This window comes from Arthrobacter sp. 05T47, assembly GCF_056395825.1.
Genome location: NZ_JBFTKG010000017.1, coordinates 1 through 86,470 on the forward strand (window position 1 = coordinate 1; position 86,470 = coordinate 86,470).

The 86,470-nt window shown below is 67.2% G+C and carries 77 protein-coding genes, 6 tRNA genes, 1 other RNA gene, 1 pseudogene and 1 riboswitch; of the genes and pseudogenes, 58 read left to right on the forward strand and 27 right to left on the reverse strand.

What is annotated here, in order from left to right:
- The coding region (locus tag AC1DEY_RS13090; RefSeq protein ID WP_476868308.1) for a zinc-binding dehydrogenase at window positions 1-712 on the forward strand (712 nt) is incomplete at its 5' end.
- A gap of 20 nt (window positions 713-732) precedes the next feature.
- Here the strand turns inward: AC1DEY_RS13090 and AC1DEY_RS13095 are convergent.
- A complete protein-coding gene (locus AC1DEY_RS13095) occupies window positions 733-1,461 on the reverse strand; it encodes a FadR/GntR family transcriptional regulator (protein ID WP_476868309.1) in 729 nt (242 codons plus the stop codon).
- Between the two features lie 262 nt (window positions 1,462-1,723).
- Between AC1DEY_RS13095 and gndA the strand changes: the two genes are divergently transcribed.
- Both gndA and AC1DEY_RS13105 read left to right on the forward strand, forming a co-directional pair.
- On the forward strand, window positions 1,724-3,160 hold the full coding sequence (gndA, locus tag AC1DEY_RS13100) for an NADP-dependent phosphogluconate dehydrogenase (RefSeq protein WP_476868310.1): 1,437 nt from the start codon (window positions 1,724-1,726) through the stop codon (window positions 3,158-3,160).
- A 148-nt stretch (window positions 3,161-3,308) separates the two neighbouring features.
- Window positions 3,309-4,142: an oxidoreductase gene (locus AC1DEY_RS13105; protein ID WP_476868311.1), complete on the forward strand. Its 834-nt coding sequence runs from the start codon at window positions 3,309-3,311 to the stop codon at window positions 4,140-4,142.
- Here the strand turns inward: AC1DEY_RS13105 and AC1DEY_RS13110 are convergent.
- From AC1DEY_RS13110 to msrA, 5 genes are all read right to left on the reverse strand, one after another.
- On the reverse strand, window positions 4,139-5,029 hold the full coding sequence (locus tag AC1DEY_RS13110; RefSeq protein WP_476868312.1) for a formylglycine-generating enzyme family protein: 891 nt from the start codon (window positions 5,027-5,029) through the stop codon (window positions 4,139-4,141). The two genes, AC1DEY_RS13105 and AC1DEY_RS13110, sit on opposite strands and share 4 nt — an antisense overlap.
- A 41-nt stretch (window positions 5,030-5,070) precedes the next feature.
- Window positions 5,071-6,612 carry an arylsulfatase gene (locus AC1DEY_RS13115; protein ID WP_476868313.1) on the reverse strand — a complete coding sequence of 514 codons (1,542 nt, stop codon included), beginning with the start codon at window positions 6,610-6,612 and terminating at the stop codon, window positions 5,071-5,073.
- Window positions 6,613-6,784: 172 nt separating this feature from the next.
- Window positions 6,785-7,369, reverse strand: coding sequence for a serine O-acetyltransferase EpsC (gene epsC / locus AC1DEY_RS13120; protein ID WP_018773413.1), 585 nt, complete (start codon window positions 7,367-7,369; stop codon window positions 6,785-6,787).
- Window positions 7,370-7,409: 40 nt separating this feature from the next.
- Entirely contained in the window at window positions 7,410-8,345 is a 936-nt protein-coding gene (gene cysK, locus AC1DEY_RS13125) for a cysteine synthase A (protein ID WP_441408710.1), read from the reverse strand.
- Window positions 8,346-8,410: 65 nt separating this feature from the next.
- Window positions 8,411-8,935, reverse strand: a complete 525-nt coding sequence (gene msrA / locus AC1DEY_RS13130) for a peptide-methionine (S)-S-oxide reductase MsrA (RefSeq protein WP_476868314.1) — start codon at window positions 8,933-8,935, stop codon at window positions 8,411-8,413.
- Window positions 8,936-9,034: 99 nt separating this feature from the next.
- Between msrA and AC1DEY_RS13135 the strand changes: the two genes are divergently transcribed.
- Window positions 9,035-9,958 carry a Nif3-like dinuclear metal center hexameric protein gene (locus AC1DEY_RS13135; RefSeq protein WP_476868315.1) on the forward strand — a complete coding sequence of 308 codons (924 nt, stop codon included), beginning with the start codon at window positions 9,035-9,037 and terminating at the stop codon, window positions 9,956-9,958.
- Window positions 9,959-10,081: 123 nt separating this feature from the next.
- A complete protein-coding gene (locus tag AC1DEY_RS13140; protein WP_441408713.1) occupies window positions 10,082-10,819 on the forward strand; it encodes a zinc ribbon domain-containing protein in 738 nt (245 codons plus the stop codon).
- Window positions 10,820-10,879: 60 nt separating this feature from the next.
- Here the strand turns inward: AC1DEY_RS13140 and AC1DEY_RS13145 are convergent, their stop codons facing one another.
- Both AC1DEY_RS13145 and AC1DEY_RS13150 read right to left on the reverse strand, forming a co-directional pair.
- A complete protein-coding gene (locus AC1DEY_RS13145) occupies window positions 10,880-11,644 on the reverse strand; it encodes a YaaA family protein (protein WP_476868316.1) in 765 nt (254 codons plus the stop codon).
- Window positions 11,645-11,677: 33 nt separating this feature from the next.
- Entirely contained in the window at window positions 11,678-12,589 is a 912-nt protein-coding gene (locus tag AC1DEY_RS13150) for an alpha/beta hydrolase (RefSeq protein WP_476868317.1), read from the reverse strand.
- An 83-nt stretch (window positions 12,590-12,672) separates the two neighbouring features.
- Between AC1DEY_RS13150 and rnpB the strand changes: the two genes are divergently transcribed.
- From rnpB to AC1DEY_RS13190, 8 genes are all read left to right on the forward strand, one after another.
- An RNA gene (gene rnpB / locus AC1DEY_RS13155) (RNase P RNA component class A) lies at window positions 12,673-13,066 on the forward strand.
- Between the two features lie 167 nt (window positions 13,067-13,233).
- Window positions 13,234-14,925 carry a GMC family oxidoreductase gene (locus AC1DEY_RS13160; protein ID WP_476868318.1) on the forward strand — a complete coding sequence of 564 codons (1,692 nt, stop codon included), beginning with the start codon at window positions 13,234-13,236 and terminating at the stop codon, window positions 14,923-14,925.
- Between the two features lie 230 nt (window positions 14,926-15,155).
- A complete protein-coding gene (locus AC1DEY_RS13165) occupies window positions 15,156-16,646 on the forward strand; it encodes a glyceraldehyde-3-phosphate dehydrogenase (protein WP_476868319.1) in 1,491 nt (496 codons plus the stop codon).
- Between the two features lie 91 nt (window positions 16,647-16,737).
- Window positions 16,738-16,947, forward strand: coding sequence for a hypothetical protein (locus AC1DEY_RS13170; protein WP_476868320.1), 210 nt, complete (start codon window positions 16,738-16,740; stop codon window positions 16,945-16,947).
- A 111-nt stretch (window positions 16,948-17,058) separates the two neighbouring features.
- Entirely contained in the window at window positions 17,059-17,856 is a 798-nt protein-coding gene (locus tag AC1DEY_RS13175) for an HNH endonuclease family protein (protein WP_476868321.1), read from the forward strand.
- 169 nt (window positions 17,857-18,025) lie between these two features.
- Window positions 18,026-18,898: a polyphosphate kinase 2 gene (gene ppk2, locus AC1DEY_RS13180; protein ID WP_476868322.1), complete on the forward strand. Its 873-nt coding sequence runs from the start codon at window positions 18,026-18,028 to the stop codon at window positions 18,896-18,898.
- Window positions 18,899-18,991: 93 nt separating this feature from the next.
- Window positions 18,992-19,444: a DUF1579 family protein gene (locus tag AC1DEY_RS13185; protein WP_476868323.1), complete on the forward strand. Its 453-nt coding sequence runs from the start codon at window positions 18,992-18,994 to the stop codon at window positions 19,442-19,444.
- 9 nt (window positions 19,445-19,453) lie between these two features.
- The gene (locus AC1DEY_RS13190) at window positions 19,454-20,164 is read left to right on the forward strand and encodes an alpha/beta fold hydrolase (protein ID WP_476868324.1); all 711 of its coding nucleotides are present in this window, start codon (window positions 19,454-19,456) and stop codon (window positions 20,162-20,164) included.
- 53 nt (window positions 20,165-20,217) lie between these two features.
- On the opposite strand, the gene def is transcribed toward AC1DEY_RS13190, so the two are convergent.
- From def to orn, 4 genes are all read right to left on the reverse strand, one after another.
- On the reverse strand, window positions 20,218-20,790 hold the full coding sequence (def, locus tag AC1DEY_RS13195) for a peptide deformylase (protein ID WP_476868325.1): 573 nt from the start codon (window positions 20,788-20,790) through the stop codon (window positions 20,218-20,220).
- Window positions 20,791-20,828: 38 nt separating this feature from the next.
- Window positions 20,829-21,983 (reverse strand): acyl-CoA dehydrogenase family protein, encoded by a 1,155-nt coding sequence (locus AC1DEY_RS13200; RefSeq protein WP_476868326.1) that lies wholly within the window; start codon window positions 21,981-21,983, stop codon window positions 20,829-20,831.
- Between the two features lie 148 nt (window positions 21,984-22,131).
- A tRNA-His gene (locus AC1DEY_RS13205) sits at window positions 22,132-22,204 on the reverse strand.
- Window positions 22,205-22,335: 131 nt separating this feature from the next.
- Window positions 22,336-22,980: an oligoribonuclease gene (gene orn, locus AC1DEY_RS13210; protein WP_476868327.1), complete on the reverse strand. Its 645-nt coding sequence runs from the start codon at window positions 22,978-22,980 to the stop codon at window positions 22,336-22,338.
- A gap of 169 nt (window positions 22,981-23,149) precedes the next feature.
- On the opposite strand from orn, the gene mptB reads away from it, so the two are divergent.
- Window positions 23,150-24,790 carry a polyprenol phosphomannose-dependent alpha 1,6 mannosyltransferase MptB gene (mptB, locus tag AC1DEY_RS13215; RefSeq protein WP_476868328.1) on the forward strand — a complete coding sequence of 547 codons (1,641 nt, stop codon included), beginning with the start codon at window positions 23,150-23,152 and terminating at the stop codon, window positions 24,788-24,790.
- A gap of 12 nt (window positions 24,791-24,802) precedes the next feature.
- On the opposite strand, the gene AC1DEY_RS13220 is transcribed toward mptB, so the two are convergent.
- Window positions 24,803-25,498, reverse strand: a complete 696-nt coding sequence (locus AC1DEY_RS13220; RefSeq protein WP_476868329.1) for a DNA alkylation repair protein — start codon at window positions 25,496-25,498, stop codon at window positions 24,803-24,805.
- 77 nt (window positions 25,499-25,575) lie between these two features.
- Here AC1DEY_RS13220 and map point away from each other — a divergent pair, with 77 nt between their 5' ends.
- Window positions 25,576-26,343: a type I methionyl aminopeptidase gene (map, locus tag AC1DEY_RS13225; protein ID WP_476868330.1), complete on the forward strand. Its 768-nt coding sequence runs from the start codon at window positions 25,576-25,578 to the stop codon at window positions 26,341-26,343.
- Window positions 26,344-26,364: 21 nt separating this feature from the next.
- On the opposite strand, the gene AC1DEY_RS13230 is transcribed toward map, so the two are convergent.
- On the reverse strand, window positions 26,365-27,012 hold the full coding sequence (locus AC1DEY_RS13230; RefSeq protein WP_476868331.1) for a GNAT family N-acetyltransferase: 648 nt from the start codon (window positions 27,010-27,012) through the stop codon (window positions 26,365-26,367).
- A 23-nt stretch (window positions 27,013-27,035) separates the two neighbouring features.
- Window positions 27,036-27,290 carry a LapA family protein gene (locus AC1DEY_RS13235; RefSeq protein WP_476868332.1) on the reverse strand — a complete coding sequence of 85 codons (255 nt, stop codon included), beginning with the start codon at window positions 27,288-27,290 and terminating at the stop codon, window positions 27,036-27,038.
- A gap of 453 nt (window positions 27,291-27,743) precedes the next feature.
- Here AC1DEY_RS13235 and AC1DEY_RS13240 point away from each other — a divergent pair, with 453 nt between their 5' ends.
- On the forward strand, window positions 27,744-28,760 hold the full coding sequence (locus AC1DEY_RS13240; RefSeq protein WP_476868333.1) for a magnesium and cobalt transport protein CorA: 1,017 nt from the start codon (window positions 27,744-27,746) through the stop codon (window positions 28,758-28,760).
- Between the two features lie 93 nt (window positions 28,761-28,853).
- Here the strand turns inward: AC1DEY_RS13240 and AC1DEY_RS13245 are convergent.
- A tRNA-Arg gene (locus AC1DEY_RS13245) sits at window positions 28,854-28,926 on the reverse strand.
- 243 nt (window positions 28,927-29,169) lie between these two features.
- Here AC1DEY_RS13245 and AC1DEY_RS13250 point away from each other — a divergent pair.
- Together AC1DEY_RS13250 and ettA are read left to right on the forward strand one after the other, a co-directional pair.
- A complete protein-coding gene (locus tag AC1DEY_RS13250) occupies window positions 29,170-29,736 on the forward strand; it encodes a single-stranded DNA-binding protein (RefSeq protein WP_476868334.1) in 567 nt (188 codons plus the stop codon).
- Window positions 29,737-29,991: 255 nt separating this feature from the next.
- Entirely contained in the window at window positions 29,992-31,674 is a 1,683-nt protein-coding gene (gene ettA / locus AC1DEY_RS13255; protein WP_476868335.1) for an energy-dependent translational throttle protein EttA, read from the forward strand.
- Between the two features lie 196 nt (window positions 31,675-31,870).
- On the opposite strand, the gene AC1DEY_RS13260 is transcribed toward ettA, so the two are convergent.
- The gene (locus AC1DEY_RS13260) at window positions 31,871-32,818 is read right to left on the reverse strand and encodes an acyl-CoA thioesterase (RefSeq protein ID WP_476868336.1); all 948 of its coding nucleotides are present in this window, start codon (window positions 32,816-32,818) and stop codon (window positions 31,871-31,873) included.
- A 62-nt stretch (window positions 32,819-32,880) separates the two neighbouring features.
- On the opposite strand from AC1DEY_RS13260, the gene AC1DEY_RS13265 reads away from it, so the two are divergent.
- Window positions 32,881-33,540, forward strand: coding sequence for a DUF8185 domain-containing protein (locus tag AC1DEY_RS13265; RefSeq protein WP_476868337.1), 660 nt, complete (start codon window positions 32,881-32,883; stop codon window positions 33,538-33,540).
- Window positions 33,541-33,553: 13 nt separating this feature from the next.
- On the opposite strand, the gene AC1DEY_RS13270 is transcribed toward AC1DEY_RS13265, so the two are convergent.
- Both AC1DEY_RS13270 and AC1DEY_RS13275 read right to left on the reverse strand, forming a co-directional pair.
- Window positions 33,554-34,012: a globin gene (locus tag AC1DEY_RS13270; RefSeq protein WP_476868338.1), complete on the reverse strand. Its 459-nt coding sequence runs from the start codon at window positions 34,010-34,012 to the stop codon at window positions 33,554-33,556.
- A 4-nt stretch (window positions 34,013-34,016) separates the two neighbouring features.
- Window positions 34,017-34,676 carry a mechanosensitive ion channel family protein gene (locus AC1DEY_RS13275; RefSeq protein WP_476868339.1) on the reverse strand — a complete coding sequence of 220 codons (660 nt, stop codon included), beginning with the start codon at window positions 34,674-34,676 and terminating at the stop codon, window positions 34,017-34,019.
- Between the two features lie 132 nt (window positions 34,677-34,808).
- Here AC1DEY_RS13275 and AC1DEY_RS13280 point away from each other — a divergent pair, with 132 nt between their 5' ends.
- Entirely contained in the window at window positions 34,809-35,843 is a 1,035-nt protein-coding gene (locus AC1DEY_RS13280; RefSeq protein ID WP_476868340.1) for an NAD-dependent epimerase/dehydratase family protein, read from the forward strand.
- A 32-nt stretch (window positions 35,844-35,875) separates the two neighbouring features.
- Here AC1DEY_RS13280 and AC1DEY_RS13285 read toward each other — a convergent pair whose 3' ends face one another.
- Window positions 35,876-36,361 carry an OsmC family protein gene (locus tag AC1DEY_RS13285; protein ID WP_476868341.1) on the reverse strand — a complete coding sequence of 162 codons (486 nt, stop codon included), beginning with the start codon at window positions 36,359-36,361 and terminating at the stop codon, window positions 35,876-35,878.
- A gap of 85 nt (window positions 36,362-36,446) precedes the next feature.
- Window positions 36,447-39,002: an aminopeptidase N gene (pepN, locus tag AC1DEY_RS13290; protein WP_476868342.1), complete on the reverse strand. Its 2,556-nt coding sequence runs from the start codon at window positions 39,000-39,002 to the stop codon at window positions 36,447-36,449.
- 236 nt (window positions 39,003-39,238) lie between these two features.
- Between pepN and AC1DEY_RS13295 the strand changes: the two genes are divergently transcribed.
- The 3 genes and pseudogenes from AC1DEY_RS13295 (at window position 39,239) to AC1DEY_RS13305 (ending at window position 41,840) form a co-directional block, all read left to right on the forward strand.
- The gene (locus AC1DEY_RS13295; protein WP_476868343.1) at window positions 39,239-40,240 is read left to right on the forward strand and encodes a hypothetical protein; all 1,002 of its coding nucleotides are present in this window, start codon (window positions 39,239-39,241) and stop codon (window positions 40,238-40,240) included.
- Between the two features lie 124 nt (window positions 40,241-40,364).
- Window positions 40,365-40,856 (forward strand): ribose-5-phosphate isomerase, encoded by a 492-nt coding sequence (locus AC1DEY_RS13300; protein WP_476868344.1) that lies wholly within the window; start codon window positions 40,365-40,367, stop codon window positions 40,854-40,856.
- A pseudogene (locus AC1DEY_RS13305) lies at window positions 40,856-41,840 on the forward strand (Fpg/Nei family DNA glycosylase). Before AC1DEY_RS13300 ends, AC1DEY_RS13305 begins: the two are co-directional and overlap by 1 nt.
- A gap of 109 nt (window positions 41,841-41,949) precedes the next feature.
- Here AC1DEY_RS13305 and AC1DEY_RS13310 read toward each other — a convergent pair.
- Window positions 41,950-42,020: transfer RNA gene (locus AC1DEY_RS13310), tRNA-Gly, on the reverse strand.
- A 132-nt stretch (window positions 42,021-42,152) separates the two neighbouring features.
- On the opposite strand from AC1DEY_RS13310, the gene AC1DEY_RS13315 reads away from it, so the two are divergent.
- The 7 genes from AC1DEY_RS13315 (at window position 42,153) to AC1DEY_RS13345 (ending at window position 48,333) form a co-directional block, all read left to right on the forward strand.
- A tRNA-Pro gene (locus AC1DEY_RS13315) sits at window positions 42,153-42,227 on the forward strand.
- Between the two features lie 68 nt (window positions 42,228-42,295).
- Window positions 42,296-43,690, forward strand: coding sequence for a trigger factor (tig, locus tag AC1DEY_RS13320; RefSeq protein ID WP_476868345.1), 1,395 nt, complete (start codon window positions 42,296-42,298; stop codon window positions 43,688-43,690).
- Window positions 43,691-43,927: 237 nt separating this feature from the next.
- The gene (locus AC1DEY_RS13325; protein ID WP_476868368.1) at window positions 43,928-44,563 is read left to right on the forward strand and encodes an ATP-dependent Clp protease proteolytic subunit; all 636 of its coding nucleotides are present in this window, start codon (window positions 43,928-43,930) and stop codon (window positions 44,561-44,563) included.
- 38 nt (window positions 44,564-44,601) lie between these two features.
- Window positions 44,602-45,261: an ATP-dependent Clp protease proteolytic subunit gene (locus AC1DEY_RS13330; RefSeq protein ID WP_026266422.1), complete on the forward strand. Its 660-nt coding sequence runs from the start codon at window positions 44,602-44,604 to the stop codon at window positions 45,259-45,261.
- Between the two features lie 132 nt (window positions 45,262-45,393).
- Complete coding sequence (gene clpX, locus AC1DEY_RS13335; protein WP_229993382.1) at window positions 45,394-46,674, forward strand: ATP-dependent Clp protease ATP-binding subunit ClpX; 1,281 nt, start codon at window positions 45,394-45,396, stop codon at window positions 46,672-46,674.
- 170 nt (window positions 46,675-46,844) lie between these two features.
- Window positions 46,845-47,462 carry a mycothiol-dependent nitroreductase Rv2466c family protein gene (locus AC1DEY_RS13340; protein WP_476868346.1) on the forward strand — a complete coding sequence of 206 codons (618 nt, stop codon included), beginning with the start codon at window positions 46,845-46,847 and terminating at the stop codon, window positions 47,460-47,462.
- Window positions 47,463-48,039: 577 nt separating this feature from the next.
- Window positions 48,040-48,333 (forward strand): putative quinol monooxygenase, encoded by a 294-nt coding sequence (locus tag AC1DEY_RS13345; protein ID WP_476868347.1) that lies wholly within the window; start codon window positions 48,040-48,042, stop codon window positions 48,331-48,333.
- Between the two features lie 89 nt (window positions 48,334-48,422).
- On the opposite strand, the gene valS is transcribed toward AC1DEY_RS13345, so the two are convergent.
- Window positions 48,423-51,041, reverse strand: coding sequence for a valine--tRNA ligase (gene valS, locus AC1DEY_RS13350; RefSeq protein WP_476868348.1), 2,619 nt, complete (start codon window positions 51,039-51,041; stop codon window positions 48,423-48,425).
- 95 nt (window positions 51,042-51,136) lie between these two features.
- Here valS and AC1DEY_RS13355 point away from each other — a divergent pair, with 95 nt between their 5' ends.
- Window positions 51,137-51,937 (forward strand): SDR family oxidoreductase, encoded by an 801-nt coding sequence (locus AC1DEY_RS13355; protein WP_441408747.1) that lies wholly within the window; start codon window positions 51,137-51,139, stop codon window positions 51,935-51,937.
- A 10-nt stretch (window positions 51,938-51,947) separates the two neighbouring features.
- On the opposite strand, the gene AC1DEY_RS13360 is transcribed toward AC1DEY_RS13355, so the two are convergent.
- Window positions 51,948-53,039: an endonuclease/exonuclease/phosphatase family protein gene (locus tag AC1DEY_RS13360; RefSeq protein ID WP_476868349.1), complete on the reverse strand. Its 1,092-nt coding sequence runs from the start codon at window positions 53,037-53,039 to the stop codon at window positions 51,948-51,950.
- A 410-nt stretch (window positions 53,040-53,449) separates the two neighbouring features.
- Between AC1DEY_RS13360 and ileS the strand changes: the two genes are divergently transcribed.
- From ileS to ndk, 4 genes are read left to right on the forward strand one after another with little or no spacing between them, the layout of a single operon-like run.
- On the forward strand, window positions 53,450-56,791 hold the full coding sequence (gene ileS, locus AC1DEY_RS13365; protein WP_476868350.1) for an isoleucine--tRNA ligase: 3,342 nt from the start codon (window positions 53,450-53,452) through the stop codon (window positions 56,789-56,791).
- 3 nt (window positions 56,792-56,794) lie between these two features.
- A complete protein-coding gene (locus tag AC1DEY_RS13370; protein ID WP_476868351.1) occupies window positions 56,795-58,153 on the forward strand; it encodes a bifunctional folylpolyglutamate synthase/dihydrofolate synthase in 1,359 nt (452 codons plus the stop codon).
- A 3-nt stretch (window positions 58,154-58,156) separates the two neighbouring features.
- A complete protein-coding gene (locus AC1DEY_RS13375; RefSeq protein ID WP_476868352.1) occupies window positions 58,157-58,627 on the forward strand; it encodes a DUF4233 domain-containing protein in 471 nt (156 codons plus the stop codon).
- Window positions 58,628-58,678: 51 nt separating this feature from the next.
- Window positions 58,679-59,092: a nucleoside-diphosphate kinase gene (gene ndk / locus AC1DEY_RS13380; RefSeq protein WP_390206304.1), complete on the forward strand. Its 414-nt coding sequence runs from the start codon at window positions 58,679-58,681 to the stop codon at window positions 59,090-59,092.
- A 112-nt stretch (window positions 59,093-59,204) separates the two neighbouring features.
- Here the strand turns inward: ndk and AC1DEY_RS13385 are convergent, their stop codons facing one another.
- Window positions 59,205-59,876, reverse strand: coding sequence for a vitamin K epoxide reductase family protein (locus AC1DEY_RS13385; protein ID WP_441408753.1), 672 nt, complete (start codon window positions 59,874-59,876; stop codon window positions 59,205-59,207).
- 478 nt (window positions 59,877-60,354) lie between these two features.
- Here AC1DEY_RS13385 and AC1DEY_RS13390 point away from each other — a divergent pair, with 478 nt between their 5' ends.
- The 20 genes from AC1DEY_RS13390 (at window position 60,355) to AC1DEY_RS13485 (ending at window position 80,908) form a co-directional block, all read left to right on the forward strand.
- Window positions 60,355-63,612: an Rne/Rng family ribonuclease gene (locus AC1DEY_RS13390; protein ID WP_476868353.1), complete on the forward strand. Its 3,258-nt coding sequence runs from the start codon at window positions 60,355-60,357 to the stop codon at window positions 63,610-63,612.
- 144 nt (window positions 63,613-63,756) lie between these two features.
- A riboswitch (TPP riboswitch) is annotated at window positions 63,757-63,854 on the forward strand.
- A complete protein-coding gene (locus tag AC1DEY_RS13395; RefSeq protein ID WP_476868354.1) occupies window positions 63,837-65,489 on the forward strand; it encodes a bifunctional hydroxymethylpyrimidine kinase/phosphomethylpyrimidine kinase in 1,653 nt (550 codons plus the stop codon). Its footprint overlaps the riboswitch before it by 18 nt.
- 369 nt (window positions 65,490-65,858) lie before the next feature.
- Complete coding sequence (rplU, locus tag AC1DEY_RS13400) at window positions 65,859-66,167, forward strand: 50S ribosomal protein L21 (protein ID WP_018773353.1); 309 nt, start codon at window positions 65,859-65,861, stop codon at window positions 66,165-66,167.
- Window positions 66,168-66,228: 61 nt separating this feature from the next.
- Window positions 66,229-66,492: a 50S ribosomal protein L27 gene (gene rpmA, locus AC1DEY_RS13405; RefSeq protein WP_009372867.1), complete on the forward strand. Its 264-nt coding sequence runs from the start codon at window positions 66,229-66,231 to the stop codon at window positions 66,490-66,492.
- A 116-nt stretch (window positions 66,493-66,608) separates the two neighbouring features.
- Complete coding sequence (gene obgE, locus AC1DEY_RS13410) at window positions 66,609-68,198, forward strand: GTPase ObgE (protein WP_476868355.1); 1,590 nt, start codon at window positions 66,609-66,611, stop codon at window positions 68,196-68,198.
- A complete protein-coding gene (gene proB / locus AC1DEY_RS13415) occupies window positions 68,188-69,375 on the forward strand; it encodes a glutamate 5-kinase (protein ID WP_476868356.1) in 1,188 nt (395 codons plus the stop codon). The genes obgE and proB overlap by 11 nt, the downstream gene beginning before the upstream one ends.
- 26 nt (window positions 69,376-69,401) lie before the next feature.
- Entirely contained in the window at window positions 69,402-70,775 is a 1,374-nt protein-coding gene (locus tag AC1DEY_RS13420) for a glutamate-5-semialdehyde dehydrogenase (RefSeq protein WP_476868357.1), read from the forward strand.
- Between the two features lie 80 nt (window positions 70,776-70,855).
- Window positions 70,856-71,095, forward strand: a complete 240-nt coding sequence (locus AC1DEY_RS13425) for a hypothetical protein (protein WP_441408759.1) — start codon at window positions 70,856-70,858, stop codon at window positions 71,093-71,095.
- 13 nt (window positions 71,096-71,108) lie between these two features.
- Window positions 71,109-71,783 carry a nicotinate-nucleotide adenylyltransferase gene (gene nadD / locus AC1DEY_RS13430; RefSeq protein ID WP_476868358.1) on the forward strand — a complete coding sequence of 225 codons (675 nt, stop codon included), beginning with the start codon at window positions 71,109-71,111 and terminating at the stop codon, window positions 71,781-71,783.
- 7 nt (window positions 71,784-71,790) lie between these two features.
- Window positions 71,791-73,035, forward strand: coding sequence for a hypothetical protein (locus tag AC1DEY_RS13435; RefSeq protein WP_476868359.1), 1,245 nt, complete (start codon window positions 71,791-71,793; stop codon window positions 73,033-73,035).
- 182 nt (window positions 73,036-73,217) lie between these two features.
- Window positions 73,218-73,619: a ribosome silencing factor gene (rsfS, locus tag AC1DEY_RS13440; RefSeq protein ID WP_441408761.1), complete on the forward strand. Its 402-nt coding sequence runs from the start codon at window positions 73,218-73,220 to the stop codon at window positions 73,617-73,619.
- Window positions 73,620-73,774: 155 nt separating this feature from the next.
- Window positions 73,775-73,847, forward strand: a tRNA-Ala gene (locus AC1DEY_RS13445).
- A 188-nt stretch (window positions 73,848-74,035) separates the two neighbouring features.
- Window positions 74,036-74,111: transfer RNA gene (locus tag AC1DEY_RS13450), tRNA-Ala, on the forward strand.
- 220 nt (window positions 74,112-74,331) lie between these two features.
- On the forward strand, window positions 74,332-75,153 hold the full coding sequence (locus AC1DEY_RS13455) for an amino acid ABC transporter substrate-binding protein (RefSeq protein ID WP_476868360.1): 822 nt from the start codon (window positions 74,332-74,334) through the stop codon (window positions 75,151-75,153).
- Window positions 75,154-75,189: 36 nt separating this feature from the next.
- Window positions 75,190-75,855, forward strand: a complete 666-nt coding sequence (locus tag AC1DEY_RS13460) for an amino acid ABC transporter permease (RefSeq protein WP_441408763.1) — start codon at window positions 75,190-75,192, stop codon at window positions 75,853-75,855.
- Window positions 75,842-76,669 (forward strand): amino acid ABC transporter ATP-binding protein, encoded by an 828-nt coding sequence (locus AC1DEY_RS13465; RefSeq protein WP_476868361.1) that lies wholly within the window; start codon window positions 75,842-75,844, stop codon window positions 76,667-76,669. The genes AC1DEY_RS13460 and AC1DEY_RS13465 overlap by 14 nt, the downstream gene beginning before the upstream one ends.
- 59 nt (window positions 76,670-76,728) lie before the next feature.
- Complete coding sequence (locus AC1DEY_RS13470; RefSeq protein WP_476868362.1) at window positions 76,729-77,109, forward strand: zinc ribbon domain-containing protein YjdM; 381 nt, start codon at window positions 76,729-76,731, stop codon at window positions 77,107-77,109.
- A 61-nt stretch (window positions 77,110-77,170) separates the two neighbouring features.
- Window positions 77,171-78,286 carry an NAD(P)-binding domain-containing protein gene (locus AC1DEY_RS13475; RefSeq protein WP_476868369.1) on the forward strand — a complete coding sequence of 372 codons (1,116 nt, stop codon included), beginning with the start codon at window positions 77,171-77,173 and terminating at the stop codon, window positions 78,284-78,286.
- A gap of 102 nt (window positions 78,287-78,388) precedes the next feature.
- Window positions 78,389-79,549 carry a class I SAM-dependent methyltransferase gene (locus AC1DEY_RS13480; protein WP_476868363.1) on the forward strand — a complete coding sequence of 387 codons (1,161 nt, stop codon included), beginning with the start codon at window positions 78,389-78,391 and terminating at the stop codon, window positions 79,547-79,549.
- Between the two features lie 156 nt (window positions 79,550-79,705).
- Complete coding sequence (locus AC1DEY_RS13485) at window positions 79,706-80,908, forward strand: ROK family transcriptional regulator (RefSeq protein WP_476868364.1); 1,203 nt, start codon at window positions 79,706-79,708, stop codon at window positions 80,906-80,908.
- A 37-nt stretch (window positions 80,909-80,945) separates the two neighbouring features.
- Here AC1DEY_RS13485 and AC1DEY_RS13490 read toward each other — a convergent pair whose 3' ends face one another.
- The gene (locus tag AC1DEY_RS13490) at window positions 80,946-81,143 is read right to left on the reverse strand and encodes a hypothetical protein (protein WP_441408769.1); all 198 of its coding nucleotides are present in this window, start codon (window positions 81,141-81,143) and stop codon (window positions 80,946-80,948) included.
- A 442-nt stretch (window positions 81,144-81,585) separates the two neighbouring features.
- Between AC1DEY_RS13490 and AC1DEY_RS13495 the strand changes: the two genes are divergently transcribed.
- Both AC1DEY_RS13495 and metE read left to right on the forward strand, forming a co-directional pair.
- Complete coding sequence (locus AC1DEY_RS13495; RefSeq protein WP_476868365.1) at window positions 81,586-82,602, forward strand: methylenetetrahydrofolate reductase; 1,017 nt, start codon at window positions 81,586-81,588, stop codon at window positions 82,600-82,602.
- Window positions 82,603-82,648: 46 nt separating this feature from the next.
- On the forward strand, window positions 82,649-84,982 hold the full coding sequence (metE, locus tag AC1DEY_RS13500; protein WP_476868366.1) for a 5-methyltetrahydropteroyltriglutamate--homocysteine S-methyltransferase: 2,334 nt from the start codon (window positions 82,649-82,651) through the stop codon (window positions 84,980-84,982).
- Between the two features lie 157 nt (window positions 84,983-85,139).
- Here the strand turns inward: metE and AC1DEY_RS13505 are convergent, their stop codons facing one another.
- Window positions 85,140-85,646, reverse strand: a complete 507-nt coding sequence (locus tag AC1DEY_RS13505) for a DUF2004 domain-containing protein (RefSeq protein WP_441408772.1) — start codon at window positions 85,644-85,646, stop codon at window positions 85,140-85,142.
- Window positions 85,647-85,744: 98 nt separating this feature from the next.
- Here AC1DEY_RS13505 and AC1DEY_RS13510 point away from each other — a divergent pair.
- Window positions 85,745-86,470, forward strand: a 726-nt coding sequence (locus AC1DEY_RS13510) for an aldehyde dehydrogenase family protein (RefSeq protein WP_476868367.1), incomplete at its 3' end; no start/stop codon positions are given.

An 86,470-nucleotide genomic window follows, 5' to 3' on the forward strand; every position in this document is an offset into this window, starting at 1 on the left:
CTGCACCTACCTGGGCAGCGCGGCCCGGTTCCCGCACACCGACGGCGCGTTCAGCCGGTACGTGAACCTGCCGGCGCGGATGCTCCGGGCGCTGCCCGCGGGCCTTGACCTGCGSACCGCGGCGCTGATCGAGCCGGCGGCCGTCGCMTGGCACGCCGTTGCCCGCGCCGGGGACGTGGCCGGCAAGACCGCCCTGGTGATCGGCAGCGGCCCCATCGGGGCCCTGGCCGTTGCCGTGCTCAAGCGGGCCGGCGCCGCCCGGATCGTGGCCGTSGACATGCATGCCARGCCGCTGGACATCGCCCGTGCCGTGGGAGCGGACGCCGTCCTCAAGGCGGACGAMGCGGAGGCGATCGCCGCCGTCGAGGCCGACGTCGTGATCGAATCCTCCGGCAACCACCACGGCCTGGCCTCGGCCATCCGGGGTGCGACCCGCGGCGGCACCGTGGTGATGGTGGGCCTGCTGCCCACCGGCCCGCAGCCGGTCCTGATCTCCCTGGCCATCACCCGGGAACTCGAACTCAGGGGCTCCTTCCGCTTTAACGACGAAATCGATGACGTCATCGCCGCCCTCGCCGACGGATCCCTGCAGATCGATCCCGTCATCACGCACACTTTTTCGCTGGACCGGGGACTGGAAGCGTTCGAGACTGCCGGGAATGCGGCGGTGTCCGGGAAGGTCCTGCTCGACTTCAGGCCGGCCCCGGAGTGAGGCGGTCCGCCGGCGGTGCGCTACCGGCGCTCGAGCGGAACGAACACCCGCGGCTGGTTCTTCCAGCTCGGCTCCATCTCGGAAATGGTGTCGCGCATGATCCGGTTCGAGGCCTCGCGGGCGGCGGCGGCCTCGCCGGCGGCGATGGCTTCGGCGACCTCCACGTGCCACTGCAGCGCCGTCTCGCGCGGGTGGTCCGGCATGAGGCCGTGGATGGTGCGCCCGGTCAGGGTCTCGGTGACCTGCCCCACCATGTTGGCGAACATCTCGTTGCCGGAGCCGGTCAGCAGCAGGGAATGGAACAGGATGTCCAGCTCCAGGAACCGGGGCACATCTCCGGCCTGCCCGGCGTCCCGCATGGCGTGCGAGACCTCCACAAGTTCCCTGCGGAGCTCCTCGGGGGCGTTGGCAGCTGCCAGCTCGGCGGCCACGGGCTCGACGGCGGTGCGGAGCTCGGCCAGGGAGCGCAGCTGGGCCCCACGGCCCTCGCCGGCCAGGCGCCAGCGGATCACGAGCGGATCGAAGGGATTCCACCGGTTGGAGGGCAGTACCCGGATTCCGACGCGCTTGATGGTCTCAACCAGGCCCAGGGACTGCAGGACGCGGACCGCCTCCCTGACCACCGAGCGGGAGACCTTGAGTTCGTCCTCAAGATGCTCGGCAAGCATGACGTGCCCGGCCGGAAGCTCGCCGGCCACGATCCGGGTCCCGAGGTGCTCAATGGCACGATGGTGGAGGCTCGTTGACATAGTCGTAAGCATAATGCTGCAAGCCTCTCCCGGGCCGATCGGCGGCCCGGGCGCAGGTGATCATAGACTGTTTGTGACGCGCAGTATTCCGCTACGTGGGCGCTGCTTTCCCGCAGCCCGCGGAAATACATATGGTTTATGTACAGCCACAAAAATCCCAAGGGCGGGTCCGCCCTCTGCGGTGCACCTTCCCGAGTCCTAGTTGAACGTCGCACATGAATCGCCGTACATAGATGGCGTACAGAAATGAATTGGAGTTTTGATGTCAGCACACATCGGTGTCACCGGCCTCGCGGTGATGGGGGCCAACCTCGCACGCAACCTGGCCCGGAATGGCTTCACCGTTGCCCTGCACAACCGGTCCGTGGAGAAGACAGACGCCCTGCTCGCAAAGCACGGCGACGAGGGCGACTTCGTCCGCACGGAAACCCTCCAGGAACTCGTTGATTCGCTGGAGAAGCCGCGCCGCGTGCTGATCATGGTCAAGGCCGGCAAGCCGGTCGATTCCGTGATCGAGCAGCTCGAGCCGCTCCTGGAAGCGGGCGACATCATCATCGACGCCGGCAACTCGCACTACGAGGACACCCGCCGCCGCGAGGCCGCCCTCGCCAAGAAGGACCTGCACTTCGTCGGCATCGGCGTCTCCGGCGGTGAAGAAGGCGCCCTCAACGGCCCCTCGATCATGCCCGGCGGCTCCAAGGAGTCCTACGACGCCCTCGGCCCGCTGCTGGAAAAGATCGCCGCCCACGTCGACGGCCAGCCCTGCTGCGCCTGGATCGGCACCGACGGCGCCGGCCACTTCGTCAAGATGGTCCACAACGGCATCGAATACGCCGACATGCAGGTCATCGGCGAGGCCTTCGACCTCCTGCGCTCCGGCGCCGGGATCGAACCGGCCGAGCAGGCCAAGATCTTCGAAGAGTGGAACAAGGGCGASCTCGCCTCCTTCCTGATCGAAATCTCCGCAGAGGTCCTCGGCCACGTCGATGCCAAGACCGGCAAGCCGTTCGTCGACGTCGTGGTGGATGCCGCCGGCCAGAAGGGCACCGGCCGCTGGACGGTCATCTCCGCGCTCGAGCTCGGCTCCCCGACGTCGGGCATCGCCGAGTCCGTCTTCGCCCGTGCCCTGTCCTCGCAGGCCGAGCAGCGAGTCCTGGCCCAGGAACTGCTGGCCGGCGGCGAGGCCGCCGTYGAGGTCCCCGAGAGCTTCGTCGAAGACGTCCGCCAGGCGCTCTACGCYTCCAAGCTGGTTTCCTACGCCCAGGRKCTGGACATGCTCACCTCCGCGGCCAAGGAATACGGCTGGGACCTGAAGCTGGATGAGATCGCCTCGCTGTGGCGCGGCGGCTGCATCATCCGCGCCGAACTGCTCAARGAGATCACCAAGGCCTACGCCGCGGCGGAAAAGCCGGCCAACCTGCTCTTCGCRCCGGCGTTCACCAAGGCGATCGCCGACGTSCTCCCGGCCTGGCGCCGCGTGGTGGCYACCGCGGTGCAGCTCGGCATCCCSGTACCGGTCTTCTCCTCCTCGCTGGCCTACTACGACGGCCTGCGCCGCAAGCGCCTGCCGGCCGCCGTGATYCAGGGCCAGCGCGACCTCTTCGGTGCGCACACCTACGGCCGGGTCGACRCCGAGGGCACCTTCCACACCCTCTGGGGCGAGGACAAGTCCGAGATCGAGGCAGTGGACACGCACTAGTCCGCACCGCGAACGGCCGGCGCTTCCCGATACTSTGGGAGGCKCCGGCCGTTCGTGTTTCCGCRCCGCACCCGCCCCAGACGTTCAGCACCCAGTTCAGCACCCAGTTCAGTTCAGCACCGAGTTCAGCGCCCAAGGAGTTCTGCCCATGCCCCAGCCCGTWGCGTTTGTCACCGGTGCGTCCACCGGGATCGGMTTCGAAACCGCGAGGAAGCTGGCCGCGGCCGGCTTCACCGTCTACGCCGGKGCCCGCCGGGTGGAGAAAATGGAGCCRCTGAAGGYYTCCGGCGTCAACGTGGTGKCCCTGGACGTGACGGATGAGGMGTCCATGWGCACCGCCGTCGGGGARGTGCTGGCCGCGCACGGCCGGATCGACGTCCTGGTCAACAACGCCGGCTACGGGACGTACGGCTCGCTCGAGGAGGTGGAGCTCGCCGAGGGGCGGCGGCAGTTCGACGTCAACGTCTTCGGCCTCGCCCGAATGACCCAGCTCGTGATCCCCGCCATGCGGGCTGCGCGGGCGGGCCGGATCATCAACATCTCATCGATCGGCGGCAAGATGTACGAGCCGCTGGGCGCCTGGTACCACGCGACGAAGTTTGCCGTGGAGGGCCTGAGCGATTCGCTGCGGCTCGAACTCAAGCCGCACGGCATCGACGTGGCCATCATCGAGCCTGCCGGGACGCAGTCGGAGTGGGGCACCATTGCGGCGCAGGGGCTGCTGGCCAGCTCCGGGAGCGGCCCCTACGCCGGCCAGGCCAAGGTGGTCGCGGCCGCKCTGGCCACCACGGACAACGCCGCGACGTCGGCGCGGCCGGAACTCGCGGCCGAGGCCATCCTGCACGCGGCCACMGCGCGGCGGCCCAAGACACGGTACCCGGTGGGAGCCAGCGCCCGGGGGATCCTGCTGCTGCGCCACCTGCTGCCGGACCGGGCGTTCGACGCCGTCCTGTGGAACATCTACAAGCGGTTCCCCGGCTAAAGTTTCGATGCGGCGCAGCGGAACCCGACGTGGCTCATCCCGGTGTCGATCATCTGCGGCCGCCGCGCGGCGGGCCGGTACCGCCGGCAATAGTTGTCGGCGCAGAGGAATGAACCTCCCTTGATGACCTTGCGCGGAACCGGAGCCTGACGCGGGTCGATGCTGGAGTCGCGCTCTCCGCCCCGGGGATTGCGCGGGGCACAGCATCCGGGGCCGGCGTCGTGCTGCTGGTACCAGTCACTGGTCCACTCCCACACGTTGCCGGCCATGTCATAGAGCCCGTACCCGTTCGGYGGGAAGGAACCCACGGGCGTGGTCGAGCCGTAGCCGCGGCGTGCCCTCCAGGGGAAGTCGCCGTGCCAGTAGTTCGCKCGCGGCGTGTGCGCGTCCTCCGGGTCCTCGCCCCACGTGAACCGCGCACCATCGAGRCCGCCCCGGGCGGCGTATTCCCATTCCGCCTCGGTTGGCAGACGGCATCCGGCCCACWCGGCGTAGGCTTCGGCGTCCTCGTAGGCGACATGCACCACCGGRTGGTCCGCGCGGTCGGCGATGGTGGTGCCGGGCCCGAAAGGCCGTCTCCAGTTCGCGCCCGGCGTCCACGCCCACCACTGGCTGAGGTGCTTCAGGTCGACGGGGCCGGGTGTTCCCGTGAAGACCATCGAACCCGGGACGAGGTTCTCGGCCGGCGCGCCCGGAAACATCTCCGGGTCCAGTGGCCGCTCCGCGACCGTGCGGTACCCGGTCGCCCGCACGAAGCTCGCGAACTCGCGGTTGGTCACCGTTGCCGKGCTGATCCAGAACCCGCCGACCCGCACCCGGTGCGCCGGGGCCTCCTCCKGGTAGTGCTCATCCGAGCCCATMRCGAACTCTCCGGCSTCGATGCGCACGAACCCCTSGGGAGCGACGGGCGGCGTGGCGGGGTGGGGAATCAATCGCCACCGGCCAGGAACGCCTGCAGCTTCTCCACGGCCTGGTCGATGCTGAASGTCGCYGCACGCTGGCGYGGCGGGAACTCCTCGAACGTGGCGAGGAACTCTGYCATGAGKGCCTGGGCGGCGAAGATGAGGTAGTCGTTCTCGAAGAGCCAGTCGAAGTACGTGTTCGAGGTGACGTCCGCCCGTTCGAAGGGGTCGGTGCGCARGTTGAACAGTTTCGGGATCCGCAACTGCACGAAGGGTTCGAACCACACCTGGAGCGTGCCCTGCACRCGCTGCTCCATGAACACGACCTTCCAGTTGTCGTACCTCAAGGCGAGCACGTCGCCGTCGTCGGAGAAGTACACGAGCCCCTTCCGGGGGCTCMCGGTGACTTCGCCCGTGAGGTAYGGGAGSAGGTCGTAGCCGTCGATGTGGACTTTGTAGGTGCGGYCGCCGATCGACTTGCCCTGCTTGAGTTCYTCGACCGTGGTCGTGTCGCCGGCGGCGGCGAGGAACGTCGGCAGCCAGTCATGGTGCTGGATGATCTCGTTRGACACGACCCCTGCCGGGATGTGGCCCGGCCACCGKATSATCTCGGGGACGCGGAACGCGCCCTCCCAGTTGGTGTTCTTCTCGCTSCGGAACGGGGTCATTCCGCCGTCGGGCCASGTGTTCATGTGCGGGCCGTTATCGGTGGAGTAGATCACGATCGTRTCCTCGGCGATGCCCAGTTCGTCGAGGTGGTCCAGGAGCCCGCCGACGAGTTTGTCGTGGTCGATCATGGTGTCGTGGTATTCRGACTGCCAGCGGCCGGCCTGGCCGATGCTCTCGGGCTTCGGGTGCGTGCGGAAGTGCATGTGCGTGGTGTTCATCCACACGAAGAACGGGTTGCCGGCGCCATGCGCGCGCCCGATGAAGTCCTTCGCCGCGGCGCCGAACTCCTCGTCGATCTTCTCCATGCGCTTTTTGGTGAGCGGGCCGGTGTCCTCGATGCGCTGYCTGCCGCGCGGGCCGAACCGCCCGTCCACAGTGTCGTCCTCGTCCTCGGTGGCCCAGGAGCGGATGACCCCGCGCGGCCGTGCCCGTTCGTTGAAACCGGGGAAGTCCTGGACACTGGGCCAGTTGGGCGATTCCGGCTCCTCCTCGGCATTGAGGTGGTACAGGTTGCCGTAAAACTCATCAAAGCCGTGGGCGGTCGGCAGGAATTCGTTCTTGTCGCCCAGATGGTTCTTGCCGAACTGTCCGTTCACGTAGCCGTGCGGTTTGAGGACCTCGGCGATGGTGGGGTCCTCGGCGCGCAGGCCGAGGTCCGCRCCYGGCATGCCGACCTTGCTRAGCCCGGTACGGAACACGCTCTGCCCGGTGATGAACGAGGCACGCCCTGCGGTGCAGCTYTGTTCGCCGTAGGAGTCCGTGAACCGCATGCCTTCCTCGGCAAGGCGGTCAATGTTGGGTGTGCGGTACCCCATCAGCCCGTCGCTGTAGCAGCTCAGGTTGGTGATGCCAATGTCATCGCCCCAGATGACCAGGATGTTCGGCTTACCGTTGGGCATGGCGCGTCTCCTCGCAGGCTTGGACGGCGCCAATTCAAGGACATTCCTAAGGGACACTGCACGTTTAGGACACTGCACGTTTAGGACACTGCACGGACGGACGCGCCGCTGTGCTCGACATCCTAGTGACACGGGGAGCAGGTGAAAAGACTTCCGYCGCCCCGRAGCGGCCCTAGATCCGGTATTCGATCAGGTATTCGGCYGGGTCGACGGCGGGTTTGGTCTCGCGCTGCGCGTCGCGGTGCCGCCAGGTCGCAGGCACGCCGGTGACGATTGAYTCGGCCGGGGCATCCTTGACCACGACGGCGTTGGCCCCGACGGCGCTGTCCCGKCCGATCGTRATGGGGCCCAGGATCTTGGCTCCGGCGCCGATCACCACGCGGTCYTCGATGGTGGGGTGRCGTTTGATCTTGGCCAGCGAGCGGCCGCCGAGGGTCACSCCGTGGTAGATCATGACGTCCTCGCCGATCTCGGCGGTCTCACCGATGACSACGCCCATGCCGTGGTCGATGAAGAAGCGCCGGCCAATGGTCGCGCCGGGGTGGATCTCGATCCCGGTGAGGAACCGGGCGAGCTGGGAGATGAGCCGGGCMGGGAACCGCAGGGCCGGGTTTTGCCACAGCCGGTGCGTCAGRCGGTGGAACCAGATGGCGTGCAGKCCGGAGTAGGCGAAGAAGTTCTCRAAAGAACCTCGAGCCGCCGGGTCGTGGGACCGGGCGGCGTCGAGGTCTTCCTTCAGTCTTGCGAAGAAGCTCACAAAGACCTTTCTGGGGAATCGTGGGACGGCGGCAGTGACKTTAGCCGCGGATGTCGTCGTACAGCACGGTGGAGATGTAGCGCTCACCAAAGTCGCAAACCACAGCAACAATGAGTTTACCGGCGTTCTCGGGGCGTTTGGCGAGCTCCAGGGCYGCCCAGACGATCGCGCCGGAGGAGATGCCGCCCAGGATGCCTTCCTTGATGCCGAGATCGCGGGCRACCCGGACGGAGTCTTCCAGGGTGGCGTCGATGACCTCGTCGTAGACGTTGGTGTCCAGGATTTCGGGGACGAAGTTCGCTCCGAGGCCCTGGATCTTGTGCGGGCCCGGGGCGCCGCCATTGAGGATGGGGGAGTCCTTCGGCTCGACGGCGACGATCTGGACGCCCGGCTTGCGTTCCTTCAGGACCTGCCCGACGCCGGTGACGGTGCCGCCGGTGCCGACGCCGGCGACRAAGATRTCCACCTTGCCGTCGGTGTCRGCCCAGACTTCCTCGGCCGTGGTGCGGCGGTGGATCTCCGGGTTGGCCTCGTTGGCGAACTGCTGGGCCCAGATGGAGTTCTCCGTGTTGGCCACGATCTCCTGGGCCTTCTCCACGGCTCCGCGCATGCCCTCGGARCCGGGGGTCAGGACGATYTCGGCGCCGTAGGCGCGCAGCATGACYCGGCGCTCGGTGGACATGGTTTCCGGCATGGTCAGGATGACCTTGTARCCGCGGGCMGCGCCCACCATGGCCAGGGCGATTCCGGTGTTGCCGGAGGTGCCTTCGACRATGGTGCCGCCGGGCTTGAGGGCACCGGCCTTCTCGGCAGCGTCAATRATGGCGACGCCGATCCGGTCCTTGACGCTGTTGGCCGGGTTGTAGAACTCCAGCTTGACGGCCACKGTGGCGTCAAGGCCTTCGGTCAGCCGGTTCAGCCGGACCAGCGGAGTTCCGCCSACCAGCTGGGTTACATCGTCATAGATCGGTGCCATGTATGTATGCCTGTCTTTGAAGAGGGTTGACTGAGGTCAGCCTAACGAGCGCGTACAGGCCCTAGCTAAGCATTAAGCCACGCAGAGTAATATTTCCTCGCCTTGGCCAGCTTCGGGTTGATGAYGACCTGGCAGTAACCCTGCTCGGGGTACTTGGCGAAGTAGTCCTGRTGAATTTGCTCCGCCACATGGAACTKCGGSAGCCGGCTGACCTCGGTSACGATCGGATGCCGCCACAGGGCCTGGTTCCGCTCGATCGCCTCCTCGAACAGGATTTTTTCCTCGGTGGTTTCGTAGAACATSGAGGAACGGTACTGCGTCCCGACGTCGTAGCCCTGCCGGTTCAGGGTGGTGGGGTCGTGGAGGACGAAGAACATGTCCAGGATGACTTCRGCGGGGATGACGTCCTCGTCGAACGTCACMGCCACCACCTCGGCGTGGCCGGTGGTCCCGGAGCACACAGARTAATAGTCGGGGTCGCGGTCATGGCCTCCGGTGTAGCCCGAGACGACCGAACTGACACCCTTGGTTTTCTGGTAGACGGCGTCGAGGCACCAAAAGCAGCCTCCGCCGAGGACAAAAGTTCTCATGACCTCTTCAATGGTTCGACGGTCCAGATGATTCCCCRCCCACCTTACGAGACCCTTACGAGTGTCAGGGGCGCCCGCGGATAGGGTAAAAATGGGGGTATGGAACCTGTGAACACCGATGTTTCAGCGGAGTCCGACGGCRCTGCTGCCGCCGACGACGGCGCTACCGGCCACGGCGAGGCCCCCGGCGCCGCGACGCTGGGCATGATCCAGCTGGCGGTGGAGGAGCTCTGGCCCGAATCCTTGGCCGAGGACTGGGAYGAGGTGGGCCTCGTGGCGGGCCATCCGAACGCCGAGGTGCACAGGGTCATGTTCGCCGTCGATCCGACCACGGACGTGATCGAGGAAGCCATTGAATTCGGCGCCGAACTGCTCATCACSCACCATCCGCTCCTGCTCAGGGGCGTGACGTCGGTCGCCGCGAATACGGCCAAGGGCAAGGCYGTGCACCGCCTCATCGAGTCCGGGACCGCGCTGATGACCGTGCACACCAACGGGGACTCCGCCGTCGGGGGAGTCTCCGATGTCCTGGCCGATGCCCTGGGCCTGCTGAATGTCGCCCCCCTGACCCCCGCCGCGAACGGGCTCCCCGAAGAAGGCATCGGCCGGGTCGGGGACCTCGAGGAGGTCCTGACGCTGGGTGATTTCGCTGCCCGGGTGTACGGCATCCTGCCCTCGGTGGCCGGCGGCGTCCGGGTATCCGGTGACCGGGACGGTCTGATCCGGCGGGTGGCTGTCTGCGGCGGCGCCGGCGATTCCCTCTTCGGGGAGGTGCGGGCCAGCAACGCGGACGTCTACGTGACAGCTGACCTGCGGCACCACCCGGCATCGGAAGCCCGCGAGGCGGCGGTCAACGACCGGCCCTACCTGATCGATGTGTCCCACTTCGCCAGCGAGTGGCTGTGGCTGCCCGCGGCCGCCGAAGCGCTGGGCAACGTGCTCACCGACCAGGGCCACGACGTCGAGATCCGGGTCAGCACCACCAACAGTGATCCGTGGGACTTCATTCTGACTCCGGGCTAAGCCTGGCGTGCGAGGGGCCCCGGGCGAGCGTAGCGAGGCTGGGGAGCACGTTAGGCGCTAGAGTCTAGGGAGCGCCGATACGGTGCCCGGCTTCGGCCGGATTGGATTTAGCGGAGGTAAATAGTGGCCAAGGCAGCACCGGCGGAACAGTTGAAGTTGCTCGAATTGCAGGGACTCGATGCCAAGCTCAAGTCCTTGTCCAACCGCCGGCGAAGCCTTGAAAGTGACTCCCGGATCACCGATCTTGAAGCTGCCCTCAGTGTGGCCAACGGTGAACTSGGYGCAGCRAAGGTKGCCGTCCACGACGCCGAGCTCGAGCTCAAGCGCTCAGAGGCCGACGTCGAGCAGGTTGCCTCCCGGATCGAACGCGACGAGGCSAGGCTCAACAGCGGAACGGGCCTGTCCAAGGACCTCGTTGCCYTGCAGCGGGACCTYGTTTCCCTGAACAAGCGCCGCTCGGACCTCGAGGACGTTGAGCTCGAAGTCCTCGAACGGCTCGACTCGCTCCGTGCCCGCCAAGTGGCCCAGCAGCAGATCGTGGACGACATCCAGGGCTCCTTCGGCTCCATCCGCGCCGAGCTGGACGAACAGCTGGCCGAGATCGCAGCCGAGGCCACCGTGGTGCGCGGGCAGCGGGCCGAGTTCGCCGCTGCCCTCGACGCCGGCATGCTGGCCATCTACGAGAAGACACTGGCTAAGCGCGGCGTCGGCGCTGCCCGGCTGTTCCACGGCACCTCGGAAGGATCGGGCATGCACTTGAGCCCGGGCGACCTCGCGGAGATCAAGGCCGCCGCCGAGGACGACATCGTCTTTTGCCCGGATTCCGGCTGCATCCTGGTCCGCTCCGCCGAGTGGGCCTAACCACCCAACTGACAAACAGCAGGGGCCGTTCTGAGTGTTCAGAACGGCCCCTGCTGTKTGCTAGTTGGGCAGGATGATGTTCAGGGTGTGCGGCTTCCGGGCCGTGCCCTCGACCAGTTCGGCAACCCACTTCTCGGCCGCCGCCTTCTGCAGCTGCGCCGGGGTSGYCGGCGCCTTKCCCCGGCGGGTGAGCAAATGGCGTGCCAGCTCGCCCCGGGTGTGCTTGGCAAAATGRCTGACCACCTTGCGCACGCCGCCTGTCTCGGTGAAGACGTTCACGGCCACCGTCTGTTCCGGCGGGGGAGTCCAGGCCGCGGCGTARGTGCTGGACCGGCAGTCCACCAGSAGCTCGCCCGCGGCGGCCACCGCCAGGGCCTCGCCCAGTTGCGGCTTCCAGAACGAGGCGAGCCGTCCGACGTCGGGCAGTGAGATCCCCATCGACAGCCGGTAGGCCGGCACACGGTCGGCGAAGCGGATGGCGCCCCACAGGGCGGAGACCACCAGCACCGACGCGTCGGCCTTCTTCCGCTGCGCCGGGGTCAGGGAGTCATAGCCCAGGGCGTCGAAGAGCACGCCGGAATAGACCTGGTGGGCCGGCGCAGCAGGTTCCGCGTGCAGGCGGGTGTTGCGTTCGACGTCGGCACTCAGCGAGGCGCCGACGCCCAGCAGCGCCAAGGCGTCCTCATGGGCGCTGACTGTGCCCAGCGCGTCCAGAACCCTGGCCCGGGAGCTGTTGAGGGCGGGAAAGCTTAAGGCGGTCCAGTCGGCGGCGTTCCCGCGCGTKGCGGGAGTCTTGCCCTCGGAGGGCGGCAACAGAATTAGCACCGTACGATCCTACCGGCGCCGGCGGCGCCCGGTTCAGGCGAGGTTGTAGCCCAAGAAGGACAACACATCGGGCAGGACGGACCGCCAGTAGCTGWAGTCGTGGCCGCCGGGCCGGAAACCACCCTCGACCTCGCCCGGGAGTCCTGAACGGTAGGCACGAACCGWGGMGGCAAGCTCGTCGCCGGTGCCGCAGTCGATCCGCTTGGGCAGCGCCGCGAGTCGGGGTCGGAGCGCGAACACGTCATGGGCYGCGAAGTCGGCCGGGCCGTCGAAGGCCGATTCCTGGCGWGGGTCGTAGTGGTCCCAGACCGCTGGGCTCATGGCCGCGACGGCGCGGACTCCGGGCAGCCGGCCCTGCGAGGCGAGCAGCAGGGAACCGAAGCCTCCCATGGAGAGGCCAAAGAGGCCGATCCTGCCCAGGTCGCAGCCCTGGCTGCCCAGGAACGGWACAAATTCCTTCACCAGCATCGACTGGGTGTCGCTGCCGTCGGCGCGCGGGTGCCACCASGTGTTTCCGCCGTCCACRGCAGCGATCGCGAAGGGCGTGCCGCCGGCGTCGAGGTGCCGTTGGAGGGCCTCCTGGGCGGCCAGGTCCTCGAGCAGGACGGTGTGGCTGCCGTTGAGTCCGTGAAGAAAGACAGCCAGGGGCAATTCCGGCTGTGTGCCGCCGGGCGGCAATTCGGGRGCGGCCAGGGACCAGTGGCTGGCGATCCCGGGGCGGTAAGCCGAGACGAATGAGCCTGAGCTGGTCCGGACTGTCAACGGGGCGGCRGGCGCCGGGGGCGCTGTCGCCGTCGGGCCYGCTGGTACGGCCGGAGCRGCTGRTGCTGGCGGAGTCATTTCGGCGGGCGCGATGCGGGCAGTGCAGSCCGTGAACGCGGCCGCGCCCAGGCCGATTCCCGCCAGCTCCAGCAGGCGTCGCCGGGTCAGGGCAGACTCGTCCATCTTCCGATAATAGGCCCGGGGGTCCGGCCCGGTCCGGACGTGTCACCGGAGGCCCCCGCGCTGACCGTAGAATGGACAGCGGATGGGTTGACCAGGCGGCCGCGCGTCACGCAAGTGGCTCGAGGAACGTCCGGGCTCCGCAGAGCAGGGTGGTGGGTAACGCCCACTCGGGGTAACCCGCAGGCCAGTGCCACAGAGAACAGACCGCCTGCGTGCGGCGTGTGTTTGCACAGGCCGCAGGGCAGGTAAGGGTGAAACGGTGGTGTAAGAGACCACCAGCTTCCCGGGTGACCGGGAAGGCTAGGTAAACCCCACCCGGAGCAAGGCCAGACAGGGCACGTTTGAGGGCTGCTCGCCCGAGTGTCCGGGTAGGCTGCTGGAGGGCGTCGGCAACGGCGTCCGTAGATGGATGGCCGCTACTCCCGCCCCGGCAACAGCGCGGGAACACAGAACCCGGCGTATCGGTCAACCCATCCATCCAAACCGCCGGGAAATCCGGTCCTGCCCGGCAGGATTCGGCCGTCACAGGCTGCCGGCCGGGGGTCGCGTGACTGCAGGGTTGCAAGCTTGGGAAAACCTTGAGGCGTGGTTGACATCATCCCCGCGAGCCCCGACACTTCAATGAACGCTTCAGGTAACGGTGCATGAGCGATGGTYGAGGAGTCATAGTGCCGGACGACGCAGCATACGACTATGTCATCGCCGGCGGTGGCACAGGCGGCAGCGTCTTGGCCGGCAGACTTAGCGAAGACCCTTCCATACGCGTGYTGCTGCTCGAAGCAGGRAAATCCGACCGCCATCCGTTCATTCACATGCCCGCGGGCTTCCCCAGACTCAAGGGGGGCCCGTATCAGTGGGCCTACAACAGCGTTCCGCAAAAGCACAGCARCGGCCGCAGCATCGCGCTTCCCCAGGGCCGGGGACTCGGCGGCGGCGGCTCCATCAACTCCCAGGTCTTCACGCGGGGCGTGGACGAGGACTACGACGGGTGGGTCGCGGACTACGGCTGCGAGGGCTGGTCCGCCGCTGAGGTGTCCAGGTATTTTGTCCGTTCGGAGTGCAACTCSAGACTCGCAGGACCCCACCACGGAACCCAGGGGCCGCTTGGCGTCTCGGATCCCCGGCGTCCGCACACGCTCTCGGCGGCGTTCGTGCAGGCCGGACAGGAGTTCGGGCTGCCGTACAACAACGATTTCAACGGCGCCCAACAGCACGGCGTCGGTTTCTACCAGACCACCACGAAGAACGGCCGCCGGTGCAGCGCGGCCGTGGCCTACCTCAAACCCGCGCGCAAGCGCCGCAATCTCACGGTCCGCGTCAACGTGACCGTTTCCAAAGTGGTCATCAGGAACGGCCGTGCCGTCGGCGTRCAGGCAGTCGAAGACGGGGTGGTGAGAACCTACGGCGCGCGGCGGGAGGTCATTGTCGCCAGCGGCGCCTTTGGATCGCCGAAGTTGCTGCAGCTTTCGGGGATCGGCGACCCGGCGGACCTCGCTGCCGCCGGGATCGACGTCCTTCATGCCCTCCCAGGCGTCGGGAAGAACCTCCAGGATCACCTGGACCTGGACATCATCTACGAACTCACCGACGACCACAGCCTGGACCGCTTCAACCGCGTGCGCCCGGCGACGGTCCTGGCCGGCCTCGAGTACCTGGCCTTCCGCTCGGGACCGTTCGCGTCCAACCTTGTCGAGGCCGGCGGTTTCAGTTACGCCAAYAAGGATGAGAAAACCCCTGACCTGCAGTTCCACTTCCTGCCCGCCGCGCGTTCAGAGCCGGGCATAGCGTCGCTGCAGCCCGGGTTCGGCATGACGTTGAACTCCTATTTCCTGCGACCCCGCAGCCGCGGGACGGTCAGGGTCGCATCCTCAGACCCCACACAGTCGCCGCTCATCGATCCGAATTTCCTMGCGGACGACTATGACCTGGAGATGACGATCGCCGGCGTGCAACAGAGCCGCCAGATCATGGAACAGACATCGATCGCAGCCTTCATCAAAAARGAGCACATCGGTGACGGCTCACGSGTGAAGACCCGCGACGAGTACGTGAAGTTCGTGCGCTCCCACGGAAGGACTTCGTACCACCCGGTCGGCACCTGCGCCATGGGGACCACCGATGATTCGGTCGTCTCGCCCCGGCTGAAGGTCCACGGGCTGGAGGGATTGCGGGTGGTTGACTCCTCGATCATGCCCCGCCTGATCAGCGCCAACACGCAGGCGCCGACCATCATGATCGCGGAAAAGGCCGTCGACATGATCCTGGAGGACGCAGCCCGGCTGGCGCCAGGAGTGAGTGGTTTTGCCGGCTCTTCTAAGGCCCCGGACGGTGTGTGAGTCATTTCACGCGCCACAGGGCACCGGAGCATGCCGGGCCGCCCGTAGAATTGATGGTGAACGTAGAAGTTCTGCCGCCGGGTCTGCGTTCGCAGCCGGCGGTTTTTCTTTGCGCTCGATGAGGCGCCCGGGGTGGACCGAATCCCTGCCGGTGCCCGGTACCGGACACCCTCCGGCGGCCGACTTCCCCCTACGAGGACGTAGGGGGTGGATTCTAGGAAGGTAGTTCTGTGAGCCAGACGTCAGATTCTTGTCTTGATACGTGGATGGGCCGCGAGGCGCTCGCCGAGGCCATGATCCCCGTGATCGGCCGGCTGTACCGCGAGAACAACGTGGTGACCTCCATCCACGGACGCAGCCTGATCAACAAGTCCACCATGAATATCCTCAAGGCCCACCGCTTCGCCCGCCGGATGAGCAAGGAAGAACTGCGCCTCGAGGAGACGGCCCCGCTGTTGGAGGCCCTGACCAAGCTGGACCTCGGCGCCGCGGCGATCGATATTGCCCGCCTCACCGAAAAGTACCGTGCAGAGGGCGACGGCGCCAGCCTGGATGAGTTCCTCCGCGGGGAACTCGCCGAGATTGTCGGCAAGCGCGGCGGCGACGACCGCACCAGCACCGACGTCGTACTCTACGGCTTCGGCCGCATCGGCCGGCTCCTGGCCCGGCTCCTGATTGAAAAGGCGGGCGGCGGCCACGGCCTGCGCCTGCGCGCCATCGTGGTMCGCCGCGGTTCCGACAACGACCTCGCCAAGCGCGCCAGCCTGCTGCGCCGCGACTCCGTCCACGGCTCTTTCGAAGGCACCATCAAGGTGGACCTCGAAAACGACACCATCACCGCYAACGGCGTCCAGATCCAGGTCATCTACTCGGACAACCCCGCCACGATCGACTACACCGCYTACGGCATCCACGATGCCCTGGTCGTGGACAACACGGGCCGCTGGCGCGACGCCGAAGGCCTGTCCCAGCACCTGAAGAGCAAGGGTGTGTCCCGGGTTCTCCTGACCGCCCCGGGCAAGGGCGAGCTGAAGAACATCGTGCACGGCATCAACCACGGCACCATCGCCGACTCGGACACGATCGTCTCGGCGGCCTCSTGYACCACCAACGCCATCACYCCCGTGCTCAAGGCCATCAACGACCGCTACGGCGTGGTGCACGGGCAYGTGGAGACGGTCCACTCYTTCACCAACGACCAGAACCTGATCGACAACTTCCACAAGGGTGACCGCCGTGGCCGCTCCGCCGCGCTGAACATGGTGATCACCGAGACCGGTGCCGCCAAAGCCGTCGCCAAGGCCCTCCCGGAACTGCTCGGCAAGCTCACGGGCAGCTCCATCCGCGTCCCCACCCCGGACGTGTCGCTGGCCATCCTGAACCTKAACCTGGAGAACGGCACCACCAAGGACGAGGTCAACGACTACYTGCGGGAAATGTCGCTGCACTCCGAGCTGCGCAAGCAGATCGACTACATCGATTCGCCCGAGGTTGTCTCCACGGACTTCGTCGGYTCGCGCCGGGCRGGCATCGTGGACGGCCTGGCCACGATCTCCAACGAGAAAAACCTCGTGCTGTACGTCTGGTACGACAACGAGTTCGGCTACAGCTGCCAGGTGGTCCGCGTCATGGAGGAAATGGCCGGGGTCAATCCGCCGTCCTTCCCCGCCAAGGACGCGGCCTCCATCCTCGAGGCCGCCGGGCTGCCCGTCGGCCTCTAGCCMCCGGACTAAAAGTCCCTGACCGGGACTTATTCYCCTTTTCCCGGCCGGTTCACTGGAATCGGTCGGGAAAGGGAACCACAATGGTGCCATGGAACAGAACCCGGCTGTTGAACACGAGACCACCCTGGAACACGCGCTGGACGTCGCGCGGAGCAACGCGAAGGAAGCCAAGCGGCTGCTGGACGACGCCATGGTCAAACGCGAGGCCGGTGAAGTCAACGACGACCGGGTGAACCAGCTCCAGTCACTGCTGGACCTGGCCAACCAGGACCTGAAACGGGTCACCCGGGAGCAATAGCCGACGGCGTTTTCCGCCACCGCTCCCCAACACTGTGGACARCCTCCCGGATGTCAGAGCACCCGCGTAGGCTCGGGTCGTGAAGCCAGAACGCCGCCTGCGGCCGCCCTCATGACCGTCACCTGGACGGAATTCCGCCGCGCCCGGCGCAGATCGCGCCAGGCGTGGCTTCTCCTCRCCGTGGCCGCACTGGCCCTGCTCGGCGGCCTGTTCTGGTTCTTCACTGCCGGYCAGTTTGCCGCCGCCGAGCCACGGACCCCGGGTCCCAGCGAGGCCCCGGTGCTTGCCCGCGAGTGGATGAAGCCGGTGGAGGCWGTCCGGYCCGTACCGGCGGGCASCGCCGCCRGCGTGCTMGACACTCTTGCGGTCAAGGGACGGTCGGCAAAGGACAATTACGACCGGAGCGCCTTCGGCCAGGCSTGGCTCGACGTGGACCGCAACGGCTGCGATACGCGCAACGACATCCTCCGGCGGGACCTGGCGGCCGCGGAATTCGTCAGCGGTTCCCGGTGCCAGGTGGCCGGMGGCACGTTCCAGGAACCGTACACCGGCCGCATGATCGTGTTCCGGCGCGGCCCCGACACCAGCGCGGAAGTGCAGATCGACCACGTCGTGGCGCTGGGCGACGCGTGGCAAAAGGGCGCCCAGCAGCTCACCGCGCAGCAGCGGGAGCACCTGGCCAACGACCCCCTCAACCTGATCGCCGTCGACGGCCYCGCAAACCAGGACAAGAGCGCCTCCGACGCCGCCACCTGGCTGCCGCCCAACAAGGCTTTCCGCTGCCACTACGTTGCCCGCCAGATTTCGGTCAAGGCGGCCTACCAGCTGTGGGTCACASCCGCAGAGAAGGAGGCGATGAAACGGATCCTCGCGTCGTGCCCMGGGCAACAGAGCATCGTTCCGGGTTGACGGCAATGCGTGTCCTGTCCTGGCGTGCCCAGCGCCAGTCTTCATGCCCCGGGCRTGGGAGTTCCGCCCGTCACGGCTTCCGGGCTGGAGGACCCTTGTAGCCGTTCTGCTAACGGGCCAAAATGGGCGCGGCGGGACAAAGCGCCCGCCGGAATACAGGAACGGAACCATGGCACATCGCGCGGACGAGTCCGGCAAGGGGCACGCCGGTCACAAGAAGGGCTCCGCACGGCGGCGGGGCCGGCTGGATACCGGAATCTACGAGGCCGAACTTCTCCGGCTCCAAGGAGAACTGGTTGCCCTCCAGGAGTGGGTCAGGAGCAGCGGGGCGAGGGTCCTCATCATTTTTGAGGGTCGGGACGCCGCCGGCAAGGGGAGTGCGATCAAGCGGGTCACCGAATACCTGAATCCGCGKTTTGCCCGGATAGTCGCATTGCCGGCGCCGACGGAACGCGAACGCGGTGAATGGTATTTCCAGCGCTATGTGGCSCATCTCCCCGCCGCAGGGGAAATCGTCCTGATGGACCGCTCCTGGTACAACCGTGCCGGCGTCGAACACGTTATGGGCTTTTGCACCCCGGCGGAACACAAGCGCTTCATGGCACAGTGCCCGGTTTTTGAACGGCTCCTCATCGACGACGGCATCCTGCTCTTCAAGTACTGGTTCTCGATCAGCCATGCGGAACAGGAGCGGAGGTTCAAGTCCCGYCTGGAYGATCCCTTGCGGCARTGGAAGCTCTCGCCGATGGACCGGGAGGCAATCTTGCGGTGGGAAGACTACTCGCGGGCCAAGGACGACATGTTCGTGCAGACGGACACCGCGGAATCACCGTGGTACGTGGTGGAAGCAGAAGACAAGCGCCGGGCAAGGATCAACGTTATCGCCCACCTGCTCTCCAGCATCGAATACACCGAAGTGCGGACAGAGCCGGTGACTTTGCCGGAGCGGCCTAAGGCCGTCAACTACACACGCCCGCCGCGGGAACTGTTCCACTACGTCCCGGACTTCGCGGCGAGCCTGGGRAAACCGGYCGASGGCTGAGMGGCACGTGGACCCCGCCGSGGMGGCCTGCCGGCTTGSGGGCTCGCCCGCGGAGAAGGGAGGCGCAATTGAGCCTGCTTTGTAGACTGCAGCATGGACATTGTGAAATACGTGACGCCGCTGCTGGGCAGCTGGCAGGGAAAAAACCGCCTCCGGATCATGCCCACGGACGACTACAAGGATTCGGCGGCCACGGCCTCCGTCGAGGTGACCGCGGCGCACTTCGTRAGCGTCGCCTACACCTGGTCAGACGGCGCGAGCCCCCAGGAGGGTCTGCTGCTCCTGGCCGGTGGTGCGTCCGACGAGGACCCGGCCACCGCCGTGTGGGTGGACTCCTGGCACACCGGCAAGGCACTGATGCAGTTCTCCGGGACMGTGGACGGGGACGGAWTCCTCCGGCTCAACGGCTCCTACGCGGCGCCCAGYGGCCCGGATTGGGGCTGGCAGATCCACATCCACCCGGGCGAGACCGCACGCATCACCATGCACAACATCGTCCCAGGTGAAGAMCCCTATCARGTGGTGGACCTGGCACTCGACCGGTAGGGTACCGGCATGGACATTATCCTCGTACCCGGATTCTGGTTGGACGCCTCATCGTGGGAGGACGTCACCCCGCCGCTCACCGCGGCCGGGCACAAGGTCTACCCGCTGACCCTGCCCGGCCTGGAGTCGGTCGATGCGCCCCGCGCAGGCATCGGCCTGCGCACGCACATCGACGCCGTCGTGGCGAAGATCGACTCCTTCGACGCGCCGGTGGTCCTGGTGGGCCACTCCGGCGGCGGCGCCATCATCCACGGCGCCGTCGATGCCCGCCCGGACCGGGTGGCCCGGGCAATCTACGTGGACAGCGGCCCGCTGGGCGAGGGCGGGRTCATCAACGAYGAACTCCCGGCCGACGGCGAYGASGTGCCGCTGCCGCCGTGGGAGCTCTTCGAGGACGCGGACCTCACCGACCTGACCGRCGAGCTGCGCGCCATGTTCCGYGCCCGCGCCATCCCGCAGCCCCGMGGCGTGGCCCAGGACSGGCAGCAGCTCAAGGATGAACGCCGGTTCGAGGTCCCGGCCACCGTCATCGCCTGCGAATTCCCGTCCTCGATGCTCACGGAAATGATYGCCGGGGGCCACCCGTTCGTGGCGGAGCTCGSGCGGRTCCGCGACGTCGACTACGTGGACCTGCCCACCGGCCACTGGCCGCAGTTCACCAAGCCGGCCGAACTCGGCGCCGCCATCCTGGCCGCCGTCGACCGCACCGCGGGGAGCTAGCCGGCCGCGTCACGCGCTCGTCCCGCCGAAACGCCCGCGATCAGGCTGCGCGGTCAGTGGCCGAACGGGTCCGGATCCACGCCCGGCATCCAGGTCAGGCCGGGAACACCCCAGCCGCTGCGCTTGGCCTGCTTCATGGCCTTGCGCGAATAGCGGTCGATCAGCCGGTTGACGTAGAGCTTGCCGTCGAGGTGGTCGTACTCRTGCTGGATGACCCGGGCGAACCAGCCGGTCGCCTCGAATTCCACCGGATTTCCGTCGCCGTCGAAGCCCTGGACCCTCGCCCATTCGGCCCGCTTGAGCGGGTACTGGCCGCCSGGGAAGGACAGGCAGCCTTCCTCTTCCTCGTCGGGGTCCGGCAGTGCGCCGGAGACCTTGGACAGGGTCAGGACGGGGTTGACGACCACGCCGGTGGGCGGGGCGCCGTCGTCGTTTTCGTACTTGTACACGAAGAGCCGCTTGCCGACCCCCACCTGGGGTGCGGCGAGCCCGACRCCGTTGGCGGCGTCATTGGTCTCGAACATGTCGGCGATCAGGGTGCGGAGCTCGTCGTCGAATACTTCGACTTCCGCGGCCCGGCGGTGCARTACGGGCTCGCCCCAGATCGTGATGGGCAGGACGGTCATGTCAGGAAATTTCCTCAGGCTGTTGGAGTCGCGGCAGCTCAGCCGGCGATGGTGCGGCCGACGACGTCGCGCATGATTTCGTTGGTGCCGCCGAAAATCGTCAGCAGCCGGGCGGCCAGGAAGGCCTGTGCCACCGGGTACTCGAGGATGTAGCCGTAGCCGCCGTGCAGCTGCAGGCAGCGGTCCGTGACGGACTTGGCGCGCTCGGAAGCCCACAGCTTGGCGCGGGCAGCGCCGGCGGCGTCGAGCTCCCCGGCGTTGAAGGCCAGGATGGCCTGGTCCACGTACGCTTCGGTGACCTCGACCTCGGTGAGGATGTCGGCCAGCTGGAAGCGGCTGTTCTGGAAATCGATGATCCGCTCGCCGAACGCGTTGCGGTCCTTCGTGTAGCGGACGGTCTCCTCGTACATGGCGCGCACGACGGCGGAGCTCGCCACGGCGATCGCCAGGCGGCCCTGGGGGAGCTGCTCGGCGGCRTACTGCAGGCCCTTGCCTTCCTCGCCCACGAGATCGGCATGCGGRACGCGGACATTGTCGAAGAACAGTTCGGCGGTGTCGGAGGCTTTCAGGCCCATCTTGTCCAGCTGCTTGCCGGTGTTGTAGCCCTCGCCCTTCTSGACCATGAACAGCGAGAACGAGTCGTGGTTYCCGCGTCCGGTGCCGCCGTCGGTGCGGGCCAGGACCAGCGACGCGTCGCCKGAGATGCCGTTGCCGATGAACGTCTTCTGGCCGCTGATCAGCCARTCGTCGCCGTCGCGCACGGCTTTGGTGCGGATGCCGCGCAGGTCCGAGCCGGCRCCCGGTTCRGTCCAGGCGATCGAGGTGACCTTCTCGCCGGARACCATGCCCGGCAGCCAGCGGGACTTCAGGTCATCCGAGCCGTAAGCCAGCAGGTGGGGGAGGACCATGTCGTCGTGCAGGTGGAACGCCAGGCCCACGGCGAGGTGGTTGCTCTTGGCGAATTCTTCGTCGAGCACTGCGCGGAAGCGRTAATCGGACATCCCCATGCCGCCGAAATCTTCCGGCACGGCGAGGCCCAGCAGGCCCTGTTCGCCGGCCGTGGACCACAGGTCCCGGGACATCATGTGGTCCTCGTCCCACTTGGCGTAGTGAGGGGCRACCGCGCGGACGTTGAACTCGGCGGCCATCTCACGGAACATCTCGTGGTCTTCTTCAAAGAGCTTGCGCTTCACTGCGTTTCCTTCCAACGACAGATCCCGGGACGACTGCACGGACAAAAAACCAAAAAACCAGAAAACACCGTACAGACAACAAAGGCCGCACCGGATATCCGGTGCGGCCTTTGGAAAAGGTCGGACAATCACTGCCGTCCTTCATGAGGGTGAGCGACGGGGGTTGAACCCGCGACCTCCTGGACCACAACCAGGCGCTCTGCCAACTGAGCTACGCCCACCATGTGCCGTATCAGGCCCTCCGGCGAACCGGCTGGCTGGAAAGGCAACGACAAATAGCTTACCTGTTGTTCGGGGGTGCTTTTGCCACTTTTGCGGTTTTCACCAAAATTTCGTCAAAAAGTGGTGCAGATTACTTTCCGGCAGGCTCGTTTTTCGAAGGATCGGCTTCGTCGCCGCCCATGACGCGCTTGGCGATCCGCTGGGCCGTGGCGCTGTCCGGGCCCGGTGCGGGGACGAAGACGGCCTCGCGGTAGTACCGGAGTTCGTCGATSGAGTCCTTGATGTCGCCGAGGGCACGGTGCCCRCCCATTTTGGCGGGGGACTGGAAGTAGGCCCGGGCAAACCACCGGCGGGAGAGCTCCTTGATGGTGCTTACGTCAATGACCCGGTAATGCAGGTGCTCCACAACCTCGGGCATGTCGCGTACGAGGAACACGCGGTCGGTGCCCACGGAGTTGCCGCCGAGCGGAGCTTTCTTCGGGTCCGGCACCCACTTCTTGATGTACTCGAGAACGGCGGCCTGTGCCTCGGCCATGGTCTTGCCGTGCGGCARCTCCGCCAGGAGRCCGGACCGGGTGTGCATGTCGCGGACAAAGTCGTTCATCTGGGCCAGCGCGGCGTCGTCGGGCTTGATGACGACGTCGACGCCGTCACCGAGAATGTTGAGCTCCGAATCGGTCACCAGGGCGGCCACCTCGATGAGGGCGTCATTCTTGGTGTCCAGGCCGGTCATTTCGCAGTCGATCCAGACGATGCGTTCGTTAGTAATAGGCACCCGCCCAGCCTACCGTTCCGACGCCGCAGAGCCGTCCGGTGCTAGGATTTCGGATACGCGGCCGTCGAATTAATTCGTCAACTCATTTCGTGAACGCGGCGCCCCGGGCCGGACAATGCGGCYGGCTGTGGGCGGAAACATGGCCCACAACAGATTGGACGATCCTGACATGACGGCGCCTGTGCCAGCGGCGGGGGAAACGGCAGTCGGTACGTCCCTCACRTCCCCGTCCCGCCCCTCGGAATCCGGCCAGCCTGGGTCCGCCCGGCGTGGGCTGGGCTCGCGTGTGCCACGCCCGGCACGGGACGATTCTGCTGGCGACGTCGACAACCCGCGGTCSCCGATCCTTGCCGGGTTCCTGGGATCGCTGTTCATGACGATCGGCTCGATCGGGGTCGGCTGGCTCGCCCCCGCGTCAGAGCTCCGCCGCGTTCCGCTGTTCATCTGGATGCGCACCGAGGCGTTTGGTGTCGCCCTGTCCATTGTCCTGCTGGCCTTTGGCGGCATGCTGCTGGTCCGYGCSTGGCTGCGGCTCGGCCAGCGCGTCCGGGTCTGGGGAGAYGGMGCCCGGAAGGCCACGCTCCAGGCGACGGTGGCCTGGGGCCTGCCCCTGATGTTCTCMGTGCCGCTGTTCAGCCGTGACGTCTACGCGTACATCGGCCAGGGCCGGCTCATGGTGGAGGGCTTCAACCCCTACGAAAACGGCATCTCGGCGCTGTCCAACTACTTCCAGCTCGGCGCCGACCGGATGTGGACCGAAGCCCCGGTCCCCTACGGGCAGCTGTTCCTGTGGATCGAACAGTTCGTSGTCTGGGCCACCAACGTCCACCCCGAGGGCAGCATCATGCTGTTCCGGATGGCCGCGCTGGTGGGCGTGGTCCTGTGCGTGATCTACGTGCCAAAACTGGCCGAACTGCACGGCGTGAACCCCAACCGGGCCCTGTGGCTGACGGCAGCGAATCCGCTGTTCCTCACCAACTTCATCGCCAGCGTCCACAACGACTCCCTCATGATCGGCCTTGCCCTGGCCGGKCTCTATTACTGCGCCACGCGTCGGGTCATCCTCGGCATCGTGCTGGTCACGCTGTCCATCTCGGTCAAGCCGATCACCGTGGTCTTCCTGCCCTTCATCGGCCTGCTCTGGGCGGGCAAGGGSGCCAGCTGGCCGCGCAAGGTCCTCTTCTGGGCGCTTACGGCCGGGCTCAGCCTGGCCCTGTTGTACGCCATGAGCCGGGTCAATGGCTTCGGYTTCGGCTGGATCAACGGGYTGTCCGCCCCGGGCAGCATCTGGATCTGGTACGCGCCCGTCGGCCTGGTGGGCCTGATGGTGGCCTCCATCTCCAACGCGTTCGGCCTCGACGGCTGGGGGCTGGCCAAATGGGCKTTCGACGCCGGCAAGCTGCTCGCCGTCGGGAYCGTCGCCTGGCAGATCTTCCGCGGYGACTACGACCGCCTGATGCGCCGCCTCACCCTGGCGTTCGCCGCCGTSGTGCTSCTGTCCCCGATGATCCAGTCCTGGTACATCGTYTGGCTCATCCCGCTCTTTGCCGTCACGGGCATCCGCGACGACTGGCAGGTCAAGGCGCTGTACTTCATCGTGTCCTTCTTCATGGTGTACGCGATCTCGGACCAGCTCGATGTCTTCCCGTACCTGCAGACCGCGGACCTTGGCCTGGCGCTGGCTCTGGCCCGCAACGCCGCGGCCATCATCGCCCTGCTGTTTGCCCTGTACCTGATCTTCCTGGACCCSAAGACCAAGCAGCTSTTCAGCAAGTCGGACGAGCCGGTCACGACGCGGCCCATCATCTAGCGCTGATTCTGGCTARGCSGGCAGGTTYCTGAGCGCTTCCGTGCGCGACAACGGGCTGAGGTCCRCCCAGTGCTGCTGCACGAACGCCCGCACCCAGTCCGGATCCGTCCTGGCGTACTGGCGCAGGGCCCACCCAATCGCCTTCCTGATGAAGAACTCAGGATCCTTGAGGTTGGCCTCGATCACGGCRGCCAGGAGGGCCGTGTCAGTGGCTGATTTGGCCCCCARTTGAGCGGTGATGGCGGCCCGCCGGACCCAGAAGTYCTGGTCCCYGCTCCAGCGCCCCAGTACCGGCGTCAGCTCTGMCCGGTGGGCCAGCAAGAGCGCGCCCAGCCGGTGCGCCACCCCGTCCACAAGGTCCCACCAGGCCCCGGTGCGGATGATTTCCTCGTAGACGGCGAGCATGCTGAGCTCCCCGGCGGCGAGCTTGAGCCCGGTGAGGTCGATCGCGGCGTAGCGCTCCTCACGGCAGRCGGCGTTCCGCCACAGCGCGAGCACGGTTGACTGCAGTTCCGCCAGGCCGCCCGGAGGGTGCGCCGCGGCCGCGGTTTTGACGATCCTGCGGACCTCGGGCACCCGCACGCCCAGGGACGGCATCTGCGATTTCATGTAGGCCTGCGCCCCCGCGGCGCGGCTTGGGTCAGCCGCAGCCTGCAGTTGGCGGCGGATCGCGTCAATCAGTTCCGTGGTGACTTCAGTGGTGGCCATGAGGCCACTGTAGACATCCTGCGGCGGGCTCTAGAGTTGATGCCAGCAAGCCGCGGCTCCGCGTCGGAAGGAAAACCATGTCCATGATCAAGAGTCCCGAAGAAATTGCACTGATGCGGGAGGCGGGCCGGGTGGTGGCCAATACGCTCGCGCGGGTCCGGGAGGCCGCCGTCGTCGGCGTCTCGCTCAAGGAGCTCGACGARGTCGCCGCGGCGTCAATCGCCGACGCCGGTGCCACGCCGGCGTTCCTGAACTACCGGCCGCGCTGGGCGTCCGTCCCGTTTCCCGGGGTCATTTGCACGTCCGTCAACGACGCCGTCGTGCACGGCATCCCWAACGGGTACCGGCTGCAGGACGGGGACCTCCTGAGCGTGGACTGCGGCGCGTTCCTGGCGGGCTGGTGCGGCGATGCGGCCATCAGYTTCATCGTGGGGACGGTCGACCCGGTGGACCAGGCCCTCATCGACGCCACGGACGCTGCCCTGGCGCGGGGGATCGAGGCAGCAAGGATCGGGAACAAGATGGGAGACCTYGCCTACGCGATCGGTGGAGCGGCRCGCCGGGSAGGCTATGGGCTGCTCGCCGATCACGGCGGCCACGGGATCGGCCGGACCATGCACGCCGAGCCGCCCGTGCCCAACGACGGGCGTCCCGGCCGGGGCATCAAACTCACCGAGGGCCTGGTCATCGCCATCGAGCCGATGCTGATTCTGGGGCGCAAGGACGACTACTACCATGACGAGGACGAGTGGACCCTCCGCTCGGCGAACGGCCGCCGCGCCGCGCACAGCGAGCACACCGTGGCCATCACGGCTGACGGTCCCGTGATCCTGACACTGCCCTAGGTTGTGGCTTAGGACTCGGCTTCAGGACTCGGCTTCAGCGACCGCGGGCGGTGAGGTGAGGCGGACGACGGCGCGTCCTGGCACCGCGTCGCTGACCACCGTGAAGCCGGCGGCCACGAAGAGCTCCAACGTCCCGTGATAAAGGTCAGCCGGGCCCGCCTTGGGCCGCTGCGCGGGGTCCACCGGGTAGCCCTCCACCACCGTGGCGCCGTGGGCGAAGGCGTGTTCGACGGCGGCTGCCAGRAGGGCGCCGGCCACRCCGGTTCGGCGATGGCCGGGRGCCACGACGAAACAACTGACCGACCACGGATGGTCAGCTGCCGGGGTTTCAGACGCCGCAGCGTCCGGCGCCGTTTTTGCGGCGGCCAGCACCTTCGAGCGCAGGATYCTCGGRTAGCACTCACGCGGCTCCACGGCACACCACCCCACGGGCGYCCCTTCGCGGAAGGCCAGCACGCCGGGMGCCGGCCGGCCGCCGTCGAACTTGTCCCGCAACTGGGCCTTMCGCTGGTCCGGGGTGGTCGCGGACCACTCGCTGCCGGTCACCGCRAAGAACTGGCACCAGCAGCGTGACGGTTCGCCGCGGACGCCAAAGAGGCGTTCGACGTCGGGCCAGTCCGCGGCCGCGGTGGTGATGGCYGCCTGGCCCCCGGATTCTGCTGTGCTCATGGAAAGAGGGTAGCGCCTGCCGTTTAGTGCGTGCGCGTCCCCGGGCTGGCCTGTCGCCGGACACGATGTGCGGCGAGCCTCAGCTGAATGATGCGGGCGGCTCCGGCGATCGCGACAAGCACGCCGCCGCCGACTGCCGCGATGAACAAGGCAATGCCGAGCGGGACGGAGCCTTCGAGGCCAAAGAACTTCACCTGCACATATTCCTGGTTCTGCAGGATGAAGGCGATGAGCACGATCAGCACCACCAGCGCGCTGGCAACCGCTGCCCAGACCATTCCCGCWCGSGTGRCCTGSCGCGTCTCCGGGGCCGGGRCYGCGGGTGGCTGGCGAGTYTCCGGGGCAGGTACCGGTGCTGCGGGWACCTCTGCACGGGAGGTGCCAACTTCGGAGGTCCCTGGCCCGGACGYGGCGTCAGCGGTCCCCGTGTACTGTGCGGTTGGGGCATCGTCGGGAGTGTYGGGGTCGAATCTGCGAGGTGTCTCGGTCATGGCGGCCGTGCCTTTCGATTGCGGACAGGGCGCACAGGCTTTCCCTGACGGCCTGCCTGTCAACTCAATACTAAGCCTGCTGATGGCTSCMGKGGTGTCCGGGCAGCTGGGCGGGGTCCGGGCCAACCGCGCATACCGGTGACATTGCRTGCGCAGCCCCCCCGGGGAGCGCTGTTGGCACCGGCCCGGGCACGGTATAACGTCACAGCCAAGGGAAAGCCTTGAAGAGGAGGCGCGGCCGTGACCATTATTGACAACGCCGTTTACGTGGACGGTCGCCGGACCGCGGACCCGGAAGACCTCGAGGAGACGTATTTCCTCCTGCGGCAGCGCCAGGGCATGGCYTGGATCGGGCTCTACCGACCGGACCCCGATGAGTTGCGTTCGGTGGCMGAGGAATTCGACCTGAGCCACCTTGCCGTCGAGGACGCGCTSGCCGGCCACCAACGCGCAAAGCTGGAACACTACGGCGAGACGTTGTTCCTGGTGCTGCGGCCCGCCCGATACCTGGACGACGTGGAGAAGGTCGAGTTCGGCGAGATCCACGTGTTCGCCGGCCCGGATTTCGTGGTGACTGTCCGCCGGGCCGAGTCGCCCGACCTCGCCCGCGTACGCCGGCGCATGGAGTCCGAGCCGGAATTCCTGGCGCTGGGACCGGACGCGGTGCTGTACGCGATTCTGGACCAGGTGGTGGACGAGTACGAGCCGGTGGCCGCGGGGCTGGAAAACGACATCGATGAGATCGAGGATGACTTGTTCGCCGCCGATCCCGGGGTGTCGCGCCGGATCTATGAGCTCTCCCGCCAGGTCATTACGTTCCAGCGGGCGACGGCCCCCCTGGCCGGAATCCTGCAGACCCTCATGGGCAGCGGACCGGACGGGGTGCCGGACCCCGAACTGCAGGACCATTTCCGCGACGTACTGGACCACGCCATCAGGCTGGGGGAGCGGGTGGCTGCCTTCCGGGCRCTCCTGCAAAACGCGCTGGCSGTCAACGCGGCCCTCGTGGCCCAGCGGCAGAACGACGAAATGCGCCTCCTGACGGAGTCCAGCTTCGCCCAGAACGAGCAGGTCAAACGGATCTCGTCGTGGGCGGCCATCCTGTTCGCACCGACACTGATCGCGTCGATCTACGGCATGAACTTCCACGACATGCCCGAACTCAACTGGATTTTCGGCTATCCGATGGCACTGGCGCTCATGATCGGCATGGGCGGGATCCTGTACCTGACGTTCAAACACAACAAGTGKATCTGACGTTCCGGTTGKAATGGACGCGGCTCTCTGCCCGCGCCAGTAAAACAAAAGCGGCTCTGACCTTGCATGTGCAGGTCAGAGCCGCTGTCCTTGTGCCCCAGGAGGGAATCGAACCCCCGACCGGCGGATTAGAAGGCCGCTGCTCTATCCCCTGAGCTACTGGGGCACGCTGGTGCCCACCGGCTGCTGCCGGGGACGCCTCAAAAAGTTTACAGTGCCGGACGGCCGGTGGGGGTCAATGCGGCCGGTGGCCTGTCCTGCAGCCAGGACCACTCCCCAACAAAGGCCCCGGCGCTGCCGCCGGACGTGGGTTTTCCACATGGCACAGTTCGCCCCTGCCTGCCCGCGGGCCCCGGCGGGATGCTGGAACTGCCCGGCTGGGCACGACAATTCGAGACAGGACATGAGAATGAGTGACAACATTACGGTCCGTGGCTTCGTCGCCTCGGAGATCAGAAGTGCGACCACCCCMGGCGGCGTGGCCACGGCGAACTTCCGGCTCGGCGCCACGGAGCGACGCTACGACCGYGGATCCAGCACCTGGGTGGATGGCAACACCAACTGGTTCACMGTCCAGGGCTACCGCCAGCTGGCGGGCAACATCGGCTGCAGCATCAAGAAGGGACAGCGGGTCATYGTGGTGGGCAGGCTGAAGATGCGCAGCTGGGAGAAGGACGGCAGRGTCTACCACGACGCCGAAATTAATGCGGAGTCAGTCGGCCACGACCTCATGTGGGGCTCTGCCAACTTCACCCGCTCCGCCGCCGCCGGAAGCCAGACGGCCGCCGGGCCCGGCGCCCCGGGAGCCGCCGGCAGCGGGGACGGCGGCGACGGCGGCCAACACGCAGGCGCCGGAGAACAGGGGGACAGCGGCGGGGACGGTGCCGAGCATGAGGCGACGTTCATCGATGACGCGAGCGGTGAGGAGGAGGAGGTGGACCAGGAGACCGGCGAACTGAAAGGGGCCGCGGCCTGATTCCCGGGCCCGCGGCTACCGGACACAGCATGCTGCCGGGCCGGCCTCCGTGGCTGCCTCGTGGGCGTCMGGAAACTGAGCCGAACAGTTCCGGCCGGGCAGTGCCGCGGGGGCAGCCCGGGACSCTGRGGCAAGGGCAGGGGCGGCCGCCAGGGCCAGAACGGCGGCAACGGCTCCGGCAACCGGCCCGTCAACAGCCGCGTCGGGCGCCGACGGAATGTGAGTTATCCCGGCCGAACCACTAGATTTGTAGGCATGGCGGAATTTATCTACACAATGACCAAGGCCCGTAAGGCTGTCGGCGAAAAACTCATCCTCGATGACGTGAGCATGTCCTTCTTCCCGGGGGCCAAGATTGGCGTTGTCGGCCCGAATGGTGCCGGTAAGTCCACCATTCTCAAGATCATGGCAGGCYTGGACACTCCCTCCAACGGTGAGGCCCGGCTCAGCCCCGGCTACACGGTAGGCATCCTGCTGCAGGAGCCGCCGCTGAACGAAGACAAGACCGTCCTGGGCAACGTCCAGGAAGGCGTCGGCGAAATCTACGGCAAGATCCAGCGCTTCAACGAGATCTCCGAGGAAATGGCCAGCCCCGACGCTGACTACGATGCCCTSCTCGAGGAAATGGGACAGCTGCAGGAAGCGATCGACGCGGCCGATGCCTGGGACATCGATTCCCAGCTGGAACAGGCCATGGACGCCCTGCGCTGCCCGCCGGCCGATGCCGACGTCACGCTCCTCTCCGGTGGTGAGCGCCGCCGCGTCGCCYTGTGCAAGCTCCTGCTGCAGAAGCCGGACCTGCTGCTGCTCGACGAGCCCACCAACCACCTCGACGCCGAGAGYGTGCTGTGGCTCGAACAGCACCTCTCCAGCTACGCCGGCGCCGTCCTGGCCGTCACCCACGACCGCTACTTCCTGGACCACGTGGCCGAGTGGATCGCCGAAGTTGACCGCGGSCACCTCTACCCGTACGAGGGCAACTACTCCACGTACCTGGAGAAGAAGCGCGCCCGCCTGGAAGTCCAGGGCAAGAAGGACGCCAAGCAGGCCAAGCGYCTCWCCGAAGAACTYGAGTGGGTCCGCTCSAACGCCAAGGGACGCCAGACCAAGTCCAAGGCCCGCCTGGCCCGCTACGAGGAAATGGCCGCCGAGGCGGACCGCACCCGCAAGCTCGACTTCGAAGAGATCCAGATCCCGCCGGGACCGCGCCTCGGCGGACTCGTGCTGGAAGCCAAGGAACTCCAGAAGGGCTTCGATGACCGCACGCTGATCGACGGGCTGTCCTTCAGCCTGCCCCGCAACGGCATCGTCGGCGTCATCGGCCCCAACGGCGTCGGCAAGTCCACGCTGTTCAAGACCATCGTGGGCCTGGAACCGCTSGACGGCGGCGAACTGAAGATCGGCGATTCCGTCAAGATCTCCTACGCCGACCAGAGCCGCGGCGGCATCGACCCGAACAAGACGCTGTGGGARGTCGTGTCCGACGGGCTGGAYTACATCCAGGTCGGCCACGTCGAAATGCCGTCCCGCGCCTAYGTGGCCGCCTTCGGCTTCAAGGGCCCGGACCAGCAGAAGAAGGCCGGGGTGCTCTCCGGCGGTGAGCGCAACCGCCTCAACCTTGCSCTGACCCTCAAGCAGGGCGGCAACCTGCTGCTSCTCGACGAACCGACTAACGACCTCGACGTCGAAACCCTCAGYAGCCTCGAGAACGCACTGCTKGAATTCCCGGGCTGCGCCGTCGTCGTCTCGCACGACCGCTGGTTCCTGGACCGGGTGGCCACCCACATCCTCGCCTACGAAGGCGACGAGGAGAACCCGTCCAAGTGGTACTGGTTCGAGGGCAACTTCGAGTCCTACGAGGAGAACAAGGTGGAGCGCCTGGGCCCGGACGCGGCCAAGCCGCACCGCGTCACGCACCGCCGCCTCACCCGCGACTAAGCCCGCCAGGCTTACAGCGCCGCTGGCACACAAAAAGCCGGTTCCCCGTGGGGAGCCGGCTTTTGTGTGCCGCGGGACTTTGTGCCAGGCAGGGCGACTGGCGCGGCGTCCGGCAGGGGCGGGAGTCCTGGCTGCCCTCGGCCTTGCGCATCTGGCGCTGCAGCACTCTGGACTGGACGGCGGACTAGATGTACTACTAGACGGCGGCCTGGACGGCGCCGTTCACTGTGTTCTTCAGATCGTTCGGGACGCGGACCATGCCTTCCTGCGCCACCGTGGCYACGTGCAGGCCGTCCCGGCTGAAGATCTTGCCGGTCGCCAGTCCCCGCGCGCCCTGGGCRCTGGGGGACTCCTGGACGTACAGGAGCCATTCGTCCACCCGGACCGGCCGGTGCCACCACATGGCGTGGTCCAGGCTGGCSACGGACATCCCGGGCGTAATCCAGCTCATCCCGTGCTTGCGGAGGATGGATTCGAGCAGGGTGTAATCGCTCGCGTAGGCCAGGGCGGCCCGGTGCACGCCGGCGTCGTCGGGCATCGGCCCGAACGTCTTCATCCAGACGGCGTTGCGCGCCTCCTTGGGCCCCTTCGCCGAGACGTACAGCGCCGGGTCGACGTGGCGGATATCGAAGGGCCGTTCAAACGCCCAGTGCCGTGCCACGGGGTGATCGAACTTGCCCAGCAGGTCGGCAGTGCTGGGCAGAGATTCCGGGTCCGGGATCCCGGTGGGCATTTCGGACTGGTGCTCGATCCCTTCGTCCTCGGCCTGGAAGGACGCAATCATCGACAGGATGGGCATGCCCTCCTGATAGGCGTGGACCCGGCGGGCCGAGAAGGACCGGCCATCACGCAAMCGCTGCACCCCGAAGGTGATCGGCTTGTTGGCGTCACCGGGCCGCAGGAAGTAGCCGTGCATGGAGTGCACACTGCGGTCCGGATCGACGGTGCGGCTGCCGGCGATCAGGGACTGCGCCAGCACCTGGCCGCCGAAGACGCGGTGCCTGGGCTGTTGCTGGGAGGGCCCCATGAAAATGTCCTCGTCCGTCCGCGCGCCCTCGAGCTCGCCGAGGTTGAGCAGTTGGATGAGCGAGGAGGTGGGGTCCTGGGTCGGGAGCCCCAGCAGTCCGGCTTCGGCTTCAGTCATGGTCTGACTCTAGACGGCAGCGCGCGCCGCTCCAAAGAAGCGCAGCCGGTAGAGTCGGTAGTGTGTCTGATGTCCTAACCCAGCCCCTGCAGTTCACCGATCCCCGCGACCTCGCCGACCTGCGCACCTTCGCCACGCGCGCYARATCCATAGACGACGGCGCCATCCGGCTCCAGGCCGCGGGCCCGGTCCTGGCCGCCTACGTCTGCGTCCTGCGGCCCCGGCTCCTCGGCGAATCCACCCCCACCATCCTGGGACTGCGGACCATGGCGCTGGCACAGCCGGCGGACACTGACGTGACGGTGCCGCTGTCCGCCGTGCTGGACCGTCTGGCCCGGGCGGGGGAGCACGACGTCGAGCTCCCCGTYCCGCCGGTGACCGTCAGCGAGTCGTGGGCCGGGATCGGGGCGCCGCGGACCGGCTGGGAACTGCTYGGCACCCTCCAGGACCCCGTCCTGAGGGACGCTGCCGAGGCCGGCATCAGGGAAATCGCCGCGATCATCCCGGACAAGCCGGGYGCGYTGATCGTCAACAACGCCCGCGCGAGCGTCTGGGGCCGGGAACTGCCCGACGCCGGCGGCCTGCCGGCAGGAGCCGCGTTCGCCGCGCTGACCCTGGGCTTCCTGGCCGACGGCGAACAAAAGCTCTTCCGCGCGGGGCGCTGGTTCCGGCTCAGCGGCACCCGCGGACACGTGCTGGTCCGGACCGGCACCGGGCTGTAGGCAGCGTCCGSRCTCAGGCCTCSGAGGGGCTGTTCACCATGGASAGGGCYGCCCGGTCCATGTAGTCCCAGAGCGTGCCCTCATACAAGGGCGGAAGCTCCAGGGAGTCCACGGCGGCGCGCATGTGGAACAGCCAGCGTTCCTTGGCCTCCGGCGTCACRCGGAACGGCATGTGGCGCATCCGCAGCCGCGGGTGCCCGCGCTCCTCGCCATACGTGSTGGGCCCGCCCCAGTACTGTTCCAGGAACATCAGGAAGCGCCGCTTGGCCGGGCCGAGGTCCTCTTCCGGGTACATGGCSCGCAGCAGCGGATCGGTCGCGACGCCGTCGTAGAAGACGTCGATGAGCTTCACGAAGGTCTCATGGCCGCCCACGGCGTCATAGAAGTTGTCGGTGTAGCCGGGCTGGCTGAACGGATCGTTCTGCAGCAGCTGCCTGGGCTGGCCTGGTTCGCCGGCGCTGGGAATCGTCATGGCTCTATTCTCCGGCCTGCTGCTGCGGYGYGGAATCGGCCTCTTCGGCCGGCGGGGMAGWCGGCGCGATGTAATGGCCCTGGGAACGGTTGCCCACRCGCAGGATTTCGCCGTTGCGCAGGTACCAGATGGTGCCGTCGTCGGCCCGGACGCGCGTGATCCGCAGGTTCATGGCCTCGACAATGCCCACCACCTCGGAGGTTTCGATGACATCGCCGATCCCGTACTGRTCCTCGAGCGTGATGAAGATGCCGGCCAGGAAGTCGCGGATCAGCTGCTGGGCGCCGAAGCCGATGGCGATACCGAGGATACCGACGCTGGTCAGCAGCGGTGCAATGTCCACGTTCAGGTATTTGAGCACGTACACGATGGTGAGGACGGCCACCAGGACGCCGACAACGCTGTTGAGCAGTGCGCCAATGGTGTGGGCCCGCTGGACCCGGCGCTCGTGGTCCAGTGCCCGCAGAGCGGGAGACACCCAGCGGAAATGCCGCTTCTTGAAGAATGTGCTGCCCTCGGCGACACGCTTGGTGATTCCGGCGATCACGAAGGACGCCACCAGCCACACGGCGACGCCGATCCCCAGGGCTATCAGGGCGCCCGGCAGATTGACGGCGGCGATTTGTTGGGCGGTGATTGGTTCGATGGTGGTCAGGCTGATCATCGGTGGGGGAAAACTCCTTGTTGCTTCGTCCCAGCCGGCCGGCAGCAGGGCTGGGCGTCCGGGTAGCGGCCGGCGTTCGCCGGTCGCATAACACTCTGGTCTCCTTCAACATTAGCGCCGTAGCGTTGCCCCATGCGCATCCTGGTCCTTGGCGGCACCGCCTTCCTCTCAGCCGAAATAGCCCGACAGGCCCTGACTTCCGGGCATGATGTGACCTGCCTGGCCCGTGGGACTATTTCTTCACCGCCTGACGGAGCCACGTGGGTTCGGGCGGACCGCTCGGAGGGGAAGGCCGCCTACGCGCCGGTGGCGGGCCGTTCAGACCCGGACGGATGGGATGCCGTGATCGATGTCTCCCGGGACCCCGTGCAGGCGCGTGAGGCCCTTGAGGCGCTGGCCGGCTCGACCCGGCATTGGACCTTCGTCTCCAGCTGCTCGGTCTACGCCGATCATTCCGTGGCCGGTGCCTCCGAAGACGCCCAGGTGCTCCCGCCGCTGGCTCCGGGCACGGAACTGAGCATGGAGAACTACGGCGAGGCCAAGTCCGCGATTGAGTCCTGGACCTGGGAGCTGGCCGGGGCCAAGGCACACCTGTGCCGCGCCGGCCTGATCGGCGGACCCGGGGACGGCTCTGACCGTTACGGGTACTGGCCTGCCCGTTTTGCCCGGGACGACGATCCGGTCCTGGTCCCGGACATCCCCGCCGACGCCACCCAGATCATCGACGTCCGCGACCTCGCGGCCTGGATCCTCACCGCCGCCGAAAAGGGAACCGTCGGCGCCCTGAACGCCGTCGGCGAACCGGTCCCGTTTGCCGCCTACCTTGAGGAATCGCGTCAGCTCGCCGACGCCGACTCCGAGGTGGTTGTCGCTCCCGAGGACTGGCTGGCGTCCCACGGCGCGAACTATTGGGCCGGCCCGGACTCGCTGCCGCTGTGGCTGCCGGCCGGCCACGATGGCTTCGCGGCCCGCAGCAATGACGCTGCCAGAGCCGCCGGGCTGCGCCTCCGGCCCTGGATGGACACGCTGCGTGACACCCTGACGGATGAACGCCGCCGCGGGCTCGGCCGCGAACGCAAGGCCGGGATGAGCGCGGAGACCGAACGCCGGATCGTGTCCGAGTACAGGGCGGAGGCTTCAGTCGGGCAGGCTGACGGTGCCGCCTGACCTTGCCACCTGACGGTGCCACCTGGCCGGGTTCAGTCCGTCGGGCCCTCCACCACAGCCGTGGGCTCGTGCAGCACCGGAAAGTTGACGCTGCGGGCGATGAAACAGACCTTGTTGGCCTCGACGTGGAGCTCTTCCAGGAGTTCCGGGGCCGCCGGCTCCGCCACCGTCACCGTGGGTTTCAGCGTGACGGATTCGAATTGGCCGCTGCCGTCCCGGTTGGTCCGCATGAGGCCCTCGGCCCGGTCCTCGTAGGCGGTCACCACCACGCCGTGCTTCACGGCCACGTGCAGGAAGGAGAGCATGTGGCACTGGGACAGCGCGGCCAGAAGCAGCTGTTCGGGATTGTAGCGCTCGCGGTCGCCGTGAAAGGTCGGATCGGCCGAGCCATGCAACACCGGCAATCCCGGGATCTCGACGTCATGGTCCCGTGAATAGCCGCGGTAGGAGGACGTCCCCTCCCCGAGGTTCCCGGTCCAGCGGACAGTCAGCGCGTAGCGGTGTTCGTCAAGGCTCATGACTCCAGCCTAGAACGAGGGAACCCCGGCGCCGCACGTGGGCGGCACCGGGGCTCCAGGATTGCCGGGGTTCGGGGCGGCTTTCCTAGCCGACGTCGGCCTGGCGGGCCCGCAGCGAGCGGACAACGCCGTCGCGGTTCTCCAGCATCATCCGGCGCAGCGCGGAGCTGCCTTCCGGCAGTGACGCCAGGAACTCATCGGTGCGGTCCACGGTGGCCTGCGTGGTCAGCTGGGCCGGGTAGAGCCCGACGACGATCTGCGAGGCCAGCGCGTGGGTGCGGTTGGCCACGATGCCCGGGACGGCCTCGAAGTACTTCTCGGCGTACGGCTCGAGCAGGGACGTGTCCAGGACCCGGGTAAAGCCGGCCACCGCGGAACCCTGCAGGGCGTTGGACAGATCGCCCTTGACCACAATCGATTCCCAGGCTGCGGCCTTGGCCTCCGGCGTGGGGATCGCGGCCTTGGCAAGGGCCGCCGCGTTCTGGCCGTTGGAGGTGTTGTCGTGCTCCAGTTCCTCGTCGATCCGCTCCTGCCCGGCGCGGCCGCCTGCCACGAGGGACGCCAGCAGTTCCCAGCGCAGGTCCTGGTCCACGCTCAGCCCATCCAGGGTGAGCGAGCCGTCCAGCAGCCCGGACACCGTGTCCAGCTGCCCGGCGCTGCTGGCCAGCAGGGCGTAGGACTTCACGAACTGCAGCTGGGCGTCCGAGCCCGCAGGCACGGCCGAGGCGAGATCCCACAGCTTGTCGGTCGCGGCCACGGTGGTGGCCTCCTTGTGCTCCTCGGCCACGTAGAACGTCAGCGTGGTGGCGAGCTGCCTGAGCTGGACCAGGATCACGGAGGAATCGGATTCCTCGGCGATGTTGGCCAGGATCAGGTCCACATACCCGCGGGCAGGGGATTCGCCGTCGCGCGCCGCATCCCAAGCCGAGCCCCACACGAGGGTGCGGGGGAGGCTCTGGCTGAAGTCCTTCAGGTGGGCCGTGGCGGTGGCGAGGGACTTCGGATCGAGGCGGACCTTGGCGTAGGCGAGGTCGTCGTCGTTGAGCAGGATCAGGTCAGGCTGGGCCAGGCCGGCCAGGGCCGGAACCTCGGTGCGCTCGCCGTCGACGTCGAGCTCAACGCGGTGTACGCGCTCCAGCTTGCCGGCGCCGTTGAGGTTGTAGAAGCCCACGGCGAGCCGGTGCGGGCGGAGCGTCGGCTGGCTCTCGATCGCCGACTGCACGATGGCGAAGGAGCCGATGGTGCCCTCGGCGTCGGCCGAGATCTCCGGCGTCAGTGTGTTGACGCCGGCGGTCTCCAGCCAGAGCTGCCCCCACTTTTCGAGGTCGCGGCCGCTGGCCTTTTCGAGTTCTGCCATGAGGTCGCTGAGCTCGGTGTTCTGCCAGGCGTGCTTGCTGAAGTACTCGCGCACGCCGGCCATGAACTCCTCCGGGCCGACCCAGGCGACGAGCTGGCGCAGCACCGAGGCGCCCTTGGCGTAGGTGATGCCGTCGAAGTTCACCTCGACGTCCTGGAGGTCGTTGATCTCGGCGAAGATCGGGTGCGTGGTGGGCAGCTGGTCCTGCCGGTACGCCCAGGACTTCTCCACCGAGGCGAACGTGGTCCAGGCGTGGTCGAACTCGGTGTTTTCCACGGCGGCCAGGTGGGACATGTATTCGGCGAAGGACTCGTTGAGCCAGAGGTCGTTCCACCAGCGCATCGTCACGAGGTCGCCGAACCACATGTGCGCGAGCTCGTGCAGCACGGTGATGGCGCGGCGCTCCACCTGGGCGTCAGTGACCTTGCCTCGGAAGACGTAGCCTTCCAGGATGGTGACGGCCCCGGCGTTTTCCATGGCGCCGGCGTTGAACTCCGGCACGAAGAGCTGGTCGTACTTCTCGAACGGGTAAGGGCAGCCGAACTGCGCCTCGAAGAACTCGAAACCCTGACGGGTGAGCTCAAAGATGTTGTCCGCATCGAGGTACTGCATGAGGGACTTGCGGGCGAAGATGCCCAGCGGCGTGACCCGGCCCTCCGCCGAGACGACCTCGCTGCGCACCGACTGGTATGGCCCGGCGATCAGGGCGGTGACGTAGGAGGAGAGCCGCGGCGTGGGCGTGAACTCCCAGACGGAGCGGGCGCCCCCGTCCGCGCCGGGGATGGTCTCCACCGGCGCCGGGGTGGGGGAGTTGGAGACCACGTCCCAGTGCGAGGGGGCGGTGACCGTGAAGGTGAAGCTGGCCTTGAGGTCGGGCTGTTCGAACACGGCAAACATGCGCCGCGAATCAGGGACCTCGAACTGGGTGTAGAGGTAGACCTCGTTGTCCACCGGGTCCACGAAGCGGTGCAGGCCCTCGCCGGTGTTCATGTATGGGGCATCGGCGACCACGAGCAAGTGGTTCTCGGCTTCCAGGTCCGGGAGCTGGATCCGGACGCCGTCGGAGACCTCGGCCGGGTCGAGTTCGCGGCCGTTGAGGCTCACGCTGTGCACCGTGTGGGTCACGGCGTCGATGAAGGTCGAGGACCCAGGCTTGGCCGCGAACTTCACGGCCGTGGTGGACCCGAAGACTTTTTCGCCGCGGGTCAGGTCCAGGCTGACCTCGTAGGACTCGACGTCGATCAGGGTGGCGCGCTCGCGGGCTTCGGCGCGGGTGAGGTTCATACCGGGCAAAGGGGCCTCCAGAAGAAGATGGATACTGCCGGCCGGCCGCAGCCGCCGGCGATACTGTGAAATCATTCTTTCACGTCAGCCGCCCGTGGCAAGTTAGCCCGCTCACAATGTCTTTCCCGGCGCTCCAGCCGCAACGCATCCGTTCCTCCGTTTCGCTTCCTGTTGGCCGCCTGACCTGCGGGCATGTCTCTGGATCTCTCCATGCCCAGCCGGGGTAGCGTTGGGTCATGGGAAAGATCCGGGACTCAGTCGATGCCAGGGCCTTGCGCTTTGCCATCGGTTTCCCCCTCATGCTGGCCGCCGGATTCGTGGTGTGTGCGCTGCTGGTGCGGCCGGAGCTCCCCGAGCCGCTGGCCATCCGCTGGACCGACGCCGGTGCCGTCGACTTTGCGCCGTTCACCGCCTTCGTGGGCGCCGGTGCCGCGCTGATCGTAGTTGTGGGCTGGGCCGTGCTGCTGCAGGCCGTGCCGCTGTCCCGGCCTGTGATGATGCGCCGGATCATGATGGGCGCCGGATTTGCCATGAGCCTCTTCCTCACCACCGTCCTCGCCGCCGCCCTCGTGGGACAGTTGGGACTGCCCGACGCGCGGGGCTCCCATGTGGACGCCTCGGTCCTGGCCCTGGGAAGCGGCGCAGCCCTCGCCATGGGCTTCGTCATGGGCATGGTCTTCAAGGCAGACGAACGCTGGTCTGTCGATGACGACCTCGCCGTCCGCCAGGCCCTCCAACGCGAACAGGATCCTGAATTGGCCAGGGACCGGGTCAGTCTCTGGGTCCATGCCCGCAGTTCGATCTTCGTCATGCTTGGCATCGCGACGCTCTTGCCCGCGGCCCTCTTCACCATTGCCGTGCCGTGGGTCTCTGCCCTCCTGGTGGCCGCAGCCCTGGTGGCGGCGGCGTTCCTGGTGGCCCGGATCCGGGTTGACCGGAGCGGCCTGCGGGTCTTCGTGGCAGGTTTCGTCCGTGTCATGAATGTTCCAGCCGCGGCTATCGACGCCGCCACGCCCAGGGACGTCAGGGCGGCGGACTACGGCGGCTGGGGCTACCGCATCCACGGCAACACCACAGCGCTGCTGGTCAGCAGTGGCCCCGCGGTGGTCATCGACCGCTCGGACGGGCACCGGCTCGCGGTGAGTGGCGGTAGCGCCGCCACGGCGGACAACATTGCCCAAACGCTTTCCCGGGTGGCGGACAGGGCGCGGCGGAACGGCGGGGCCCCGGCCACGTAACACGGCGGCCCGATCCAGCCCCCGGCCCGCCACAGCACCGTCCCGGAAGACGCGGCCTAGTAGGCTTGGACGAGACCTCGACCGCCCCGGCCGCCGCCCCGCGCCGCAACTGAACGGAACAGCCGTGACCATTTCTGACTTCCCCCGCGTGCACATTGCCACCGACCACGCCGGTATGGAGCTCAGTGCCCACCTCGTCAGCCACCTCAGCGCCAAAGGTTACGACGTGGTGGACCACGGCCCCGTGGAATACGACGCCCTGGATGACTACCCGTCGTTCTGCATCAACGCCGCCCTCGCGGTGGTCGCGGACCAGGAAGCCGGAACCCACGCCCTGGGCATCGTGCTCGGCGGATCCGGCAACGGCGAGCAGATTGCCGCCAACAAGGTCAAGGGCGTGCGCGCGGCACTGGCGTGGAACCTCTCCACGGCCCAGCTCGCCCGCGAACACAATGACGCCAACGTCGTCGCCGTCGGCGGCCGCCAGCACAGCGTCGATGAGGCAACGGCCATCATCGAGGCCTTCCTGACCGAGCCGTTCAGCAACGACGAGCGCCACGTCCGCCGGATCGGCAAGATCGCCACCTACGAGCGCACCGGCGAAGTCGTCCTGTAGTGCCGGAGGGGCACTCCGTCCACCGGCTGGCCCGCCAGTTCGGTGACGTTTTCGCGGGCCAGAGGCTTTCGGTCTCCAGCCCGCAAGGCAGGTTCGCGCCCGGCGCCGCCCTGCTGGACGGCCATGTCCTGACGTCCGCGACCGCCCACGGCAAGCATCTGTTCCTCGGGTTCGACCACGGCCTGGTCCTGCACGTCCACCTGGGCCTCTACGGTGCCTGGAATTTCGGCGGGGATGCCACCTTCCGTGGTGCGTCCAGCATCGGGGCGCCCCGGAAGGTGGGGGAGCGGGAGGTGTACGACGCCGATGACGCCGGCAGCGCGGCGGGGCCGGCCGTCGTTTGGTGCAGCGTCGCCTGCCTACACAGGGCCACCAGAACCGGTGGGCGCGGTCCGCGTCCGGCTGGTGAGCGGGCACGGCTGGGCGGACCTGCGCGGCGCCACTACCTGCGAGGCGATCATCGCGGCCGAAGCCGCGGCCGTCGTCGCCCGCCTGGGTCCGGACCCGCTGGGCAACCGACCAGGGGACCGGGACGCATTTGCCGCCAGCGTGACGGCCAAACGGGCCCCGCTGGCGGGGCTGCTCATGGACCAAAAGGTGATCGCCGGCGTCGGGAACGTCTACCGGGCGGAACTGCTGTTCCGGCAGCGCCTCAACCCCTGGCTGCCCGGGACCGGACTGACGCCGGAGGCGGCACGCCGGCTCTGGGACGACACCGCCGCCATGATGTCCGACGGCGTCCGGGACGGCCGGATCATCACAACGCCGCCGCAGTACTGGGACACTCCGCCCCGGGACGGGCACGGCGACGCCGTGCCGAACACCGAGGCCGGCGCGCTGCCGGACGCACTGCCGGACCCGGACCGGGCGCACTTCGTCTACCGCCGGCACGGCCTGGACTGCCGTGACTGCGGCACGTCCGTGGCGCTCACGGAGCTCGGTGCCCGGAAACTGTACTGGTGCCCGCAGTGCCAGCAAGCCTGAACAGCCCCTGAACACAACTGAGTAGTCCCCATCCGGCATATGCGCCGCAAGGCATGAAACAGGCATGAAAAAAGCCCCTCCGTGGAGGGGCTTTTTCGTCATATTTCAGAGGGGACGACGGGAATCGAACCCGCGTAATCAGTTTGGAAGACTGAGGCTTTACCATTAAGCTACGTCCCCGGGGGCGATGCTGGATTTCCAGCAAAACTTCCGGGCGGCTGTTCAAGCCGGATACAACTAAACCCAATTCAGGGCCCCGGTGTCAAATGTGCAAATCGGCGCAGTATGACCGTAGACTGTTCTGTGCACTTACGGGGTGTAGCTCAGCTTGGCTAGAGCGCCTGCTTTGGGAGCAGGAAGTCGCAGGTTCAAATCCTGTCACCCCGACTCTGCAAGCACTGCCAGCACGTGGCAATGCAGAACCCTATTCCCCCCACACCAGGAGTACTTAGACTGTGAAGAGCGCTGTCGAGAACCTCACCCCCACCCGGGTCAAGCTCAATGTTGAGGTCCCCTTTGAGGAATTGAAGCCCAGCATCGCAGAGGCATACAAGACTGTTGCTTCGCAGATCCAGGTTCCCGGTTTCCGCAAGGGCAAGGTCCCCTCCAAGCTCATTGACCAGCGCGTCGGCCGCGGCTACGTCTTGGAGACGGCCATCAACGAAGGCCTCAACGGCTGGTACCAGGCTGCCGTGCAGGAAACCGGCATTCGTCCCCTGAGCCGTCCCGAAGTTGAGATCACCGAGGTTCCGGACCCGTCCGCCACCGACGGCGAGCTCAAGTTCCACGCCGAGGTTGACGTCCGCCCCGAGATCGAACTGCCGGACTACGCCGGCATCAAGGTTGAGGTTGCCGCCGCCGAGTCTTCGGACGCCGACGTCGACAAGGCCATGGACGAGCTTCGTGGCCGCTTCGGCACCCTGAAGTCCGTGGACCGCCCGGCAGCCGACAGCGACTTCCTGACGATCGACATCGCAGCCTCGATCGACGGCGCCGAGGTTGACTCCGCCTCCGGCCTGTCCTACCAGGTTGGCGCCGGCACCATGCTCGAAGGCCTCGACGAGGCCGTCACCGGCCTCAGCGCCGACGAGGACGCCATCTTCGACACCACGCTGGTCGGCGGCGAGCACGCCGGCGAGTCCGCTCAGGTCAAGGTCACCGTCAAGGCCGTCAAGGAGCGCGAGCTCCCCGTCGCCGACGACGACTTCGCCCAGCTCGCCAGCGAATTCGACACCCTGGCCGAACTCCGCGAGGACCTGGCCAAGCAGGCTGCCGAGTCCAAGGTTGTTGAGCAGGGCGTCGAGGCCCGCGACAAGGTCCTGGACAAGCTCGTTGAGCTCGTCGCCGTCCCCGTCCCGGAATCAATCGTCGAAGAGCAGCTCGAGCAGCACTTCAACGCCGAGAACGCCCACGGTAAAGGCGAGCACGACACCGAGGAGCACCGCGCCGAGGTCAAGGCCAACACCGAGCGTGCCTTCCAGAACGAGATCATCCTTGACGCCATCGCCGAAAAGGAAGAAGTCAACGTCAGCCAGAACGAGCTGATCGACTACATCGTCACCACCGCCAGCCAGTACGGCATGGACCCGAACCAGTTCGCCCAGATCATCGATCAGAGCGGCCAGGTTCCCATGATGGTTTCCGAGGTCCGCCGCCGCAAGGCACTGGCCGTCGTCCTGGGCCAGGCCGAGGTCACCGACTCCGAGGGCAACAAGGTTGACCTGAGCGATTTCGTCCGCCCCGGCGACGAAGCCGCACCGGCCGCTGAGTCCGTCGAGGAAGAAGCCCCCGCGGCAGAAACCGCCGCCGAGGCCACCCCGAGCGATGACCCCGCAGCAGTGAAGTTCTAGCATTAGCGCTGACGGCCCCCCGGATCACCGATCCGGGGGGCCGTCTGTTTTAACCGGCGCCCGTTTAACCCCGCGACGGCGGACGTGCGCCGTCAGCGAACAGCCCGCCGCCAGCGAACAAAGCGGGCGTGAAAACGGTTAGTGTCGCTGTAGGAAAGTTCAGTGATGTCGTCCAATGACGTCACCGTCGCCAGCGAGAGGTAAGTACATATGTCACAGCAAGCAGGGGCGCCCCGGATGGCCACGGTCGATCCGGCAGCCCAGGATAACTACATTTACAACCGCCTGCTGAAAGAGCGCATCATCTGGCTCGGCTCCGAGGTCCGTGACGAKAACGCCAACGCGATCTGCTCCCAGCTGCTGCTGCTCTCGGCGGAGAATCCTGAACGGGACATCTACCTTTACATCAACTCACCCGGCGGTTCCGTCACCGCCGGCATGGCCATCTACGACACCATGCAGTTCATCCCGAACGACGTCGTCACGGTGGCCACCGGSCTCGCCGCCTCCATGGGGCAGTTCCTGCTCTCCTCGGGCACCAAGGGCAAGCGCTACGCCACCCCCAACGCCCGCATCCTCATGCACCAGCCCTCCGGCGGCATCGGCGGAACGGCGTCGGACATCAAGATCCAGGCCGAGCTGATCCTGCACATGAAGAAGGTCATGGCCGAGCTGACCGCAGACCAGACCGGACAGACCGTGGACACCATCCTCAAGGACAACGACCGCGACAAGTGGTTCACGGCCCCGGAGGCCCTCGAGTACGGCTTCTTCGACAAGATCGCGGCGCACGCAGGATCCGTGGCCGGCGGCGGCGGAACCAACGCCAACGGCTCCGGCAACAGCGGCGCTGCGACAGCCACCGAGAACTGACCGGCACGTAGACAGTAATGAATTCAGGAGCAATGAACATGAACTACAACTTCGGTTCGACTGCCGGCAACCTGCCGAGCAGCCGCTACGTGCTGCCCCAGTTCGAAGAGCGCACACCCTACGGCTTCAAGCGCCAGGACCCGTACACCAAGCTGTTCGAGGACCGCATCATCTTCCTGGGCGTCCAGGTCGACGACGCCTCGGCGGACGACGTCATGGCCCAGCTGCTGGTGCTCGAGTCCACSGACCCGGACCGSGACATCACGCTCTACATCAACTCTCCGGGTGGCTCCTTCACCGCCATGACCGCGATCTACGACACCATGACGTACATCCGGCCGGAGATCCAGACCGTCTGCCTCGGCCAGGCGGCCAGCGCAGCAGCCGTGCTGCTCGCGGCCGGCACGCCGGGCAAGCGACTGGCACTGCCGAACGCCCGTGTCCTGATCCACCAGCCTTCACTCTCCGGTGGACAGGGCGGGCAGGCCTCCGACCTGGAGATCCAGGCCGCCGAGGTCATGCGCATGCGCTCCTGGCTCGAGGACACGCTGGCCAAGCATTCCGGCCGGACGCCGGAACAGGTCAACAACGACATCGAGCGGGACAAGATCCTCACCGCCGCCGAGGCCATGCAGTACGGCCTGATCGACCAGGTCCTGGATTCCCGCAAGATCAAGCCCCAGGCGATCGCGCGCTAACCAGCAATTCGCGACGCGCCGGTGCGGCACTTTACTTGGCCGCACCGGCGTCCGCTTTCCACCCAACGGGCCCAAAGTGACCTAGAGTGGAACATGTCACAGCCAGCAGCAAGCTACTAAAGGGGTTCACACATGGCTCGGATTGGCGAGAGCACTGATCTGCTGAAGTGTTCTTTCTGCGGAAAGAGCCAGAAGCAGGTTCGCAAGCTCATTGCCGGGCCCGGCGTCTACATCTGCGACGAGTGCATCGAACTCTGCAACGAGATCATCGAAGAAGAACTCGCGGAAGTAGCTGACCTGGGCAGTTTCGAACTGCCCAAGCCCCGCGAGATCTTTGACTTCCTGCAGGAATATGTGATCGGCCAGGAGCCGGCCAAGCGGTCGCTCGCCGTCGCGGTCTACAACCACTACAAGCGGATCCAGGCCGGCCACGCCCCGAAGAGCGGCAGCCTCGCGGACGGCGTGCACCACGACGACGTCGAGATCGCCAAGTCCAACATCCTGCTGATCGGTCCCACCGGCTGCGGCAAAACCTATCTGGCCCAGACCCTGGCCCGCCGCCTCAACGTCCCGTTCGCTGTGGCCGACGCCACGGCCCTGACCGAGGCCGGCTACGTCGGCGAGGACGTCGAGAACATCCTCCTCAAGCTCATCCAGGCCGCCGACTACGACGTCAAGAAGGCCGAACAGGGCATCATCTACATCGATGAGATCGACAAGATCTCRCGCAAGAGCGAAAACCCGTCCATCACCCGGGACGTCTCGGGCGAGGGCGTGCAGCAGGCGCTCCTGAAAATCCTCGAGGGCACGGTGGCCTCCGTCCCGCCGCAGGGCGGCCGCAAACACCCGCACCAGGAATTCATCCAGATCGACACCACCAACGTGCTGTTCATCGTGGCCGGCGCCTTCGCCGGGCTCGAGGACATCATCGGTTCTCGTTCCGGACGCAAGGGCATCGGCTTCGGMGCGCCCCTCAACGAGGTCAAGAACACCACGGATTCCTACGGCGAGGTCATGCCCGAGGACCTGCTCAAATTCGGGCTGATCCCGGAATTCATCGGCCGGCTGCCGGTCATCACCACGGTCTCGAACCTGGACCGGGCAGCGCTCATCCAGATCCTSTCCACGCCCAAGAATGCCCTCGTCAAGCAGTACCAGAAGATGTTCCAGCTCGACGGCGTCGAACTCATCTTCGAGGACGAGGCACTGAACACCATCGCCGACCAGGCGCTGGAGCGGGGCACAGGGGCGCGCGGGCTCCGCGCCATCATGGAGGAAGTCCTGCTTCCGGTTATGTTCGATCTCCCCAGCCGCGACGACGTCGCGAGCGTCGTGATCACAGAAGAGGTCGTGACCAAGAAGGCGGCGCCCACGATGATCGCCCACGACGTCAAGCGCCGCAAGTCCGCCTGACCGTCCTGACGCCCGGAATAAATCAGGCCCAGCGATAGCTGTCACCTTTGGCGCGCCCTGCGTCTGATGTACGACTGGCATCTGACCTGACCTGATCTCATCCGACCTGCCTGCCGCAGCGCGCTTACCCGCAGACTTCCATCCCGCAGACTTCCATAAGGAGAACACCTGTGCCTGAAACCCTGACCAATAAAGCCGACTTCTGGTTCGACCCCATGTGCCCCTTCGCCTGGGTCACTTCGCGTTGGATCGGCGAAGTCGAAGAAGTCCGCGACATCCAGACCGAGTGGCAYGTGATGAGCCTTGCCGTACTCAATGARGGCCGCGAGGAACTGCCCGAGCAGTACAAGGAGTTCATGAAGAAGGCGTGGGCTCCGGTCCGCGTCATCATTGCCGCCTCGGAACAGCATGGCGCGGAGTACATCAAGCCGCTCTACGACTCCATGGGCACCAAAATCCACAACGAAGGCAACAAGGACATTGACGAGGTCATCGCCAAGTCCCTGGCCGAGGCAGGACTGCCCGCCGAACTGGCCGCMGCCGGCCAAAGCGATGAATTCGACGCCSAGCTGCGCACCAGCCACGAGGCCGGCATCTCCCTGGTCGGACAGGACGTGGGCACCCCGGTGGTGGCATTCAACGGCACGGCCTTCTTCGGCCCGGTCCTGACCCGCATCCCTCGCGGCGAGGACGCCGGGAAGATCTGGGACGCCACRGTGACCCTGGCATCCTTCCCGTACTTCTTYGAAATCAAGCGCAGCCGGTCCGAAAGCCCGGCCTTCAACTAGGCYTCCGGGMACCGCGCGGATACCTCYAGGAGCCCCGAAAGAATTACTCTGATGTAGTTCTTTCGGGGCTCTTGTGTATGGCAAACAGGAGGATAACAATGGAACTTACCCACTTCGAAAGAAGAGGGACGCAGGAACCAAAGATTCAGTGACACTCATCCGACGCAGCCTTCGGCAAAGTCAGATGATGGCTACCAGTGACGAGGTAGGAAGACCTGGAAATCCAAGGATCCCGCCAGATTGTCTAAGACGTCACGTGACAATCGAAAAGTCGAAGCCCCACCAACGGCTAACGCTGATGGGGCTTCCCCTTTGCCCAAAAACTGGCAGGGTCCAAAAACTGGCAGGGTCCAAAAACTGGCAGGGTCCAAAATCTGGTGATTGCCCAAAAACTGGTCAGAGSGTGGGGTCCTGACCTTGCARCGACAGGCGAGCACCCCGGYCTGCGGATCASGGCMGAAGGAACAAGCCCGATTGCACCGCTGTTGYTTCCAATGGCAGGGCMGCGGTYCCGTGATGTCCATACATCCGGCCGGTRCTGTCCTGTGTCCTGTCCGCCCGYGACCATTGGAGCGCCATGCCYATCACTGCCCACCTTGATTTGAACCTTAAAGCGGAATCCCTGCCCACGGCGCCTGACGTGCTCCGCGACATCCTCTCCGATACACGGGCGTTTGACGGCTGCCTCGGYGTCCATGTGCTGGTCGACASCAATGATCCGGCRCACTTTCTTGTGGTGGAACAGTGGGCATCRCTGGAGCACGATTCCGCCTACCGCGCSTGGCGGGCAGGGCCCGGCGCGAGCGGGCTGGGAGAGCTCCTGGCGGCCCCGCCCGTGCTGACACGCTTCGAGACCTCCTTCGAGATTTAGGGCGCCCGGAAGGCAAAGACCMGAAAAMMAAARGGGGCCTCCGCCCGGCCTRAGCCGGGCGGAGGCCCCCTTKTGGTTGTCGCAGCCTGCTAGGACTGSGCGGGCGGCTCGGCCGGTGCCAGCACGACGTCGCTGACGGTCAGTTCGCCCTCGCCGGCAACCAGCGCCAGTTCCCGTGCGTTGGCGGCGGCCTTGAGGTCGGCGAGGCCGGCCTTCAGCTGCGTGGTGAGGGATTCCGAGGCCGTGATCGTCGCGGACAGCACCTCGGTGCGCTGCTTGACCTTGGCCTCGGACTTGGCCTTGCGGATGCCGCTGAGCGCGGTGCCGACCGTGGCSAGGAGGGTCGTATCGCCGTCGACCGCGATGGCGGACGGCCACTGGGCGCGGTGCACGGAACCGGTGCGCCACCAGCTCCAGACTTCCTCCGTGGCGAACGGCAGGAACGGCGCGAAGAGCCGCAGGAGGGTGTCCAGGCTCGTCGCGAGGGCGGCCAGCACGGACGCCTGCTGCTCCTCGCCGGCCGCACCATAGGCGCGGTCCTTGATGAGCTCCACGTAGTCGTCCGTGAAGTTCCAGAAGAAGCTCTCGGTGATCTGCAGGGCCCGGGCGTAGTCATAGCCCTCGAACGCCTTGGTGGCCTGCGCCACGACGTCGGCGAGCTGGGCCAGGACAGCCCGGTCCAGCGGGTTGCTCAGCACCGAAAGGTCACCGGAAACCACCGAGTCCTCGGTGGCGCCCAGGTTCAGGACAAACTTGGAGGCGTTGAGCAGCTTGATCGCCAGGCGGCGGCCGATCTTCATCTGGGCGATCTCGTAGGCCGTGTCCGCGCCGAGCCTGGCCGAGGCAGCCCAGTAGCGGACTGCGTCGGAGCCGTACTCGTCGAGCACATCCGTGGGCACAATGACGTTGCCCTTGGACTTGGACATCTTCTTCCGGTCCGGGTCCAGGATCCAGCCGGAGATGGCCGCGTGCTTCCACGGCGCCGTCTTCTGCAGCGCGTCGGCGCGGACGGCGGAGGAGAACAGCCACGTGCGGATGATGTCGTGCCCCTGCGGGCGGACGTCGAACGGGTAGACCTTGGCGAAGAGCGCCTCGTCGGTGCTCCAGCCGCCCACAATCTGCGGCGTCAGCGAGGACGTTGCCCACGTGTCGAGAACGTCCGCGTCGCCGGTGAAGCCGCCCGGCACATCGCGCTGGGCTTCCTCGTAGCCGGGAGCCGCATCCGCCGCGGGGTCCACCGGGAGCTGCGCGTCGGACGGGACGATCGGGGCGTCGTATACGGGGTTGCCGTCGGCATCCAGCGGGTACCAGACGGGCACCGGCACGCCGAAGAAGCGCTGGCGGGACACGAGCCAGTCGCCGTTGAGTCCCGAGATCCAGTTCTCGTAGCGGGAGCGCATGAAGGATGGGTGGAACTCGATCTCGTTGCCGCGGCCGATCAGCCGTTCGCGGCGGTCCTCGTCGCGGCCGCCGTTGCGGATGTACCACTGGCGGGAGGTGACGACCTCGAGGGGCTTGTCACCCTTCTCGAAGAAGTTCACCGGGTGCATGATCTTCTTCGGTTCGCCGTCGAGCAGGTCCGCGGCGGCCAGGAGCTCCACCACGCCCTCTTTGGCGCTGAACACCGTCTTGCCGGCGATGGCCGCGAAGTTGGCGCGGCCTTCCTCGGTGGTGATCCACTCCGGGGTCTCGCCGAGGATGCGGCCGTCACGGCCCACGATCGCCCGGGTCGGCAGCTGCAGCTCGCGCCACCACGTGACGTCGGTAAGGTCGCCGAAGGTGCAGACCATGGCGACGCCGGAGCCCTTGTCCGCCTTGGCGAGCGGGTGGGCCTTGACCTCTACCTCGACGCCGAACAGGGGAGAGGTGACCTTCTTGCCGAACAGCGGCTTGTAGCGCTCGTCGTCGGGGTTCGCCACCAGCGCGGCGCAGGCGGCCAGCAGTTCGGGGCGGGTGGTCTCGATGTAAATCTTCTCGCCGTCTTCGGTGAAGAACGGGTAGCGGTAGTAGGCGCCCGCGACTTCGCGGTCCTCAAGCTCGGCCTGGGCCACCGCCGTGCGGAAGGTGACATCCCACAGCGTGGGCGCCTCGGCCATGTAGGCGTCGCCGGCGGCCAGGTTGGCCAGGAAGGCGCGCTGGGAGATCGCGCGGGACTTATCATCGATGGTCCGGTAGGTCAGGTCCCAGTCCACGGACAAGCCCAGGGTCTGGAAGAGGTGCTCGAACACCTTCTCGTCCTCGACCGCGAGCTCTTCGCACAGCTCGATGAAGTTCCGCCGTGAAATGACGTCGAAGTCGCGCTGGTTCTTGGCGGGCTCCGCCGGGGGCCGGTAGGCGGCGTCGTAGGCGATCGCCGGATCGCAGCGCACGCCGTAGTAGTTCTGCACGCGGCGCTCGGTAGGCAGGCCGTTGTCGTCCCAGCCCATGGGGTAGAAGACGTTCTTGCCGGTCATGCGCTGGTAGCGCGCCAGGACGTCGGTCTGCGTGTAGGAGAACATGTGTCCGACGTGGAGGGATCCCGACGCCGTGGGCGGGGGGGTGTCGATCGAGTAGACCTGTTCCCGCGTGGTGTCCTGGTTGAACTTGTAGGTCCCTTCGTCAAGCCAGCGCTGCGTGAGCGTGTCTTCCAGCCCCTCCAGGGCGGGCTTGTCCGGAACGTTGATGGGGGCGGTGGTGGGCGTGTCTGTACCCTGTTTGTCTTCAGCCATGGGCTCAATTCTCCATTATTTCTGCCCTCGAAGACACCGGACCGTACTTTGGGCACGCGGCGCGGGGTCCCCGTCGTTGCCGCTAGGGTGGTGCCATGACTGAGGGAACCGATAACGCAGGAACTGCAAATACGGCAGCAGCCGACGCAAAAACAGCAAAAGCAGCACTGGTCACCGGCGCGAGCACCGGAATCGGCGAGGCCACCGTGCGGGCGCTCCGCAGCGAAGGCTGGACCGTGTTCGCCGTCGCCCGCCGTGCCGACCGGCTCGAGGCGCTCGCCGCCGAAACCGGCGCCGTCGCGCTTCCGGCCGATGTGACCGACGACGCCGACGTGGCCCGGCTGCTCGACGAGGTGACCCGGGCCGGCGGCATCGACACGCTGATCAACATCGCCGGCGGAGCCCGCGGCGCCGACAGGATCGCCGGTGCCAAGACCGAGGACTGGGAATGGATGTTCCAGGTCAACGTGCTGGGCAGCATGAAGCTGATCCGGGCGTTCCTGCCGATGCTGCGTGCCGGCGGCGAGGGAACCGTGCTGAACCTGACCTCCACCGCCGGGCTCGGGGCCTACGAGGGCGGCGGCGGCTACAACGCGGCCAAGTTCGCCCAGCACGCCCTGACCGGGGCACTGCGGCTCGAAGAGGCCGAGCACAACGTCCGCGTGATCGAGGTGGCCCCCGGCCTGGTCCAGACCGAGGAATTCGCCCTGAACCGCCTCGGCGACCAGGACGCGGCGGCCAAGGTCTACGCGGGCGTCGAGAAGCCGCTCACCGCCGAGGACGTCGCGGACGTGGTCCGTTACGCCGTCGTCGCGCCGCACCACATCAACCTGGACCAGATCGTGATCCGCCCGGTGGCGCAGGCGGCGAATTACAAGCTGATCCGCAAAGCCTGACGCCGGGCGCTTATCCACCGGCCGGTACGTAGAGCGTGGCGAGGACCGCCGCGTGGTCGGACCCGGCGACCGGCAGCACGGTGTAGCCACGGCTGCGCACCTGCGGGCCGGTCACGATGTGGTCAATCACCACGCCGGGCAGCGGCGGGCCGGCCATGGGCCACGTCGGCACCAGACGGGCCAGGGCCGCGGCGCCGGCGTCGACGAGGGTTCCGTCCTGGCCGTCGCCGGCGGAACCTGCTCCGGCGGCCCCCGCCAGTATCTGGCGGAACTCGGCGTGGTCGAGCGTGGCATTGAAGTCGCCCAGGAGCAGCACGTTGCCGGGACGGGCGGCAACGCGGCCCAGGGCGGCCAGTTCGCTCCGCCACTGTCCTGCCCGGCCCCACACGGGAGCCTTGGCGTGCACGTTGGTGACGTTGAGGGATACGGCCCGGCCGCCGGCGTCGAGCTCCAGCTGCACCGTGGGCATGTGGAAGGCTGAACCGTCCACGGAGTCCACCGGACGGAGCGGGCGGGAGGAGTACACGGCCCCGCCGCCCGCGCCGTCCCTCGTGCGGCTGATCCGGTACGGAAGCAGCGCGCCCAGCCCCGCCTCATCCATCCGGCTTTCCAAGGCCGGGGAGAGCTCCTGGACGGCAAGGAGCCCGACGCCGTTCTCGCGCACCAGCCGCACCACCTCCGCGGCGTCCGCCTGGCCCTTCCAGGCGTTGAGGCTCATGACTGTCAGTTCGGCCGCCGGCAGCGCTCCGCCGCCCCGGACGCTGCTGCCCTGTCCGGTGCCCTGTCCGGTGGACTGCTCCTGCGGCGGGTCCGCCTGGCGCGCCAGGAGTCGGTCGGCCACGCGGTCGGGCGGGAACAGCCACAGCAGCTGCAGGGCCAGGAGGGCGCCGGCCGGGACGGCCAGCCAGGGACGGCGCGCGCGCAGCGCCAGCACGACGGCAGCGCCGGCGGGGAGCACGAACCAGGGAGTGAAGGCCACGAGCTGCACCACGGGGGCCGGCCATGGCACCGGGATCGCCCGGAAGAGGGACACTGCCGCGACGGGTGCGGCGCAGAGCACAGAAGAGAGCTGCCAGCGGTGGCTCGAGCTGCGGCTCTTCACTGATCGGCCTGCGGCGGCCCAGGGGCGGTCATGGCACGAGTCTATGCAGTCGGGCCGCCGGCGTCGCCCCTCCCGGCAGAGTTTGCCGCGCTGTGAAACGCCGTATTTTCTCCGGTACCATCGTCTTAGCAGCTTTGACCCGGCCATCACCGGTGAGCTTCCGGAAGAACGCCCCCGCGAGGCATGCGATCGCTTAGCTTGAAATCGCTGGGGCCAGTAGAACCGGACGGGTAAGCCCGTCACAGCAGTAATGAGCGGCCGACGCCGGTGCAGCCCTTTCTTGAAAAGGCGCACCCCGGTGGCGGTAAGTGAGGTGGTACCGCGGTGCCGGTGTTGTCGAAAGACAGTGCAGGGCCGTCCTCGCATCCTGAATGAATACATGTGTTCGCCGCTCAACCCAGGATGTCGAGATGACTTATTACCCCAAGGCCTCCGCCGCACCCGCAGGCGCCGGTTCCACCAAAGCAGGCGTGTCCGCCTCCGTGAAGTTCCCGGAGATCGAAGAGCGCATCCTCAAGTACTGGGACCAGGACGGCACCTTCCAGGCCAGCATCGACCAGCGGGACTCTGACCTTCCCGGCGGGAAGCCCGGCAGCAACGAATTCGTCTTCTACGACGGCCCGCCTTTCGCCAACGGCCTGCCCCACTACGGCCACCTCCTGACCGGCTACGCCAAAGACCTCGTGGGCCGCTATCAGACCCAGCGCGGCCGCCGCGTCGAGCGGCGCTTCGGCTGGGACACGCACGGCCTGCCCGCCGAGCTGGAAGCCATGAAGCAGCTGGGCATGACGGACAAGACACAGATCGAGGCCATGGGCATCGACAAGTTCAACGACGCCTGCCGTGCCTCCGTCATGAAGTACGCCGACGAGTGGAAGAGCTACGTCACCCGCCAGGCGCGCTGGGTGGACTTCGAGAACGACTACAAGACCCTCAACGTCGAGTACATGGAGTCCGTGCTGTGGGCCTTCAAGCAGCTGCACGAAAAGGGCCTGACCTACAACGGCTACCGTGTGCTGCCTTACTGCTGGAAGGACGAGACGCCGCTGTCCAACCATGAGCTGCGCATGGACGACGACGTCTACAAGAACCGCCAGGACCAGACCGTCACGGTGACCTTCCCGATCACGGCGGGGGAGTCGGAGCTGTCCAAGCAGCTCGCCGGGGTGCAGGCGCTCGCCTGGACCACCACGCCCTGGACGCTGCCCACCAACGCGGCGCTCGCCGTCGGGCCTTCCATCACCTACGTGATCCTGCCAGCCGGACCGCACGGGATCAAGGCCGCCGCTGCCGAGGCCCCGGTCACGGGCAGCTTCCTGCTCGCCGCGGACCTCCTGGGCGCCTACGCCAAGGACCTTGGCTACGGCGATGGCGCCGAGGGAGTCGCCGCCGCGGAAGCCGCCATCACCTCCCGCCACACCGGCGCCGAGCTCGACGGGCTGGCCTACGAGCCGCTCTGGGACTACTTCCACGACAACGAGAAGTACGGCAACCAGAACGCCTGGCGCTTCCTCGAGGCCGACTACGTCACCACCACCGACGGCACCGGCATCGTCCACCAGTCGCCCGCCTACGGTGAGGACGACCAGAAAATCTGTGAAGAGGCCGGCATCCCCGTGGTCCTCTCCGTGGACGAGGGCGCCAAATTCCTGCCGCTGTTCAGCCACGGCCCGCTGGCCGAAATCGCCGGACTGCAGGTGTTCGAGGCCAACAAGCCCATCACCCAGGTGCTCCGCGCCCAGGGCCGGCTGGTCCGCCAGGCCAGCTACGAGCACAGCTACCCGCACTGCTGGCGCTGCCGCAACCCGCTGATCTACCGCGCCGTGTCCTCCTGGTACGTCGAGGTCACCAAGTTCAAGGACCGCATGTCCGAACTGAACCAGGACATCAACTGGATCCCGGGCAACGTCAAGGACGGCCAGTTCGGCAAGTGGCTCGCCAACGCCCGCGACTGGTCCATCAGCCGCAACCGCTACTGGGGCAGCCCCATCCCGGTCTGGCAGTCCACCGACCCCGACTACCCGCGCACCGACGTCTACGGCTCCCTGGCCGAGATCGAGGCCGACTTCGGCCGCCTGCCGCTGAACAAGGCCGGCGAGGTGGACCTGCACCGGCCGTTCATCGACGATCTCACCCGCCCGAACCCGGATGACCCCCGCACCCCGGAAGAGGGCCAGTCCGTCATGCGCCGGGTCGAGGACGTCCTGGACGTCTGGTTCGACTCCGGCTCCATGCCCTACGGCCAGGTGCACTACCCGTTCCAGAACGAGGAATGGTTCGACACCCACAACCCGGCGGACTTCATCGTCGAGTACATCGGCCAGACCCGCGGCTGGTTCTACATGCTGCATATCCTCTCCACCGCGCTGTTCGACCGGCCGGCCTTCCGCAACGTCATCAGCCACGGCATCGTGCTGGGCTCGGACGGGCAGAAGATGTCCAAGAGCCTGCGCAACTACCCGGACGTCTCCGAGGTCCTGGACCGCGACGGCTCCGACGCCATGCGCTGGTTCCTGATGTCCAGCCCCATCCTGCGCGGCGGCAACCTCGTGGTCACCGAGCAGGGAATCCGCGACGGCGTCCGCCAGGTCATCCTGCCGCTGTGGAACGTCTACAGCTTCTTCACCCTGTACACGAACGCTGCTGCTAACGGGAACGGCTATGACGCGAAGCTCCGCTACGACGGCTACGCCGACACCCTTGACCAGTACCTGATGGCCAACACCGGGGACCTGGCCCGGAACATGACCGCCCAGCTGGACAGCTACGACATCTCCGGAGCCTGCGACGAACTGCGCAGCTACCTGGACATGCTCACCAACTGGTACGTCCGCCGCAGCCGCCAGCGCTTCTTCGACGAGAACGTGGACGCCTTCGACGCGCTCTACACGGCGCTGGAGACGGTCTGCCGCGTGGCCGCGTCCCTGCTGCCGCTGGTCTCCGAGGAGATCTGGCGAGGCCTCACCGGCGGCCGCTCCGTGCACCTGGCCGACTGGCCGGACGCCGGACTGTTCCCGGCCAACGCCGAACTGGTCGAGGCGATGGACCGGGTCCAGCAGATCTGCTCCACCGGCTCCTCGCTGCGCAAGGCAGCGAACCTGCGCGTGCGCCTGCCGCTGCAGGAGCTCACCGTCGTGGCACCCGGCGCGGACGCGCTGGGAGGCTTCGCCGCCGTCGTCGCCGATGAACTGAACCTGCGCTCGGTCCGCCTGCTCGACGCCGAGAGCGCTTCCCCGGAGGAGTTCGGCATCGAACAGAAGCTCGTGGTCAACGCCCGCGCCGCCGGCCCGCGCTTGGGCAAGAACGTCCAGCAGGCCATCAAGGGCTCCAAGTCCGGCGACTGGTCGGTCAGCGACGCGGGGGTGGTCACCGCCGGCGGCCTCGAGCTCGAACCGCAGGAGTACACGCTGGAAACCGTCGTGGCCGAAGCCGCGGAAGGCGAAGGATCCCGCGCGGCGGCTGTCCTGCCCGGCGGCGGGTTCGTGGTCCTCAACACCGAGGTCACACCCGAACTCGAGGCCGAGGGGACGGCGCGTGACATGGTCCGCGCCATCCAGCAGGCCCGCAAGGACGCCGGACTCAATGTCAGCGACCGGATCAGCACCTCCGTCACCGCCAAACCTGACGTCGTCGAGGCGCTGCTGGCCAACGCCGAGCTCGTCAAGACCGAAACCCTCACCATCGAGCTGGAAACCGTGACGGCCGACATCAAGGACCCGCAGGTCAGTGTTGCCAAGAAAGTTGGGGCCTAAGCCATGACCGACGAATTCTCCGTAGAGAGCGTCTACGCCGAGCTGCTGGGCCGGGCGCCGGAAAACAAGATGGAACCAAGGCTCGCCCCGCTGTTCCGTGCCATGGAAATCCTGGGGGAGCCGAACAAGGCGTTCCCGATCATCCACGTCACCGGCACCAACGGCAAGACCTCCACGGCCCGGATGATCGAGGCCGGGCTGCGCGCCCACGGCCTGAGCACCGGCCGCTACACGAGCCCGCACCTGTCCAAGGTCACCGAGCGGATCAGCATCGACGGCGCCCCTGTGCCGGACGAGACGTTTGTCCGGATCTGGGACGAGATCCGGCCCTACCTGCAGATCGTGGACAGCGAACTCGAGGCCGAGGGCCAGCCGCGGCTGACCTACTTCGAGTGCCTGACCATCCTGGGCTTCGCGGTCTTCGCCGACCAGCCGGTCAATGTCGCCGTGATCGAGGTGGGCCTGGGCGGGATCACCGACGCCACGAACGTCGGCGACGGCCAGGTATCCGTGATCACCCCGATCTCCCTGGACCACACCGACCTGCTCGGCGACACCACCGGTGACATCGCCTACGAGAAGGCCGGCATCATCAAGCCCGGCGGCTTCCTGGTCAGCGCGGCGCAGCCCGTCGACGCGGCCCAGGTCCTGCTGGAGAAGGCCAAGGAGGTCAACGTCCCGTTCCGTTTCGAGGGCGTGGAGTTCGGCGTCGAAGCCCGCACCGTCGCGGTGGGCGGCCAGATGGTCACCATCCAGGGCCTTGCCGGCCGCTACGAGGACCTGCTGGTGCCGCTGCACGGCGCCCACCAGGCCGAGAACGCCGCCGTCGCGATCGCCGCCCTGGAAGCGTTCTTCGGCGGGGAAAAGCCGATCGACGCCGAGATCCTGCAGGAAGCGTTCGCCTCCGTCACCTCCCCGGGGCGGCTCGAGGTGGTCCGCACGTCGCCGACCATCATCGTGGACGCGGCCCACAACCCCGAAGGCATCCGGGTTTCCGCCGAGGCCATCCACGAGGCCTTCAACTTCACCAAGCTGGTGGTGGTGGTGGGCGTCCTGCGGGAAAAGGACGCCGAGGAAATCCTCCGCCAGCTCAAGGAATCCCTGGGCGGCCTCGCCACCGAATACTGCTTCACCGAGTCCAACTCGCCCCGGGCCGTCCCGGCCGAGGATCTCGCCGAGATTGCTGTTGACCTCGGCTTCGGCGAGGACAACATCCACATCGCGGCGAAGCTGGACGACGCCCTCGAATGGGCCGTGGAACGCGCCGAAGCCGACGACGAACTCGCCGGCGGGGTCCTGGTGACCGGCTCCATCACGCTCGTCGCGGACGCCCGGATCCTGCTCGGAAAGGCGGATGCGTAAGCGATGGCAAAACTCACCAAAGCCCAGCGCGAGTGGCGCCCGGGCATGCCCAAAAAGCGGCGTTCCACGAAAGTCATGTTCGCCTCCACAGTCCTGCTGCTGGAAGCCTTCGTCGTGCTCTTCGGGACCCTGGCCGTCTTTGGGCTGCACCGCAACGAATACCCGGCCGGACTGGTCTTCTCCGTGGGGATCGGCCTGTGCCTGGTGTTCATCTTCACCTGCGCGGTCCTCTCCAAGCCCTGGGGAGTGGCCCTGGGCTGGGTCCTGCAGCTCGTCCTGATCCTGGGCGGCCTCGTGGAACCAGCCATGTACCTGGTCGGCGCGCTCTTTGCCGTGTCCTGGTGGTACGGGATCCGGACCGGCATCCGGATTGACCGGGAAGCCACCCAGCGGGAACGCGAGCAGGCTGAATGGGACGCGGCCCACCCCGCTGGCTCCGGGCCGGAACAAACGCCCGGCACCGCGAGCCCCTAGCCCGCACCCCTTAGACTTGATCCGAATCCCACCCAACACATTGGAGCAACTGTGAGCATTGAGCGCACCCTCGTCCTGATCAAGCCCGATGGCGTCGCCCGCAACCTGTCCGGCGCCATCCTGAGCCGGATCGAAGCCAAGGGCTACACCCTGGCCGAGCTCAAGAAAGTGGACGCGAGCCGCGAGCTGCTGGAACAGCACTACGAGGAGCACATCGGCAAGCCGTTCTACGAGCCGCTGGTTGAGTTCATGCTCAGCGGCCCGGTGGTTGCCGCGATCTTCGAAGGACACCGCGTGATCGAGGGCTTCCGCGTCCTCGCCGGCACCACGGACCCGACGACGGCGGCGCCCGGCACCATCCGCGGCGACTTCGGCCGTGACTGGGGCCTGAAGGTACAGCAGAACCTGGTCCACGGCTCGGACTCAGTGGAGTCTGCCGAGCGCGAAATCAAGATCTGGTTCTAACACCCAGCGACAGATCGAAAAAACAGATAAGGCCAATGTTCACTGTGAACATTGGCCTTATCTGTTATCTGGGTGCGTCTGGTGCCTTGTGTCTGGGTGGGTTGCGGGGCGCCTAGTATCCGGAAGTCCCGATGAAGACCTGGATGAAGGCGAAGAAGATCGTGGCGATCACGGCGACGTACAGCAGCGCCGTGATGATCCAGCCGGAGTCGCCGAGGACCTTGGTGGGGCCCGCCGGCAGGGCGATCACGCCGTGGGAAATGTTGCGGACGCTCACCCAGACGAACAAGGGGATCATCACGGCCCAGACCACCATGCAGAACGGGCAGAGGATGTGGATGGAATACAGGGCCTGAGACCAGAGCCAGACCACGAAGGCGAAGCCCAGCGTCACGCCGGCCTGAAGCCCCAGCCAGTACCACCGGGCGAATTTTGCGCCGGCCAGGATGCCCATGGCTGTGGTGATGATCACGGCGAAGGCGACGATGCCGATGAACATGTTCGGGAAACCGAACACCGAACTCTGCGGTGTCTGCATGACCTGCCCGCAGGAGATCCACGGGTTCACGTCGCAGACCGTGACGTGGTTCGGATCCTTCAGGACTTCCAGCTTCTCCAGCACCAGGGCCCCGGACGCGAGCCAGCCGATGGCGCCGGTGATCAGCAGGAGCCAGGCGAACGGACGGTCGCGGGTCATCGGAGGGAGAGACCGGTCCGCAGGAGCCGGACCGGAGCCTGGCTGGTGCACGGTCGCGTCGCCGGCGGTGCTGGAGATGCTGGGCATGGAATATGAGTCCCTTTAGTCGTGGTGGTCGAGTGCTTCTGGCCCGATTGTAACGCCGCAGACTGGACGGTGCCGGAGAACAGCCCGGCCGCCGCTCCCCGTGGCGGCCGAAGCACTTCCGGCCTTGCCTACGCCAGCTTTGACGCCTCCTGTGAGACAATGATCGTGGCTGGAACCCGATCCACATCCGGATTCCGGTCCGGCGATTTTGTTTCAAGACCGCCAATGATGAGCAGGGAGCTGCGGATCCTCTGATTCCAGCTGTCCCGCAATGCCATTGGACGGCACCTGGTTGTGGCATGTAGGTCAACGGGTTCCAAAACAATCTCGCCGGCCTTCCAGGGCTGCCGCACCCCACTGCCGGTGCGAACCTGAGGGTATTCAATTGACTTCTGTCAATGCCTGCGGGTGTTGACGCATATTTGCCCCAACGGGCGCCGAATGTGGCGGCGCATCAGGGGCAGGAGTGTCGCCACATATGGATAATGACCAGGTTGTAACCGGTAACGAAAACGTAGTAGCCGGGGAAGTAGAACTAACTGCGGAAGCAGAGGCTCCGGTAGCGCCGAAGAGGGCCGTCCGGACCCGCCGGAAGGCCCCGGTACCAAAGATGGACGCCGCAGCTGCCGCGGAGGCGGTGGCTGAAGCCGCAGCCCTGGCCGAGGCGGCCGGCTCGGATGAGCCCGTCGCCGCTCGCGGCAAAGCAGCTGGCGCCAAAACCTCCGAGGCCGCAGCTGCCGAAGCTGCTGCTCCCGAAACTGCAGTCAAGGCGCCTGCTCGGCGCACCCGTGCCCGCAAGAGCGTGGCCGCCCCGGAACCGCTCCCTGCCTTCGCCGATGAGTCCGAGGCCAGCGCGACGGCCGCCGCAGAGGCTCCCGCCGCAGAAGCTTCTGAGGCATCGTCCGCAGACGAGAAGACAGCCGAGAAGGCAGTAGAGAAGCCGGTCCGTCGCCGGGCCAGCCGGGCAAAGGCTGCACCGAAAACCGAAGAAGTACCCGCAGTAGCCGTCCCGGCCGAAGAAGCCGCCCCGGCTGAAGCTCAGCAGGCCGAAGCCACCGCCGAAGCCTCGGCGGAAACCCAGCCCGCCGTGGCCGCGCCCGAAGAAACCCCGGCCGACGAGCCGCAGGCCCGGCCCGAGGAAAGCCCGGCCGCCTCGCTGTTCATGGAACCCGGTGCCCTGACGTCCGTGATCTTCCAGGCCCCCGACCTCAGCACCGTGGTGCGCCCGGCCCCCGTTGCCGCAGCGGAGCCCGAAGACGAGGAAGGCGACGAGGACGAGGACGCCGGCAGCCGCCGTCGACGCCGCAGCCGCGGGCGGCGCGGGCGCACCCGCACCTCCGGCGAGTCCGAGACTGATTCAGAAGGCACCGACGAAGAGGGCGAGGAAGGCTCCGAAGCAACCCTCGAAGACGGCGTGACCTCCCGCCGCCGTCGTCGCCGCCGCCGCGGTGACCAGGACCTGGAGCTGACCGGCGGGGAAGGCGACGACCCGCCCAACACGGTGACCCGGGTCCGCGCGCCGCGGGCCATGGCCGAGGCGCCGGTGAACAACCGCGTCACCTCCGTCAAGGGCTCCACCCGCCTGGAAGCCAAGAAGCAGCGCCGCCGCGAATCCCGCGACACCGGCCGCCGCCGCACCGTCATCACCGAGGCCGAGTTCCTGGCCCGCCGCGAGTCCGTGGACCGGCAGATGATCGTCCGCCAGCGCGACGACAGAATCCAGATCGGTGTCCTCGAAGACGGCGTCCTGGCCGAGCACTTCGTGTCCAAGACCCAGCAGGATTCCCTGATCGGCAACGTCTACCTGGGCAAGGTCCAGAACGTTCTCCCGTCCATGGAAGCCGCTTTCGTGGACATCGGCCGCGGCCGCAACGCTGTGCTGTACGCCGGCGAAGTGAACTGGGAGTCCGTCAACCTCGAAGGCAAGCAGCGCCGGATCGAGAACGCGCTCAAGTCCGGCGACTCCGTACTGGTCCAGGTCACCAAGGACCCGGTCGGCCACAAGGGCGCCCGCCTCACCAGCCAGATCTCGCTGCCCGGCCGCTACCTCGTGTACGTGCCCGGCGGTTCCATGACCGGCATCTCCCGCAAGCTGCCCGACGTCGAACGCAACCGCCTCAAGCGGATCCTCAAGGACCGCCTGCCCGAGGACGCGGGCGTCATTGTCCGCACCGCGGCCGAGGGCGCTTCCGAGGAAGAGCTCACCCACGACATCAACCGGCTCCGCGCGCAGTGGGAAGGCATCGAGAGCCAGTCGACGTCCACCAAGATCCTCGCCCCCGAGCTGCTCTACGGCGAACCTGACCTGACCATCAAGGTGGTCCGCGACGTCTTCAACGAGGACTTCTCCAAGCTGATCGTCTCCGGCGAGGAAGCCTGGGACACCATCGAGGCCTACGTCACCTACGTGGCTCCGGACCTGGTGGGCCGGCTCGAGAAGTGGACCAAGGACACGGACATCTTCGCGGCCTGGCGCATCGACGAGCAGATCCACAAGGCCCTGGACCGCAAGGTCTTCCTGCCCTCTGGCGGGTCCCTGGTGATCGACCGCACCGAAGCCATGACCGTGGTGGACGTCAACACCGGCAAGTTCACGGGCTCCGGCGGCAACCTCGAGGAAACCGTCACCAAGAACAACCTGGAAGCGGCCGAGGAAGTGGTCCGGCAGCTGCGCCTGCGCGACATCGGCGGCATCATCGTGATCGACTTCATCGACATGGTGCTCGAATCCAACCGCGACCTCGTGCTGCGCCGCATGGTGGAGTGCCTGGGCCGGGACCGGACCAAGCACCAGGTGGCTGAGGTGACCTCGCTGGGCCTCGTGCAGATGACCCGCAAGCGGATGGGCACTGGGCTGCTGGAAGTCTTCGGCGAGCAGTGCGAGGCGTGCGCGGGCCGCGGCATCGTCACCCATGACGAGCCCGTGGAACACCGCCGCGCCAACACGGTCGCCGCGGAGCACTATGTGCCGCGCACCGAGGCGGCCCAGCCGGCTGCCCGCACCGAGCGCAAGAGCCGCCGCCGCGGCAGGGGAGGCCAGGGCCCCGAGTCCGCGCCGTCCACGCCCGCGGCCGTCCACGCCGAGCCCACCGAAGCTGAACGCCACGCCAAGGCTGAAGCCACCCGGGCTGCGCTGGCGAACATTGCCGCCGCGGCGCACGCCGCGCACCTGCACGATGGGGAGGCAGCCGCGGCCAGCGACGCCGGGGCCCGGCAGGCCGCCGTCGACGCCGTTACGCACCTCGCCGCCGCGGACGAAGCAGCCGGGCGTCCCGCGACCGTGCTGACGTTTGGCGGCGAGCAGGTTGCCCTGCCCTTCGTCGAGCACGCCGAGGACACCCAGGCACCGGCCCTGACCCTGGACCTGCTGACCGAGGCCTTCGCCAACCTGGGCGAGGCCGACGCCGGTGAGCAGGCCGACAAGCAGGCCGACAAGCAAGCCGCAGCCCAGGCACCCGCGGCCCCCGAGGCGCCGGCAGCCGCGCCCGCCTCGGAAGCCCCGGCTTCACCGGCAGCGGACACGACTCGTGGCCGCCGCGGACGCCGCAACCGCAGCGCCAGCCGTGCCCAGGGCGCAGCCAACGAGACCTCCGTGGAACACCGCGAGGCCACACGTCCGGCCGCGGCCGGGTCGGTTCACGAGGCCAAGGCGCCCGCCGCGGCCCAGCGGGCGTCCATCCCTGCCGGCAACGAGCCGATCATCCTCGGCGTCGGAGTACCGGCCTCGGAGCTGTAGTCCTCCGCGGCTGATCACGTCCCCGGCCGGTCACTTCGACTGGTTGGGGTGCGGGTCCGGGCCGAGCGGGCGTAACAATACGTCCGCTCGGCCCGGGCCCGCACGTGCGTTAACGGGGCAGCCCGGTGGCAACGGCTAGGCTGGAACACTGACACGGGGTGCCGCGCATCGGGCCGGCTGAGATCCAGACCCGTTGAACCTGTCCGGTTAGCACCGGCGAAGGGATGTCTGACTTGTCCGCGAAATCCAATCCGTCCGAATTGCCGCCCAGTGATTTTCAGCCGGGCAGTTTTCTGCCCGGCGGTTTCTTGCCCTCCGGTTTCTTGCCCTCTGGGGTCCGCCCGCCCGCGCCGCCGCGCATTCCCCGCGTGCTGGCGATTGCGGGGTCCGATCCGTCCGGCGGGGCCGGGATCCAGGCCGACCTCAAGAGCATCGCGGCGAATGGCGGCTACGGGATGGCCGCCATCACGGCCCTGACCGCCCAAAACACCCAGGGCGTGCGCGCCGTCCACGTACCCCCGGCGGCGTTCCTCACGGCCCAGCTGGAGGCCATCAGCGAGGACATCGGCATTGACGCAGTCAAGATCGGCATGCTCGGCGACGCCGGTGTGATCGACGCCGTCCGCACCTGGCTGGAGAAGGTGCGCCCCGCAGTCGTCGTCCTGGACCCCGTCATGGTCGCCACGAGCGGTGACCGGCTCCTGCAGGAATCGGCCGAGGCCGCCCTGCAGGCCCTCCTGCCGCTGGCGGACCTCATCACCCCGAACCTCGCCGAACTCGGAATCCTGCTCAAGGAACCCGTCGCGGCCGACTGGGCCGAGGCCCTGGCGCAGGGCAAACGGCTGGCCGCGCTGACCGGCGCCACCGTCCTGGTCAAGGGCGGGCACCTCCAGGGCGGGCTCGGGAATGACGGCGACGCCGGCTGCCCGGATGCGCTGGTCAACACCGGGGGCCTGCTCGGCACCGAAACGGTGGTGGTGCCGGGGGAGCGGATCGCGACGCGCAACAGCCACGGCACAGGCTGCTCCCTGTCCTCGGCCATGGCCACCGTGCAGGCCCGGGTGGGGGACTGGGAAGCGGCGCTGCGGGTGGTCAAGCCGTGGCTGCTGGGCGCACTCCGCGAAGCCTCGGTTCTGGACGTCGGCAACGGCAACGGCCCGGTCCATCACTTCCACCACGTCGGCCACAGTCATGTGGGCGACGCCGATGCGGGCCACGCTCCGGGGGAGGGCGAGTTCGCCGCGGCCCTGCGCGCGGGGGCCACCGCCGATCTTGACGCCATCTACGCCCTGGACTTCATCCGCGGCCTGGCCGACGGGACCCTGCCCGAGCACGAATTCGCCTACTACCTCGCCCAGGACGCCATCTACCTCAACGGCTACTCCCGGGTCCTGGCACGCGCCGCCGCGATCGCCCCCACCGAGGCCGAGCAGCTGTTCTGGGCCAGGTCCGCGCAGACCTGCCTGGAAGTCGAGTCCGAGCTGCACCGTACCTGGCTCAGCACCCGCCCCACGGGGGCCACCTTGGGCCCGGTAACGAAGTCCTACGTCGATCACCTGTTGGCCGCCTCGGTGTCCGGCAGCTACGGGGTCCTCGTGGCAGCGGCCCTCCCATGCTTCTGGCTCTACGCTGAGGTCGGCGCCACGCTGCACCGGGAGTTCCTTTCCGGCGGCGCACCCGCCGGGCATCCCTACGCCGACTGGCTGCGGACCTACGCCGATGAGGACTTCGCCGCAGCCACCCGGCAGGCCATCGCGTACATGGACACGGCGGCCCGGCAGGCATCCGGGCGCGAGCGGGAAGCCATGGCCCTGGCCTTCCGGCAGTCCTCACGCTACGAAGTGGACTTCTTCGACGCGCCGCGGTTGCACGCCTGACGCGAGCTGGCCTGTGCAGCCGGTAGGATGGTGGGGCACGGTTCCGGAAGTCGTTGCGGCAACACAACATCAAGAACGCAGAGTCTAGGCGTTGTGGCGCCTGTCACGGACTGCCCCCGGAACCAGCCTCATTTGCGGCCGAAGGCAAAATTAGCGTATYCTAGATCTTCGGTGCTTACGCCAACACTTGGGTTATGACCCTGAGAACTGTCCGTTTGGAATTTCAACTGGATTTGTTCCGGGGATAGCTCATGGGTTCCCCCGGGGAATCCACCGGCGTTGAGGCACAGCGTGAGCCGGTCCAAACAATTTGGCCCCAGGTTCCGCACGCAAATCTAGTAATAAACGTCGAGAGAAGTGAGTTCCCCAGTGGTGTACGCGATTGTCCGCGCAGGCGGCCGCCAAGAGAAGGTTTCCGTTGGAGACTTCGTTACCCTGAACCGCGTCCCCGGTGGAGCCGGCAGCACCTTTGAGTTGCCCGCACTGCTCCTGGTGGACGGTGACAAAGTCACGTCTGCTGCTGCGGACCTGGCCAAGGTAACGGTTACGGCTGAGATCCTCGAAGACCTCCGTGGTCCGAAGATCGTCATCCAGAAGTTCAAGAACAAGACCGGTTACAAGAAGCGCCAGGGTCACCGTCAGGAATTGACCAAGGTCAAGATCACCGGTATCAAGTAACCCTTCGTTACTGTTCAGGTTCCAGCAGATTTCCCAGAATTTTTGAAGGCAGGCATTTCAAATGGCACATAAAAAAGGCGCGAGTTCCACTCGCAACGGTCGTGACTCCAACGCCCAGTACCTCGGCGTCAAGCGCTTCGGTGGCCAGGTAGTTTCCGCAGGCGAGATCATCGTCCGCCAGCGCGGCACCCACTTCCACCCGGGCGCCGGCGTCGGCCGCGGCGGGGACGACACCCTGTTCGCCCTGACCCCCGGTGCTGTCGAGTTCGGCACCCGCCGTGGTCGTCGCGTTGTGAACATCGTGGCTGCTGCAGCTGCAGAGTAGCAATAAGTTCTAAATCGGTGGAGCGGGCCATTAGGTCCGCTCCACCGGTGTTTTAACCGCATTACAATCATCTTGGGCCTCTTGGGGGTCCGGGGAACAGCACTGAGGAGATTTACGTGGCGAGCTTTGTAGACCGGGTAGTACTGCACGTATCCGGCGGTACCGGCGGCCACGGCTGTGTCTCCGTTCACCGGGAGAAGTTCAAGCCCCTCGGCGGTCCCGACGGCGGCAACGGCGGCAACGGCGGCGACGTCATCCTGCGCGTCGACTCGCAGACCACCACCCTGCTCGACTACCACCACGCCCCCCACCGGCACGCCACCAATGGCGGCCCCGGCATGGGTGACTGGCGCGGAGGCAAGAACGGCGAAACCCTGATCCTTCCGGTGCCTGTGGGCACCGTGGTGAAGTCCAAGTCCGGCGAAGTCCTCGCCGACCTCGTGGGAGAAGGCGACGAATACATCGCGGCGGCCGGCGGCATCGGTGGCCTCGGCAACGCGGCACTGTCCTCCCAGAAGCGCCGCGCCCCCGGCTTCGCGCTGCTCGGCATMGAGGGCGAATCCAGCGACGTCGTCCTGGAACTGAAGTCCATCGCTGACATCGCGCTCGTGGGCTTCCCCTCCGCCGGCAAGTCGAGCCTGATCGCCGCGATGTCGGCGGCCCGGCCCAAGATCGCCGATTACCCCTTCACCACCCTGATCCCGAACCTGGGCGTCGTCCAGGCCGGCGAGATCCGCTTCACCATTGCCGACGTCCCGGGCCTGATCGAGGGCGCCAGCGAGGGCAAGGGCCTGGGCCACCACTTCCTGCGCCACGTAGAGCGCTGCGCCGCACTCGTGCACGTGCTGGACTGCGGCACGCTCGAATCGGACCGCGATCCCCTCTCCGACCTCTCCATCATCGAGGCCGAGCTGGAGAAGTACGCCGTGGACATGAGCTACAGCGGCGCCGACGGCGAAGTCGTTCCGCTGAACCACCGCCCCCGGCTGGTCGCCCTGAACAAGGTGGACCTGCCCGACGGCAAGGACATGGCCGAGTTCGTCCGTCCGGAACTGGAATCCCGCGGCTACAAGGTCTTCGAAATCTCCGCGACGAGCCACGAGGGCCTCCGCCAGCTCGGCTTCGCCATGGCCGAAATCGTCCAGGCCGCCCGCGACGCCGTCGCCGCGACCCCGCCGAAGGTGGCGGCCCCCGTCCTGCGCCCCCGCGCCGTCAACGAGACCGGCTTCACTATCCGCCGCGAGGAAAAGGGCCTCGAGCCGCTCTTCCGCGTCCAGGGCGAGAAGCCCGTGCGCTGGGTCAAGCAGACCGACTTCACCAACGAGGAAGCGATCGGCTACCTCGCCGATCGGCTGGCCAAGCTGGGCGTCGAGAATGAGCTGTTCAAGCAGGGCGCCAAGCCCGGCGACATGGTGGTCATCGGCGATGACGACGGCGTCGTCTTCGACTGGGAGCCGACCATGATGGCCGGCGCCGAACTGCTCGCCTCGCCGCGCGGCACCGACGTGCGCTTCGCCGACATCGGCGACCGCCCGACGCGTGGCCAGAAGCGCGACGAACAGCAGGAGCGCCGCGACGCCAAGGCAGCCGCCCGCGCCGAGCTCGAAGCCGAACGCAAAGCCGGCATCTGGACCGAATCCGTCAGCGGCCGCCGGGTTCGGCAGCCGCTCAAGGAGAGTGGACTGGGCGCAGAAGATGACGAGTAAGACCGTCGTCGAGCACCGGTCACAGCCGCTCAAGGCCCAAAACATCAGCGCCCACACGCGCAGCGCCCCCGACCGCACCGCGCTGTCCGGGGCCCGCAGGATCGTCGTCAAAGTCGGCTCGTCCTCGCTGACCTCCATCAAGGGCGGAATCTCCGAAGAGGCCCTGACCGGCCTCGCGGACGCGCTGGCGCACAAACGCAACGCCGGCACGGAAATCATCCTGGTGTCCTCCGGTGCGATCGCCGCCGGCCTGGCCCCGCTGGGGCTCGAGAAGCGCCCCCGCGACCTCGCCACCCAGCAGGCCGCGGCGAGCGTCGGCCAGGGCCTGCTGATGGCCCGCTACACCCACGCCTTCGGGGCGCACGGGGTCACCGTCAGCCAGGTGCTCCTGACCGCGGATGACTTCATGCGCCGCAGCCAGCACACCAACGCGTTCCGCGCCCTGGACCGCCTGCTGAACCTCGGCGTCGTTCCAGTGGTCAACGAAAACGACACCGTGGCCACCCATGAGATCCGCTTTGGCGACAACGACCGCCTCGCGGCCCTTGTGGCCCACCTGGTCCGCGCCGACGCGCTCGTGCTGCTCTCCGACGTCGACTCCCTGTACGACGGCCCGCCGTCGCACGGGGCCAAACGGATCCCGCACGTCTCGGGTCCCCACGACCTCGACGGCGTCTCGATCGGCAGCACCGGAAAAGCCGGGGTGGGCACCGGCGGAATGGTCACCAAGGTCGAAGCCGCCACCATCGCCGCGGGTTCGGGCATCCACGCCCTGGTCACGTCCACGGCCAACGCGGCTGCTGCGCTGGCGGGCGAGGACGTGGGCACGTGGTTTTCCGTCAACGGCGCCCGCAAGCCGATCCGGCTCCTGTGGCTGGCCCACCTGGCGTCCGTCCGGGGCACGCTGGTGCTCGACGACGGCGCGGTCCAGGCCGTCCGTGACCGCCGCACCTCGCTGCTGCCGGCCGGGATTGCCGAGGTGAAGGGCGACTTCGAGGCCGGCGACGCCGTGGAGATGGTCTCGCTGGACAACACCGTGATTGCGCGCGGGTTGGTCAACTATTCCGCCGCCGAGCTGCCCCAGATGCTGGGCCGTTCCACGCGGGAGCTGGGCAAAGCACTGGGCCGCGGATATGACCGCGAAGTTGTTCATGTTGACGATCTGGTGCTGGTCTAGGTCCACTGGACGCCTAAACTGGAAGCATGACTGAGGCCCTGACTTCCGCTGCCGTGCCCGCTGACGCTATCCCCGCTGGCAATCCTGTGCCCGCCGAGGGTTTCGCGGCGCCGGATCCGGCGCAAACGCCGGCCACGGCCACGGACATCGAAGCTGCCGTCCATGCGATCGCTGACCGCTCGCGCCACGCAGCCCGAAAGATGGCGCACGCGAACCGGGCCTGGAAGGACCGTGGCCTGCGCGCCATCGGCAAGGCGCTCGTGGAGCACAAGCACCAGATCCTGGCCGCCAACGCCAAGGACGTCGAAGCCGGCCGGGCCGCCGGAACCAGCGCCGCCCTCCTGGACCGCCTGACGCTGACCGATCCGCGCATCACGGCCCTCGCCGCGGCCCTGGAAAACCTTGCCACCCTGCCGGACCCCGTCGGGAACGTCGTGCGGGGCCAGACCCTGCCCAACGGGCTGCGCCTCCGCCAGATCAACGTGCCCATGGGCGTGGTGGCCGCGATCTACGAGGCACGCCCGAATGTCACGGTCGACATTGCCGGCCTGGCCCTCAAGAGCGGCAACGCCGTCATCCTGCGCGGCGGATCCGCCGCCGCGGCCACCAACGCCGCCCTCATCACCATCCTCCGGGACGCCCTGGAATCGGTGGGCCTGCCCGCCGACGCCGTCCAGACCGTTGACCAGTACGGCCGCGAGGGCGCCAACGCCCTGATGCGGGCGCGCGGCCGGGTGGACGTGCTCATTCCCCGCGGCGGGCGCGACCTGATCCAGACCGTGGTGACGAACTCCTCCGTACCGGTCATCGAAACCGGCGAGGGCAATGTCCACATCTTCGTGGACGCGTCCGCCAGCGAGGACATGGCCGTCGACATCCTCCTCAACGCCAAGACCCAGCGGCCCAGCGTCTGCAACACGGTCGAAACGCTGCTGGTGCACTCCAAGTCCACCGTCCTGCCCGCCATCGCCGCCGCGCTGCGGGCTGCCGGGGTCACCCTGCACGTGGACCAGCGCGTCCGCGCCGCGCTGCCGGCCTCGATCCCCTCGGTGCCGGCCACCGACGAAGACTGGGCCACCGAATACATGAACCTGGACCTGGCCGTGGCCATGGTGGACAGCCTGGACGAGGCCGTCCGGCACATCCGCAAGTGGTCCACGGGCCACACCGAGGCGATCCTGACCAACGACCTCGCCAACGCAGAGCGCTTCATCGCCGAGATCGATTCGGCCGCCGTGATCGTGAACGCCTCCACCCGCTTCACCGACGGCGGCGAGCTCGGACTCGGCGCCGAGGTGGGGATTTCCACCCAAAAACTTCACGCCCGCGGCCCCATGGGGCTGACGGAACTGACCACGACCAAGTGGATCGTGCAGGGCGAGGGCCAGATCCGGGGCTAGCAACGCTGTAACATGGAACGGAAGACCGGAACGGCGGACACCTCCGCCGTCGTCAAATTTTGAACTCATTAGGGGAGAACATGCTGTCGCAGCAGATCGCCACTTTCGTCGCCGCCGCCGGCGAATCGGGCCACGAGGAACTCGCGCCGCTCATTGCACCGCCGTTTGTCATTGGCGGAACCATGTTCGCGATCCTGGTGGTCCTGTTGTTGATCACGCTGTCCTACTCCAACCTGGGCAGGCGCCACGTGGCCGTCGAGGAACACTCGGATCCGCACCGCCAGCACCCGAACAAGCACGATCACAGCCAAGGTCACTAATATTTCCGCCACCATGAGGCAGCGCGGCGCCCAGCGCCGCCTGCGTCTGGGTGTGATGGGCGGCACGTTCGATCCCATCCACCACGGACACCTTGTCGCGGCCAGTGAGGTCGCGGCCAAGTTCGACCTCGACGAAGTCGTGTTTGTGCCCACCGGCCAGCCCTGGCAGAAGTCGGCCAAGAAAGTCAGCGAAGCCGAGCACCGGTATCTGATGACCGTCATTGCCACGGCTTCGAACCCCCGCTTTACCGTCAGCAGGGTGGACGTGGACCGGCCGGGACCGACCTACACGATCGACACGCTGCGCGACCTCCGCACGCTGCGCCCGGACGCCGACCTCTTCTTCATCACCGGCGCGGACGCGCTGGCACAGATTTTGTCCTGGAAAGACATCGACGAACTGTGGTCGCTCGCGCACTTTGTGGGCGTCACCCGGCCAGGCCACGTCCTGGACGGTATGGGCCGCAAGGATGTCAGCCTCCTGGAGGTCCCGGCCATGGCCATTTCCTCCACGGACTGCCGCACCAGGGTGGCCGAAGGCAATCCTGTCTGGTACCTCGTTCCGGACGGAGTGGTCCAGTACATCGCAAAGTACGGCCTGTACCACTCGAGCCCCGACGCGGCAGGATTTGACCCGGCACAGCACGATCCAGCCTTCGAGATTACCCAACCAGCCAGCACTGAATGAGTTTGCCATGAGTCAGGAACAGCCTCCCATCCGCAGCCGCCGCGAATTGCGACAGGCCAGAGATGAACGCCTGGATACTGCGGGACCGGGCGAGCCGACCGAGGCCGAAATCACCGGCCGGAGCCGTCGTGTTGCCGACGCTCCCGTGGATTCTGTGCCTGGCGGTGCCGAGCGGTCCTCCCAGGTCCGCGCGCGGGACCGGGCCACGCTGCGCACCATCAAGGAGCTCGCTGAGAAGGAAGGCCAACTGGCGCAGGGAGGGCCGCCCACCCGTCGCCAGCTGCGGCTTCTGGAGCTGGCGACCGAAACCGCCCCCGCCACCCAGGCCAACACCATTGTCCCGGTGTCCCCGCGGACCAGGGCCAACCCGGTGGTTTCCCCAGCCCAAAATAACCCGGCCCAAAAGGACTCAGCCCCTGCCCCGGCCGTGTCAGGCGCCGCGGCAGCAAAGGCTCCCACGGCGGGTCCCGACGGCGTCGGCCCGGGCGGGAAGACGCCCGAGGGCATGAGCGTGGAGCAGGCACTGGCCGCGCGGGAACTGCTCGCCGAGCAGGCCAAGAACCAAGTGGCCAAGATGGAGCACATCGCGGCGACGGATCCCGACGCCGTCGATCCGGCCGTCCTGGCCGAGCAGATCGCCCTGGCCGAGCGCGCCGCGGTGCTGAACCGCCGCGCGGCCGCCAAGCAGAAGCTCGCCGAGCAAAACAGCCAGCCCGCAGTGCCCCGCAATGATCCCACCACGGCCAATAACCTGGCCATGGTCACACCCCTGGAATTTGAGAAGGTTCCCGGCGTGGAGCGGCCCGTCATGAAGCGCCCTGCCACGTCGTATGTTCCGGTCGTCACCAACCCGGGTCCCCGGGTGGATACGACACGGAAACCCGGCGGACGGCGCCCCGGCCTGTCCCGCCAGCGGCCCGCAGGTCCTGCTGCGGGTTCAGCCGCCGGTTCTGCAACGGGTTCTGCCTTCGGCAAGAGCGGTGTCCTGGCCCGGGCGGAAGCAGCCGCCAAAGCCGGAAAGGCGCGGCCAACCGGCGTTCCGGCGATTTCCGCGAGCGGGACCGACGAGGCCCTCGTTGGCGGGGAACCCGTTGCAGCGAATTCCGCGTATGGACTGGATCCCCTGGACGCCGCTACCGCCGGACTGGGCCGGGCACGGCGCCTGCGCTTGCTCCAGCTCGGCGTCCTGGCGTTGGGGGTCGTCGCCCTCATCGCCGGCATCACACTGATCGTCACCRKGCTGGCCCGCTAGGCCACCACATGGGCGTCGAATCTTCACCGTCGAATAGCACGGGAAGTGGCACCCCAGCCGTTGGGCCGATACCTGGCGGAGCATTTCACCTACGGCTTSCCAGCCCAGGTTTTAGTTTCATGACCATGAATYTTCATCACTAGRTTTTTCATTACCAGGTTTTCATCACTACAAGGAGTCCCGTGTCTGCAACCGATTCATCCATCATTACCGCCCGCCACGCAGCCCGCGCTGCCTCGGAGAAGCTCGCCGAAGACATCGTGGCCCTGGACGTCAGCGAACGGCTGGCMCTGGCCGACGTCTTCCTGATCGCCTCGGCGCCGAGCGAACGCCAGGTCAACGCGATCGTGGACGGCATCGAGGACGAACTCTCCAAGTTTGACCAGAAGCCCGTCCGCCGCGAGGGCCGTTCCGGCGGCCGCTGGGTGCTGCTGGACTACTCGAACGTGGTCATCCACGTCCAGCACGAGGAAGACCGCGTCTTCTACGCCCTCGAGCGACTCTGGAAGGACTGCCCCGTCGTTGACCTGCAGCTCGGTGACGACGCCTCCGCCAAGGCCACCGCCAGCACCGACACCGAGTAGCAACGCGGCGCACTGGCCAGCCCGATCGGGGCGAATATGCCCGATTTGGAATTTTCGGAATGGCTGGTCTAAGATATTTGAGTTGCTTCGGAGAGATCCGAACGAAAGACCGGAACTTTRCGCGTCAGTAGACGTGCTCGGAGCAGCGAAAATTCGGGGCTGTGGCGCAGCTGGTAGCGCACCTGCATGGCATGCAGGGGGTCAGGGGTTCGAGTCCCCTCAGCTCCACCGGATGATCCGCCGGAATCGAAAGATTCCGGCGGATTTTTTTTGCCCGGAACGGGGGGAGCGGGTGTTCCCCGGTGGGGGTGCGGGCCACAAATTTGACCGGCCGGCGCGCCGATTAGCGCGAACGCGGTTTGTGGTTTAAGCTAGACAGGTTGCTTCAGGGAAGACAAAACTTCCAGGGCAAATGAGGGGCTGTGGCGCAGCTGGTAGCGCACCTGCATGGCATGCAGGGGGTCAGGGGTTCGAGTCCCCTCAGCTCCACCACGAAAGGGAATCACCGCTTGGCGGTGGTTCCCTTTTTCGTACCCTGCGCAGGAGYGCGGGACTGCGKWTGGCGCAGCCGTCAAGACTGTCTCATGACTGGACGTCACAAACTGTCATTTAAGCTCTGCACCCCGGGCGGGACCTTGCTATCGTCGCTAGGAGAGAGCCGCCACGCGGCTTAGCTGGAAGGCCATTTCCGGCTCCACGACTAAGGACCATCATGAAGCGCACTCGACTTTCCGTTATCGGCCTCATTGCGGCAGCAGGACTCGCYCTGGCAGGCTGCGGCTCCGCGTCCACCACACCTGCCAGTTCGGCGCCCGCCGCCGGCGCGGACACGTCCCTCAGCGACGTCAAGAGTGCGGGTGTGCTCAAGGTCGGCACGGAAGGCACSTACCGGCCGTTCACGTTCCACGCCAACGGCAGCGGTGAMCTGACCGGCTACGACGTGGAGATCATCAACGCCGTGGCCGAGAAGCTGGGCGTCAAGCCGTCCTTCCAGGAAACGCAGTTCGACGCCATCTTCGCCGGCCTCGACGCCAAACGCTTCGACGTCGTCGCAAACCAGGTWTCCATYACGGACGAGCGCAAGGCGAAGTACGACTTCTCCACCCCCTACACGGTGAGCACCGGCGTCGTCGTCACCAAGGCTGACAACAACGACATCAGCTCCTTCGACAGCCTGAAGGGCAAGACCACCGCACAGTCMCTGACCAGCAACTGGTACAAACTGGCGCAGCAGAGCGGCGCAAACGTCGAGGCCGTGGAGGGYTGGGCGCAGGCGATCACGCTGCTCAAGCAGGGCCGTGTGGATGCAACCATCAATGACAAGCTGACGTACCTGGACTACCAGAAGACGGACCACGACACCGGCATCAAGATTGCCGCCGAAACCACTGACAAGTCGCTGAGCGCGTTCGCCCTGCGCAAGGGCTCGACSAGCCTCACCGACGCCATCAGCAAGGCCCTCGGCGAGCTGGCRGCCGACGGCACGCTGACGAAGATCTCGCAGAAGTACTTCGACGCCGACGTCTCGAAGTAGCCCTGTGGAAGCCGCCGAGGGACGCAGCGTCCCGGCATGAATATCAACTGGGAACTCGTSTGGTCCTCACTGGGCCCCCTCCTGGCGGGTGCGATCACCGGCACCATCCCKTTGGCGCTGGCATCCTTCGGCCTGGGCCTGCTGCTGGCCCTGGTGGTCGCCCTCATGCGGCTGAGCCGCAACCGCCTGGTCTCCGCGGTGGCGCGGATCTACATCTCCGTCATCCGSGGGACCCCGCTGCTGGTCCAGCTGTTCGTCATCTTCTACGGGCTGCCGTCCATCGGCATCACCATCAGYCCCTGGCCCAGCGCCATCATCGCCTTCTCCCTGAATGTSGGCGGCTATGCCGCWGAGGTCATCCGGGCGGCCATCCTGTCCGTGCCCAAGGGGCAATGGGAGGCCGGSCACACCATCGGGATGTCCCGCCACCAGACCCTGGTGCGGATCATCCTGCCGCAGGCCGCRCGGGTCTCAGTCCCGCCGCTGTCCAACACCTTCATCAGCCTGGTCAAGGACACCTCGTTGGCCTCCCTGATCCTCGTCACGGAACTGTTCCGCGTGGCGCAGCAGGTGGCCGCGTTCAGCCAGGAATTCATGCTGCTGTACCTCGAGGCGGCRGTCATCTACTGGATCATCTGCCTCGTCCTTGCCAGCGGACAGTCCGCCTTGGAGAAGAGATTGGACCGCTATGTCGCCCACTGAGCTCCCTCCCACGCAGCCCCCGCTGCCTGACGCCGCCGTTCCGGAGGCTGCTGTTCCGGCGGACGCACTGCTGACCGTCAGGGGCCTGAAAAAGGCCTTCGGCCAGCATGAAGTGCTGAAATCCATTGACCTCGAGGTCCGYCGCGGCGAGGTGGTCACGCTGATCGGGCCCTCCGGATCAGGCAAGACGACAGTCCTGCGGTGCCTGAACGGGCTCGAAGTGCCCGACGCCGGCGTCGCCGAATTCGCGGGGCAACTGACCGTCGACTTTTCCACGCCGGTGGCGAAGAAGCAGGTGCTCGCCCTGCGGGACCGCAGCGCCATGGTGTTCCAGCACTACAACCTCTTCCCGCACAAAACCGTCCTCGAGAACGTGATCGAAGGCCCGGTCCAGGTGCAGAAGCGGCCCAAGGCGGAGGCTGTCCAGGAGGCCCGGGACCTGCTGGCCCGCGTCGGCCTGGCCGGCAAGGAGAACAGCTATCCCTTCGAGCTCTCCGGCGGCCAGCAGCAGCGTGTGGGGATCGTGCGGGCCCTTGCCCTGCGCCCGCAACTGCTGCTGTTCGACGAGCCMACYTCGGCGCTGGACCCCGAACTGGTGGGAGAGGTCCTGGCCGTCATCAAGGAACTCGCGGACGAAGGCTGGACCATGGTGGTGGTCACCCACGAGCTGGCGTTCGCCCGCCAGGTGGCCGACGAAGTCATCTTCATGGACGGCGGCGTGGTGGTCGAACGCGGCCACCCGGACACCGTGCTGCGTGACCCCCGGGAGGAACGCACCCGGCAGTTCGTGGACCGCCTGCTGAACCCGTTCTAGGKCAACGGCCAGCGCCAAGCGAATAYAGGGAAGCAAACGCGGCGACTAAACTTGGGCGGGTGAACGACACCCTGCCCCCGTGCCCCGAATGYTCCAGCGAATACACSTACGAAATGGGGGCMCTCCTGGTCTGCCCGGAGTGCGCGCACGAATGGTCCGCATCCGCGGAAACTGACAAAGACTCCGWCGSCGACGGCCCGGATGCAGGRGCAGACGCCGACCCCGTTATTAAGGATGCCGTTGGAAACGTCCTCGCCGACGGCGACACCGTCACCGTGGTCAAGGACCTGAAAATCAAGGGCAGCTCCACGGTCATCAAGGTCGGCACCAAGGTCCGCGGCATCCGSCTGGTCAACGGCGTGGGCGACCACGACATCGACTGCAAGGTCGATGGCGTGGGCCCCATGCAGCTCAAGTCCAGCGTCGTCAAAAAGATCTGACCGGGGGCAGGCCGTGACTGCGGAGACGGCGACTGYGGAACCGGTGCGGCTGGCCGACGTCGTGGTGGTYGGCGCCGGCCAGGCAGGACTGTCGGCGGCCTACCACCTGCAGCGCCGCGGCTTCATCGCCGCCGGCGCCGTCGGGGCCGGCACTATGCGGCCGGGCGCAGCAGGSCRGCCGGCMGCGGGGGACCGGCCMGCGGGGACGTACATCGTGCTCGACGCCGAGGACGGCCCCGGCGGGGCCTGGCGCCACCGCTGGAAGAGCCTGCTCATGGCCACGGTGAACGGCATCAGCGACCTCCCGGGAATCCCGCAGCCCGCMGTGGACCCCGCCGAGGCCAGCTCCAGTTTCCTCACCCGCTATTTCGGCGGATATGAACACGATCTTGGCCTCGCGATWCAGCGGCCCGTGAAAGTACGGTCGGTGAGCCGGGARGACGGGAAYCCCGCCGGGCGGCTGAACATCACAACGTCCGACGGCGGCTGGTCGGCCCGCGCCGTGATCAACGCGACCGGCACCTGGACCCGGCCGTTCTGGCCCATCTATCCGGGCCAGGCCAGCTTCCACGGCCGACAGCTGCACGTCGCCGACTACGTCTCCGCCGAGGAATTCCGTGGCCTGCATGTCRTCGTGGTCGGCGGCGGGATCTCGGCCGTCGGGCTGCTYGACGAAATCTCCCAGGTCACCAGCACCTCCTGGTTCACCCGCCGGGAACCGGYCTGGCGCGAGGCTGSCTTCGACCGGCAGGCGGGCCACGACGCCGTCGCCCTTGTCGAGGACCGGGTGCGCCAGGGCCTCCCGCCGCAAAGCGTCGTCTCGGTCACGGGGCTTGTCTGGACCCCGGCCCTGCGCGCCGCCGCGGCGCGCGGCGTCCTGGACCGGCACCCCATGTTCACCGCGATCGAGCCCGRCGGCGTCCGGTTGGCCGACGGCAGCTTCCTTCCAGCCGGGGCAATCCTGTGGGCCACSGGATTCCGGGCCGAACTCGAACACCTCGCCCCGTTGCACCTGCGCGGACCCGGCGGCGGCATCGCGATGRAAGGCACGCAGGTCGCGGCCGAGCCGCGGGTCCACCTGGTCGGCTACGGACCCTCATCCTCCACCATCGGCGCCAACCGTGCCGGCCGGGCCGCCGTCGCGGGGATCGTCGCGCTGCTGGCCGGTCCGGGATAACGTAGGAAAGCGTAAAACGCAGCACTGCAACACCGCTGAGTCCGGCCACCCGGCCTCCTCGGCCCATGAACCAAGCCCGAACAGAACGGCGGCACAACGCGCGTGGCGGACACCAGCTTCGATTCCCTCTTTGCCCGGCTGAGAAGATTCCCGGATGTCGAGGCCGCCAACCTGCAGGCCTGGGACGCCACCGACCGGCTCCTGCTSGAGACCGCCCTTGAGATGCACTCGGCCGGCCTGCTTCAGCCCGGCGGACGGCTCGCAGTGGTGGGGGACCGGTATGGTGCCCTGACGCTCGGAGCACTAACGCTGGGGGACGAGACGCTCGGGGCGCAGCCCGTCCGGGTCCACCAGGACCTCATCACCGGTGAACGGGCGCTGCGGGCCAACGCCGAGGCCCTGGCCATCGACACGGGCTATGAAAACCTCCCGCTGGGCGCCGGCCTGCTGGCGGGGGCCTCCCTGGTACTGCTCCAGTTGCCCCGCTCCCTGGCSGAACTGGAGGAAATCGCCGACGCCGTGGCCCGCYACGCGGCGCCCGACGTCGTCGTGCTGGCGGGCGGACGCGTCAAACACATGAGCCTGGGCATGAACGCCGTGCTGGCGCGCTACTTCGAGGACGTCCAGCCGCAACTGGCCCGGCAGAAATCACGGCTCCTGCTGGCCCGGCGCCCCAAGCAGGTCCCGACCGAACCTCCCTTCCCGGTCACGGAGGTCAATGAGGAACTGGGGCTCGCCGTCTGCGCCCGGGGCGCCGTCTTCGCCGGCACCGGGCTGGACATCGGGACCCGGTTCCTGCTCGACTTCCTGCCCCGGATGCCGCMCGCCACCCATGCCGTGGACCTGGGCTGCGGCACCGGAATCCTCGCCGCGACGTACGCCCGCGCCAACCCCGGCGCCCGCGTCACCGCCACCGACCGGTCYGCGGCCGCCGTCGACTCGGCCCTCGCCACGGCCCGCGCAAACGGCCTGGACAGCCGGATCGAGGTGCTCCAGGACGACGCCATGAGCTCCCTGCCGGACGCCAGCGCGGACCTGATCCTGCTCAACCCGCCCTTCCATCTGGAGGCGGCCGTCCACTCCGGCGCCGGGATCAAGYTGATCGAAGCCGCCGGCAGGGTGCTTGCCCCCGGCGGKGAACTCTGGACCGTGTTCAACAGCCACCTGCACTACCGGCCGGCACTCGAACGCCTGATCGGGCCCACGCGCGAGGCCGGCAGGAATCCGAAATTCACCGTGACAACCAGCACCCGGCGGCCGTAAAAGGTGAAACATAGTGTCTGTAAAGCACAAGTGTGGGCGCACGCCTGCACGTAACGTACGATTCTGACAACTGCTGTGCGTGGCCAAAGACGTTTAGAGGTATCAGTGACCGAGTTCCGGCAACCCTCGCCGAGGCGAGGGACCAACCTACCGAAGATGGGTGATTTCAACCTCACCGTCATCCTGGACGCCATCCGCCGCACCCCGGGCGGCCTGAGCCGCGTGGAGCTCGCCCAGATCGTCGGACTTTCYCCGCAGACCATCTCCAAYATTTCCCGCCGCCTGCTGGACCAGCGCCTGATCGTCGAGGCWGGCAAGGAAGGCACCGGCCCGGGCAAACCAMGGACCATGCTCCGGCTGAACCCGGCSGGGATGTATGCSGTAGGCGTCCACTTGGACCCCGCTGTACTGACGTTTGTCCTGCTGGACCTGCTCGGCGCCGTCGTCAGGCACTCGCGGATCTCCACYCCGCCCGGTACCGACCCSCGCRCGGTCATCGACACCATCGCGGACGAAATCAAGAGGCTCATCACGGACTCCGGGGTGGACCCGGAACGGATCGCCGGGCTGGGGGTGGCGTCGCCGGGCCCCATCGACCTGAACGAGGGCGCCGTCGTGGACCCGCCSCTCCTGCCGGGGTGGGACCATGTGGGGCTGCGGGACGCCCTCGCGGAGGCCACGGGCCTGTCCACCCTGATGGACAAGGACGTGACCAGCGCAGCCGTGGCCGAAACCTGGGCCGGCGGCCCCAGCGGCGAGGGCAGCTTTGTCTTCATGTAYATGGGGACCGGGATCGGCTGCGGGATCGTCCTCAACGACGAGGTGGTCCGCGGRACTTCGGGCAACGCCGGGGAAATCGGGCACATCATCGTGGACCCCGGCGGCGCCCTCTGTGACTGCGGGCAGCACGGCTGCGTGAAGTCCTCCGCCATTCCGCAGGTCCTCGTGGCGCAGGCCGAGGCGGCCGGGGTSCTGGACGGCTCGCTCCAGGACAGGAGCGCACCGGCGGTCCAGGAGCGCTTTGCSGAGCTGTGCCGCATCGCCGATGCSGGCAACGWTGAGGCCAGGGARATCATTCGCCGCTCCGCYGTKCTCGTTGCCCGTGCGGTCTCGGCCGTCACCAATGCCCTGGACGTGGACCGTGTGGTGTTCGGGGGCCCGTTCTGGACGTGCCTGTCAGAGGCCTATCTGGAACTGATCCCTGCCCTGGTGGAAGCGAACAGTGCCACGCGGAAGATCCAYGGGATCGAAGTGGTGGGCACAGGCGTGGGCGAGGACGTGGGCGCCGTTGGTGCGGCCTGCCTGGTGCTCGAACACACGCTGGCGCCGAAGTCGCAGCGGCTGCTCCTGGGGGACTAGGCGGGGGACTAGGCSSGACCGGTAGGACCAGCCGGCGTCAGTCGATGTCCTCAACCACCGTCCCGTACGGGATGGTGTCATCCAGATGCGCCTGGTGGCCATGGGGAAGCACGAGGATCCGGACCCCGTGCAGCTGGTCTGCGGCCGACTGCATGAGGATGGGCCGGACTGTGTTGATGAAACTCTCGCTCTTGCCGGCGAGGTATTCCTGATAGCTGGCTGGAAGCTGGATCATTGCAACAGGATAGCCCTGACCGGGGGCGATGGGGAGAGCAGCCGGCRCCGGCCRAAAAAGGCCCCGCCGGGCGAACATTATTCTGCCGGGSATCRCAAACGGCCGTAAAGGTGCGTCTTAATTCGGGGACRGACTTGAAGGGCGCCGCGGCCGGGCCTTAGAGTTCTAAACAAGTTACCTCAGTAACGTGTCAGCGATCCTCCGCTGAAGGTCGCCCTTGGAAAATTYCACGGGCGGTCCAGGAGGGTGTGGGTGCCCCCATGTGGGCCTGACATTTGCTCACGGACAACTTCGCTTTTCGGGCGTACCAGTCGCGGCTGCGCCCTGTTGAAGTTCCCTCCGTGTTCCCCAACTCAATTCACTGACGGCAGTGTTTCCGTTTCTGTTCCCGGTCATCCGGGTCCCGGTCACCTGAGATCAGTGTTCACAGCCAAGGACGCAAATGTCACCACCAAGTCTTATCGATACCCATCCCAATCTTGCCGGCGCGGCCCCTGTTGCGCTGTCCTATGAGCTGTTCCCGCCGCGGTCGCCCGCRGCYGCGGAATCCCTCTGGACCACCATYGGCGAACTSGAAGCCACCGACCCGGACTATGTGTCCGTGACCTACGGGTCCAACGGTTCCAACCGCAGCACCGCCGTCGACCTCATCAACAGGCTCGTGCAGGAAACGACGCTGCGGCCCCTGGCCCACCTGACCTGCGTCGGGAACTCCCCGGAGGAACTGGCGGAGATCATCGGTGAACTGCTCGACGTCGGCGTCCGCGGCATCCTCGCCCTGCGCGGCGACCTGCCCAAGGACGGCGCRACCCCGCCGCCGGGATCGCTCCGGTACGCCCAGGACCTGATCGAACTTATCCGCCGCGTGGAACAGCGCCGCTCGGCACTGCTGTGCGCCGGCCGGGTCGCGGTCGGCGTCGCCGCCTACCCSACCCGGCACCCGGAATCCCCGAGTGAGGCGCACGACGTCGAGGTCCTGCTGGCCAAACAGCGCTCCGGTGCCGACTTCGCCATCACYCAGGTCTTCTTCCACACCGAGCAGTACGCGGACCTCCTGACCCGGGCACGCCGGGCCGGGGTGACCATCCCGATCATTCCCGGRGTCATGCCGCTGACCAGCCTCCGGCGGCTCGCGCGGCTCGGCSAATTGACCGGYGTGGAACCGGCACCGGAACTCATCGAACGCCTCGCGGCCGCCGATACCGACGCCGAGCGGACCCGGATCGGCGTGAGCGCCACGGTTGACCTCGCCAACGCCGCACTGGCMGCCGGCGCCCCCGGCATCCACCTGTACACGTTCAACGAGCACGCCGCCGCCCTGGACGTGCTGGACAAACTTGCTTTGCCCCGGCCGCGCAGCGGCAACAAGAACAGCGGCAACCGGCACAGCGGCAACCGGCAGGGCGCCGGCCGCATCAACGCCTCCCGTCCTGCCGCCGGCGCCCAGCTCGCCAGCTGAGCACCCCCACCTTCGTCATCTGTCAACGACAACTCAAGGACTCCCCATGACTGAACAGCTCACCACCCCCTTCCCGTCCGCCTCGATCCTGGGCTACCCSCGCATCGGCCGCCGCCGCGAACTCAAGAAGGCCGTCGARGCCTACTGGGCCGGCAAGATCGACGCCGCAGCCCTGGACGCYGCCGCCAAGGAAATCCAGCTCGGCACCGCCAAGCGCCTGCAGGGCCTGGGCCTGAGCGAGGCCGCCGCMGTTCCCGGCACCTTCTCCTACTAYGACCAGGTCCTGGACGCCGCCGCCCACCTCGGCGCCGTGCCGGCCCGCTTCGGGAACCTCCTCAACGCTGAGGGGCAGCTCGACATCGACGGCTACTTCACCCTGGCCCGCGGCAACAAGGACCAGCAGCCGCTGGAAATGACCAAGTGGTTCGACACCAACTACCACTACCTCGTGCCGGAAATCGGCCCGGAGACCAACTTCGCGCTGACCTCCAACCGGATCGTCGAGGAATTCGCGTACGCCCTCGCCAACGGTGTGGAGACCCGCCCCTACATCGTCGGTCCGGTCACCTTCCTGCTGCTGAGCAAGGCCTCCGACGACGCCCCGGCCGGCTTCAGCCCGCTGTCCCGCCTCGAGGACATCCTCCCGGTCTATACCGCACTGCTTCAGAAGCTCGCCGCCGCCGGCGCCAGCTGGGTCCAGCTCGACGAGCCCGCCCTCGTGGTGGACCAGGACACCCCGGCCGTGGAAATCCAGGCCGCCGTCGCCCGYTCCTACGAGGCCCTCGCCGCCGCGGCCCAGCGCCCGCAGCTGTTCGTCTCCACCCCGTACGGCGCGCTCAACGGCCAGCTCGGCACCCTCGCCGCCACCGGCATCGACGCCCTGCACCTGGACGTCTTCAAGGGCGRKGTCCCCTCCGCCGCCGCCCTGGCCGCGCTGGGCAACAAGACCCTCGTCGCCGGCGTCGTGGACGGCCACAACATCTGGCGCAACGACCTCGCCGCCTCCGCSGMSAAGATCGCCGAACTGAAGAAGTCGGTGGCCAMGCTGGCCATCAGCACCTCGACCTCYACCCAGCACGTCCCGCACGACGTCGACGAGGAAGTCCAGCTCTCCGAGCAGCTGCGCAGCTGGCTCGCSTTCGCCGACCAGAAGGCCGTTGARGTTGTCACCCTCGCCGGCCTGCTGACCGATCCGGCGGCCGTCCAGCCSGCCATCGACGAGGCCRCCCGCGTCATCGCCTCCCGCGCCGAGGCCGAGGGCGTCCGCCGCGGCGACGTCCGGGCCCGCACYGCCGCCCTGACCGACGCCGACTTCAACCGCTCSGCCTACGCSGTSCGCGAGGCAGCCCAGGAGAAGGCSCTGCACCTGCCGCCGCTGCCCACCACCACCATCGGRTCCTTCCCGCAGACCTCGGAAATCCGCACCGCCCGGGCCCGCGCCAACCGCGGCGACCTCACCACGGAGCAGTACGAACAGCTCATGAAGGAAGAGATCAAGCGCGTTGTGGAGCTGCAGGAAGAGCTCGGCTTCGACGTCCTGGTCCACGGCGAGCCYGAGCGCAACGACATGGTCCAGTACTTCGCCGAGAACCTCGAAGGCTTCGACGTCACSGTGCACGGCTGGGTCCAGTCCTACGGCTCGCGCTGCACMCGCCCGTCCATCCTGTGGGGCGATGTCACCCGCAGCGCCCCGATCACGGTGGAATGGGCCAAGTACGCGCAGTCCCTGACCAACAAGCCGATGAAGGGCATGCTCACCGGMCCGGTCACCATCCTCGCCTGGTCCTTCGTCCGCGATGACCAGCCGCTCGGCGAGACCGCCAACCAGGTGGCCCTGGCYCTCCGCGACGAGATCGCCGACCTCGAAGCCGCCGGCATCAAGGTCATCCAGGTSGACGAGCCCGCCCTGCGCGAGCTCCTGCCGCTGCGCAAGGCAGACCAGGCCGCYTACCTGGACTGGTCCGTGAAGTCCTTCCGCCTCTCCACCGCCGGCGCCGCGGACGCCACCCAGGTCCACACGCACCTGTGCTACTCCGAGTTCGGCGCCATCATCGACGCGATCGACGGCCTCGACGCCGACGTCACCTCGATCGAGGCGGCACGCTCCCGCATGGAGGTTGTCCACGACCTCGAGTCCCACGGCTTCGGCCGCGGCGTGGGCCCGGGCGTCTACGACATCCACTCGCCCCGCGTCCCGGGCGAGCAGGAAGTCACCGAGCTGCTCAGCACCGCCGTCAAGCACGTCCCGTCCCGCCAGCTCTGGGTCAACCCGGACTGCGGCCTGAAGACCCGCGGCTACGCCGAGACCGAGGAGTCCCTGCGCAACCTGGTCACGGCCACCAGGACGGTCCGCGCCGAACTGCTCGAAGCCGCCAAGTAGCACGCAGCTGAACTAATCCGCTTCACCACATACGACGCCGGCCGGTCACCTCGCAAGGTGGCCGGCCGGCGTCGTACGTTCTTAGTCATCGATTGCTGAGCAGGTGCCGTTTTGAGCTCTCAAAAGGGCACCTGTGGAGCAATCGATGGATTCCGAGTCAGGACTCCCAGAGGATTTCGTCGTCCACGACGCCGTCCTCATCTGCCGAAGCGACGAGCACCTCGTCGGTGAAGTGCTGGCCCAGCGTGAAGTCGAGGACGAAATAGCGTTCCGGCTGGCCGGGGTAGATGCCCACATGGCCCAGCTTGAGCGCCTTGAGGAAGACCTCGTCGGTCAGCTGGCTCTTGTTCTCAACGCCGAAGACCTTCTTGAGGTGTTCTTCCTTGATCGCGTTGCAATGGAAGTGGCGGTACTCCTGCGGGCTGGTGCCTTCCTGGTCCAGTTCCTCGGCGATCATTTCGCGGACCTGGTCCACGAGTTCGGGCAGGAAGCGCAAGCGGTAGTCAACTTTATGCATGGCGGCTTCGTCGAAGTGGTCATGCGCGTTGACGTTCAGGTCAAGCTCCACGGTCTGGCCCGCCAGCTCATGCGTGGCGGTCAGATTATGGTCCCTTCCGTGGTTGAGCTCGACCTCGCCGAAGTGCTTGCTCGCTACCTTGTTCATACCTTCAACATAGTCCTGAAAACCGGACCATTCCAGCGTTGGAAAGGTTTTATCCGCTTCCRGACCGGCCRGGTGCGGTGTGACTGTACATTGATCGGATGCAGCATGTAACCTCACCCGTTCTCCGTGCCCGGGYCGTGTTCGACGCCGGGTCCACMCGTCCGCTGACCTGGCGGCTGGATCGATTGCGCGGCCTGCGGCGCATGCTTGCGGAACAGCAGGCGGCCCTCGCCGAGGCCCTGGCGCTCGACCTCGGCAAGCACCACACCGAGGCGCAACTGTCTGAGATCGGGTTTGTCGACGCCGAGGCGGCCCACATGGAGCGGCACCTGGAAGAGTGGCTGCGGCCCCGCCGCGTGCCGGTGCCGCTCACGGTGCAGCCGGCCCGGGCCTGGACAGAGCTCACCCCGCTGGGCGTGGTGCTGGTGATCGGGCCGTGGAATTACCCGGTGCAGCTGCTGCTCGCCCCGCTGGCCGGCGCCCTGGCCGCCGGGAACACCGTGGTGCTCAAGCCAAGTGAACACGCCCCGGCCACCTCGGCCGCGCTTGCCCGGTGGATTCCCGAATACCTCCCCGGCGCCGCCGAGGTGGTTGAGGGCGGCATCCCGGAGACTTCGGCGCTGCTGGCCGAACGCTTCGACCACATCTTCTTCACCGGGGGAGAGGCCGCGGCCAAGGTGGTGATGCGCGCCGCGGCCGAGCACCTGACCCCCGTGACGCTGGAGCTCGGCGGCAAGTCCCCGGCCTACGTCGATGTGTCCGCGGACCTGGCCGCGGCGGCCAAGCGGATCGCCTGGGGCCGGTTCATGAACGCCGGGCAAACC

What these genes read in the sequence shown, in the direction of transcription:
- AC1DEY_RS13490 (WP_441408769.1), bottom strand. Translation starts at nt 81,143, where the DNA reads ATGATCCAGCTTCCAGCCAGCTATCAGGAATACCTCGCCGGCAAGAGC.
- proB (WP_476868356.1), top strand. Translation starts at nt 68,188, where the DNA reads ATGACGAGTAAGACCGTCGTCGAGCACCGGTCACAGCCGCTCAAGGCC.
- AC1DEY_RS13425 (WP_441408759.1), top strand. Translation starts at nt 70,856, where the DNA reads ATGCTGTCGCAGCAGATCGCCACTTTCGTCGCCGCCGCCGGCGAATCG.
- AC1DEY_RS13235 (WP_476868332.1), bottom strand. Translation starts at nt 27,290, where the DNA reads ATGGTCTGGGCAGCGGTTGCCAGCGCGCTGGTGGTGCTGATCGTGCTC.
- AC1DEY_RS13095 (WP_476868309.1), bottom strand. Translation starts at nt 1,461, where the DNA reads ATGTCAACGAGCCTCCACCATCGTGCCATTGAGCACCTCGGGACCCGG.
- pepN (WP_476868342.1), bottom strand. Translation starts at nt 39,002, where the DNA reads ATGAACCTCACCCGCGCCGAAGCCCGCGAGCGCGCCACCCTGATCGAC.
- ileS (WP_476868350.1), top strand. Translation starts at nt 53,450, where the DNA reads ATGACTTATTACCCCAAGGCCTCCGCCGCACCCGCAGGCGCCGGTTCC.
- AC1DEY_RS13285 (WP_476868341.1), bottom strand. Translation starts at nt 36,361, where the DNA reads ATGAGCCTTGACGAACACCGCTACGCGCTGACTGTCCGCTGGACCGGG.
- AC1DEY_RS13375 (WP_476868352.1), top strand. Translation starts at nt 58,157, where the DNA reads ATGGCAAAACTCACCAAAGCCCAGCGCGAGTGGCGCCCGGGCATGCCC.
- AC1DEY_RS13370 (WP_476868351.1), top strand. Translation starts at nt 56,795, where the DNA reads ATGACCGACGAATTCTCCGTAGAGAGCGTCTACGCCGAGCTGCTGGGC.
- AC1DEY_RS13505 (WP_441408772.1), bottom strand. Translation starts at nt 85,646, where the DNA reads ATGAACAAGGTAGCGAGCAAGCACTTCGGCGAGGTCGAGCTCAACCAC.
- AC1DEY_RS13395 (WP_476868354.1), top strand. Translation starts at nt 63,837, where the DNA reads ATGTCTGACTTGTCCGCGAAATCCAATCCGTCCGAATTGCCGCCCAGT.
- AC1DEY_RS13355 (WP_441408747.1), top strand. Translation starts at nt 51,137, where the DNA reads ATGACTGAGGGAACCGATAACGCAGGAACTGCAAATACGGCAGCAGCC.
- AC1DEY_RS13280 (WP_476868340.1), top strand. Translation starts at nt 34,809, where the DNA reads ATGCGCATCCTGGTCCTTGGCGGCACCGCCTTCCTCTCAGCCGAAATA.
- rpmA (WP_009372867.1), top strand. Translation starts at nt 66,229, where the DNA reads ATGGCACATAAAAAAGGCGCGAGTTCCACTCGCAACGGTCGTGACTCC.
- AC1DEY_RS13295 (WP_476868343.1), top strand. Translation starts at nt 39,239, where the DNA reads ATGGGAAAGATCCGGGACTCAGTCGATGCCAGGGCCTTGCGCTTTGCC.
- AC1DEY_RS13390 (WP_476868353.1), top strand. Translation starts at nt 60,355, where the DNA reads ATGGATAATGACCAGGTTGTAACCGGTAACGAAAACGTAGTAGCCGGG.
- AC1DEY_RS13170 (WP_476868320.1), top strand. Translation starts at nt 16,738, where the DNA reads ATGGAACAGAACCCGGCTGTTGAACACGAGACCACCCTGGAACACGCG.
- AC1DEY_RS13420 (WP_476868357.1), top strand. Translation starts at nt 69,402, where the DNA reads ATGACTGAGGCCCTGACTTCCGCTGCCGTGCCCGCTGACGCTATCCCC.
- nadD (WP_476868358.1), top strand. Translation starts at nt 71,109, where the DNA reads ATGAGGCAGCGCGGCGCCCAGCGCCGCCTGCGTCTGGGTGTGATGGGC.
- AC1DEY_RS13385 (WP_441408753.1), bottom strand. Translation starts at nt 59,876, where the DNA reads ATGCCCAGCATCTCCAGCACCGCCGGCGACGCGACCGTGCACCAGCCA.